The 109,470-nt window shown below is 57.9% G+C and carries 102 protein-coding genes, 1 tRNA gene, 1 other RNA gene, 2 pseudogenes and 1 riboswitch; of the genes and pseudogenes, 62 read left to right on the forward strand and 44 right to left on the reverse strand.

Features of this window, described 5'->3' with window-relative positions; translation table 11 throughout:
• Positions 1 to 254 precede the first annotated feature (254 nt).
• From rpsR to rpmB, 4 genes are read right to left on the reverse strand one after another with little or no spacing between them, the layout of a single operon-like run.
• Positions 255 to 506 (reverse strand): 30S ribosomal protein S18, encoded by a 252-nt coding sequence (rpsR, locus tag HMPREF2849_RS10195; RefSeq protein WP_005511410.1) that lies wholly within the window; start codon positions 504 to 506, stop codon positions 255 to 257.
• A 14-nt stretch (positions 507 to 520) separates the two neighbouring features.
• Positions 521 to 826, reverse strand: coding sequence for a 30S ribosomal protein S14 (gene rpsN / locus HMPREF2849_RS10200; protein ID WP_005511414.1), 306 nt, complete (start codon positions 824 to 826; stop codon positions 521 to 523).
• Between the two features lie 3 nt (positions 827 to 829).
• Positions 830 to 994, reverse strand: a complete 165-nt coding sequence (rpmG, locus tag HMPREF2849_RS10205) for a 50S ribosomal protein L33 (RefSeq protein WP_005511413.1) — start codon at positions 992 to 994, stop codon at positions 830 to 832.
• A 3-nt stretch (positions 995 to 997) separates the two neighbouring features.
• Positions 998 to 1,234: a 50S ribosomal protein L28 gene (rpmB, locus tag HMPREF2849_RS10210; RefSeq protein WP_016423274.1), complete on the reverse strand. Its 237-nt coding sequence runs from the start codon at positions 1,232 to 1,234 to the stop codon at positions 998 to 1,000.
• 456 nt (positions 1,235 to 1,690) lie between these two features.
• Here rpmB and HMPREF2849_RS10215 point away from each other — a divergent pair, with 456 nt between their 5' ends.
• From HMPREF2849_RS10215 to HMPREF2849_RS10240, 6 genes are all read left to right on the forward strand, one after another.
• Positions 1,691 to 1,957, forward strand: coding sequence for a type B 50S ribosomal protein L31 (locus HMPREF2849_RS10215; RefSeq protein ID WP_005511390.1), 267 nt, complete (start codon positions 1,691 to 1,693; stop codon positions 1,955 to 1,957).
• Between the two features lie 21 nt (positions 1,958 to 1,978).
• Positions 1,979 to 2,152, forward strand: coding sequence for a 50S ribosomal protein L32 (rpmF, locus tag HMPREF2849_RS10220; protein ID WP_005511439.1), 174 nt, complete (start codon positions 1,979 to 1,981; stop codon positions 2,150 to 2,152).
• A gap of 242 nt (positions 2,153 to 2,394) precedes the next feature.
• A complete protein-coding gene (locus HMPREF2849_RS10225; protein ID WP_005511429.1) occupies positions 2,395 to 3,087 on the forward strand; it encodes a response regulator transcription factor in 693 nt (230 codons plus the stop codon).
• Complete coding sequence (locus HMPREF2849_RS10230; RefSeq protein WP_049189711.1) at positions 3,087 to 4,643, forward strand: sensor histidine kinase; 1,557 nt, start codon at positions 3,087 to 3,089, stop codon at positions 4,641 to 4,643. Before HMPREF2849_RS10225 ends, HMPREF2849_RS10230 begins: the two co-directional genes overlap by 1 nt.
• 158 nt (positions 4,644 to 4,801) lie before the next feature.
• The gene (locus HMPREF2849_RS10235) at positions 4,802 to 6,121 is read left to right on the forward strand and encodes a S1C family serine protease (protein WP_070545938.1); all 1,320 of its coding nucleotides are present in this window, start codon (positions 4,802 to 4,804) and stop codon (positions 6,119 to 6,121) included.
• Between the two features lie 96 nt (positions 6,122 to 6,217).
• Positions 6,218 to 6,763: a MogA/MoaB family molybdenum cofactor biosynthesis protein gene (locus HMPREF2849_RS10240; RefSeq protein ID WP_016423270.1), complete on the forward strand. Its 546-nt coding sequence runs from the start codon at positions 6,218 to 6,220 to the stop codon at positions 6,761 to 6,763.
• 292 nt (positions 6,764 to 7,055) lie between these two features.
• Here HMPREF2849_RS10240 and mscL read toward each other — a convergent pair whose 3' ends face one another.
• The 3 genes from mscL to HMPREF2849_RS10255 all read right to left on the reverse strand — a co-directional run bounded on the left by mscL (position 7,056) and on the right by HMPREF2849_RS10255 (position 9,050).
• Positions 7,056 to 7,472 (reverse strand): large-conductance mechanosensitive channel protein MscL, encoded by a 417-nt coding sequence (gene mscL, locus HMPREF2849_RS10245; protein WP_016423268.1) that lies wholly within the window; start codon positions 7,470 to 7,472, stop codon positions 7,056 to 7,058.
• Between the two features lie 252 nt (positions 7,473 to 7,724).
• Entirely contained in the window at positions 7,725 to 8,270 is a 546-nt protein-coding gene (locus HMPREF2849_RS10250; RefSeq protein ID WP_224433571.1) for an SAF domain-containing protein, read from the reverse strand.
• Between the two features lie 105 nt (positions 8,271 to 8,375).
• Positions 8,376 to 9,050 (reverse strand): 5-formyltetrahydrofolate cyclo-ligase, encoded by a 675-nt coding sequence (locus tag HMPREF2849_RS10255; RefSeq protein ID WP_070862951.1) that lies wholly within the window; start codon positions 9,048 to 9,050, stop codon positions 8,376 to 8,378.
• Between the two features lie 132 nt (positions 9,051 to 9,182).
• Here HMPREF2849_RS10255 and HMPREF2849_RS10260 point away from each other — a divergent pair, with 132 nt between their 5' ends.
• The 6 genes from HMPREF2849_RS10260 (at position 9,183) to HMPREF2849_RS10285 (ending at position 15,113) form a co-directional block, all read left to right on the forward strand.
• Positions 9,183 to 10,157 carry a UTP--glucose-1-phosphate uridylyltransferase gene (locus tag HMPREF2849_RS10260; protein ID WP_070862952.1) on the forward strand — a complete coding sequence of 325 codons (975 nt, stop codon included), beginning with the start codon at positions 9,183 to 9,185 and terminating at the stop codon, positions 10,155 to 10,157.
• A gap of 80 nt (positions 10,158 to 10,237) precedes the next feature.
• Positions 10,238 to 11,509, forward strand: a complete 1,272-nt coding sequence (glp, locus tag HMPREF2849_RS10265) for a molybdotransferase-like divisome protein Glp (RefSeq protein WP_070862953.1) — start codon at positions 10,238 to 10,240, stop codon at positions 11,507 to 11,509.
• Positions 11,510 to 11,539: 30 nt separating this feature from the next.
• Complete coding sequence (locus HMPREF2849_RS10270; RefSeq protein WP_049171292.1) at positions 11,540 to 12,172, forward strand: GNAT family N-acetyltransferase; 633 nt, start codon at positions 11,540 to 11,542, stop codon at positions 12,170 to 12,172.
• 173 nt (positions 12,173 to 12,345) lie between these two features.
• The gene (gene glpR, locus HMPREF2849_RS10275; RefSeq protein WP_070605164.1) at positions 12,346 to 13,638 is read left to right on the forward strand and encodes a divisome protein SepX/GlpR; all 1,293 of its coding nucleotides are present in this window, start codon (positions 12,346 to 12,348) and stop codon (positions 13,636 to 13,638) included.
• A 236-nt stretch (positions 13,639 to 13,874) separates the two neighbouring features.
• A complete protein-coding gene (locus tag HMPREF2849_RS10280) occupies positions 13,875 to 14,279 on the forward strand; it encodes a DoxX family protein (RefSeq protein ID WP_038629133.1) in 405 nt (134 codons plus the stop codon).
• Positions 14,280 to 14,330: 51 nt separating this feature from the next.
• Entirely contained in the window at positions 14,331 to 15,113 is a 783-nt protein-coding gene (locus tag HMPREF2849_RS10285; protein WP_049193057.1) for a zf-HC2 domain-containing protein, read from the forward strand.
• On the opposite strand, the gene HMPREF2849_RS10290 is transcribed toward HMPREF2849_RS10285, so the two are convergent.
• Positions 15,110 to 16,666 carry a dolichyl-phosphate-mannose--protein mannosyltransferase gene (locus tag HMPREF2849_RS10290; protein WP_070862954.1) on the reverse strand — a complete coding sequence of 519 codons (1,557 nt, stop codon included), beginning with the start codon at positions 16,664 to 16,666 and terminating at the stop codon, positions 15,110 to 15,112. The genes HMPREF2849_RS10285 and HMPREF2849_RS10290 overlap by 4 nt on opposite strands.
• Before the next feature lie 82 nt (positions 16,667 to 16,748).
• Between HMPREF2849_RS10290 and rsmI the strand changes: the two genes are divergently transcribed.
• Both rsmI and HMPREF2849_RS10300 read left to right on the forward strand, forming a co-directional pair.
• Positions 16,749 to 17,603, forward strand: coding sequence for a 16S rRNA (cytidine(1402)-2'-O)-methyltransferase (gene rsmI / locus HMPREF2849_RS10295; RefSeq protein WP_187401012.1), 855 nt, complete (start codon positions 16,749 to 16,751; stop codon positions 17,601 to 17,603).
• A gap of 160 nt (positions 17,604 to 17,763) precedes the next feature.
• Positions 17,764 to 19,440 carry a BCCT family transporter gene (locus HMPREF2849_RS10300; protein ID WP_083327241.1) on the forward strand — a complete coding sequence of 559 codons (1,677 nt, stop codon included), beginning with the start codon at positions 17,764 to 17,766 and terminating at the stop codon, positions 19,438 to 19,440.
• Here HMPREF2849_RS10300 and HMPREF2849_RS10305 read toward each other — a convergent pair.
• On the reverse strand, positions 19,437 to 20,678 hold the full coding sequence (locus HMPREF2849_RS10305; RefSeq protein WP_070862956.1) for an aminodeoxychorismate synthase component I: 1,242 nt from the start codon (positions 20,676 to 20,678) through the stop codon (positions 19,437 to 19,439). The two genes, HMPREF2849_RS10300 and HMPREF2849_RS10305, sit on opposite strands and share 4 nt — an antisense overlap.
• A 126-nt stretch (positions 20,679 to 20,804) precedes the next feature.
• Between HMPREF2849_RS10305 and metG the strand changes: the two genes are divergently transcribed.
• From metG to HMPREF2849_RS10335, 6 genes are all read left to right on the forward strand, one after another.
• A complete protein-coding gene (gene metG, locus HMPREF2849_RS10310) occupies positions 20,805 to 22,631 on the forward strand; it encodes a methionine--tRNA ligase (RefSeq protein ID WP_070602803.1) in 1,827 nt (608 codons plus the stop codon).
• 15 nt (positions 22,632 to 22,646) lie between these two features.
• On the forward strand, positions 22,647 to 23,471 hold the full coding sequence (locus HMPREF2849_RS10315; protein WP_049171274.1) for a TatD family hydrolase: 825 nt from the start codon (positions 22,647 to 22,649) through the stop codon (positions 23,469 to 23,471).
• A gap of 167 nt (positions 23,472 to 23,638) precedes the next feature.
• On the forward strand, positions 23,639 to 24,790 hold the full coding sequence (locus HMPREF2849_RS11495) for a resuscitation-promoting factor (protein ID WP_272715417.1): 1,152 nt from the start codon (positions 23,639 to 23,641) through the stop codon (positions 24,788 to 24,790).
• 65 nt (positions 24,791 to 24,855) lie between these two features.
• Positions 24,856 to 25,770, forward strand: a complete 915-nt coding sequence (gene rsmA / locus HMPREF2849_RS10325) for a 16S rRNA (adenine(1518)-N(6)/adenine(1519)-N(6))-dimethyltransferase RsmA (protein WP_049171269.1) — start codon at positions 24,856 to 24,858, stop codon at positions 25,768 to 25,770.
• Between the two features lie 23 nt (positions 25,771 to 25,793).
• The gene (locus tag HMPREF2849_RS10330) at positions 25,794 to 26,309 is read left to right on the forward strand and encodes an NUDIX hydrolase (RefSeq protein WP_049171266.1); all 516 of its coding nucleotides are present in this window, start codon (positions 25,794 to 25,796) and stop codon (positions 26,307 to 26,309) included.
• Positions 26,293 to 28,122: an ABC-F family ATP-binding cassette domain-containing protein gene (locus HMPREF2849_RS10335; RefSeq protein WP_049171263.1), complete on the forward strand. Its 1,830-nt coding sequence runs from the start codon at positions 26,293 to 26,295 to the stop codon at positions 28,120 to 28,122. The genes HMPREF2849_RS10330 and HMPREF2849_RS10335 overlap by 17 nt, the downstream gene beginning before the upstream one ends.
• Positions 28,123 to 28,151: 29 nt before the next feature.
• Here the strand turns inward: HMPREF2849_RS10335 and HMPREF2849_RS10340 are convergent, their stop codons facing one another.
• From HMPREF2849_RS10340 to HMPREF2849_RS10350, 3 genes are all read right to left on the reverse strand, one after another.
• Positions 28,152 to 29,126, reverse strand: a complete 975-nt coding sequence (locus tag HMPREF2849_RS10340) for a cation diffusion facilitator family transporter (protein WP_016423250.1) — start codon at positions 29,124 to 29,126, stop codon at positions 28,152 to 28,154.
• Positions 29,127 to 29,146: 20 nt separating this feature from the next.
• The gene (locus HMPREF2849_RS10345; protein ID WP_048733555.1) at positions 29,147 to 29,914 is read right to left on the reverse strand and encodes an alpha/beta hydrolase family protein; all 768 of its coding nucleotides are present in this window, start codon (positions 29,912 to 29,914) and stop codon (positions 29,147 to 29,149) included.
• Positions 29,915 to 30,077: 163 nt separating this feature from the next.
• Positions 30,078 to 31,721: an AbgT family transporter gene (locus tag HMPREF2849_RS10350; protein WP_049189696.1), complete on the reverse strand. Its 1,644-nt coding sequence runs from the start codon at positions 31,719 to 31,721 to the stop codon at positions 30,078 to 30,080.
• 178 nt (positions 31,722 to 31,899) lie between these two features.
• Here HMPREF2849_RS10350 and smpB point away from each other — a divergent pair, with 178 nt between their 5' ends.
• Complete coding sequence (gene smpB / locus HMPREF2849_RS10355) at positions 31,900 to 32,403, forward strand: SsrA-binding protein SmpB (protein ID WP_038626299.1); 504 nt, start codon at positions 31,900 to 31,902, stop codon at positions 32,401 to 32,403.
• A gap of 28 nt (positions 32,404 to 32,431) precedes the next feature.
• Here smpB and HMPREF2849_RS10360 read toward each other — a convergent pair whose 3' ends face one another.
• Positions 32,432 to 33,019 carry a DUF3887 domain-containing protein gene (locus tag HMPREF2849_RS10360; protein WP_049171250.1) on the reverse strand — a complete coding sequence of 196 codons (588 nt, stop codon included), beginning with the start codon at positions 33,017 to 33,019 and terminating at the stop codon, positions 32,432 to 32,434.
• Positions 33,020 to 33,182: 163 nt separating this feature from the next.
• Here HMPREF2849_RS10360 and ssrA point away from each other — a divergent pair.
• Positions 33,183 to 33,567: a transfer-messenger RNA gene (ssrA, locus tag HMPREF2849_RS10365) on the forward strand.
• 72 nt (positions 33,568 to 33,639) lie between these two features.
• Here ssrA and HMPREF2849_RS10370 read toward each other — a convergent pair.
• Complete coding sequence (locus HMPREF2849_RS10370) at positions 33,640 to 34,479, reverse strand: GDSL-type esterase/lipase family protein (protein ID WP_048733544.1); 840 nt, start codon at positions 34,477 to 34,479, stop codon at positions 33,640 to 33,642.
• A 262-nt stretch (positions 34,480 to 34,741) separates the two neighbouring features.
• Positions 34,742 to 35,323 carry a PPA1309 family protein gene (locus HMPREF2849_RS10375; protein WP_070862957.1) on the reverse strand — a complete coding sequence of 194 codons (582 nt, stop codon included), beginning with the start codon at positions 35,321 to 35,323 and terminating at the stop codon, positions 34,742 to 34,744.
• A 151-nt stretch (positions 35,324 to 35,474) separates the two neighbouring features.
• Here HMPREF2849_RS10375 and HMPREF2849_RS10380 point away from each other — a divergent pair, with 151 nt between their 5' ends.
• Positions 35,475 to 38,462: a UPF0182 family protein gene (locus tag HMPREF2849_RS10380; protein WP_070862958.1), complete on the forward strand. Its 2,988-nt coding sequence runs from the start codon at positions 35,475 to 35,477 to the stop codon at positions 38,460 to 38,462.
• 184 nt (positions 38,463 to 38,646) lie between these two features.
• Positions 38,647 to 38,720 (forward strand) — tRNA-Met (locus HMPREF2849_RS10385).
• Here HMPREF2849_RS10385 and HMPREF2849_RS11500 read toward each other — a convergent pair.
• Positions 38,680 to 39,012 (reverse strand): helix-turn-helix domain-containing protein, encoded by a 333-nt coding sequence (locus tag HMPREF2849_RS11500; RefSeq protein ID WP_340139854.1) that lies wholly within the window; start codon positions 39,010 to 39,012, stop codon positions 38,680 to 38,682. The two genes, HMPREF2849_RS10385 and HMPREF2849_RS11500, sit on opposite strands and share 41 nt — an antisense overlap.
• Before the next feature lie 81 nt (positions 39,013 to 39,093).
• Between HMPREF2849_RS11500 and HMPREF2849_RS10390 the strand changes: the two genes are divergently transcribed.
• On the forward strand, positions 39,094 to 39,300 hold the full coding sequence (locus tag HMPREF2849_RS10390) for a helix-turn-helix domain-containing protein (RefSeq protein WP_168165031.1): 207 nt from the start codon (positions 39,094 to 39,096) through the stop codon (positions 39,298 to 39,300).
• Between the two features lie 235 nt (positions 39,301 to 39,535).
• Positions 39,536 to 39,670 (forward strand): annotated as a pseudogene (locus HMPREF2849_RS11595) (helix-turn-helix domain-containing protein); the annotation flags it as partial.
• Here the strand turns inward: HMPREF2849_RS11595 and HMPREF2849_RS11425 are convergent.
• On the reverse strand, positions 39,656 to 39,799 hold the full coding sequence (locus tag HMPREF2849_RS11425) for a hypothetical protein (protein WP_246819699.1): 144 nt from the start codon (positions 39,797 to 39,799) through the stop codon (positions 39,656 to 39,658). The pseudogene HMPREF2849_RS11595 and the gene HMPREF2849_RS11425 sit on opposite strands and share 15 nt — an antisense overlap.
• A 309-nt stretch (positions 39,800 to 40,108) precedes the next feature.
• Here HMPREF2849_RS11425 and HMPREF2849_RS11430 point away from each other — a divergent pair, with 309 nt between their 5' ends.
• The 23 genes from HMPREF2849_RS11430 to HMPREF2849_RS10500 all read left to right on the forward strand — a co-directional run bounded on the left by HMPREF2849_RS11430 (position 40,109) and on the right by HMPREF2849_RS10500 (position 62,652).
• On the forward strand, positions 40,109 to 40,759 hold the full coding sequence (locus HMPREF2849_RS11430) for a hypothetical protein (RefSeq protein ID WP_246822157.1): 651 nt from the start codon (positions 40,109 to 40,111) through the stop codon (positions 40,757 to 40,759).
• A 29-nt stretch (positions 40,760 to 40,788) separates the two neighbouring features.
• Positions 40,789 to 41,172, forward strand: a complete 384-nt coding sequence (locus HMPREF2849_RS10400; RefSeq protein WP_070644237.1) for a WhiB family transcriptional regulator — start codon at positions 40,789 to 40,791, stop codon at positions 41,170 to 41,172.
• Positions 41,173 to 41,391: 219 nt separating this feature from the next.
• Positions 41,392 to 42,615 carry a hypothetical protein gene (locus HMPREF2849_RS10405; protein ID WP_070862960.1) on the forward strand — a complete coding sequence of 408 codons (1,224 nt, stop codon included), beginning with the start codon at positions 41,392 to 41,394 and terminating at the stop codon, positions 42,613 to 42,615.
• A gap of 5 nt (positions 42,616 to 42,620) precedes the next feature.
• The gene (locus tag HMPREF2849_RS10410) at positions 42,621 to 43,403 is read left to right on the forward strand and encodes a DUF8176 domain-containing protein (RefSeq protein WP_141752759.1); all 783 of its coding nucleotides are present in this window, start codon (positions 42,621 to 42,623) and stop codon (positions 43,401 to 43,403) included.
• Positions 43,404 to 43,438: 35 nt separating this feature from the next.
• Positions 43,439 to 45,445, forward strand: coding sequence for a cutinase family protein (locus HMPREF2849_RS10415; RefSeq protein ID WP_070862961.1), 2,007 nt, complete (start codon positions 43,439 to 43,441; stop codon positions 45,443 to 45,445).
• A 71-nt stretch (positions 45,446 to 45,516) separates the two neighbouring features.
• Complete coding sequence (locus HMPREF2849_RS10420) at positions 45,517 to 46,086, forward strand: DUF6668 family protein (RefSeq protein WP_141764557.1); 570 nt, start codon at positions 45,517 to 45,519, stop codon at positions 46,084 to 46,086.
• Between the two features lie 19 nt (positions 46,087 to 46,105).
• A complete protein-coding gene (locus HMPREF2849_RS10425) occupies positions 46,106 to 46,411 on the forward strand; it encodes a TrbC/VirB2 family protein (RefSeq protein WP_070644251.1) in 306 nt (101 codons plus the stop codon).
• A gap of 88 nt (positions 46,412 to 46,499) precedes the next feature.
• Positions 46,500 to 46,685, forward strand: coding sequence for a hypothetical protein (locus tag HMPREF2849_RS10430; protein WP_083310573.1), 186 nt, complete (start codon positions 46,500 to 46,502; stop codon positions 46,683 to 46,685).
• A gap of 113 nt (positions 46,686 to 46,798) precedes the next feature.
• Positions 46,799 to 47,413, forward strand: a complete 615-nt coding sequence (locus HMPREF2849_RS10435; protein ID WP_070862963.1) for a DUF8175 domain-containg protein — start codon at positions 46,799 to 46,801, stop codon at positions 47,411 to 47,413.
• Positions 47,414 to 47,419: 6 nt separating this feature from the next.
• A complete protein-coding gene (locus HMPREF2849_RS10440) occupies positions 47,420 to 48,340 on the forward strand; it encodes a DUF8175 domain-containg protein (RefSeq protein WP_141764558.1) in 921 nt (306 codons plus the stop codon).
• A complete protein-coding gene (locus HMPREF2849_RS10445; RefSeq protein WP_083327239.1) occupies positions 48,340 to 50,193 on the forward strand; it encodes a hypothetical protein in 1,854 nt (617 codons plus the stop codon). The genes HMPREF2849_RS10440 and HMPREF2849_RS10445 overlap by 1 nt, the downstream gene beginning before the upstream one ends.
• Before the next feature lie 2 nt (positions 50,194 to 50,195).
• On the forward strand, positions 50,196 to 51,668 hold the full coding sequence (locus HMPREF2849_RS10450; protein ID WP_070862965.1) for an SCO6880 family protein: 1,473 nt from the start codon (positions 50,196 to 50,198) through the stop codon (positions 51,666 to 51,668).
• Positions 51,629 to 52,576, forward strand: coding sequence for a hypothetical protein (locus tag HMPREF2849_RS10455; RefSeq protein ID WP_070862966.1), 948 nt, complete (start codon positions 51,629 to 51,631; stop codon positions 52,574 to 52,576). The genes HMPREF2849_RS10450 and HMPREF2849_RS10455 overlap by 40 nt, the downstream gene beginning before the upstream one ends.
• Complete coding sequence (locus HMPREF2849_RS10460) at positions 52,577 to 54,289, forward strand: ATP/GTP-binding protein (protein ID WP_070862967.1); 1,713 nt, start codon at positions 52,577 to 52,579, stop codon at positions 54,287 to 54,289.
• Positions 54,286 to 54,573: a transposase gene (locus HMPREF2849_RS11060; protein ID WP_083327238.1), complete on the forward strand. Its 288-nt coding sequence runs from the start codon at positions 54,286 to 54,288 to the stop codon at positions 54,571 to 54,573. The genes HMPREF2849_RS10460 and HMPREF2849_RS11060 overlap by 4 nt, the downstream gene beginning before the upstream one ends.
• 3 nt (positions 54,574 to 54,576) lie before the next feature.
• A complete protein-coding gene (locus HMPREF2849_RS10465) occupies positions 54,577 to 56,667 on the forward strand; it encodes a VldE C-terminal domain-containing protein (RefSeq protein WP_070862968.1) in 2,091 nt (696 codons plus the stop codon).
• Positions 56,668 to 56,672: 5 nt separating this feature from the next.
• Positions 56,673 to 57,230 carry a hypothetical protein gene (locus HMPREF2849_RS10470; RefSeq protein ID WP_141764559.1) on the forward strand — a complete coding sequence of 186 codons (558 nt, stop codon included), beginning with the start codon at positions 56,673 to 56,675 and terminating at the stop codon, positions 57,228 to 57,230.
• Complete coding sequence (locus HMPREF2849_RS10475; protein ID WP_070862970.1) at positions 57,227 to 58,273, forward strand: permease; 1,047 nt, start codon at positions 57,227 to 57,229, stop codon at positions 58,271 to 58,273. The genes HMPREF2849_RS10470 and HMPREF2849_RS10475 overlap by 4 nt, the downstream gene beginning before the upstream one ends.
• Positions 58,270 to 58,962, forward strand: coding sequence for a hypothetical protein (locus HMPREF2849_RS10480; protein WP_070862971.1), 693 nt, complete (start codon positions 58,270 to 58,272; stop codon positions 58,960 to 58,962). Before HMPREF2849_RS10475 ends, HMPREF2849_RS10480 begins: the two co-directional genes overlap by 4 nt.
• Before the next feature lie 37 nt (positions 58,963 to 58,999).
• Positions 59,000 to 59,668, forward strand: coding sequence for a hypothetical protein (locus HMPREF2849_RS10485; protein ID WP_070862972.1), 669 nt, complete (start codon positions 59,000 to 59,002; stop codon positions 59,666 to 59,668).
• Positions 59,668 to 61,407 carry a type IV secretory system conjugative DNA transfer family protein gene (locus HMPREF2849_RS10490; RefSeq protein WP_070862973.1) on the forward strand — a complete coding sequence of 580 codons (1,740 nt, stop codon included), beginning with the start codon at positions 59,668 to 59,670 and terminating at the stop codon, positions 61,405 to 61,407. Before HMPREF2849_RS10485 ends, HMPREF2849_RS10490 begins: the two co-directional genes overlap by 1 nt.
• A 27-nt stretch (positions 61,408 to 61,434) precedes the next feature.
• Positions 61,435 to 61,962, forward strand: coding sequence for a DUF4913 domain-containing protein (locus tag HMPREF2849_RS10495; protein ID WP_070862974.1), 528 nt, complete (start codon positions 61,435 to 61,437; stop codon positions 61,960 to 61,962).
• Between the two features lie 3 nt (positions 61,963 to 61,965).
• Positions 61,966 to 62,652, forward strand: a complete 687-nt coding sequence (locus HMPREF2849_RS10500) for a hypothetical protein (RefSeq protein ID WP_141764560.1) — start codon at positions 61,966 to 61,968, stop codon at positions 62,650 to 62,652.
• Between the two features lie 208 nt (positions 62,653 to 62,860).
• Here HMPREF2849_RS10500 and HMPREF2849_RS10505 read toward each other — a convergent pair whose 3' ends face one another.
• Entirely contained in the window at positions 62,861 to 69,688 is a 6,828-nt protein-coding gene (locus HMPREF2849_RS10505; protein ID WP_168168071.1) for a hypothetical protein, read from the reverse strand.
• A 769-nt stretch (positions 69,689 to 70,457) separates the two neighbouring features.
• Positions 70,458 to 74,102 (reverse strand): MobF family relaxase, encoded by a 3,645-nt coding sequence (gene mobF, locus HMPREF2849_RS10515; protein ID WP_070862978.1) that lies wholly within the window; start codon positions 74,100 to 74,102, stop codon positions 70,458 to 70,460.
• A gap of 353 nt (positions 74,103 to 74,455) precedes the next feature.
• Between mobF and HMPREF2849_RS10520 the strand changes: the two genes are divergently transcribed.
• Positions 74,456 to 74,860, forward strand: a complete 405-nt coding sequence (locus HMPREF2849_RS10520) for a hypothetical protein (protein WP_141764562.1) — start codon at positions 74,456 to 74,458, stop codon at positions 74,858 to 74,860.
• On the forward strand, positions 74,832 to 75,350 hold the full coding sequence (locus HMPREF2849_RS11065; RefSeq protein ID WP_210401352.1) for a hypothetical protein: 519 nt from the start codon (positions 74,832 to 74,834) through the stop codon (positions 75,348 to 75,350). The genes HMPREF2849_RS10520 and HMPREF2849_RS11065 overlap by 29 nt, the downstream gene beginning before the upstream one ends.
• A gap of 982 nt (positions 75,351 to 76,332) precedes the next feature.
• Here the strand turns inward: HMPREF2849_RS11065 and HMPREF2849_RS10525 are convergent.
• The 14 genes and pseudogenes from HMPREF2849_RS10525 to HMPREF2849_RS10575 form a co-directional block, all read right to left on the reverse strand.
• A complete protein-coding gene (locus tag HMPREF2849_RS10525; RefSeq protein ID WP_141764563.1) occupies positions 76,333 to 76,854 on the reverse strand; it encodes a hypothetical protein in 522 nt (173 codons plus the stop codon).
• Between the two features lie 15 nt (positions 76,855 to 76,869).
• Positions 76,870 to 77,061, reverse strand: a complete 192-nt coding sequence (locus tag HMPREF2849_RS11480) for a recombinase family protein (protein WP_083327235.1) — start codon at positions 77,059 to 77,061, stop codon at positions 76,870 to 76,872.
• 201 nt (positions 77,062 to 77,262) lie between these two features.
• Complete coding sequence (locus HMPREF2849_RS10530) at positions 77,263 to 77,931, reverse strand: Abi family protein (RefSeq protein ID WP_141764564.1); 669 nt, start codon at positions 77,929 to 77,931, stop codon at positions 77,263 to 77,265.
• A 275-nt stretch (positions 77,932 to 78,206) separates the two neighbouring features.
• On the reverse strand, positions 78,207 to 78,518 hold the full coding sequence (locus HMPREF2849_RS10535) for a hypothetical protein (protein ID WP_141764565.1): 312 nt from the start codon (positions 78,516 to 78,518) through the stop codon (positions 78,207 to 78,209).
• A gap of 390 nt (positions 78,519 to 78,908) precedes the next feature.
• On the reverse strand, positions 78,909 to 80,168 hold the full coding sequence (locus HMPREF2849_RS10540) for a Fic/DOC family protein (RefSeq protein WP_070862983.1): 1,260 nt from the start codon (positions 80,166 to 80,168) through the stop codon (positions 78,909 to 78,911).
• Positions 80,165 to 80,338, reverse strand: coding sequence for an antitoxin VbhA family protein (locus HMPREF2849_RS11235; protein WP_168168070.1), 174 nt, complete (start codon positions 80,336 to 80,338; stop codon positions 80,165 to 80,167). Before HMPREF2849_RS11235 ends, HMPREF2849_RS10540 begins: the two co-directional genes overlap by 4 nt.
• An 86-nt stretch (positions 80,339 to 80,424) precedes the next feature.
• Entirely contained in the window at positions 80,425 to 80,799 is a 375-nt protein-coding gene (locus tag HMPREF2849_RS10545; RefSeq protein WP_053412644.1) for a hypothetical protein, read from the reverse strand.
• A gap of 137 nt (positions 80,800 to 80,936) precedes the next feature.
• The gene (locus tag HMPREF2849_RS10550; RefSeq protein WP_053412643.1) at positions 80,937 to 81,395 is read right to left on the reverse strand and encodes a hypothetical protein; all 459 of its coding nucleotides are present in this window, start codon (positions 81,393 to 81,395) and stop codon (positions 80,937 to 80,939) included.
• A 111-nt stretch (positions 81,396 to 81,506) separates the two neighbouring features.
• Positions 81,507 to 81,722 (reverse strand): ribbon-helix-helix protein, encoded by a 216-nt coding sequence (locus HMPREF2849_RS10555; protein ID WP_141764566.1) that lies wholly within the window; start codon positions 81,720 to 81,722, stop codon positions 81,507 to 81,509.
• Between the two features lie 51 nt (positions 81,723 to 81,773).
• Complete coding sequence (locus tag HMPREF2849_RS11435) at positions 81,774 to 82,367, reverse strand: ParA family protein (protein WP_070862984.1); 594 nt, start codon at positions 82,365 to 82,367, stop codon at positions 81,774 to 81,776.
• 78 nt (positions 82,368 to 82,445) lie between these two features.
• Positions 82,446 to 83,243 (reverse strand): annotated as a pseudogene (locus HMPREF2849_RS11600) (tyrosine-type recombinase/integrase); the annotation flags it as partial.
• Between the two features lie 865 nt (positions 83,244 to 84,108).
• Positions 84,109 to 85,446, reverse strand: coding sequence for a sodium/glutamate symporter (locus HMPREF2849_RS10565; RefSeq protein WP_053087322.1), 1,338 nt, complete (start codon positions 85,444 to 85,446; stop codon positions 84,109 to 84,111).
• Between the two features lie 225 nt (positions 85,447 to 85,671).
• Positions 85,672 to 86,745, reverse strand: a complete 1,074-nt coding sequence (locus HMPREF2849_RS10570) for a trypsin-like serine protease (RefSeq protein ID WP_070605778.1) — start codon at positions 86,743 to 86,745, stop codon at positions 85,672 to 85,674.
• A 2-nt stretch (positions 86,746 to 86,747) separates the two neighbouring features.
• Positions 86,748 to 87,704 carry a DUF418 domain-containing protein gene (locus HMPREF2849_RS10575; protein ID WP_070862985.1) on the reverse strand — a complete coding sequence of 319 codons (957 nt, stop codon included), beginning with the start codon at positions 87,702 to 87,704 and terminating at the stop codon, positions 86,748 to 86,750.
• Between the two features lie 211 nt (positions 87,705 to 87,915).
• Between HMPREF2849_RS10575 and HMPREF2849_RS10580 the strand changes: the two genes are divergently transcribed.
• Positions 87,916 to 88,422 (forward strand): hypothetical protein, encoded by a 507-nt coding sequence (locus tag HMPREF2849_RS10580; protein WP_048733884.1) that lies wholly within the window; start codon positions 87,916 to 87,918, stop codon positions 88,420 to 88,422.
• On the opposite strand, the gene HMPREF2849_RS10585 is transcribed toward HMPREF2849_RS10580, so the two are convergent.
• Together HMPREF2849_RS10585 and arsB are read right to left on the reverse strand one after the other, a co-directional pair.
• Positions 88,419 to 88,847 carry an arsenate-mycothiol transferase ArsC gene (locus HMPREF2849_RS10585; RefSeq protein WP_048733886.1) on the reverse strand — a complete coding sequence of 143 codons (429 nt, stop codon included), beginning with the start codon at positions 88,845 to 88,847 and terminating at the stop codon, positions 88,419 to 88,421. The genes HMPREF2849_RS10580 and HMPREF2849_RS10585 overlap by 4 nt on opposite strands.
• Positions 88,848 to 88,862: 15 nt before the next feature.
• Entirely contained in the window at positions 88,863 to 89,930 is a 1,068-nt protein-coding gene (gene arsB, locus HMPREF2849_RS10590) for an ACR3 family arsenite efflux transporter (RefSeq protein WP_049172185.1), read from the reverse strand.
• A 72-nt stretch (positions 89,931 to 90,002) separates the two neighbouring features.
• On the opposite strand from arsB, the gene HMPREF2849_RS10595 reads away from it, so the two are divergent.
• Positions 90,003 to 90,341, forward strand: a complete 339-nt coding sequence (locus HMPREF2849_RS10595; RefSeq protein WP_016423238.1) for an ArsR/SmtB family transcription factor — start codon at positions 90,003 to 90,005, stop codon at positions 90,339 to 90,341.
• A 42-nt stretch (positions 90,342 to 90,383) separates the two neighbouring features.
• Here HMPREF2849_RS10595 and hisN read toward each other — a convergent pair whose 3' ends face one another.
• On the reverse strand, positions 90,384 to 91,184 hold the full coding sequence (hisN, locus tag HMPREF2849_RS10600) for a histidinol-phosphatase (RefSeq protein ID WP_049172187.1): 801 nt from the start codon (positions 91,182 to 91,184) through the stop codon (positions 90,384 to 90,386).
• Positions 91,185 to 91,194: 10 nt separating this feature from the next.
• Positions 91,195 to 92,055, reverse strand: coding sequence for an inositol monophosphatase family protein (locus tag HMPREF2849_RS10605; protein WP_070862986.1), 861 nt, complete (start codon positions 92,053 to 92,055; stop codon positions 91,195 to 91,197).
• 47 nt (positions 92,056 to 92,102) lie between these two features.
• On the opposite strand from HMPREF2849_RS10605, the gene prfB reads away from it, so the two are divergent.
• Positions 92,103 to 93,215, forward strand: coding sequence for a peptide chain release factor 2 (gene prfB / locus HMPREF2849_RS10610; protein WP_038626269.1), 1,113 nt, complete (start codon positions 92,103 to 92,105; stop codon positions 93,213 to 93,215).
• Positions 93,216 to 93,217: 2 nt separating this feature from the next.
• On the opposite strand, the gene HMPREF2849_RS10615 is transcribed toward prfB, so the two are convergent.
• Positions 93,218 to 94,609, reverse strand: coding sequence for an HNH endonuclease signature motif containing protein (locus HMPREF2849_RS10615; protein WP_246822158.1), 1,392 nt, complete (start codon positions 94,607 to 94,609; stop codon positions 93,218 to 93,220).
• Between the two features lie 421 nt (positions 94,610 to 95,030).
• Here HMPREF2849_RS10615 and ftsE point away from each other — a divergent pair, with 421 nt between their 5' ends.
• The 4 genes from ftsE to HMPREF2849_RS10635 all read left to right on the forward strand — a co-directional run bounded on the left by ftsE (position 95,031) and on the right by HMPREF2849_RS10635 (position 98,888).
• On the forward strand, positions 95,031 to 95,720 hold the full coding sequence (ftsE, locus tag HMPREF2849_RS10620; RefSeq protein ID WP_070862988.1) for a cell division ATP-binding protein FtsE: 690 nt from the start codon (positions 95,031 to 95,033) through the stop codon (positions 95,718 to 95,720).
• Positions 95,721 to 95,768: 48 nt separating this feature from the next.
• Positions 95,769 to 96,671 carry a permease-like cell division protein FtsX gene (gene ftsX, locus HMPREF2849_RS10625; protein ID WP_070862989.1) on the forward strand — a complete coding sequence of 301 codons (903 nt, stop codon included), beginning with the start codon at positions 95,769 to 95,771 and terminating at the stop codon, positions 96,669 to 96,671.
• Between the two features lie 83 nt (positions 96,672 to 96,754).
• On the forward strand, positions 96,755 to 97,660 hold the full coding sequence (gene ppk2 / locus HMPREF2849_RS10630) for a polyphosphate kinase 2 (protein ID WP_048733906.1): 906 nt from the start codon (positions 96,755 to 96,757) through the stop codon (positions 97,658 to 97,660).
• Positions 97,661 to 97,760: 100 nt separating this feature from the next.
• A complete protein-coding gene (locus HMPREF2849_RS10635; protein ID WP_049181361.1) occupies positions 97,761 to 98,888 on the forward strand; it encodes a 3-hydroxyisobutyryl-CoA hydrolase in 1,128 nt (375 codons plus the stop codon).
• Here HMPREF2849_RS10635 and HMPREF2849_RS10640 read toward each other — a convergent pair.
• Together HMPREF2849_RS10640 and HMPREF2849_RS10645 are read right to left on the reverse strand one after the other, a co-directional pair.
• Positions 98,885 to 99,841, reverse strand: a complete 957-nt coding sequence (locus tag HMPREF2849_RS10640) for a MinD/ParA family ATP-binding protein (RefSeq protein ID WP_246822159.1) — start codon at positions 99,839 to 99,841, stop codon at positions 98,885 to 98,887. The genes HMPREF2849_RS10635 and HMPREF2849_RS10640 overlap by 4 nt on opposite strands.
• A gap of 51 nt (positions 99,842 to 99,892) precedes the next feature.
• On the reverse strand, positions 99,893 to 100,696 hold the full coding sequence (locus tag HMPREF2849_RS10645; protein WP_168168068.1) for a YwiC-like family protein: 804 nt from the start codon (positions 100,694 to 100,696) through the stop codon (positions 99,893 to 99,895).
• Between the two features lie 96 nt (positions 100,697 to 100,792).
• Positions 100,793 to 100,962, forward strand: a riboswitch (FMN riboswitch).
• 10 nt (positions 100,963 to 100,972) lie between these two features.
• Between HMPREF2849_RS10645 and pnuC the strand changes: the two genes are divergently transcribed.
• Both pnuC and HMPREF2849_RS10655 read left to right on the forward strand, forming a co-directional pair.
• Entirely contained in the window at positions 100,973 to 101,692 is a 720-nt protein-coding gene (gene pnuC / locus HMPREF2849_RS10650) for a nicotinamide riboside transporter PnuC (RefSeq protein WP_070834110.1), read from the forward strand.
• A 10-nt stretch (positions 101,693 to 101,702) separates the two neighbouring features.
• Positions 101,703 to 102,362, forward strand: coding sequence for a hypothetical protein (locus HMPREF2849_RS10655; protein WP_016423226.1), 660 nt, complete (start codon positions 101,703 to 101,705; stop codon positions 102,360 to 102,362).
• Here the strand turns inward: HMPREF2849_RS10655 and HMPREF2849_RS10660 are convergent.
• From HMPREF2849_RS10660 to HMPREF2849_RS10670, 3 genes are all read right to left on the reverse strand, one after another.
• Positions 102,359 to 104,059 carry an FUSC family protein gene (locus HMPREF2849_RS10660; RefSeq protein ID WP_049189553.1) on the reverse strand — a complete coding sequence of 567 codons (1,701 nt, stop codon included), beginning with the start codon at positions 104,057 to 104,059 and terminating at the stop codon, positions 102,359 to 102,361. The genes HMPREF2849_RS10655 and HMPREF2849_RS10660 overlap by 4 nt on opposite strands.
• A gap of 24 nt (positions 104,060 to 104,083) precedes the next feature.
• Positions 104,084 to 105,730, reverse strand: a complete 1,647-nt coding sequence (locus HMPREF2849_RS10665; protein WP_048733924.1) for a peptide chain release factor 3 — start codon at positions 105,728 to 105,730, stop codon at positions 104,084 to 104,086.
• 98 nt (positions 105,731 to 105,828) lie between these two features.
• Positions 105,829 to 106,722: a Cof-type HAD-IIB family hydrolase gene (locus HMPREF2849_RS10670; protein WP_070545969.1), complete on the reverse strand. Its 894-nt coding sequence runs from the start codon at positions 106,720 to 106,722 to the stop codon at positions 105,829 to 105,831.
• Positions 106,723 to 106,905: 183 nt separating this feature from the next.
• Here HMPREF2849_RS10670 and HMPREF2849_RS10675 point away from each other — a divergent pair, with 183 nt between their 5' ends.
• Positions 106,906 to 108,357: a glyceraldehyde-3-phosphate dehydrogenase gene (locus HMPREF2849_RS10675; RefSeq protein WP_049172209.1), complete on the forward strand. Its 1,452-nt coding sequence runs from the start codon at positions 106,906 to 106,908 to the stop codon at positions 108,355 to 108,357.
• A gap of 171 nt (positions 108,358 to 108,528) precedes the next feature.
• Positions 108,529 to 108,684 carry a hypothetical protein gene (locus HMPREF2849_RS10680; RefSeq protein WP_210401351.1) on the forward strand — a complete coding sequence of 52 codons (156 nt, stop codon included), beginning with the start codon at positions 108,529 to 108,531 and terminating at the stop codon, positions 108,682 to 108,684.
• 358 nt (positions 108,685 to 109,042) lie between these two features.
• Here HMPREF2849_RS10680 and HMPREF2849_RS10685 read toward each other — a convergent pair.
• Positions 109,043 to 109,470, reverse strand: a 428-nt coding sequence (locus HMPREF2849_RS10685; protein WP_371440747.1) for a transposase, incomplete at its 5' end; no start/stop codon positions are given.

The following is a 109,470-nucleotide window of genomic DNA, read 5'->3' on the forward strand; positions in this document are numbered from 1 at the left end:
CGAGCGGACACACTTTTTGTCACTTAACCCACAATGATCAGTACTGCGACGGAACCAAAGCCGGTGAATATTTCGGTGAGAGCGGGCATAAGTGCATATTTTAGACAATAAAAAACGGACCCAATCCAATCCCCTTGGTGGGGAAGGACTGAGTCCGTTTTACGCTGTTATCGCATGTATCGTCATGCGGCCAGCGCGTAAATAAGGCCTTTCGGCGGGTATTCGAATGATCGGCTCCCGCCGACCAGCCATCTTTAGCGGCTGGTGAACGGCAGGAGTGCCATCTCGCGGGCGTTCTTCACAGCGGTAGCGACCTGGCGCTGCTGCTGCGGAGTCAGACCGGTGACGCGGCGGGAACGAATCTTGCCACGGTCAGAGATGAACTGGCGGAGCAGGTTAATGTCCTTGTAATCAACCTTCTCAACGCCTGCGGCCTTGAGCGGGTTCTTCTTCGGGCGGCGGGACTGCTCCATCCGCGCCTTCTTGTTAGAGTGATTGCGCTTCATTGGTGCTCCTCGACTTACCAGCTGGACTTACGGACGCCCGGGAGTTCGCCACGGTGGGCCATCTCACGAACGCGGACACGGGACAGACCGAACTTGCGGAGGTAGCCGCGCGGGCGACCATCTGCAGCGTCACGGTTGCGGACGCGAATCGGGGACGCGTCACGCGGCTGACGGTTCAGCTCGTACTGTGCGTCCATGCGCTCTTCGTCAGTGGAGTGCGGGGACTTGATGATGCGCTTCAGTTCAGCGCGACGTTCTGCATAACGAGCGACGATTTCCTTGCGCTGCTCGTTCTTGGCAATCTTGGACTTCTTAGCCATGAATTAGCGCTCCTCGCGGAATTCGACGTGCTTGCGGACAACCGGATCGTACTTCTTAATGGTGATACGGTCCGGGGTATTGCGCTTGTTCTTACGGGTCACGTAGGTGTAACCGGTGCCCGCAGTGGACTTCAGCTTGATGATTGGACGAATGTCATTACGTGCCATTTTTTAGATCTTCTCCCCACGTGCACGAATCTGAGCAACAACAGCCTCGATACCGTACTTGTCGATGGTCTTCAGACCCTTCGGGGACACATTCAGAGTGATGTGACGCCCCTCAGAGGCGAGGTAGAACTTCTTACGCTGCACGTTGGGGTTCCAACGGCGCGACGTGCGCCGGTGGGAGTGGGACACGGTCTTGCCGAAAGACGGCTTGCGTCCCGTAACCTGGCAAATCGCCGACATAGGGATTCCTTTGCTTCCTTGCCGCCCAATGCCGACATCACTGGTGCGCCACGCCGGACTATTGAATAACCGAGGAATCCACCTGGCCTTTTCCGGGGCGCTGCCCACTGACACTCGACGCTGAGCGCGTAAACGAATAACTAGACAACAGCGAGAGAACAGTTTACACACGAGTTGCGGGATAACCTAATCGCTGTTCCACTGTGGTTTTCTCGGTGCGACTCTCGAGTGTCGTCATAGAGTTCGTGCTTGTCGACGGGCGTTAGTGCAGGGCCCTTTTTTAATTTTCGGGCTCGAGCCTGTAATATTCCATCGAGTGTCACATGCCGGTTTATAGAAATATTGACCCGGTGCGTGTCATTGTAAGTCGTGTTCGTACCCAACTCAGGCACGATTCTCTCACTCTTAGCTGGGGGAAAGCGACCTGAAGTTCAATCCTGAGGGAAACGAGAATTAATGAAGAAGGACATCCATCCTGATTACCACCCGGTGGTTTTCAAGGACGCAGGCACGGGTCACTCTTTCCTTACCCGTTCCACCGCCACCTCCGACCGCACTGTCGAGTGGGAAGACGGTAACGAGTACCCGCTGATCGTCGTTGACGTCACCAGCGAGTCGCACCCGTTCTGGACCGGTGCTCAGCGTGTCATGGACACCGCTGGTCGCGTCGAGAAGTTCCAGCGCCGTTACGGTAACCGCATTCGCCGCGCGAAGAAGAACTAAGAATAGGAGGGGAATAAGAAAATGGCAGTACCAAAGCGTCGCATGTCGCGTGCTAACACCCGCGCTCGCCGTTCCCAGTGGAAGAGCAACAACGTCGCTCTCCAGGAAGTCAAGGTAAACGGTCGCGTCTACAACGTTCCTCGTCGCATCGCCAAGGCTGTTCAGCTCGGCCTGGTTGACGTCGAGAAGTTCTAACGCGCATCTTTTAGGATGCTGACAACGTTCCTCGCTGAACCGAAGAGCGCTTCGAGCGCCCAGAGCGCGTTCAGTGTGTAAGGAACAGTTGATAAAGAGCTTTTTAAACCTCACCCCATCGCTTGTACTCGGCGATGGGGTGAGGTTTTTCAGTTCTATGGCCAGGTTTTATGGGAGCACTCTCACGAAGAATCTGTGTCACATTTACACTCACCTTATATTTTCAAGGCACAATGGGCAGTATGAAGATTTTGGTAGTTGATGACGATCAAGCGGTACGCGAAGCGTTGCGGCGATCGTTGACTTTTAATGGCTACACGGTCGAGCTCGCCGAGGATGGCGCAGAGGCCTTGGAAAAGATTGCCAAGGATCGTCCGGATTTGGCCATTTTGGATGTCATGATGCCGAAGCTGGACGGCCTGGATGTTTGCCGTCGGCTGCGCAGCGAAGGCGATGATCTGCCGGTCATGATGTTGACTGCACGTGATTCGGTCTCCGAGCGCGTAGCTGGTCTTGATGCCGGCGCAGATGACTACCTGCCCAAGCCGTTCGCATTGGAAGAGCTGCTCGCTCGTGTCCGTTCGCTACTTCGTCGTTCTGCTTTGGAAGTGCCTGCGATGGAGGATGCCGCAACTCTGCAGTTTGAGGATCTCTCCTTGGACCCGGAAACTCGTGAGGTCTTCCGCGGTGAACGCCGCATTAGCCTCACTCGTACAGAATTTGCGCTGCTGGAATTGCTGATGAGCAACCCGCGGCGTGTACTCTCCCGTACCGCCATCTTGGAGGATGTCTGGGGCTATGACTTCCCGACGTCCGGCAATGCGCTGGAGGTCTACATTGGTTACCTGCGTCGTAAGACTGAGGCAGAGGGAGAGCCGCGTCTGATTCACACCGTTCGTGGTGTCGGTTATGTGATGCGGGAGACCGCACCGTGATGTTGCGCCGTCGTCGTTCGACCGGCGGTGGCGTGCAATCAAATCAGCGTTCTGCCACGGAGGTCAATCCGGGGCAAGGTACCGTCGGTAAGCAAGAGAAGTCCGCGAATACTGAGACGATGGCAGGGGAATCGCTTCCCGGCCTGCCGCGGAGCTCGCGTATCCCTTCGCTGCGTTGGCGGCTGACTATTCTGACAGCGCTCATTGTGGCGATGTCGGTGGGGCTGATGACGCTGGCTGCATTTTTTACTGTGCAGGCAGCGCTATACCGCGAGGTGGACAGTAACCTCCGTAGCCAGGCGGAAAAGCTGCTGATGTCACCGTACGCTTCGGAGTTTGCCATTGGCCCCTCCTTTGAAGCGGACTCGAACAGGATTCTGAACCCCGATTTGGACGCGGTGTACTTTGCCCACGGCAGTGTGGCGGGCAAAGGCGGTGGCTCAATCTCTATTGGTGGCCCCGAACTTGCGGTGTTGCGGGGGAATCGACAGGAATCGATTCGCACCGATGAGTACAACGGCCGTCGTGTATACGCCGTCCGCTCCGAAGACGGTGCGACGCTGATCCTTTCGCAGGATCTGAGCTCGACGCAGTCGGTCTTGAAAGCGCTCAGTGCAGTGCTGCTGAGTATCTCTGCTATCGGAATCCTCTTCGCAATCGGATCAGGTATTACGGTGGCAACAACGGGTCTGCGCCCGGTCACTCGGCTGCGCATTGCTGCGGAGCGGGTGACGGAAACCGACGAGCTGCGCCCAATCCCTGTGGAGGGCGACGATGAGCTTGCGCGCTTCACCCGCAGCTTCAATGAGATGTTGGCTGCACTTCAAGCGTCGCGCATTAAGCAGGCGGAGCTGGTTGCAGATGCTGGTCATGAGTTGAAGACTCCGCTGACGTCGTTACGCACAAATATTGAACTGCTGATGATGGCCTCCCGTTCGGGAGCGGCAATCTCGGATGAGGATCGCGCGGATCTGGAAGCTGACGTCATCGCACAGCTGGAAGAGCTGTCGACGCTGGTCGGTGACCTGGTTGATCTGGCACGCGAAGATGGCCCGCAACAGGTTATTGAGCATGTCGATGTCGACGAAATCATTTCCACGTCGCTGGCGCGTGTTGAGCGTCGTCGTCCGGACATTACTTTCGATGTGCAGACAGCTCCGTGGTATGTCTACGGGGATTCGGCGGGTCTTGGTCGCGCAGTTTTGAACTTGATGGACAATGCTGCAAAGTGGTCGCCAGAAAATGGCACCGTGCGGGTTCGTCTGACGCCGCTCAGCGAGGTTGTTGCTGAATTCACGGTGGCGGACTCGGGGCCAGGTATCCCGAAGGAAGATCGAGACAAGGTCTTCGAGCGTTTCTACCGTTCCATTCAGTCGCGGTCGATGCCTGGATCCGGCCTGGGCTTGGCCATTGTGAAGTCGGTCATCGTCCGCCACGGGGGTACGATTACTGCCGATGAGTCCGATGATGGCGGTGCCTTGATGAGAGTAACGCTGCCGGGCAGTCCGCACAGCGGAAAAGGTGACGACTCCGATTCCGCTCAAGAGCCTAGCTAGAAACGCATAACCCCACGTCAAAGCTGATGTAATCCTCGCTGCGCGCAGCCTTTTAAGGAAGTGCGTGGCGGGGATTCGGTGTTTCATTCGGGGAATTTTCGGCGAGACTGCAGACTGCTCTCAGCCAATTGTTAGACAGACAGTGCAAGGTATTACGTATGAGCAACTCTTTCAACGATTCCTCGCGAGGAGATGAGCGGGGACACTACTCCTCGCAATCTCACAACTTCAGCGAGAACCGTGCCATGGGGGATGCTGGTGAGACAAACCAGTTTTCTGTCAATGAGCGCGGCTGGGAGAATTCCCACTACAACACCATCCCGTCTCAGCCGAACGGCGCTTACGGAGGCGGTTCAGAGTGGGACGTTGCGGCCAATCAGCAGAAGACCAAGGGTGCCCAGGGGGCTAAGGGCATGGGGGCGCTGGCAGTCGCTGCCCTGATGCTGTGCTCGGCCGGTATCGGTGGCGGTGTCGGCGCATGGGTAGTTCACAACTCGCAGTCGTCGGCCCCCGCGGACAACGCGCTGGATAAGCCTGCGGAAACCCGTCAGGTAGCAGCAGCTGAGGGGTCCGTGGAGAAGGTCGCGCAGAAGGTCCTTCCCAGTGTCGTCTCCATCACCACTGTCTCGGAGCGGGGCACGGCGTCGGGGTCAGGCTCCATTCTGTCGTCCGACGGTCTGGTGCTGACGAATAATCACGTCGTTGCAGGCGCGGGTCCGGACGCACATATGGAAGTCCTGCTTTCCGACGGCACCACGCACCCGGCAACTCTGGTTGCAGGGGATGCGGCTACGGATATTGCCGTTATTCGAATTGAAGGTGTTAACGGGCTGCGACCAATCTCGCTGGGCAACTCCTCGCAGGTTCAGGTTGGCCAGGAAGTGGTGGCCGTTGGTTCGCCACTGGGACTGACCTCCACTGTTACGCAGGGCATTGTCTCCGCTAAGAACCGTCCGGTGACCGCCGCTGGTGAAGACGGTCAGTCCTCGGTCATTGATGCAATCCAGACCGATGCGGCGATTAATCCGGGTAACTCCGGCGGAGCGCTAGTGGACATGGAAGGCAACCTCATCGGTGTGCCCAGCGTGATTGCCTCTAACAGTGAGGCATCGGAACAGGCGGGCAGCATTGGCCTTGGTTTCGCAATTCCGGTTAATCAGGCTCGTCGCATAGCGGAAGACCTGATCGATTCCGGCAAGGCGCGGATGCCTGTCATTGGTGCCCAGATCGATTCGCGTCCGATTGCACGTGGTGCACTGGTGCGAGAAGTAACGCCAGGTGGCCCAGCTGATAAGGCGGGTCTGAAAGATGGTGACCTGATTACCAAGGTTGATGACCGCACACTTGACAACGGCGTTGCACTAATTGCGGCTATTCGGTCGCATCGGATCGGGGATTCTGTCACACTTACAGTTACAGATGAGCGAGGCGGCAACGAGCGAACGGTCGATGTCACCTTGGCAGAAGCCCAGGATTGATAGGCAGCGTGGTGGAGTTAGTACCTCACCATCTGTAGAAGAGTTTTCGAGTGAAACTTCGAGTGAAAAGCTGTGGGAGAAAGCGAGATAGAGCAGATGAGCGAAACCGTGAGTACTGAGCCAAGTGACGTCAACCTCGCTGAGATGGAGCGTCTTATCAACGACGACGGCCAGGTCCGAAATGCGTTCGTTGTCCTCGTGGGGGACCATTTCGAGAACCCGGATGGTGCGGCTTCGCTCATGGTTGAGCTGTTGGAAGAAGACGGCTACTCGGTCGATGCCGTGGTCAGCACTGGTGCAGTCAAGCGTGAGATCCGGAAGGCTCTAGATACCGCTGTTGTCGGTGGCGCAGATTTGGTCGTCACGGTGGGCGGTGTTGGAGTTGGTCCTCGTGCGAAGACTCCGGATGCCACTCGCAAGGTTCTTGATGTGCGGCTGCAGGGCATCGAGCAGGCTATTCGTAACTCCGGTATGGGAGCTGGCGCCTTGGATGCGGGGCTGTCCCGCGGTTTGGCCGGTGTGTCCGGTCAGACAGTGATTGTCAATCTCGCGGAGTCTCGCGCTGCAGTGCGCGATGGCATGGCGACAATTCTCCCGCTGGTCTCACATGTGCTTGATGACCTCTGCCGCTGGAGCGTCTAGGAATGGGCGACGCCAAACATCCCAATCAGCCCGAGCAAGAGCAAGAGCAAGCCGCGCCGCGCAGTGGCAGCCGTAGGCAACGTCGTCGCGCAGGTGCACCGGCGAAAAACTTTGCCCAGTCACGCAGTGCGAAAACCGCGCGCACAGTGCACTATCACGATGAATCCCCGGAGGATGCTCGTGATTTTGATGTGGACTATTGGATAAAACAGCGCCCACCCCATTGGGGATGAGCGCTGTGTAAAAGCATTAGTTCGCTTCTTATCGGAAGCCTGCAACTAGCAGCTAGAGGCTAGTTCAGTTCCGTCTTCGGCTTGCCGTTCTGCTCAGCCAGCAGGTCACGAATCTCAGTCAGCAGGTCAGCCTCGGTGACCTCCGGCTCAGCGGAGGTCTCCAGACGAGCCTCACGCATCGCGTTGAACTTGTTCATCGGAGCAACGATGACGAAGTAGACAACCGCTGCGACCAGCAGGAAGTTGATGACTGCGGTGATGACAGCTGCGAAGTCAAGGTAGGTCGACGGGTTGCCGCTGATGATTTCGAAGCCAAGGCCAGTGACCTCTGCGCCACCGATGGTGTTCAGCAGCGGCTCGAGCAGGCTGTCGGTGAAAGCAGTGACGATTGCGGTGAACGCAGCACCGATGACAACACCGACCGCCAGGTCGATGACGTTGCCGCGCATGATGAACTCTTTAAAGCCCTTAAGCATAGGAAATTTCCTTCTGTAGAAACGGAACAAACCAAACGAGACCTGTGAGTCATCGTGTTGCTCATGGCAGGCCCATACGATTTTGAGAAACGGGGCAGTGCGATATCAGGCAGTGCCACTCTTCTTCGCTCTAATCGTAGTTTTGAATTGCCTGGCCATTGTATCCCCGCACTAAGTTGTGGGACAAGTCAACTTTCTGCGAAAAACACTGTTCAGGACCATAAAATCTTTGAACCAGTGAGATTTTGGTCACTAACCCGCGAGTAACAGTGTGAGCGGAGATGCTAGCGATGTCGCAGCCACCACCTCCGCGGCGCCGGTGGGCAGAGCGACCAAGACCACCTCATCGTCGACGATGTTGACCACCCTTGCCCCGTGTGCAAGCGGCGCCGCCACCCCGCGCTCATCCGCTGTCGACACAATATCCACGCTGTCACCAGTGCGAAGAGCGGACACAATGCCCGCATCAGTCAACGTGATGGCAATAATTTTGCTTTCCGACGTCCCCGTCAGCGACTTGGCAAGTGACGGGCCGACCATTCGCTGCTCTGTAATTATCTCTCTCGGTGACATGCCGGTGGCCAGGGTGCGTCCCCGCACAGAGGCGATGTCCGTTACGGCTCCACCGGGAACGAGCTCCCGGGGAATGTCCTTGAAAGCCACATCTTGTTCTGCCACCGATGCGCCAGCGGCAATGGATTTGGCGCTAACCACTACCCGAATATGGCCGCTGCGGGGTGTCAATGACTCCACCGCCGCCAGGCCGACTGCGCATAGGAAAACAGTGAGGGCAACCATCCGCCGAATAGTTGTGGGGCGGAGCTTTCGGAATGGACGCGGAAACCGGGACGAATATTTTGGGCTCATATTAAGTTAGGCGCGAAAATCCCGGAATCGGTTCCATTAAATCTGTGAAATCCCCGCTGGCGTGATCACATAATCGGCAGGAATGTCGTGCTCATCGTAGGCAAGCTCCGTGCGCAATTCGGTGTTGAAAACTGCAACAGCGATGGCCGCAGCTCTCACCCCATCCGTATCACTGTCGCGTCGAGCGAAAACCAAGCTGCGATCGTAGTAACCAGCGCCACGCCCTAACCGCATCCCGGTTGCGGGGTCGGCCGCAACTGCCGGCAGGATAATGGCGTCGGCAACACCCAGCTCAGCTGGGCCAGCAGAGTCTTCCACCGAAACAGGTTCCAAGAGTCCAAATCGGCCCTTGTGGAAGCTGCCGTTGTAGTAACCCCAGTGCAGCGGTTGTGGTGGACCGGGCGGGCAGACGGGAAGCAGAATTCGTGCTCCGGGAACCGCGTTGGCCAGAGCTTCCACAAAGCCCTGGCCGGGCTCACCACCAGTCGAACTAGAAACGCTTGCGCCGGGTTCGTCGCCAGCGGGGACATAGGCGGCAATGATGGGTTTTGCGAGGTCGCCGACGGTATTGGATAACCATTCTTGCAACCGCTGTACCAGTGCTTCGTCGTCAAGCATGCGCTCACGCTGCCCCTTGGCGGCGCGTGCGGCGAGTACCTCGTGCCGTGTGCGGGCTTTGAAATCAGACGTGGTTTCGGGAAGCGGAGCCATACCTGCAAACCTACTCTGTCAGGTAGGGGAGCGACCTCTGTCGTCAGCGCAGGAGAAAATTTCTGATTAATGCGTTGAAAAAGCGGGGTCAGCCTCCGAGCAAATGGAAGTTATATAGGTATCGTTGCCATTATGGTCTCATCGTCTAAAGAGTCTGGTTCGGACATGACTACTCCGGTTCGAACTGTCATCGTTCCTGCCGCGGGCATGGGTACGCGATTCTTGCCTGCCACCAAGACAGTGCCGAAAGAATTGCTGCCCGTAGTTGATACGCCGGGCATCGAGATGATTGCTGAAGAGGCCGCCGCCACTGGTGCGCAACGCCTGGCTATTGTCACAGCGCCGAGTAAGGATGGCGTGCTTGGGCACTTCGACCCGCGCCCGGACCTTGAGCAGACTCTCGCCGAGCGCGGCAAGGACAAAATTGCAGCGAAGGTACGCCGCGCCACCGAGGTCATTCGCGTGGAATCCGTTGTTCAAGATCGACCGCTGGGCCTGGGGCATGCGGTGTTGGTCGCAGAGCCGCTGCTCGAAGACGATGAGGACAGCGTTGCTGTCATGCTTCCCGACGATCTCGTGCTCCCAGTGGGCGTGATGGATCGGATGACGGAAGTGCGCGAGCGCTTTGGTGGTTCGGTGCTGTGTGCGCTGGAAATTCCTCACGAAGAGGTCTACAACTACGGTGTCTTCGATATCGAGGACGCTACCCCGGCGGAGTCTGGTGAGCTCGGTGCAGACGCAGCCGACGCTGATGCCTGGGACGATGTGAAGCGAGTCAAGGGCATGGTGGAAAAGCCGGATTCTGCGGATGCTCCATCCAACTTCGTTGCAGTCGGACGTTACTTGCTCGATCGCGCCATCTTCGATGCGCTGCGCCGCATCCCGCGCGGTAAGGGCGGCGAGTACCAGCTCACCGATGCAATTGAGTTGCTGATTCAAGAGGGGCATCCGGTTCATGTGGTCGTTCACAAGGGGTTCCGCCATGACCTGGGAAATCCTGGTGGCTTCATTCGTGCTTGCGTAGACTTTGGACTCAGGCATCCGGACTACGGCGAGGGGCTGCGCGACTACATGCAGCAGCGTCTGGCGCAGGATGAACAGGCTTAAAGCCTTTTTTATAGAGGCTTGTACTGAGAAGCTGAATAGCCATAAAGCGCACCGCGGGTTGGTGCCGAGGAAGGTAAAACATGCGTTCTGTGGAAGAACAGTTGGCGGCAATCACCGCACACGCTGTGATGCCTGATCCTGTGCGCGTTGCTATTTCGGAATCCCTCGGCATGCTGTGCGCTGAGGATGTCATCGCTGAGCAGCCGTTACCGGGATTCGTGCAGTCAGCAATCGATGGTTATGCGGTGCGCGCTGTCGATATCGTCGGCGAATCTGGTTCTTTACCTCCGGATGCGCGTCAGAGTGATGTTAATTTTCGCGAGGTCGAGCTGCCTGTTGTCGGTGAGGTGACAGCCGGCTCTCACCACCCGATGCGTCTCCAGCCGAAGCAGGCCGTGCGCGTACAAACTGGTGCGCCGCTGCCATCGCTTGCCGACGCTGTCGTGCCCCTAAACTGGACCGACCGCGGTGGCCGTCGAGTTAATGTTCTCCATCCGGTCTACTCCGGTGACTTTGTGCGGAAGGTCGGCGACGACGTGCAGCCGGGTGACGTGGCGGTGTCCTTGGACTCGGTAATTTCGCCGTCGCAGGTTGGATTGTTGGCAGCAGTGGGGCGTTCGAAGGTTTTGGTGCACCCCAAGCCGCGTATGTCCGTGATTTCCATTGGTAATGAGTTGGTCGATGTTGACCGCACGCCAGGCCTCGGTCAGGTCTACGACGTCAACTCCTACGCGTTGGCAGCAGCCGGCCGCGATGCTGGGGCCGAGGTGCACCGAGTGGGTATTGCCACCGGTGAGCCCCGTCGCATTCGGGAAATCATCGAGGGCCAGCTCATTCGCAGTGAGCTTTTGGTCATCACGGGGGCTGTCGGCGGTGCCGCGGGTGAGCAGATTCGCCGTGTGCTGGCTGAATTGGGCGAGGTTGATGTCTCCCGCATCGCTATGCATCCTGGCTCGGTCCAGGGCTTTGGTCTCCTGGGAGATGACAAGATTCCAACGTTCCTGCTGCCGTCGAACCCGGTCGGCGCATTGGTCGTTTTTGAGGTTATGGTTCGTCCCCTCATTCGACTGGCGCTAGGTAAGCGCAATCCTCGCCGCCGTGCTGTCACAGCTCGTGCTGTCGGCCCGATCGAGTCGGCGGAGAAGCGTCGCGGGTATATCCGTGGCCAGCTCATGCGTGACCGTGAGACCGGCGAATACATGGTGCAGCCGCTGGGAGGTTCCGGCGGTGCGCAAGCCCACCTATTGGCCGGTATGTCGGAAGCCAACAGCCTCATCGTGATTCCGGAAGACGTGCTCCACGTGCGTCCGGGAGATGTAGTTGACGTGCTGTTCATGGCGCGCCAGGCCTAACCGCACCCAACTACCGCGAGTATCGTTGCCGTGCGTACTTCTCGTCTAGTAACCAGTGGCGGCCGAGTCCGCCTGCGTGTGCCAGAGCGCTCTGATGCCCCTGCATGGCGGGCACTGCGGCTGCGCGACGAGCCCATTTTGCGCCCCGTGGAGCCAACCCTCGCCGACGACTGGGATAATGCCCACAGGGCTTCTGTTTTCCGCCGTAACCTGCGCAGTTGGCGTCGTTCAGAGGCTGCGGGAGACATGATTGTCTCCACCATTGAGGTAGACGGCCAGTTCGCCGGCATGCTCACACTCGGCGGTATTACGCCTTTCCCCGTCGCTCACGCCTGGATCGGTTACTGGGTCGGCAGCGGCTTTACATGTGGAGGAGTCGCCACTGCTGCAGTGGCGTTGGCATCGGATTATGCCAAGAGAGTTGGCGTCCACCGAATTGAAGCGACTGTGTTGGATAGCAATGTCCCGTCGATACGCGTACTGGAAAACTGTGGTTTCGAGTACGAAGGCGTGGCGCGGGAAGCTTTCCATATGGATGGCGCGTGGCGCGATCATCTGACCTATGCGCGGGTGGGGGAGGACAGTGCAGTGGATCTCATCGTGGCGAGTGGTCGTGCGCAATATGAAGAGGCGGAGAAATACCCACCGCAACGGCGCGCCTGAGTAGTCTGAGTAACGCACGCCGATAGGGTGATGACAACTCTACTATTGGGCGAATTCGCTCTAGATACGCTGACTGCCTTCGCAAATGCCTCTGTGGAAGGGCATGTGGGCGGCGTATGTGGGCCGGGGAGAGACGGCGAAACCCCGGGCGAAATCGCAAGGAGACGCAAAATATGTCAACTTCACTGTTGCTGATACTCATCGTTGTACTGTGGCTGTTTGTGCTGGCCCCGCTGGTGGTCAATACGCGCAAGCCGATTCGTCGTACCTCTGATGCGCTTGGTAAGACCCGCGTGCTGCATCGTGGTGGCGAGGAGTTGGCCACGACGCGCCGTCGTCCGTCTTTTAAGGAGTCGGACGTGCGCGTGACCGAGGAAGTTGACGATTCTCTCGAAACCGTTGACGCGCAGGTTGACGATGACTTTGATGTCAGCGACGTGCTTATCGACGACACCGTGGACGAGGCGGCCGACCCGGCCGTCGTCGACGGCGATATCGTCTACGAGCTGGAAGCGGCAGATGCAGAGGAGGAGACCCCGCAGGCGGATGATTCCGCTACCGAGGAAGCCACTGCTGAGTTCTCTGACCGCTCTGACATGGACGTGTCCGATAGTGAGTCTGCAGACCAGTCGCTGCAGGCTGTCGTTGATGACGAGGAGACTGAATCTGATTCCGCCGTCGCCTCCGCCGAAGGTGATGTGGTTCGCGCAGATGAGTCCTCTTCCGATGTGAGCGTTGACGTTCGCCGTCAATTCGTCGACGCTGATGATTTGATGTTCGAAGATGCCGCTGAATCTGAGGCCGAGCCTGATTCCGGTGCGGCGGCCGAGACTGTGTCTGCTGACGTAGAAGCTGTGTCTGCTGACGCTTTGTCTGAAACTGAAGAGGCAGCAGACACCGTAGACGAGCAGGCAGAACTCGATGCGACCGTCGAGAACGACAGTGACCACGCTGTCGAGTCCACCGATGACGCAGTCGCTGTCGATGACACCTTGACCGAGGATGATTACGCGTTCGCTGAGAAGCGCCGTGGTCGCGGTGGGTTCGATCCGATTTCGGATGCCCAGTACGCTGAGACTCGCTTTGCTCGCCGCCGCCGTTCTGTTGCTGGGCTGGCAGCGTTCATCGCAGTCACGGTCATCATCGCTGCTTTCGCCGGTGGTTGGACCTGGTGGATTCCACTGGTCGGCGTCGGCTTGATGACCCTGTACCTGGTCAACCTGCGCCGCACCGTGCGTGCAGAGCAGGAACTGCGGGCTCGCCGAATTCGCCGTATGAAGATGGCCCGCCTCGGTGTACGTAACCGTGAGGATGATGAGCTGGGAATTCCACAGCGATTGCGCCGTCCCGGCGCGGTAGTAGTCGAGCTTGATGATGAGGACCCGGATTTCGCAGATCTGGCCTACACTGACTACCGCTTTGATGACGACGATTACGACGAAATGCCGCAGGCTCGCGTGAGCTAGTCCTGTGAGCTGAGCCGTAGAACAACCTTAAAGTTGTCTGAGCACGTCAGCGCGATTTTTTGTTAGAAACTCGGCCTGTTACGATGTCACTACCTAAGACATGACACACCGGGTGTGTTTGGCGGAAGGCTTCTCCCGAGGGGTTGGGAGAAGTCTTTTTGCATGTTAAAGTCGCTGGCCTTTCGCTGCCGCAGTGCTACCGTGCTTTGACCGTGCCGTCGGGTAGCATGTCCCTCATGGATCGACCGGTAATGCGCGATATCGCGCTCGTGATTCTCCGCCTAATACTCGGAATTATCTTCATCTGCCATGGCTGGGACAAGATTTTTATCACCGGTATTGACAAGACGACCGGTTACTTTGTCGCTGCGAATATCCCGCAGGCGCACTTGACGGTCTGGGTTGTCGCTCTAGTCGAACTGGTCGGAGGCGCGTTGCTGATTCTGGGACTCTTGGCCCCGACGGTGGCGATGGTCTTCATCATTGAGATGATTGGTGCCTGGTGGTCGATGCACCTGGGCAATGGCCTGTTTATCCGCGACAACGGTGCGGAGCTCGTGATGTCACTCATCGGCGGTCTGGTGATGATTTTCGTTTTCGGAGCCGGCCGTTTCAGTTTGGACAGGCAATTCATCAGGTAAGACCTCATTAGGTACAACCCCCTTAAGAGTTAAAAGCGGAGGAGATTCCCCGTGGAGTGCGAGGAAATTCGCGCAGCATTGTCCGCTCGCCTCGATGGCGAGCAGGCAAGTATTGCCGATGAAGTCATCGATGCCCATCTTGGGGCCTGCGAGGAGTGCCGAGCTTGGTACGAGCGAGCGGTGCGGCTGAACCGCGCCCTTACGGTTGGGCCTGCCGATGGCATGCCGGAGATTTCCACGGATGATCTCTCGGAGCGCATTTTGGTCTCTATCGAACCGGAGCGCCGCCGGCGTGAGCGCGCTTGGCTGCTCATAGCCGGCACAGCCCGCGGGGTGCTCATCGCATTGGGACTTTGCTGGGCGGTCTGGGGGATTGCGACGCTGGTCGACGCCTCCGACATGATGACGCTTGGACTTTCCTCGACACAGCCGCAGGACGGTGCGGGAATCGCAACAAGCACGGGATCGCCTATCGACGGTTCCACTGCCACCGTTGACCCAATGGAGCTCGGAGCACGCCTTGCCATTCAACTCGCGGCAATTCGGCTTGCATTGGCAGTGGGATTGTTCTGGGCTGCTTGGCGGCCGCGTGCTGCCATGGGCATGGCGCCGGTCTACGGTGCCGTCGCCACGTTCAGCATCGGTTTTGGTATTCGTGACATTCTCATCGGTGCCCAGGGAGCATCAGAGATCGCTGGTCTGGCCTTGATGTTTGTCTCCGCTTTGACGCTGGCCGTTGTGTGGCTGGGTGGCTATACGCCGACGGCAATCGCACAGGCATGGCGGGCCGCCTCGGGGTTGCCGGTCACAGGCGTGCCACCACAGCGGGACTAGCTCCAAGACGGCAACCAGAACCGCCATTCAAAGTGGTTGAGAGGCAGCGGGTAGCCGGTCAAAATCGGCAGCCAGAACACAAACGCGGTCACCACTAGTGCGGCGTGCGTGCCAACGATTACCAACCCCACCGGCTTACCGCGGGGCCGCCAGTGTGAGAGATCGTCGGCAAGCAGAGCAAAGGCGATGAGTACGAATGGAATCAGCGCGGTGGCGTAGAAAAAGTACATCTGCCGGTCGTAGCCGATGACCCACGGCAGCCACGAGGCGAGGAAACCGATGACTGGCAGCGCGTAGCGGCCGTCGCGGCGGCCGAGCCAACGCCATGTGGCCCACAGGACCACGGGGACCAGCAACCACCAGATGGGTGGGGTGCCAAAGAGCATCATCCAGCCCTTGCACTCCTGGCCGTCACTGCAGGTGGTTTCGGTGGAGTAGTAGAGCATTGGCCGCCAACTCACCAGCCACTCCCAAGGCTTGGACTCCCAAGGGTGTTTGTGGCCATTAGAGGTGGTCAGCTCGGCGTGGAACTTCAGCACACTGTTTTGGTAGTGCAGGTAGTTCTGCAGGGCCTCGGGAAGCCAGTCGGTGCCGGGGAGTCCCGTATCGCGGTCTTCGGGCGAGACATGGCGATAGACCGACGTTTCTTCGGCGAACCAGGAACGCCAACTTAAGAAGTAAACGCCCAGCGGGACTACCACCAGATCACGCAACGCCGGGGCGGTATCACGGGCGAGCGCGCCGAGCACGGGTTTGTGCGCACCGGCATCCTTGCGGGAGACCAGATCCGTGAAGACGGACCACAGACCGAATGCGGCCATGTAATACAGGCCAGACCACTTCACCCCGGTGGCAAGCCCCAGCATGATGCCGGCGAGCAGTCGCCACCAGCGATAACTGAGATAGGGGCCGAAACTACCTAGCTCCGTGGCGGATTCCAGGCGCTTGCGGGCATCGGCCTGGTCGATGAGAAGTGCCCACGCGGCCGCAGTGATGAAGAAGGTCTGAATCATGTCCAGCATGCCGACCCGGGAGGAGACAAACAGCACTCCGTCGGCAAGCGCATAGAGACCAGCGATACCCACTGCCAACCGCGAGCCGCGAGAGATGCGTCGGACGATGTCCATGAGCAGCAGTATGACCAGCGTGCCACACACCGCCGACATAAACCGCCAGCCCATTGGTGAGTAACCGAAGATCCACTCGCCCAAGGCGATGACCTGCTTGGCCACTGGCGGATGCACAATCAGACCGTAGCCGGGATTGTCCTCGATGCCGGATGAGATGGGGTCGCGGGTGGACTCCAGAATCTGCCATGCTTGCGGCACATAATGCTTCTCATCGAAGAGCGGGGTGCCATTGTCGGTCTTGGCAGCAAGCCCGATGAAACGCGTTAGCGCTGCGACGATTCCGAGAACCACAAAAGTGGCGGTATCCCATTTGTCCCACCGCCGCAGTGGCGGCAGCGAGGGCACCGGGGGAATCGGGCGCAGGAAACGCTTTTTCGCGCGGCGCTCGGTTTCCGGTGGTGGGGTTAAAGCGGCATCAGTCACGAATGTCAGTTTAAGCTATGGAATCATGACGCATTCGGCATCGAACTTCCAACCGCACGAGAACGCGCCTCTTAGCGAGGCAATGACGCTGGCCCCTGGCATCACTCTGGTGGCAACGCCGCTGGGCAATATCGCCGATGCCTCCGACCGCTTGCGCGGTGCGCTTATCGACGCCGATATCATCGCCGCGGAAGACACCAGGCGGGCACGCAACCTGGCCACAGCGCTGGGCATTTCCCCCAAGGGGAAGTTTGTTTCGAACTTCGATCACAACGAAGAGAGCCGCACTGAGTCGCTGATTCAGGCGGCGAAGGCGGGACAGAAAGTCATTGTGGTGACCGATGCGGGGATGCCGGTGGTGTCGGATCCTGGCCTGGCTGTGGTGGCGGCTGCTCACGACGCGGGCGTGCCCGTGTCCTGCGTACCGGGGCCGAGCGCGGTGACTACCGCATTGGCTCTCAGCGGGTTGGGTGTCGGCCACTTTTGCTTCGATGGCTTTGCACCGCGTAAGCAGGGGGCGCGCCGGGCATGGTTGGAATCACTGAAGACAGAGAAGCGGGCTTGCTGTTTCTTTGAGTCGCCGCATCGGTTGGCTGTTACGTTGGCCGATGCCGCGGAGATTTTGGGTGAGGAGCGGCGCGCGTCGGTAAGCCGTGAGCTGACCAAGCGTTTTGAAGAGACTCGCCGTGCGACGCTGGGGGAGCTGGCTGCGTGGGCGGAGGAAGGTGTCCGCGGCGAAATTACGGTGGTGATTGAAGGCGCGGGGCAGCAGGCAACGGAGGTATCCACGGAGGGCTTGGTTGACCGCGTGGAGGAGCTCGTGGCTGATGGCATGCGACTGAAGGATGCCGCGAAGCAGGTTGCAGCAGAGGCGGGAATGACGAAGCATCGAGATCTCTACCAGGCCGTTTTAGCAGCTCGGGACGAAAATCGTTAACTGATTGTTACTTTGTGGCGGAAAATTCCTCGGCACCCGACGGTGAACAGGGGAAACGTCGTTATTGGGAGTTTTGTAATTCAGACGGGAAATGAGGAAAACCTGAGAGAATCCACATCCTGAGTTGAAATCCCAGGTCAATGGTGGACATGGTGGAGGAATGACGAATCCACCAGAGCATGAAATACAACAAGAAGTAGGGGAGTCAGTCGTCGGCGAAGTCAGGGCCGACGATTCTCACGCTCCCGTGAACCTCGGGGTTACCATCCCCGCCGTTGTCGCAATTCTGGCAATCATCGTCTGGGGCCTGGCGTGGCCGGATAGTTTCTCGACGTTTGCATCTAGCTCTCTGAACTGGGTCGTGGAGAACATCGGCTGGCTGTTTATCTTGGCCAGTACCGTCTTTGTCTTCTTCATTGTGTCCATCGCGATTTCCAAGTTCGGTCACATCCGCTTGGGCAAGGACAACGAGAAACCAGAGTTTTCCACGCCTAGCTGGATTGCGATGATGTTCGCCGCCGGTATGGGCATCGGTCTGATGTTCTACGGTGTCGCTGAGCCGCTGACCTTCTATCGCGATGGCGTGCCGGGCCACCAGCCGAAGGAAGTCGGTACCGCCATGGCTTCGACGATGTTCCACTGGACTCTGCACCCGTGGTCGCTCTACGCCATCGTCGGTCTCGCAATTGCTTACTCGACCTACCGCCTCGGCCGAAAGCAGCTGATTTCGGCGGCGTTCATCCCGCTCATCGGCGCGCGTCGCGCTGAGGGGCGGTTGGGCAAGCTTATCGACGCGCTTGCGATTTTTGCCACCGTCTTCGGTACGGCAGCCTCTCTCGGTGTTGGCGTACTTCAGATTTCCGCCGGTTTGGAAATCAACGGGTTCAACGCCATCAAGGGCGCACCTTTGTGGATTGGTCTTATTCTCGTTCTGGGCTGTGCCTTCTTGGTCTCTGCACTGTCGGGCGTGGGCAAGGGCATCCAGTACATCTCGAACTTCAACATGGTTGCCGCAGGTCTGCTGGCTCTGCTGGTGTTGGTCCTCGGCCCTACCGTGGTGATTCTGAACCTGATTCCGACCTCTATTGGCAGCTACCTGGATTCCTTCTTTGAGATGGCCTCCCGCTCCAGTGCTTCCGCTGACGGCACCGCCGGTGAATGGCTCTCTTCCTGGACAATTTTCTACTGGGCCTGGTGGATCTCATGGTCGCCGTTTGTCGGTATGTTCATCGCACGTATTTCTCGCGGCCGTACTATCCGTGAGTTCGTCTTCACCGTCGTCGCCGTTCCGTCGATTGTCTCTGCAGTGTGGTTCTCCATCTTTGGTGGCACCGCCATTACCCGCGAGCAGCAGGGTGCGTCCATCTACGGTGACGGTTCGGCCGAGAGTCAGCTGTTCAATCTGCTGGAATCCTTGCCGGGTGGCGCGATTACCTCCGCTATCGCAATGATTCTGCTGGCTACCTTCTTCATTACCTCGGCAGACTCCGCCTCCACGGTGATGGGGACCATGAGCCAGTTCGGTCGACTCACAGCGTCGCGCACGGTCACTGCTATGTGGGGTATTTTCACCGCTCTGATTGCCATCGTCCTATTGGTCACCGGTGGCAGCGATGCCCTGTCGAACCTGCAGAACATCACCATTTTGGCGGCAAGCCCGTTCGTCATTGTTATCTTGGCGCTGATGGTGTCGCTGGTTAAGGGGCTTTCCGACGATCCGATGTACCTCGATGACAAGGAACAGCGTCAGTTTGCCCTGCGCATGGCTCGTGAGCGCCGCCTGGCGGAAGCGGCCGAACAGCGCGAGCGCCGCCGTGCTCGTAAATTGCGCAACTAGCTTTCCAACAGCAGCGGTGCGGCCTTGGCCTCAATCTCGGCCCATTCGCCCTCGGGTGTAGACCCGATGGTGATGCCACCGCCGATGCCAGCTTCGACCCGAACTCTCCCCGAGTTCGGGTCTTTTGCGTACTCAGCGGTACGAATAGCGACATTGAGCTCAAGCGCATCCCCGTGGGCCGCACCAATTGCGCCGCAGTGAGCGCCACGGGGCTCGGGCTCCCATTCGCGCAGAAGCTCAATTGCTCGCAGCTTTGGTGTACCGGTGACCGAGGCCGGTGGGAAGCAGGCTTCAATCAGCTCAGCGTGGCTGAGCTGATCGGGAAGCTCCGCGGAGACTGTGGAAAAGAGGTGCCACACGCCCGGTGCCGGACGCACACTGAGCAGGTCTGTGACCTTCACGGTGCCGGTCTTGGCAACTTGACCGAGGTCATGGCGCACCAGGTCGACAATCATGATGTTCTCGGCGATGTCCTTGTCGCTGCGCAATAGCTCATCCGGGGAGTGGTCAGCGGGAATCGTGCCTTTGATGGGAGTTTCAGTCACGCTTGTGCCTGCGCGGATGAGGAACTCCTCAGGACTCAGCGAGGCCAGGATTGGAATTCCAACATCGAGGTTGCCGGGCAAGAATGCTGCTCGAGCCGGTTGATACCGCGCCACGCGGGAGGAAAACCACGCGCCGGCGTGGGCTAGTGCAGAGTCGCTCGCTGCCAGCTCCGCGTGAAAGCGCGTGGAAATGCAGGTTTGATACACCTCGCCTGCGGCAATTGCCTCCTTACAGTTTGTCACCGCAAGCTGGTGGCGCTCTCGGTCGCCCTGATCCCACTCCAGTGGTGTGGCCGCGGGGAGCGCGTCGTCACGCGTGTTTTCGCGCGAGTAAGTGATGGCCTCCTGAAGGGCTTGGAAATCCGGATTAAAGGGGTCACCGGTGCCAGGGCCGTCGAAATGCCACGTGCCGTCGTCGGCAAGCAACGCGACGCAGGTAGCGACCCCGTGCGCGTTGGTGCCGGAGTAGGGGCGGAACCCAAAGATCCACGCATCGGGGTCGGGGCTGGTGAAAAGCGCTGCCGACTCGCAGGCAGTGAGCTCGACGTTGGCGGCGAGAACCGCGCGATAACCGAACCAGGAGCCGATGAGTGCGGCGGGACGATGACCGGCAGCGATAAGACGTGCCAGCGCAGTGGTCGCACGCGAAGTGAAGTCAGCAGCCGAGCCGGAGGAGGTAGACCGAGTGGACATAGGACATAAGCGTAGTGAGTGCGCATGCGCGCGATGATGGTAGGGGACAGTTCATGTGGACTTCATGAGGACTCCGTAAGGGACACAGTTCATCGCGATGGCAGGTCATCTATTACCCTGTTAGATATGTCTCGCATTTTCACAGCAGTTGCGTGGCCGTACGCTAACGGTCCGCGACATATCGGCCATGTTGCAGGTTTCGGAGTCCCCTCGGACGTTTTCGCTCGCTACCAGCGAATGATTGGCAATGACGTGCTGATGGTCTCCGGTACTGATGAGCATGGCACGCCGCTGCTTGTGCAAGCGGAGAAGGAAGGCGTTTCTGTCCAGGAATTGGCCGACCGTTACAACCGCCAGATTGTGCAGGACCTCGCGGGTCTGGGGCTTTCCTACGACCTGTTTACGCGCACTACCACGCGCAACCACTACGCGATTGTCCAGGAGCTCTTCCGCGGGCTCTACGAAAACGGCTACATGGTCAAGCAGACCACGATGGGTGCGATTTCCCCGTCGACAGGTCGGACGCTGCCGGATCGTTACATCGAAGGTACCTGCCCAATCTGTGGTGCGTCCGGTGCCCGCGGTGATCAGTGTGACAACTGCGGTAACCAGCTTGACCCGGCCGATTTGATTGATCCGGTGTCGAAAATCAACGGCGAGACCCCGAAGTTCGTTGAAACTGAGCACTTCCTGCTAGACCTGCCAGCGCTGGCAGAGGCCTTGACCGAGTGGCTTCAAGGGCGCAAGGACTGGCGCCCAAATGTGCTGAAATTCTCCCTGAACATCCTGAAGGACATCCGTCCGCGCGCAATGAGCCGTGACATTGACTGGGGTGTTCCGATTCCGCTGGAGGGCTGGTCGGAAAACGGAACCAAGAAACTATACGTTTGGTTCGACGCTGTCGTCGGTTACCTATCTGCTTCCATTGAGTGGGCCTGGCGCATCGGTGACCCGGAAGCGTGGCGCAAGTGGTGGAATGACCCGGAGGCGCTGTCCTACTACTTCATGGGCAAGGACAACATCACCTTCCACTCCCAGATTTGGCCGGCTGAGCTGCTGGGCTACCGTGGCGAAGGCTCCCGCGGAGGTAAAGTCGGGGAGCTCGGTGAGTTGAACCTGCCGACGGAGGTCGTCTCCTCGGAGTACCTGACCATGTCGGGCTCGAAGTTCTCCTCTTCCAAGGGCGTTGTCATCTATGTGAAGGACTTCCTGGCGGAGTTCGGTCCGGATCCGCTGCGCTACTTCATCGCCATGGCTGGTCCGGAAAACCAGGACACCGACTTCACCTGGGATGAGTTTGTCCGCCGCGTGAATAACGAGCTGGCCAACTCCTGGGGCAACCTGGTCAACCGCACCGTGTCCATGGCTTTCAAGAACTTCGGTGAGGTGCCAACTCCGGGCGAGCTCACCGACGCTGACCGTGAACTGCTCGACCTGGCTGAGCGCTCTTTCGCCGAGGTCGGCGACGCACTCGCACTGTCCCGTTTCCGCGCCGGTATTACTGCCGCAATGCACCTGGTCGGGGAGGCGAACGCCTACATTGCTGCGCAGGAGCCGTGGAAGCTGGCGAAGGACGAGTCCCAGCGTGAGCGTCTCGCCACTGTGTTGTGGACAGCGCTGCAGGTAGTCAGCGACGCCAATGTCCTGCTGACCCCGTACCTGCCGGAAAGCGCGCAGAAGGTCTTCGAGACCCTGGGCGGCGAGGGCATCTGGGCCGCAATGCCGGAAGTCCAGGAAGTCGAGGACGACATGCCGGTCGAACCGGTCGGCGCAGACCTGCCGGCAGAGGGCAGGAGCTACCCAATCATCACTGGTGACTACGTCAATCAGAAGGCCGCCTGGCATCGCTTCGACATTGAGCCGGGTACGCAGCTTGCCAAGCCGAAGCCGATTTTCTCCAAGCTCGACTCTGAGTTGGCTGAGCACGGCCCTGAGTGGGCACAGGTGAAGTAGGGGCTCAGTAGAGGTATGGGAAAGCGCAAACGCAAGATTGCAGAACCCGCGGAGTATCTCACTCCGCTGTTTGACGCCCACACGCATCTCGCGTCCTGTGGGGCGCAAACTCCGGAAGAGATTGCGGCGCTCATGGACCGGGCCGCCGCAGCGGGCGTCGTCGGAGTCTGCACGGTCGGCGATGGCATGCCGGAAACCGAACTGGCCTTTGCCGCTGCGCACGCGCACCCCAACGTCTGGGCCGCCGCCGCCATCCATCCGACGCGCGCGCACGAGCTTGACGACGACGCCAAGGCCCGCTTAACCGAAATGGCTGCCGACCCCAGGGTTGTGGCCGTGGGGGAGACGGGATTGGATTGGTACTGGCTGGATTCCCTCGACGGCTGCGCGTCGAAGAGCGAACAGCTGGCTGCGTTGCAGTGGCATATGGAGCTCGCAGCAACCGTCGGCAAGCCGTTGATGATTCATAACCGCGACGCCGATGAAGACCTGATGGCGGCGTTGGACGGCTACGACAATACGGTCATTTTGCACTGTTTCTCTTCGCCCATCGAGGTTGCCCGCGAAGCCATTGCACGCGGTTACCTGCTGAGTTTTACCGGCAACGTGACCTTCAAACGCAATGATTACCTGCGGCAGGCTGTGGCTGAGGCGCCGGCGGAGCAGCTGCTGGTGGAAACCGATGCCCCGTACATGACCGCGGAGCCTTTCCGAGGTGCGCGCAACGAGTCCACTTTTATCGGTCATCAGGCGCGTGCGATGGCCGCAGCCCGAGAAATCGGGGCGGAGGAGATGGCACAGATTTTGACGGATAATGCACGTCGGGTGTACGGCATTTAAGCACGTGCTGGCGTATTGCCGCCCCTGAGCTGTGGAAATGCAGCCGGGGCGGTTTGTTGTATTTCCCGTCACTTTTATCGATATATTTTAGACAACACTGAATCTTTACCGTACTGTTACAAACTGTATTTCTTTCATTTGCTAGCTGCCCCATCCTCCGAAAGGCTGTGACGAACCCCGTGAGTGCTGCGAAGAAGCGTCATCTCAATCGTGCTAATGACGGAGTCTCCACTTCGTCCAAGATTGCCGCAGGCGGTCTGGTCGCTGCTGTTGCTCTGGGTGGTACTGTCGCAGCATCCAACTATGACACCATCACCGTCGAAATCGACGGTAAGGTTGAGCAAATCGCAACCTGGTCCAAGGATGACAAGGCCATTCTGCAGAAGGCTGGTGTCGAAACCACCGGTGGCGACCTGGTTCAGCGTCAGGGCGATCTCACGGACGGCGGCAAGCTGGTCTACCGCTCTGCCAAGCCAGTCACGATGATTGTCGATGGCAAGCCGCAGGAGCACAAGACCAATGCCATCACTACCGATGAGCTGATTGAAGGTCTGAAGAAGCAGGGGCTCATCTCCGATAAGGACAAGGTCGAGGTCGAAAAGGGCGAGATTTCCGCTAAGGGAGTCGAACTCGACGTCGTTCGTGCCAAGAATATTGTGCTTCACGACGATGCCAAGGACATCGACCTGACCGTCCCGGCTATGACCGTCGGAGATGTGCTGGCTCAGCGTGGCATTGAACTGCGTGAAGATGACACCGTCGAGCCGGGTCTGGATGCTCCGGTCACCGAGGGGATGCGCATCGCTCTGTCTCGTCTGATTGATAAGACCATCACCGAGACTGAGGAGATTCCAGCTCACGAGAACATCATTGAAGATGATTCGATGTTCGAAGATGAGCGCATCGTTGAGCAGGAAGGTGAACCGGGCCAGGTAGAGCGTCAGGTCAAGGTCACCTCTCGCGATGGTGAAGAGCTCGGACGCGAGGTCCTGGAAGAAAAGGAGCTAAAGGCTCCGGGTATCTCCACTATTCGCCAGGGCACTAAGTCCCGCATTGCAGCTCCGGCTGCCGGCTACGGCGTGTGGGATCAGCTGGCTCAGTGTGAGTCCGGCGGCGACTGGGCTATCGATACCGGTAACGGTTTCTCCGGTGGTCTGCAGTTCACCGATTCCACTTGGGCAGCTTACGGCGGTACTGAGTATGCACCGCGTGCATCGCAGGCTTCCCGCGAGCAGCAGATTGCTGTCGCTGAGCGTGTCCAGGCTGGTCAGGGTTGGGGCGCATGGCCCGCTTGTACCGCTTCCATGGGGCTTCGTTAAAGCTAGTTCCGTCTAGCCATAACGAGCTAAGCCTATTTTTTGTGTTGACCCCGTAGTATCTAACTGTGACTAAAGCAGAAGTTTCTTTCTTGGGGCCGGTCGAAGTACGCGACTTGGCGGCGCAGTTGGATATTGTCCCGACGAAGAAATTGGGGCAGAACTTCGTCCACGACGCCAACACCGTGCGTCGAATTGTCGCTGCGGCGGACTTGCCGGAGGATTCCTACCCTGTTGAGGTTGGCCCCGGCTTGGGCTCGCTGACCCTCGGGCTGCTCGAACACTGCGGCCGCGCGGCGGCTGTTGAAATCGATTCGCGGCTGGCGGCGCGTCTGCCCCAGACAGTCACTGAGCGCGCCGAGGGCTGCGCACTTGAGCTCATTGAGAAAGACGCGCTGAAGGTCAGCCGCGAGGACTTTCAGACTGCCCCAGATGCGCTGGTGGCCAATCTGCCATACAACGTTTCTGTACCGGTGCTCCTGCACATGCTTGCCGAGCTGCCCACCATCCGTCGCGTGCTCGTGATGGTGCAGTCTGAGGTCGCTGACCGGCTGGCGGCTCAGCCGGGCTCCAAGATCTACGGTGTCCCCAGTGTCAAGGCCGCCTACTACGGCACAGTGCGTCGCGCCGGTGCCATTGGTCCGCACGTCTTCTGGCCGGTCCCCAAGGTTGATTCCGGGCTCGTTCGCATTGACTGCTACGCTCGCTCCGACGCTCCAGAGAACTCCAAGACCGCCGATGCCCCCGAGGCCCCGTGGGAAATCTCGCCGCAGTTCCGCGCACGCCTTTTCCCGCTTATCGACGCTGCTTTTGCGCAACGCCGCAAGACCCTCCGGGCGGCCCTATCGGGGATTTACGGATCTGGTGCCGCAGCCGAAGAGGCGCTTATGGCAGCGGGGATTGACCCCAAGCAGCGAGGAGAGAAGCTTGAAATTGCCGATTTCGTTCGTCTCGCTGAGGTCTCACGAGACCAGCGCTTTTAATAAAGGACAGGCAATCTTTCCCCATGCACCGTGACGACACCCCCAGTAGGGCCGAGATCGGCCGGCGCGAACCGCGCAGCCTGGCTTGGACTAAGTTCTGGCCTGACGACGACGGCTGGGTGTGCAACTGCATAGTTTTCCGCGGTGACCGCTTGCTGCTTCTGCTGCGTGAATACGAGGGCTTCCTCGGGGGCCAGTGGGATTTGCCCGGTGGCAAGCTAGACGCGGGGGAGGAGCCCGTGGAGGCCGCTGTGCGCGAACTGCGTGAAGAGGCCGGCTTGCGCGCAGCGGAGGTCAGCGAATTTGCCCATTATTCCAATCCGGACTTGGGCGGGGAGAATTTCCGCTTCCACACGGTGACCTTTCTAGTACGCGAGGCCGACGACACGCAGAATGTCCAGCTCAGCGGCGAGCATCCGGAATTTAAATGGGTAACCCGAGAGCAGTTCGATGAGCTGCCGGTGGCCTGGTATGTCCGGCGTGTGCTTGGCAACGTCGAATGGGGCACAATAAATACTCATCATGGCGAATCTGATTAATTGCGAGAATATTTCTAAGTCCTTCGGGCTCAAGACTCTGCTCGACGGCGTCAGCCTCGGTGTTCAAGAGGGCGACCGCATCGGTGTTGTCGGTTTGAACGGTGGCGGCAAGTCCACACTGCTGAAGATTCTGGCAGGCGTGGAGCCAGCGGACTCCGGACGTATTTCGCGAGCCAACGACATGGCCATGGCGCATGTCACCCAGGGCGCCGAGCTCGACCCGAATTCCACCGTGTTTGAGTGCGTCATTGCACCGCTGGGACTCGCTGAACACGAGTGGGCGGGTAACGCTTCCATCCGCGAGGTCCTCGATGGCATCGGTATCAATGACCTCGGTATGGATACCAAGGTCGCCAATCTCTCCGGTGGTGAGCGCCGTCGCGTTAACCTGGCGGCCGCGCTGGTCCGAGATCTGGATCTGCTCATTCTCGATGAGCCAACGAACCACCTCGATATTGAGGGTGTGCAGTGGTTGGCCGATCATGTTCTTTCGCGCCGGGCAGCCCTGGTCGTCGTCACGCACGATCGTTGGTTCCTGGATACCGTTGCCACGAAGACGTGGGAAGTCCACGATGGCACCGTCGATTTTTACGATGGCGGTTACAACGACTGGACGTTCGCGCGTGCCGAGCGTGCGCGCCAAGCCGATGCCGCCGAGCAGCGTCGCCAGAACCTTGCGCGTAAGGAACTCGCGTGGTTGCGCCGGGGTGCGCCGGCCCGCACCTCGAAGCCTCGCTACCGCATCGAAGCAGCTGAGGCTCTCATCGCCGATGTCCCGGCGCCGCGTGATTCCGTGGAGTTGATGGCGTTTTCGCAGCGTCGACAGGGCAAGGTGGTCGTAGAGCTAGAGCATGCGTCCCTGGAAACGCCCGATGGTAGGGAATTGCTTAACGACGTCACGTGGCGTCTGGCCCCCGGCGAGCGCATTGGCCTGGTCGGTGTCAACGGCTCGGGTAAGACGACTTTGTTGCGCGCATTGGCGGGAGACTACCCCTTAAGCGATGGCAAGCGGATTGAGGGCAAGACGGTGCGTCTGGGTTGGCTGCGACAGGAGCTCGATGATCTGCCGCTGGATATGCGTGTGCTCGACGCTGTGGAGGACGTGGCGACCTACATTGACCTGGGCAAGAAGCAGATTAGCGCCTCGCAACTGGCGGAGCGACTGGGTTTTTCCCCGAAGCGGCAGCGCACCCCAATCGCAGACCTCTCCGGCGGTGAGCGTCGCCGCTTGCAACTCACACGCGTGTTGATGAGTGAGCCGAACTTCCTGCTGCTCGACGAGCCGACGAATGACCTGGATATTGACACGCTGCAGGAATTGGAAGACCTGCTGGACAATTGGCCGGGCACGTTGGTGGTCATCTCGCACGACCGCTACCTGATTGAGCGTATTGCCGACTCGACCTGGGCCCTCTTCGGCGATGGCGAGCTGACGAACTTGCCAGGCGGGATTAGTCAGTACCTCCAGCGTCGCGCACAGCTGGCTGACTCGGCCGCTAGTGGTGGTGCCTCTCAAGCAAATGCCGGTAGTCCGCAGACCCGTGGCGCAGCTTCAGAGGAGGATACCTCGAAGCTCTCGGCTGCGGAAGCTCATGCTGTCCAGAAGAAGATGAGTGCTCTGGAGCGGAAGATGGCGAAGCTCAGCCAGCAAGAAAGTGAACTGCATGCGCAGATGGCGGAAGCGAGTGCTGATGTAGCCAACTTGGACACACAAAAGCTGGCGGACCTCGATCGCCGTGCTGCGGAGGTGGTTGAGCAGAAGGCAGAGCTGGAGATGGAGTGGCTGGAGCTAGGGGAGCAGCTCGAGGGCTAGCATCTTACTTCAGCTACTAGCCGAACATTTTAGGTATGAGCCGGGTACTCGTGGTCAGCGTGCCCGGTTCTTTCAATTTGCACCGTGGCGTGTTCAATCCCGTGGACGTCGTGAAGCAGTGCCTGCGCGCGGTCGAGCAATGCGTGCTCGTCGCCGTTGGGGAGCGTGTCGCAGCGCACGAGATGGACAGATGCCAGTAGGTCGCTGCCGTTGAGGGACCAGACGTGGAGATCGTGGACATCGACCACTCCGTCCAAGTCAGACAGGTCAGCAGTGATTCTCTCAGTGTCGACGCCCTTCGGGGTGTACTCCAGCAACACGTGGAGACAGTCGCGCACCAGAACGGCGGCTCGGGGGACGATGAAGAGCGCAATCACGATAGAGACCACCGAGTCGATGGCAGTCCAGCCGGTGTATGCGATAGCGATAGCGGAGATAATGACGGCGACCGAACCAGCGGCGTCGACAAGCACGTGCAGATACGCGCCGCGGACGTTGACGCTTTCCTTGGCAGCGCCGGCGAGCAGAAACGCCGCAATCACATTGGTGAGCAGGCCGATGACTGCGATGATGAGCATCGACGTGGTTTGAATCTCAGATTGCTCCACTGACCCGAATCGCCGGATTGCGCCCCAGAGAATCACAGCGGCAATGATGAAAACTGTCAGACCGTTGACGAGAGCAGTCAGAACCTCAACACGACGGTACCCGTACGTCGCGCGGTGATTGGCTCCGCGCTGGGCGATAGCCAAACCGGCAACTGCCATAAGCAGGCCTGCGGAGTCCGTCACCATATGGCCGGCATCTGCCAGCAGCGCCAGTGAACCCGAGACCAAGCCGCCGATGAGCTCGGCGAGAAATACGACAAGAGTTAGACCCGCAGCTGCGAGCAGGCGACGGGCAGGAGTATTCGCGGGGTCAATATGAGCGTGGTCATGGCCGTGTGAATGACCGTGTGAATGACCGTGGCCGTGTGAGTGGCCAGAGTGTTCAGTTGTGTCCATAACCCCTAATGATAACAGGGCTATTCAGCCTCCGGAAGATAGCTATCCGCCCACGCATAAATCAGGTCAGCAGCGCGCGCGGCGGACTTAGCGCGAGTGAGCAAGTGGTCTGCGCGATCCAAGCTCATCAGGGATTTTGGATAGCGAGAGACCTGGAAAATCTTCTGGGCGCTATCGATACCAACAGTCTGGTCGGTCGGGGAGTGCAGAATAAGCAGTGGCTTGCGCAGCTGGCTGAGATAAACCTCCGGGTTGTAGTCCGCCAACACTTCCAAGAACTCACGGGAGATGGGAATGCCACGACCTTCAATCTGCAGAACCTGCGTGCCGTGCTCATCGACCGTCGAAATGTCACCGGCGATGCGCACAATCGAGTGTGCCGGATCGAAGGGTGCACCGATTGTCGCTACCGCCTTGATTTTCGGCATATCGTGGCCGGCGTTCAGCGCCGCTGCGCCACCGAGCGAGTGCCCAATCAGTAGCGAGGGGGCCTCAAATTCTGCCTCCATGAACTCGTAGGCGGCCTTAAGGTCATCGATGTTGGTCTGGAACGTCGTCTCACCGAAATCACCAGTGGACTGCCCGAGGCCAGTGAAGTCGAACCGGAATGCCGCAATGCCCTTCTTCGCCAGCGCCTTGCAGGTGCGTGACGCGCCGGGCACCATCCGATTACACGTGAAGCAATGACCAAATAGCGCCCACGCGCGTGGCTGACCGTCCGGCAAATCAATTGATGCAGCCAGAGTCTCGCCGGTCGATCCCGTAAATTTTAGGTGCTTTGTTGGCATAGGTTATATCCGCGTCTCAGTGTGTGCTCAATGTGTGTACGTTTTCGCTTTACGACGCCCGTTGTGGTGGCGACCGTACGCAATATTAAGCCCGGGTGCCACAAATAAGTGAGGGATTGGGCGAAAAATTCGACCAATCCCTCAATCTCCTAGTGGCTGTGAGTTAACGCACCGGAACCCCCGGCCCCAGCGGAATGCCCGCGAGATACCAGAGGACGAAGAATAGGAACCAGCCCACCATCATGCACAGCGAGTACGGGATAGCCAGCGACATCAGCGTGCCGACACCCGCAGGCTTGTAGTACTTCTGCAGGAAAGTCAGCGCCAGCGCAAAGTACGGCGACATCGGCGTAATGATGTTGGTCGGGGAGTCACCAATACGGAATAGCTGCTGGGAGACCTCTGGAGAGACGTTGACGTACATCAGCATCGGCACAACGACCGGCGCCATCAGAGCCCACTGTGCGGAGCCCGAGGTAATCAGCAGGTTGAGAACAGCCACCATCAGGACGAAGGCAGCAAAGAGCAACAGCGGCGGCAGATCCGCCTTGGTCAGGAATTCGGAGCCCTTGATAGCGGTCCACTGGCCGATATTGGACCACTTGAAGTAGGCCGTGAACTGCGAGACGGCGAAGAAGAGCACCATCATTGTGGTCAGTGTGCCCAGGCCGCGTTCCATGAAGGCGGGCACGTCTGCTGAGGAGGTGATGGTTTTGGCACCGATGCCGTACGCAATGCCGACCACTGCGAAGAAGAGGGCGATGGACGCCACGACGTCGGTAAGCAGCACGGAATTCAAGATGCCGTCGCCTTCGCCGCGCAGAGGCGAACCCGGGATGAACAGGGCAGCGAACCAAAGCGCCAGGAAGATGACAGCGGCGATGTTGCCGTAGCGGAGGCCACGTCGTTCGGCATCGTTGAGGATTAGCTTGTCGCGGCCATTGCTGGAGCTGCTAGATGCGGTGTTCCGCTCCTCCTTCTTGGCGTTTTCCTCGGCAGCTTCCTCCGAAGCGCCCGGTTTGGTGAATTCCGCGGCATCGTGGTCAATGTGGTCGTCGTGGACGGTCTTCTCCACGTGCTTGGTAATAAACAGTTCAGTAACGGCGGTAATAATCAGAGCCAGCACAATCGACGAGGCCATAGTGAAGAAGTAGTTGGCCAGCGGTGAAACTACGTATTCCGGATCCACGAAGTGCGCTGCATGCGTGGAGATACCTGCCAGCAGCACATCGGTGATGTTGAGCACCAGTGACGAATTGAACCCGGCCGACGAGGCGGCAAAGGCGACCATCGCACCGACAATAGGGTTACGACCAACTGCGGCGAATGAGGCGGCACCCAGCGGAATGAGAATCACGTAGACGGCATCAGAAGCGATTGAACCAGTCACGCCGGCCAGTGCAACAATGAATGTCAGCAGGACAGGGGAGTGCACCTTGGAAATTGCCGCGCGGATTGCCGAGCCGATGTAACCGGAGTACTCCGCAATTGCGACACCGAGCATGCACACCAGAATCAGGCCAACTGGTGCGAAGTCCGTGAAGTTCGTTACCGCCTCAGAGACCATCTTTTGCAGGTACTCTGCGGTAGCAAGGCTTTCCACCTCGATGATGTCACCCGACGCGGGATCCTTGGCCTGCATACCCGCAGCCTCACCGAGCCACGAAGAAACGATGACTACACCGGCAAGAATCACGAATAGCCAAAATGGATTTGGCAGTGCGTTGCCGATACGTTCCAGTGTTGCTAGGAACCCCTTTGGCTTCGGTGGCGCTTTGTCCGGTTCCAACGTTTTTGACTGTCCCATATATATAAATCCCTCTGTGTTAGACGTTGGTAAAAGGTTAGGGGAAAGTAAGTTGCGTCACAACGTAAAAGGCCAGAGGCATATGTATGTCGGGTGCGAGCAGGCGCATAAGGGAAAGTTAAGGGAATAGCTAGGGAATAGCTGTAGTGCACCTTCTTCGACTAGAGTTAATCAGGTTATGGGCAAGAAGAAGTCGAAGAAAGAAAAGGTCAGCGCCAACAACGCGGTGGTGGCCACCAATCGTCGTGCCCGCCATGACTACAACATTCTGGACACCTACGAATGCGGTGTCGTTCTCGTGGGCACTGAGGTCAAGGCGCTGCGCGAGGGCAAAGCATCGCTTAATGACGCCTTCGCGACCATCGACGACGGCGAAGTGTGGCTCCGCGGGCTGCATATCCCGGAGTACTCCTACGGTTCGTGGACTAATCACTCACCGCGTCGCTCGCGCAAGCTGTTGTTGCACCGCAAGGAGATTGACACCCTGTGGGGCAAGGTCCGCGATGGCAACAACACGCTTGTACCCCTGAAGCTGTATTTCACCGACGGCCGCTTGAAGGTCGAGCTCGCACTCGCCCGCGGTAAGCAGGATTATGACAAGCGCCAGGACATCAAGCGCCGCACGGAGGAGCGCGAAGCTACTCGTGCGCTGGGCCGTCGTGTGAAGGGCATCAAGGGGTAAAAGAGGTCTTCATTAGAAGAAACCCTTTTTAGAAGGGGAACTCAGTCGCATCGACTGGGAGGATGAGTAGGCCAATGACGTTTTCGTGACGGTCAAAGGCAACTCGAGCCATCCATTCGCCAGCCTCATGTTTGAGGGTGGTGATGACGAGACTTGTGCCGAGAATCTTCGACAGGAGTTTCTGCGAGGTCGGTTCCTTAGTCCTGGTTCCCCCGAGGCTGGTGACTTGGGTGTCGTCGAAAGATTCGAACGCCCCAGTCTCGGTGAGAACATCTTCCCAGACAGAGTAGATAGTGGACCAGGGGAGATCCTTCCGGAGCTTTGGGGAAATCATGCTTACGGTTTCTGCTTCTTCGCCGTTGATGATGTGGCGAAGGAATTTTTCGCCGAGCTCGGCGATATGTGTAGTTTTTGTGGCAGTCATCAATTCTCCTGAAACGGGGTTTTGGACACTTCCGAACCGCTTGAATGCCGCTTGCCGGGAGATATTGAGTACATTTCCAATCTCTGCCCATGAATGGCCCGCTGCGCGAGCCTGCGCCACGGCATCTTCAAGTTCTTGTTCGGCAATGTTCGTTGCTTGCAGTCGGTGACGGATTGTCGTCAATGGATCCATGACTGCAGTCAACCATTGGTTGACGTCAGTGTCAACCCGGAGTTGACATTCGGGGGGGGCTGTGGGCCTTGCGGCGAAGCTTGTTGACTTTTCCCGTCGTAAAGCGTTATTCTTGAACATCCTTTGAGCGCAACGCACTTTCCCGTGCTCGAAGGCATTGTATGGGGCTGACATGGTTTCGACACCGTACAGTGAGCCAGGGGAAGCGTGCCGGTGCAGGCTAGAGACCACCGTTTAAGCGTCGTAGCAACTGATTAAGCGCCGAGAACACTCAGCGCGACTACGCTCTCGCTGCCTAATTAAGCGACTAGCGTGTCTGTCAGACCGGGCTTGCCCTTTGGTCCGGACCCTGGCATCGACTTAAAAGGGCTCGCCCGATGGGGGTGCCGTAAGGCTCATCGGGGATCTTCTTACTTGCGGCTGGGCCCGTCATTCGGACATGTTTGCCTGAGCCGAAGGGTCGAGTAGAGGCGATCGTGCGAACTGCGCACGGAGAAGCCCTGGCGAGTTGGCGGTGGACCCGAGTTCAATTCTCGGCAGCTCCACAAATGAAATCCCCGGTCATTACGACCGGGGATTTTTCGTTGTACTTGAAGACGTCTGAGCGACGTCGAAAGACCTTAGAAGGTGCTCTTGTAGACGTTGGCGATAGTGGTGCCAGCAACTGCCGAACCGTGGAAGGTCGGGTGGTTGGTCATGTTGTAGGAAGCAACATCGGTATCCAGAATTGCGGAGACCTGACGCTCACCGTCCGGACCGCACATTGCGACGTCGATGTTGGTGACCTCCTTCATGTTGACGAAACCGATACCGGATTCAGCGGCAGCACGCATCTGGCGGTTCTGCAGAGCCATCTCAAAGTGGTGCATACCGGCAGCCGGAATGTGCGGTGCAAAACCTGCGGCGTTAACCGGGCAAGCGTAGTGAGTCGGGTCATTAGAGGTGAAAGCCGGGTAACCAATCAGCATGACGCGAGCAGTTGGGTTAGCGGCCTTGATCTTCTCCACAGCGGCCACAACGTTGGTGGTGTACAGGTCATCCTGAACCGGCATTGGCAGCACAGCGCCCTGCATCGCGTCATTGGCGCCAACGTAGATGGTTACTAGCTGGGTAGCCGGGCCGAGGGAGCCCTGAGCGATGGCGTTGTCAACCTGGCCCATCAGGGACTTCTGCGGCTGAGTCGGCATGAAAGCGGTAGTGCCGTTGCAGGAGTAGTCGTGCAGTTCAAGACCAGTCTCACGAGCAACGTGAGAGCCGATGTTCGAGACCGAAATCGGGCAGCCACCACGGCCCGGTACGGCTGGATCGGACTGACCCGGGTTAGCAGCGAAGGAATCGCCGAAGGCAACGTAGTTACCAGTAGGAAGAGCGTTGGCAACACCACCGGTCAGGAGGGAGGCTGCCAGCGCAGAAGCTGCAGCTGCCGAGGCTGCTGCACGGCGAACAACGTTGTTCTTCATAATTAAAAACCTCTTAGTTGAAAACCTATAGAAGGAAAAACTCGCGCTACACTCGCGATTTCTTCGCCACAGACCGTCCCTGGAAGAACCAAGTCCGACAGAACCAAGTCCGACAGAACCCTGAGCGGATACTTAGAGACGCGCCTTTATCACTTTGTTATACAACTAGGTTCTAAGTCCGATGTCAACCGGAATCAGCTAGTTATATGTATATTCGGCGCTTTCAATACCTCTTTTTGTCTCTTATCGCTGGTAGGTGGATTTATGAGGCGCTTCCGAACGTGGAATACAACGCAGCGATGACACCATCGGCTACCCCAGAACCATCTTTTAGCTCAATCTCATCTTCAGCAAAGGGCCCACGCTCATCCAGTTCCGCCTCTGTGGGGCGAGGTTGGATCAGTGTTAGGTGTGGACCTTCGCTGATAACACCACTGAAAAGACGTGCCTGGCGAGCCGCCTCACCATCCGCCTGTGCCCGCACCTCGTCCAGGGATGCACCCTCAAAGCTGTCCGCCTGCTCCGGAGCGATGACCATTATTTCCTGCGCTAACACGGCACCGACGACACCTGCCGGCCACGATGTCCGAGCGATAAAGTCCGCCAACTCAGGGCTACCACCTTCAATTCCCTCGGGGAGAGGTTCCTGCGCAACGACGGTCAGCGGGGCGCTGTCAATCAGCTCGTCGGCAAGCACGTCGGCAAGCGCGGCGGTGGGGACGAGGGCGAAGAGACTCGGGGCGCGGTCCCAACCTTCGGCGTGGACGTATTCGACAGCCTCGCGTACGGCGCGATTGAGTGCCTGCTGGCTGAGATGAGTCTGAGTTCCGCTGTTTTCGCTCATGACGCTTGACGACGCCCCTTTCCTGGCAACGCTGTATTAACAACATCCTTAGTCAAATGTTAGGAACTTTATTTAGAGTAGATGACAGATATGCGTACGACCGACTTACCAGCTCGCTGGCAAGTCAAGTTCAACTTGGACAGGAGAGACGTTGTCTCTAAACCAGACTCGACCGAGACGATCGGCGGGTGGCCGCCCGGGGTGGCTGGCAATTACCGTGTTGGTGATTGCCGCGCTGACCTTTGTTATTCCAATCGCCGTCAATTTTTATACGGACTTTCAGTGGTTCGGTGAAGTGGACTATCGAGGGGTATTCGCCACCACGTGGCTCACTCGTATCGTCCTGTTTATCACCGTAGGCCTGATAACGGGCGCACTGACATTTCTATCTATGTGGCTGGCGTGGCGCTCGCGGCCCGTCGACCTCGGACTGACGGATCCACGCAGCCCGCAGGCAGTGTACCGACGGATGGCTGAATCCGGTTCGAAGTCGATGTTCACCACGCTGCCCGTTGTATTCGGCGTACTCGGTGGCCTTGTGGGGCAGGGTAATTGGCAGACGGTGCAGCTGTTCTTAAATCGGCAGTCCTTCGGTGAGACTGACCCGCAGTACGGCAAGGACTTGGGCTTCTATGCATTCCAGTTGCCGCTGTGGTCGTACATCATTTCGACGCTGGTTGTCCTGGTAGTTATTGCGTTCCTGCTGTCGCTGGTGACGCATTACTTCCTTGGTGGCATCCGCCCAGGTAACCCGACTACAGGGGAGAAGACCCGCGTTTCCAATGCGGCTCGTGCGCAGTTGGCGTGCTGGGCCGGTGTTTTCATGCTGCTCAAGGCTGTGTCTTACTGGCTGGACCGCTATGAGCTGCTGAATAACAAGCAGAAGACCTTCACCGGTGGTTCCTACACCGATATCAATGCGCTGCTGCCGGCGAAGATTACGCTGCTGGTCATCGCAATCGTCGTGGCCGCTGCATTCTTCGCGGCCATTTTCCTGCGCAATCTTTCGATCCCGGCGTTTGCCACCGTGCTGATGTTGGTTTCCGCAGGTCTGATTGGCGTGGCCTGGCCGATGGCAGTTGAGCAGTTCTCAGTTAACCCGAACCGCGCTTCCAAGGAACGCGAATACATTGCGCGCAATATTGAATCGACGCGCTACCACTACGGGCTTACTGACGACAAGGTGAAGGTTGAGCGCGACTGGGGTGTTCCGGCTGAAAAGGAAGGCGATAAGGAAGCCGCGAAGGAAGGTGCGGACTCGATTTCCCGCGATGCTGCGACGCTGGCCAATATCCGAATCCTGGATCCGGAAGTGCTGCCACGTACCTTCACGCAGCAGCGCCAGCTGAAGAACTTCTATGGTTTCTCCGATCCGCTTGCCATTGACCGCTACCAGATCGATGGTGCGTCCCGTGACTTCATCGTCGCTGCTCGTGAACTGAACCCGCAGACGCTGCAGGGTAACCAGACTGACTGGATTAACCGTCACACGGTCTACACCCACGGCAATGGTTTCGTTGCTGCGCCGGCTAATAAGGTCGACGAGGTTGCCTCCGAGTCCGGTTCCGCCCGCGGCGGTTACCCGCTGTATACCGTGGCTGACCTGTTCGAGTCCGAGGACCCGAACGGCATGAACCTGAACCTGAAGCAGCCGCGTATCTACTACGGCCCGGTTATCGCCAACAGCGATGCCGACTATGCGATTGTTGGCGGTAACGGTGACGGCAAGGACTATGAGTACGATGCCGACGGCCGTAACTTCACCTACGACGGTGAGGGCGGTGTTGGCGTAGGCGGGCTTGCCAGCCGCATGATTTTCGCCACCCGTTACCAGGAACTCAACATCCTGCTGTCCGACCGCATTGGGCCGGACTCCAAGATCATCTACAACCGCGATCCGCGTGACCGTGTTCAGAAGGTCGCCCCGTGGCTGACCACTGACACCAAGACCTATCCGGCTGTAGTCGATGGCCGTATGAAGTGGATCGTCGACGGCTACACCACGCTGGCCAAGATGCCGTACTCCCAGCGCATGAGCCTCCAGGAAACCACACAGGACTCCATTAACCCGGATGGCACTCCACGCCCGCTGCCGAACAGCGAGGTCAGCTACATCCGCAACTCGGTCAAGGCGACCGTCGATGCCTACGATGGCACCGTTGAGCTCTACGAGTTCGATGAGAAGGATCCGGTGCTCAAGGCCTGGGAGGGTGTCTTCCCGGATGTGGTGAAGCCAAAGTCGGAGATTTCCGAGGAGCTGCAGGAGCACCTGCGCTACCCGGAGGACTTGTTTAAGGTTCAGCGTGAGCTGATGGCCAAGTACCACGTCAGCGATCCGGGCGTGTTCTTCGCCAATGACTCCTTCTGGTCCGTCCCGTCCGATCCGACCGCGCCGGAAGAGCAGAACCTCTCCCAGCCGCCGTACTACGTTGTCGCTTCCGATCCGAAGACCGGAAAGCCGAGCTTCCAGCTGATTTCCGCCTTCCGCGGTCTGGAGCGCGAGTTCCTCGCCGCCCAGATGAGCGCTTCCTCCGATCCGGAGACGTACGGTCAAATCACCATCCGTGCCCTGCCGACCAACACCCAGACCATGGGTCCACGGCAGGCGCAGGACACGATGATGTCCGCAGATGAGGTCGCCCAGGACCGTACTCTGCTCGAGGGCACGAACGTGGTCACCAACGGTAACCTGCTGACGCTGCCGGTCGGCGATGGCGAGATTCTCTACGTCGAACCGGTCTACACCCAGCGCAAGGGCCAGGAGACCGCATTCCCGAAGCTGCTGCGTATTCTCGTCGCTTACCGCGGTCAGGTGGGCTATGGCGCCACGGTCACTGAGGCTCTGAGTCAGGTCGGTATCGATGCTTCCGCCGCGACCAAGGTCCGCGGTGAGGAAGAGACTGAGGAGCAGTCGGCGGATAAGGACAAGGATGCCGCCGACGCTGAGTCCGACGACGAGGCACCGAAGGAAGAGCGCAAGGTTGATGTCGCCGCGCGTGACGACGCCGCTCGCCGTATCTCCGACGCACTGCAAAAGCTTAACGACGCTCAGAAGAACGGTGACTACGCGGCACAGGGCCAGGCACTTGCCGAGCTCGACCGCGCTGCCGCTGACTACCAGAAGGCCAACGGCCAGTAAGACGTGCAACGAGTAGTTAACCGAGAATCATAGGTTTCTATGGTCCGAAGACTCCCTAGGTTGTAGCGAAATTGGCTATGACCTGGGGATTGGTCTTTGTTGGGAGCGTCGTGCTACAGTTACTTCTCGTTGGTCAGAGAGACCAGCGCCCGCTGTGAGTGCTTGTAAAAGCCAGGACAGTTGACGCGGGGTGGAGCAGCTCGGTAGCTCGCTGGGCTCATAACCCAGAGGTCGTTGGTTCGAATCCAGCCCCCGCCACTAAGTTGGAACCCTCGGTTCGCGAAAGCGAACCGGGGGTTTCTTGCATTTGGGGAACGCGACGGGGGAGAAGGTCGGTCACTTCAATATTGAAATAGGCGGCTATCGCAAAAATTTCTGCGAGAGACCATGAAATCTGTCCGCGCACTTTCCGCCCTAGCGTCTGCCCTGAAATACCGAGGGCGTCGCCCAGCATCTTTCTTGTTACTCGATGGGTAAACATTAGTTGATTGACGGTGATGCCGATTGCCTCGTCGGCTGTGTAGCTTTTTTGAATCGATTTCGCTGTCATAGGCGCAACAGTACATGAGTGGCGAATATGGCGCAATGTGTGCGCTTGACGTACAAGGCGCAAGCCGTTACATTCGTGTTCATGAGTGAACGAGATACGCACAAAATGGATGAATCGGAGTGGCTTTCATCCGGTGAGGCTTCCGCACTATTGCCGTCGGTAACCCGTCGGACGGTGCAAGCGTGGGCTTCGAAGGGGCAGTTTCCCAACGCAATTCAGTTGCCTTCTGGGCAATGGCGCATCCCCCGCAAGGATGTTGAAGCGATTCTGGGGGATGCTGCGCAATGACAAAGCAAAAGAAAAGCGCTACTACCTCTGCCAAGGTAGTAGCGCTTCGAAAGACCGTAGTCTCACCAACAGGACTTAATTTTACACAGACCTCAGGAGTCCGTCTAGGGCATTGGTTCAGCCTGTCGAATATCCACTCTGGGAAGGGGTGGGACTGGTAATGGGCTTTGCAGAAATGGGTATCTGTGTCGAGCATGTTCACGTGCTCAAGCCAGCGTGCAAGTTCACGCTGACGATGCTCGCTGACCGAGCAGATCCGTTTAATGACCCGGACAAGACCGAGCGACGTACTGATGGGCGAGCGGTGTGCTGGCCTTCGGTACAGGATCTGGCGCGCAGGACCGGGCAATCTCGGTCAACGGTTCAACGGCAACTCAAGGAGCTGGAGCAACTCGGCATTATCGAAATCCAGCGCCGCTGGGTTCGCAATGAACACGGCCAAGCTCGACAGACGACGAGCAAATACATCATCAATCTGCCAGGCATGCTCGCCGGGCATTTTCAACAGGAGAAAGCGGGTAAGAGTGTCAAAATGACACCCTTACCCGACAAAACCAAAACCGCAGGTCAGGCTAAGAGTGTCAAAATGACACCCAAACAAAGTAAGAGTGTCAAAAACGGCAAAAGTAAGAGTGTCAACAGTGACACCCCATATAACTACCAAGGGTTAACTACCACCCCCTCCCCTCCATCCCCTCCGGTCGACGCTGCGGCAGAGCCGAGGGAGCAGGGTTCGGCGGAGCCTCACTCGGGTGAGCCTGGCGGCTCATCGGGGCGGGGGAGTGCTCCCGACGCTCACGCCGGGGCGGTGGACGCGCCTGCCGGCGACGTCCACGATGGCCGCGGCGAAACTTTCGACCGTCATCGTTCGGCGCTCAGTGCCTCGGAGAGCGTTCAGCGATCCGCTGAGAGGGTGAATCCTGAAAAAGCGCCGCAATCCCCGGAGAATGTCCATGAGGGGGCAGAATCGGCCATTTCTGAGCCGATGCCTGGGTATGAAAATCACAATGATGTGATTTCGGAGGATTCCGCCCTCGTCGCTGATGTGTTGCCGGAGGAGATGCAGGCGGTTCCATTGCGGGAGTATCCGCGCATCGCTGCGGCCATTCGTGACCGTTTGGACGCGGGGTGGAGTCGTGAGCAGATGCATCGCGTGTTGGCTTCCCGGGGGCTTCCCGGTCATGTGCGGCACCTGACTGCCCTAGTCATGGCCCGTTTCCGGGATGACCTGCCAGTCGATAATCCACCTGTGTGGAATGTGTCAGTTCCCGACCAGAGGGGGCATCGACCGTGGTCGAAGCTGCTGGCATCGGGTCGTGTCGTCGAGGCACGAGATCTCGATATGGGGCAGGTGGCAATCGACCATCATGCCGCCAAAGCGGCAGGTCTTGATTATGCGCAAGGCAGCCGCTGGGCATTTCTCGATGCCGTAGATGTGACCGGCTATCTGACCAGCTAAATCACTGTTTGGAAGACCTGGGGCGGAAGATGGATTTGAGAGTAACACCTGGTGAGCTCGAAGAGCTTCGACTCATTCGAGCGGTGCATGCTGCGCTAGCTGATGGACTGTGCGCGACCGGTGATGCATCGCCGCATCTGTGGGACGCGGCGGTCGCAGGAGAACCGAGGAAAGCGGTGGAACGGCGCTATGCGCAAGCAATAGCGATTTGCGAGCAATGTCCCGTTCGGCAGTTGTGTCACGGACTCGCGGAGGCACTGCCGGAAACGTCCGGGGTGTGGGGCGGTGAGGTCTACGAGGATCCCACCAAGCGCGCTTATCAATCACGCAAGACCGTAGACGGAAAGCAGCGAAAGGCTCGTCTCCGGCTGAAAGTGCTGGTGAGACAGCGAGTTGCATGCGACGTTACATAACAGCAATGAATGTGATGCACCCCACCAATTAGGGTAGCGCCTTAAAAGTATTTCCTTAAAAAAATTTAATTACATCGTCGTCATTCGACGACAAAACAAAAGTCCCCGGTTCGCAGACGAGATTGCAGTCACAACTGCGAGCCGGGGACGGAGGTGACCTGTGTAGAGCATTTCGCTTAACACGGTCAGCTCCATTCTGTCATGGATTGGGGAAAATAGATGAAATTTGGAATCCGTGTTGGCGGTCTAGCTGCAGGTATCGCTGCGGGGGCCTTGCTTGGCGCTCCGCTTGCTATGGCCGCACCTACCGCTGATGACGCACCGGTACAGCCGGGCACTGCTACAGCTGCACCGGCAGCACCGAAGCCGGGCACTGAGGATGCGGCTGCAGAACCGTCTTCGCAGCCTGGTACGGAGACAGAGGCTCCGGTTGAGCAGTCCCAGCCGGGTACCGCTACTGAGACTGCGGACAGCGAATCGGAAGCCGCCGAGACTACCACTAACGAGCCGCAGACTCAGCCGGGTACGGAGACTCCCACCGCAGAGGAAGAGTCGCAGGCCTCAACAACAGAAACCGAGGGCGATCAACAGTCGCAGCCGGGTACCGTAACCGAGTCTGCTACGCAGCAGGAGGTTCCGGTTGAGCAGACTCAGCCGGGTACCGCTACTGAAGCTCCGGACAGTGAACCGGAAGCCGCGGCGGCGACTACCGATGAGCCAGCTGAGGCTACGCCTCCGGCTGCCCCGACCGCCACCTCTCAGACAAACACTGAGACAGCGTCCGTGCCGACGTCGACCGACTCCACCCCGGTCGAGCAGCCTACGGTGGAGCAGGCCAATACCGCTTCCTCACAAAAGGAGACTCCGGCGACCACTCCGGCTGCGGAGAATGAACAGTCGGAACAGCCTTCTGCTACTGCGCAGGAAGCTCCAGCGGGCACCCCGGCACCCCAGGCAACTAATGAGAAGGTACGCAAGACCGATACGCTGACCGGCAAGCTCACGGTTGACGCACCTGAGCACAAGAGTGAATTCGATGCCACTGTCGATCGACAGTGGAACCTCCAGAAGGCATCGCTGACAACCACGGACAACACCATCACTGTGGATATTCCCGCTGGGCATGCTGCGGTGAGCACGCCGAAGGTAGCAGTAGAGGTGTCTACGAACGGCAATATCGTAGAGACTGGGCAGCAGGCTGTCGCTAAGCACGTCGAACGTGGCCAGGCAGCAATCGACAAGGTAACGCCGCAGCCGGTTAAGGATGCACAGGCTGCCGTGGCGAAGGCACAGCAGCAGGTCAATGACACCGTCTCGCAGGTGCGTGAAGAAGCCTTTGATGCGGCAGCTGGACAGGCTCCTGCATCTGCACAGGTAACCGTCGAGGACACGACGGTTACTGGCTCCTATGACGCAGACACCTCGGACTCGCCAGAGGTGTAATGGAAATGGGGAGCCAGAGTTGGTTTGACCAGGCCGCAGCTCGGCGGCAGGAACGCGAAGCAAAAGAGGAGGCGGCCGAAACCGTCGATTCTGCAAACGACGTCGATGCAGAAGCAACGTCTTTGCATTCTGTGCAGTCCGAATCTTCGGCGCAATCTCGCGCTCTGCCTCCCACTCCACAGAAGCCAGATCTGCGCACCCGATTGCTAGCCAAGCCGAAAACGGGCGCAGCGACCGCTGGAACGAAAAATACGTCAGCGTCATCGAAAACCGCAGTGATGTTGATGATCTGTGCGGTCATGCTCGGGATTGGATTGGTCGGAGCAGCAACCGCATTGGTGTTGATGACCAATGATGATGAGCCAGCGCCGGTGGCGGTGCCGGCGGAGACCCCAGTAGCACCACCAGCGCCGGTCGGTTACGCCGGTCAGTGTGAGGACGCATCCGGCAAGACCCCCATTGTTGGTGGCACGAAGGATCTTCGTAGCGCGGTCGTCGCATTTGAAAAGGCGTATTACGGCCAGGACACGGACGCACTGATGGAGACGGTGGCGCAGGATTCAGGGCTTGCAGAAACAGATTGGGAGACCGTGTTGCCCGAGGCAGCGCCCGAGGGCACCACATGGTGCGTGACTATTCAGCCGACAAAGCCACAGGCCAAGTCAGTTGACATTGATCTCACTGTGACCGATCCCAATGGTGAAGAAACTATGTACCGCCAGCGAGTATCCGGCAAAACTGTGCCGGGAACACAGCAATGGCGACTGACGAAAATCGAGTCCCGATAGAAACCGGGACGCTAGTAGAAAAGGCCTACATTGCTATGAAACGACGCATTCCACCGATTGTCGCAGGACTTTCGGCGACAGTGCTGGTCACCACGGCTCTGCCTCCAGTAGCGCTGGCAGACCCGGAGGTAACCGTCTCGAAAAACAACGTCGCGCAAGCGGACAAGTGCCCCGCTATGCAGCTAGTCATTATTAATTCCAGCTTCGACTCTGTGGGCGATGAGAACACCGATACCGGTTTTTTCTCCGACGTATCGACCAAGGTCATGGATGCCAATGGTGGCAAGGTTGAAGACCCGTCGGCAGGGTTCGCTGATTCGGAATCGGCTGCGACGGAACCGACAACTGGCGACTCCTCCGACAGCTTGTGGGGAAACTCGGAAGACTCCTCCGTATCTTCGGCCAGTGCTGCAGACTCGTCGAGCGATGACTTATGGGGCGACCCGTCGTCCGAGACCTCGTCACAAACCAGTGACGCCTCAGATGATGAGCCATCGAGTGAATCCAGCTCGCCCGCCGGGTTGGCCAACGAACCGGAGAGCACCGGCGAGTCGGACTCGGAGACTTCCACGCAGTCGGAAGAATCCAGCGATAGCAGTGAGTCGTCGGCCAGCTCCAGTGGCACCATGGAAAGTGTCGCCGACAACCCTCAAAAGGTCGGACGCATTTACATTAACTTCGATGAGCAGGGTGAGGGATACATCCCTGGTGTCAACGGAGAAGAAAAGAAGGAATACTCCGAGGCTGTTAGTGCCGCCGTCGATAAGGTCAACGAGACTCTCGGGGAGATTCAGTCCTCGTGCCCGGATACGCGCGTGATGTTGCTCGGTTATTCTGAGGGCGCGCAGGTTGCCAATATTGTCTCGAAGCAGATTGGCTCCGGCCAGTCGAACTTCCCATCGGACAAGGTCTCGGGCGTAGCACTTTTTTCTGACCCGTCACGTGGGGAAAGCCAGCCAATGGTCGGCAACGGAGCGCAAGCTCCGGCGGCAGCTCCTGAGACCTCGGGAGAAAACACCACCAAGCTTGCTGACACGCTGACGACCAATGACACGAATGTAGCGCCAGAGGGCGCGGGTGTAGCTACCTTAACTGACGCGGCTGGTGGCCAGGGGGCCACCGGTACGAGCGCCGATAGCGCAACTGGTACGACCTCCGGTACATCGACCGGCGGATTCGGGGCGCTTGCTGACCGTGTGATGAGCTTTTGCATTGAGGGCGATTCCACCTGCGCTATTCCGGAGGGGTCACCGCTACGCAAGATTATCGCCTCTGGCGCTCAGTCTATTGACCTCAACGATCCTCAGAAGTCGCTGATGGCTATTGCGGACACGTTGGGTCCAGCCGTTGTTCTCGGTGGCGTGGAATCGTTGGCCGATGATCTGAGCTTCGGCCCACAAGGATTCCAGTTAGCTCGGGCCGAAAACACGGACGACACGATGATTGCCAAGATTGCTGATGAGGCTGACCGCCCGCATGACATTGGTGAGATGGGTCAGCGCTTGATTCAGTCCGGTTTGAAGCTCGGTGGTATGGGGCTGGCAGCGGGAATTACCTTTGCCAAGGATGTCGTCACTCCGGCGAACTTGGCACAAATCGCTGCTGCCGGTGCCGCTGACCCATTTGCCGCGATTCCGGTGGTCGCCACCAAACTGGCGTCGGCAGCACTGAATATCGTCACTCCGGCAACGGCAACTGGCGTTGCTCTGCGTGTCTTTGACGAGATTAAGGCTGCAGGCCTGGGAGATGAGCAGATTGCTGATGTCGCTACCCAGGCTGCGACCTGGAAGTCGATGGGGGCGGGTGCCTACCAGACGACTCCGGTGACAGCGGACGGTCGCTCGGCTACCGATCTGACTGCCGACTGGGCGCGCGCCGCAGTCGGTGATGCATCGGGCACGTCGATGCCGACGTTGTCGGAGGCTGTTTCTGGCATTGGAGAAACCGCTGGCGCATTGACGGGCTTGGCTGGTGGAACTGGTGGCATTCCGGCATTCGATCCGGGCGCTATCGGTAACGCACTGCAGCTGATTGGGGGTTAATCCGTATGGGTGCCGTCGCGATTACTTCAGGTGCAGATGACTTCCGTCAAGTTTTTCTCAGAGAGGATTCCATGCTGCCCATTGACGCACAGGTCTCGGGCGATGACAACGGAGATCAGCCAGCTCCTGCTGTATGGCTCGTCGGCGCACACGGGGGAGCTGGAGTCAGCACCCTCTCTCACATTTTGGCCCCTATGGGCGATGCTGGCCAGGCGTGGCCAGCGGGGGTGGAAAACCCCTACTGCGTGCTGGTGTGCCGGTCGACGAAGGTCGGTTTGGAGCGCGCACACCAGGCCGCACTGCAGGCACGTGCGGGACAGGCAGGCGACGTGATGCTGCTCGGCATTGCGATTGTCGCCGATGCGCCAGGGAAGATGCCCAAGGCGCTTGCCCGCAAAGTCGGTGTGATTGAACAGCACTTCCGTATCTGGCGGATTCCCTACCTCGATGCTATCCGCTTGACAGATATGGACGAGTTGGCGGTGTGGGAACCGGGCTATGAGATGCCGGAACGGAAGAAACGCTCGCGCCGAAAGACACCACCGATTACTGATGTGCCTGCCGTAGAAGTCATTACCGTAGCCGAAGCTATTTTCGATTCGGCACTTGAGGCACACGAGCTGGCTGAACCAGCCACGTAAGACATAAGGAGTTTTCACCATGACCATGATTGACCACGTTGGGGCACTCTACGATGCCTCCACAGTGCTGCTGGCGCAGATGCCAGGGCAAAACCTTAGCCCGCAGGCTCCGGGCGATTTCGGCGCAAAGTTTGACCGAGGTTTGAATTTCGCTCAGTACATCGGCATTGGCGTCGCCATTATCGGTGTCATTGTCGCTGGTGCCTCAATGGCGCTATCGCGCCGCGAAGGAACCAGTGAGGAAGCCACGGGTATGGCACTTCGCATTGGCATCGGCGCCACCCTGATCGGCGGTGCCTCCAGTCTGATTGCTGCTTTCCTGTAGCCGAATGCAGGTGCTGGCAGCTGGGCCTCCGACCTCACCGTGGGATCTGCCCGCAGAAATCAAAAGTGAAGTGTGGCGCTGGCTGCAAATGACTCTCTACGTCACGTTGGCTGGTGCTGTGGTGGCGGTCATTATTTTCGGCGCGATGCTCGCGCTGGACCGTAACCGTGGCGAACCTGTCAGTGCAACGTCGCCGACGGTGCGCGCGTTTCGGATTGCACTTGGCGTGATGGTGATGACTTCCGCGTTAACGCTGGCGCAGTGGTTTACCTAATGCCACTCATTCAATCTACCCCAGGTCGGCTGGGCTGACCTGGGGTTTTCTTTACAAATACATCGAACGATGACGAACTGGGTTTTTCCCAAACCGATAAGGAAGGTACCGCCATGAAAAAGATGACTTCTCTCCTGCTTGCTGCTACTGCTGCGGCAGGCGCTCTGGTTGGCTGCTCCAATGACGAGGAGGCTACTGCCGGGCATGAGCAATGGGATACCACTGCGGCTCCGAAGAATGTGAGCTGGTCAGATGCTCAAACCCGCGGTATTAAAGTGCCGTCATCCAAGGATGACGGGCCAAAGAACACTGACCCGGTGCCGCACGGTTGGGCACCGTCTCCGCAGGGTGCGGTGATGGCCGCAATCAATGGGCAGGTTTACATGTCCACCGCAGGTGAGGAGGTCTGGCCGGAGGTTTCTCAATGGATGCTGGCTCCAGGGCAAGGCCGCGATCAGTGGGCGCAGGCCCGGTCGCTGATGGATATTGACGGCGATGTGAAGAATCCGCCACAGTTCAAGGGCTTTAAGTTCTCCGAGTTTTCCGAAAGCAAAGCCGTCGTCGTGATTGCAGCGGAGTACCCGCAGCACGGGCTCATGGGGTATCCGGTGCAGCTCGATCGCTCCAGTGGTGACTGGCGGATGGTCGTCCCGCCACAGGGGCAGGAGCCGGATTTGGTCAAGGTCAGTGACGCACAGTTCGAGAACTTCACCGCGTTCGAGGGGTAATCAGCAGTGAGTAAATCGACGAAAACACTTGCCGTCTTAGTCAGTATCACGATTGCGCTTGTGGTGATTGTTGTCGGTGGCTACATGGCTTTAACAGGAACGAATGATAGTCCGTCTGCTGAGTCGCCGGCCTCACCGTTGTCGAAGGAGAAATCTACGAAGAATAATCCCAACGACAAGCAGTTTCCCGATGGTAATACTCCGGGGGCGAGCGTAGAAGGGGATCAGCGTAGCTGGCCCGATGTGCTTGATGGTGATATTGACGCACAGTTTGCCACTCCTGGCCAGTACGCCACGGAGCCGGTATCGTCCCGTCGAGTATTTACGCCACGAAATCCGTTGGGTGATTTGCCTGCCTCCTCCGCGTTGGTAGATCAGCCGGATGCGTGTGAAAACACCGACTTAGCGGGTAAAACCCAGCTGCAATATGTCAAGGCGCGGTTCCTTGCCGTCAATACTGAGGCTGGCCCGTCTCGCATGGAGCGCGCGGTTCCACGCGGCTACGCCCATTCGCCGCAAGGTGCGGTGATGGCGGCAATCAACCAGTTGGGCTACGGCCTGCCTGCCCAGGGCGATGAGGTGGGAGAAGAAATCGATAAGGCACTGTGGGCAGATTCTGCGCAGGTCGCCCAGGAGCGCGCGGACAAAAATCTTGACACTGAGGGGCCGTCTCGATTGGCTCGGGCCTCCACGATGCCCGGGGCGACCGGCTACAAAATCATCAGTTGTGGAGGCGACCTCATGGTAGTCGACGTAGTCTACGGCGAGCCGACACCGGGACGACCGGAGACAGCCATGGCGGCGAGGATGTCGCTGCGCTGGACGAAGAATGACTGGGTGGTGGATCTGTCAGGTTCGAACGATGCCGCCATTTCTCGTCCGGCCCCCGATTCGCTTGACGGGTACACATTGGTGGATTACCAGTGATGAGCTTGCGCAAATTTGGTGAAGTGCTTCTCGTTGTGGTGTTGGCGTTGCTCGCAGGAGCGGGTAATGCGGCTGCTGCTGACGATGAGAAATCAACCGGAGATGAAGCCTATGAGGAGTGCATCTCGCGTTCCTACGACGAGGCAGCTACCCGACAGCTGGTGAAAGACGGCACGGTTGATCTTGAAAAGTACGTTGAGGATGGCCAGAAGTTCAATGCTCAGGCCAACCCTGAGGTCATCGAGAAAATCAAGAAAGAACACCCCGAAGAGTACCGGCGGCTGGCTGAGCACTATGAAAAGGATCAGTCGCTGGGGTCTAAAGGCGGGCGTACGGTCAACTCAGCAGCCTGCAACATGAAGAAGCCGGTGGATACGGCGGTGAAAGCAGCCGGAGAGTATTGGGAAGATCCCGTCGGCAAATTCGTGCAGGCGCTCATTGAGGGCAACGCTGAAGTTCTTCAGCTGACTATGACGTTTTGGTTCGATTTTTCGACTGCCCAGACACGCAACGTTGACGCCAACATTCAAGGCGTGAAGAACATCGTGGCAGGGCTTGCAGCCATGGCACTGATTTGCTCGTTCATCATCGGAGGCTATCGGATTGCCGCCTCACGCCGAATGGGGTTGCAAGACGGGGTAGAAGAAACCGCTGGTGTGGTCGTCAAGTACATCGTATTTAGCTTTGGTGTTGTTGCTGCGGTTCCTGGCGCATTGATTGCCACGGATGTTCTGGCCAACAAGATTATGGAGAACTTTGGGGTCACTGACCCGAACCAGGTCGTTGATTTGGCTGCGTTAGATGAGTCCATGGGCGGACCAGTGATATTGATGATCCTCGCCATTGTGTCGCTGCTCGGTGGCCTCATGCAGATTCTTGCTCTGGTGGTTCGAACACTGATTTTGCCGATTGTTGTGGGGTTGACTCCACTGGCAGCTGCGTCGAGTTTCAGTGAAACGGGACGCAATATGTTGAACAATCTCGTTGCCTACATGATTGCAGCAGTGGCCTATAAGCCGCTGGCTGCGCTGCTGTATGCGGTGGTGATGTGGAACGCTAGCCAGCCTGCAGAGGGGGATGTGCTCACAGCCGCAGTCAACGTGTTGATGATTGCGTTGGCAGGTTTCTGTGCGCCAGCCCTGGTGCGGGTGATTGCGCCGATGACAGCGCAAGCTGGTGGCGGTGGGGCAGCACCACTGGCTCAGGCAGCCGGGGCAGGGGTGGCTGGCGCGCTCGGAGCCGGAGCAATGTTGGCTAGTGGCGGCTCCTCGGCGCTGGCAGCCTCAGCGGCCAAGGGCGCTGCTGGTGCAAGTGCGGCAGGCGGATCTCCAGCACCCAGCGCAGCCGGAGCGCCGGTCAGCTCCACGGGGCGAGCGCCCAAGGCCGGTTCGTCGGGAGGCAGTGGCGCGGCACCTGCCCGTGACACGACTCCCAGCGGTTCGACGGGAAGTTCGCGAGGAAGCAGCGTTGCCAGCGGTGGTAGCCGAAGTGCACCGATGGCTTCTGGTGGCGGCGCTTCTCCTGCCGGAAGTGGGCAATCGAGTGTCGGTGGCGGGCAGTCTACTGCTGCAGCAGCGACGTCGTCCGGGCAGCCGGGTGCGGCGGCTCGGACCCAAGCCAATCGCGGATTTGGGCAGCGGATGGGTGCATTTGCGGCAGGGACGAGTCGAGCAGCAACGCGTGCGGCGACAGTCACGGAGCGTATCGGCGCAGCAGGCCTGTCTGGCACAGCCTCGGCGATGAAAGCCGGTGCAGCCGCCGCTCGAGGGGCGGCGCAGGGCGCAAGTCATACACAGCGCGTATTGGATGACTCCATCGGGGTCAGCGGATTTGCAGGCGGGAGGCATCAGTAGTCATGGATGAACCAATTCAGTATTCACTGGGGCAACCGCCCCAGCGCACCGGCCTTGGCGGTTTTTCCCTCAAGGCAACCATCGTGGTGGCCGTGGGGTTTTTCGGATTCTTGCTGCTGCAGCTGTTGGGGCTAGGAAAACTGGGGTTTACGGTAGTCCTGCCGTTGACTGCGGTTATTGCAGTACTGATTTCAGTGCGGTGGTCGTCGCGAACAGTGGCCGAGATGGGTCAGATCCTTCGTGATGATTCGCGCCGGCGGCATAGGGGAGAGGACACCTACATTGCTGGTGGACTGTCCAGGGTGCCGGGTGGCCATTACCGACTTCCCGGCATGTTAGCGCGGACGGAATCGATGACTGGTGTGGATTCTGATGGCCGAGAGTTTGTCACAGTGCTCGATCGACCACGCCGGGAAGCAACTGTCTTTCTGGACTGTCAGCTGACGGGCCAAACGGCGATGACACAAGGTGAGCGTAATGCGATGACGGCAGAGTGGTCACGGTGGCTGGCCATGCTGAGCTTGTCTGGTGACGTGGTCTCGACAGCGGTAGTGGTGTCGACCCGTCCGGGTACCGGACAGCTGGTTGATAAGGAAGTCTCCTCGATTGTTGTGGACTCGGCAGCACCGATTGCACGTCGCGTGATGGCGGAGGCCGCAGATTATCTGGGCATTCATGTTCCGGAAGTCGAGTCGCATATTGCTATCACGGTCAAGTTTGATGGTGAAGTCATCGAGGACGAAACATTTATCGGCCAGTTGTCGACGCGTCTGCCGGGCTGGTACACCTCGCTGGGCTGGGCGGGCATTATCGCCGAGCCGATGGATGAGGACACACTAGTGTCGAGAATTCACAGCTTTTACGACCCATCGGCGGAGTACCCGTTTGAGTCACTACGCGTCTCCGGGCAGCCGCACGGTATGAACTGGGACGATGCTGGCCCTTCGGTGGCAAAAACGCTCAAGGACCAGTACACCCATGATGGCTGGCATTCAGTGACATGGGAGATGCGGGAAGCGCCCCGATCAACGTTTGAAGACATGTTGCTCACCGGCCTGATAGCACCGCACGCGCGTATTGACCGCAAGCGTGTGTGCCTGGTGTACAGGCCTTTTGAGGCCGGTGCCGGTGCCTCGCGTGTGGAGCAGGAGCACCGAGACGCGATGGTGGCAGCGAACTCATCGAAGAAAATCACCAGTGCAAAGGCCGAGATGCGTTTGGAGCACACAGAGGCGGCCAGACGTGCGCAGGCACGAGGAGCGCAGCTTGGCCGCTATTCGCTGTTTGTGACGGCAACGACTGATCGGCAGGAGATGCTGCCGCGTATGCGCCATGACATTGAGCAGTTGGGTGCAGGCGCGTCGATTCGATTGGCCTCGATGGATCGGCAGCAGGATACCGGTTTTGCCATTACCTGTGGTGCAGGCCAGGTGCCGTGGAACAAGGAAACGACCTCGCAGATGGCTGCCGCGTAGGCGAGCCACACAACGAAACGAAGAAGGAACTGACAGCCATGTGGTGGCAAAGAAAGAAAAGCGAGTCGGGAATCATCCCGACAGCAATGCGAGGTACTCGCATGTTAGAAAGTATCGACGCAGCTGGGTTCTCATTTGCGGCGATTATCGACCGCAGCCGGGCACAGGCCTCCATGGGGTTGGTCTTTGACGAGCCGATGTTTGATACACGGCTGTTGGTTGACGTTGAGCGCGGGCTTGGCGACGTCGACGGCTTGGTAGCGACGACGGCAGTGATGAGTGGTGGGGCATCCCCTGCACCTGCGCGTTTGTGGGCTACCTTTCGCGCGCGGTCTAAGTCCCAGCGCCGTGACGATGATGAGTTTGTTGCCGACTTGGCACGCCGGTCAACCCAGCTGTTTAACGCTGCTGCCGACGCCAATTTGGCAGCGACCCCATTGACCAGCAACCAGGTGATGGAGCTGGCAGCCTATTCGTGGTCAGACGTGCAGCAACCGGCGTGGCCACCAGTAGCGAAAAAGGTGGAAGAAACACCGGATTCGGTGGTTATCGATGGTGTGGCGCATGTGGGTTTTGCTGTTGACATTGATGTGCCGGATGTGGAGACCCAGGTCGTGGAAGCGACCAGCGCCATTCAGGTTGGGCCACGGGTGGCACTTGCGCGCCAATTTCGTCCGGGCCTTGATGGGCAGGGCAGTGGCCGACGTGTTGGGGTTTTGACCATCTCGGCAGAGGATTCGCCCGAGGCAGTGGCCGATGTCGCCGGGGTGATTATTGACGCACTCGATCCCCACGTGCAGTTGCGTGTGCATCGTCTGCGGGGTCGTACGGGCATTGCTGTCGCCACGATGTGTGGTGGCGGAGTGTTGGGCTGGCAGCACCTTGATGTTGTCAAGGCGGTGGCATAGATGGCGCAGACAACGATGAGCGATATTGACTGGCAGCACTTCCATGAGGCGGTGGAAGCCGGTGAGAAGCATGCGCCGCCGGCGTTGTCTCGACGTGGTCGGGAATACCGCAAGTGGCAAAAGACGCGGCGACGTCGCGACGCGCATTTCGAACAAATACGTAAAGCTTCCCGGGGTAGTGCGCCGGTTCATTTCGAAGAAGCCTACGGCAGCCCGCGTGCCAATGGGTTTGTTGGACATAGCGCTGGTACTGCTCGGGTGATCTCGGGGCCGCAGGAGTGGCAGACGACGACAAATCTCGGCGCGGGTTTTAATCCGAATGTCGTCGGTGCCCCGTCGCCGGTGATTGGTACGCCTCTTGGTCGTCATGTCACCACCCAGGCCGAGGTCGCTTGCGATCCGCTGGCGTGGTTTCGTGAGGGGATTATTGCTAACCCGTCGTGTTTCGTGCTGTCGCTGCCGGGTTTGGGTAAGTCCACGCTGATTCGCAAAATGTTGATGGGCGATGTTGCCCAAGGTCATATCCCTATCTGTGCAGGTGATATTAAAGGCGAGTATCGCGGTTTCGTTCACCAAGTCGGCGGCCAGGTGATCACTATTGGCCACGGTTTAGGGCATATGAATCCGCTGGATGTCGGTGCTCTCGGGCGCGTTATCCCGCAGCTCGAGGCCGCACGTGAACAGCTTCAGCAGCAAGGCCAAGAAGAGCTTATCGAGCGTGCCAAAGAGCAGGTGCATGGTCGTCAGGTCACGATGGTCGCCACACTTGTGGGCTTGGGACGAGGTGAGAAAATTGCTGACTTTGAATCGATGTTGATTTCGGTTGCTTTGCGTGAGATTTATGAGCAGGAGGATATCGACTGGGCAAACCCACCAGAGCTGAAAGACCTCATTTCGCACCTGGAAGCAGGATCGGAACTGCTGTTGCAAAAGGGCAGGGCGCGGTCGAAAGATGAGTGGAATCAGCGCATCGACTCGTTGATCTTGTCGTTGAATTCGCTGCTCGATGGTGCGACGGGGCAGATTTTTTCTGGACAGACGACCACCCCGATTGATGTGGACTCCACAGCGGTATGCATTGATGTCTCTGCTATCGACCGTGGTGATGGTGCCATGAAAGCTGCGGTGATGATGGCCTGCTGGTCGTCAGCATTCGGCGCGATCGAGGCCGCGCACATGCTCGCGGATGCAGGCCTGGGGCCACAGAAATATTTCTCGGTCACGCTCGATGAGATGTGGCAGGTGTTGTCGTCGGCTCCGGGCATGGTCGCACAAGTCGATGGATTGACTCGACTTAACCGCACCGACGCGACGGTACTGAACATGATTACCCATACTTTCAAAGACCTCGAAGCGCTACCGACCGAAGAAGATCGCAAGACCGCGATGGGCTTTATCGAACGTGCTGGCATGGTCATTTGTGGTGGTCTGCCGAATAGCGAGTTGGATATTTTATCCTCTCGCCTGCAGTTCTCTCCGGCGGAGGCGCAGATGATTACCTCGTGGTCGAAAGGCGCGCCACCAAAGCGGTCACGCACACGCGGTTCACGTGCTACTCCGCCAGGCCGTGGCCGGTTCATGATTAAGCCGTCGAAAGACGGCTCTCCGGGGATTCCAGTGCAGACGATTCTTTTCCCAGCGGAGCGCGAGCTGCGCTTGCATGACACCAACGTTCGTTTCGATCAGTTCTTCCAGGCAGGTGATTTGGCATGAGTCGAGGATGGGTGTATCCCGAGCAGGTCAAGCGGAGGGTTATCGATGAGTTCGACCGGACGTGGCGTACTTATCCGTCTCCGTCAGCGGCAGCAAATGCTGTTGGTAAGAATCATGGCGTATCTAAGACGACCGTGTATTCCTGGGTCGCTGACGCAGGGCGGTGGCCGGTAACGCGTGCGTCGCGGGTACTGGATTTGGAGGCGGAAAACGCGAGGTTGCGTGAAGAGCTCCGTCGGTGTCGGCAGAGCCACGATGCTGAGTCGCACGATGATGAGGAGTAGTGGATGCGAACCACTGTTGCCTTCGTCGTGTCGTTGATTTTGTTTATCGTCGTGTTTGTCACCGTTCTGGGAAACGATGAAGCCGACGAAAGGTGCAGCCCACAAAGTGGAGGTGGAACGTCGTCAGCAGACGGCGGTGTTCCGGACGGAGCGTATTCGCTACCGGAGAAAAATGCACTCGATCACATCACCTCGGGCTGGCGTACGCCGGAGCGCCCGTCACACGCTGGGCTAGACATAGCCCAGGGCCACGGCACTCCTTTGTATGCCTACGCCGACGGCGTCGTCGCTAAGGCCGGGCCTGCTTCTGGTTTTGGGCAGTGGGTCGTCATCGACCATCAGATTGACGGCAAGTTGTACTCGACGGTCTATGGGCACGTGTTCCCGGAGGGCATTCACGTCAAGACTGGGGATACGGTCAAGGCCGGGCAGCATATCGCCGATGAAGGCTACAACGGTGAGGTATCACCTCCTGGCCCGCAGGGATCGCACCTTCACTTTGAGGTGTGGGAAGGAGGCCGCGACGGTGGCCACGATATTGATCCGATGCCGTGGCTGAAAAAGGCCGTTGAGCCGGGGTCAGCGGGAAAATCTACCTCGACGGACGGAGCCGACGTGTTCCTCGTCGGTGACTCGCTGAGTGTCGGTGCGAAAGCACAGTTGGAAAAGGCTCTGCCTGGCGCTGACATCGATGCTAAGGGAGGCCGCCAGTACAGCGAGGGTTTGAAGATTCTGCAGCAGAAAAAACCTAAGGTGAAAACCGTTGTCATGGCGTTGGGTACGAACGGCCCGTTTAGCCAGAAAGATATTGACGACACCCTTGAGGCGGCTGGTGACGCGCGGGTGGTGCTCACAACGGTGGCAGGCCCAAAGGTGTCGGCTGCCTCATCGGTTAATCCTCTCGTTGAGGCGAACGCTGACAAGGTGACAGTCGCAGATTGGGCAGCACTGGTCGCACAGCACCCGGATTATGTCGGTGGGGATGGAATTCACCACAGTGAGGCAGGCAAGGCAGCCTTTGCCAGCATGCTCGCTGATGCTGTGGGGAAGAAACCAAGTGGTAAGAAATCCCCACGACGCAAGGGGCCAGGTTCAACCGCTGGCGGTGGCGAGGTGCCAGATTCACCTGTTATTCAGTCCAAAGAACACCTACAAATCGACACGATTCGCCTGGCCAGGTCGGTCGCGCAACGGTTCCCACAAATTGAAACTATTGGTGGGTGGCGTCCGTATGACCCGTATCCCGATCACCCGTCGGGTCGGGCAGCCGACATTATGATTCCCAATTGGGATACCGAGGAGGGAAAGCAGCTCGGCGACGATATCTTGGAGTACCTCTACGGCAACCGCGAGTATTTCCAGGTCGATTACTTCATCTGGCGACAGAAGTACATCCCCGCTGAAGGGGAAGGCAACATTATGGAAGACCGCGGATCGCCAACACAAAATCACTATGACCATATTCATGTCACCACAATCGGGCACGGGTACCCGCAGCCGGGACAAAAATACGGTGAAGCGCCTGAGGGCGGCTCAGAAGTGCCGGGTAGCCCCTCTGGAGTCGCTGGTGAGGATTGCGACCCGATAGCTGGCGTTGACGTTGGGCTTAATGATGGGGAAGTTCCCGAGGAGTTCCGTAAGTGGATTCGGCTTGCTGGGCAGCTGTGCGAAGAGGCCCCTGCACCGCTGATTGCTGGATTGATTTATCAGGAGTCGCAGTTTTCGACGACTGCGGTCAGTTCCGCTGGTGCGGTTGGCCCGGCACAGTTTATGCCGGCAACGTGGCAGGGAGGCGGTGCGAAAGTCGATGAGAATGGAGAGATCGCAGGGCCGCCAGGGTCTGGTAGCCCGAACTCGATACCGGATTCCGTCATGGCAGCGGGACGGTACCTTTGCTCAGCAGCCAAGCAGGTCAAAGAATGGAAAGCGGCTGGAAAAGTCAGTGGTGACGATACCGAGCTGATGCTGGCTTCCTATAACGCCGGTGGGGGAAATGTGCTCAACTACGGCGGCGTCCCGCCATTTGCCGAGACGCAACAGTACGTCAAGGTCATCCCCGAACACGCGAAGCGTTTTGAAGAGAAAGCGAAGTAGAAGACATGAGTAAATGGTTGACTCGGAGCTGGAAGATGGTGGCGGCTGTTGGAGCTGCCGCGGTAGTTGCCGTGGTTTCCGTTGTTATTGGGCTAGCGTTGTTTGGGTCCACGCCTGGCGGCGGGGACCCGGACGTTGATGTGAGAGATCCCCTCAGTGAGGACGCAGGAGTCGCAGCAGCGAGCACCGTCGCAGCCGTGAACTCGTATGTTCCGGGTGAGGATTCCTCGCCCGGGGATGCAGCAACACGCGTCATTGAACGCCTGTCAGGAAAGTACTTGATGCTGGCTCGAGACCCTGCTGGTGCGCCGAAGCCTGATCAGTGGGATGCGTGGGCACGAAGTGGTGACCGGGTCCATGCGGTAGCGGAACCGACGCGTGAGTTCCGTGAACCGGCTGAGGAGGCAACCAGCGCCACGGTACCGCTAAAGCTGCGGGTGTTTGTGTGGCACGCCGATGGTGAGCGGACTCCGCTGTCGGCCTCGGAGGTTCGAGCGTCGATGGTGCGTGAAGCAGGAATGTGGAAACTCTCTGATGTTGAATACGTCAGGAGCCTGCCATGATCGCCGCCCTAGATCGTCAGCCCTCAGGCTCGGTGGCCACGGCCACGGTTGGGGCCGTGGCCCTGGTGGCGCTGCTGCCGGATTTGGTGCGACCGGCATCGAACGCGCTGATTTCCGCTATGCCACGATTCCATGTGGCGCTAGCGACGTTTGCTGCGATTTGTGTCCAGGCACTGCCGCTCGTTTTGCTTGGGGCAGTGGTCTCGGCAAGCCTTGCCCAGGTGATGACTCCTGCCCGTTGGGGGCGGGTCATCCCTGGCAATCGGTTCGGGGCAACGCTAGTTGGGGCGGTGGCAGGAATCGTCGTTCCGACGTGTGAGTGTTCGTCGGTTGCGGTTGCGCGGCGAATGATGGGATCCGGGGTGCGCCCGGAAGCTGCATTGACGTTTATGGTGGCCGCCCCGTCGCTGAATCCCATTGTTTTTGTGGCGACCTGGATTGCGTTCGGTGGGGCGCAGATGGCAGTTGCTCGGTGGGCAGCGGCTCTGGTTGCGGTCATTGCCGTCGGGTTGGCCGTGTCGGCGGCCTCTGGGCGCATTCACCAGGAAGTCGTGGCCCGTCTGGACCGTTATGACCACGAGCATGAAGATGACCATGGGCATGGGTGCTCGTGCCATAGGCCTGTGGAGGAGTCGCGAGGCAAACAGTGGCTGGCTATGGTGCGCCACGATGCAGTCGGGGCAGCGACCTTCCTGGTCATCGGTGGTGCCATTGCTGCGTCAGTATCTGCTTTGCTTCCAGCTTCTGCTGTGGCGACGATTAGCGACAATGTGTGGGTTTCGGTGGCACTGATGGCCACGATTGCGGTGGTGGCGTCGCTGTGCTCGCTGGGTGATGCGTTCGTTGCCGCATCCTTCGTCGGTCTGCCTACCCCGGCACTGTTGGCCTTTCTTATCGTCGGCCCGATTATCGATTTAAAGCTGGCCGCGATGATGGAGGGCATGCTGGGGCATCGTGCGACAAAGGTGGTTGCGGCCACCGGAATCGTCGCGGGTATGGCCTGCGCGATTGTCGCGGGCACCGTACTGGGGTGGTCGCTATGAGCCGGTGGCTAACAGGCACTTTGATGCTCGCTTTTGGCCTGGGGCTTCTGCGCGTTGGTATCGACGGGTCTTATTCGGCGTGGGTGACAATGCACCCGGCGGTAGTGATCACCGTCGGCGTGGTGATGGCCCTCTTCGGTGTGATGGATCTTGTCGGTAGGGCCAACCACGCAGGCCACGATGGGCATCGCATCACCCCGTGGGCGCTAGGGCTGATCGTCACGGTCGTCGCAGTGCTGACCCCGGCAGCATTGCTGCCCGCCCAGGTTGATGTTGCCAACCGCGCAGCAGCAGTGGGATCGGGGTCTCCAGCATCATGGCCTGATTTACCGGTGCAACCAGTAGAAATTGGCCTGCGCGAGGTCGTCGCACGGTCAGCAACCCCAGCCGATGGGAGACTTCAGGGTCGTCAGGTCATTGTCACCGGCCAACTGGAACGTGAGGGACAGATTGCACGGCTCGGTCGCGTAACAGTGACCTGTTGCGCCGCCGATGCGCGAGCCTACTTCGTGGAGCTCAACGACTCCACTGGCAGACTCAGCGAGATCCCTGATGGGGCGTGGGTGTCGGCAACGGTGGTGCTGATTCCCGGGTCGGGGACTGCTGATCGGGACTTTGTCCCTCGCGTAGGCGTCGTTGATGCCCGTGAGGTCGGCGATGCCGGCTACGACGTCGCCCGGCTGGCATAACGAGTGAAAAAACTACTTCGAAGGAGAGAAAGAAACCATGACTACAATCAAGCAGCGGTGGACTGAGATCGATAACCTCATCGCCGAAAACAAGACCGAACTGAAAGGCTATTCCTCCCACAAGGACCTCAATGCGTTCGCGGAGAAGCACTCGCTGATGACGAAGGAGGACTTTCCGAAGTTCAAACATTGCCTGCTGAAAATCGGCGTGCGCTACGACGCGTTGCGCGCAGCAGCGAACGAGAAATTCGAGGCAAGCCTGGAAGCAAAGGCTAAGGAACTCGACAACATCACGGATGTCCCGGTCGTGTGCCTGTGGTCTGCAGCAGTCGAAGACGATGGAGCAGCAGCCTTTGCTGTCGTCGATGTCGACGACACTCCGGTATGGTACGGGCGATTCTTTGACGATGACCGTATCCGCATTGCGGGAGATCTCGTCAGCGCAGAGCAGTCGGCTGCCGACAAAGCAGTGTGGCTGGCGCATAAGGCACTAGAGGCGGCAGGAAAGACGCAGGGACGTGTTCTGATTACCACTACGTGCCCTGAACTGGACATTGCCGCACTGCGTATTACGGGTGCGCGGTTTAACATCGGCGTTGATGTCCACGTCGATGATGCTGACATGCGGGCGGTCGATATGGCGGAGGCTCCCGGCTATAAGAAGTGGCAGGACAATGACCTAGCTGCACTCGTGGAGGCGGACTGATGGCCACCAATGTGCGAAACCTGAAAAACCCCTCCGGCGATGAAAAACCCCTAGCAATCGCGTTGGGCGGGCTAGGGATCATCTGGGGCATCGTCCTTGGTGGTTTGAAATTGGCACCGCTTTTTGGTGGCGATCAGCAGGACGTGCCGGTTAACCCGGTGGCATTAGTCGTCGGCATTGCCAAAGGACGAGTCGTGCTCGGGGGCAGTGAAGCAGTCAGCATTACGGTGCTGGGAGCTGTGCTTGCGTTGGTGGCCACCGTCGTCGCGGTGCAGGTGACATCGCGACGCGCACAGAAAAAGGGACGAGCTATTGCGCCGAATGCGAAGTACATGGCCTCCAAGTCTGACATTGCCTCGATGTCTGGGAAAAGCACGGGTGCAGCATCACAGCGGATGGGACTTAAACTCGGAGAGGGAGCGGCACCGGGGGTCTTGCTCGGCAAAGAACTCCGCACCGGCCAGCCGGTGTACGCCGACTACGAAACGCTGCTGACGCAGTTGTGGGCGGCACGTCGAGGAAAAACCTCGACACAGGTGCTGCCACAAATCCTGTCGGCACCAGGAGGAGTGATTACCTCCTCGAATAAACGCGATACCGTCGATGATTCGCTGGCAGGACGACAGGCCGTAGGGGAAGTATTTGTCTTTGATCCGCAGCGAATCTGGACAAAGGAGGAACCGGATTGGTTCTTTGATCCGCTGGACTTTATCCGTCGTCGCAGTGTCGACGAGTGGGATGCAGCGGCAACTGGATTAGCAAGGCTGTTTCGTGATGACGCGGGGCTGTCAGAGGGAAACAAAGACATGTTTTCCGAGGGCGGTCAGCGGCTGGTCGCAGGCTGGCTGCTGGCAGCGTGCTGTGAAAACCTCCCGATTACCGAGCTGGTGTTGTGGGCGGGTGCTGAAACCGATAAAGAGCCGGTGGAGCTGCTGCGCCGACATGGGTGGCATCGTAAAGCCGATGCGCTGCAGGCACAGTATGAGCTGACGTCGCGGACACGCTCGGGCGTGTTTGCTAACGCGCAGCAGATGGTCGCCGCACTTGAGCATGAAGTTCCTGGCCAGTGGGTGACTCCAGCTGCCGGCAAGCGCCGCTTTGATGCAGATGCCTTCATCGCTGATTCACAGCAGGGTGGTCGGCCAACGATGTACTTGTTGAGTAAAGAAGGACCCACGTCTGCGTCGGCATTGACGCTGGCACTGCTGGTGACATTGATGGATGCAGCCGAGGAGTACGGTGAATCGCAGCCGGGTGGCCGATTGCCGGTACCGTTGGTCTGCCCACTTGATGAGGCGGCCAACACGGTCAAATGGGGCGAGTTGGCGAACAAGTACTCCCATTATGGGTCGCGCTCGATTATTATCACGACGATTTTGCAGTCGTTTACCCAGGCGAAACGCATTTGGGGAGAAGATTCCACGCGTGACATGCTGACCAACTCGTGTGTGGTCTACGGCGGCGGCATTAAAGATGAGAGGTTCTTGTCGGAGCTGTCGGCATTTATCGGCGACCATGAGGAACACCGAACATCCCGATCGTCAGACGGTACGTGGGGCAAGTCGTCGAGAAGCACCTCAATTGCAGAAAAACGTACGCTGACCGTTTCGGAACTGCAGGCACTCCCTTTCGGAGTGATGGTCGTCATTCCGCAAAAGGCAGCACCCATGCTTGTGGAGTCAGTTCCGTGGTGGGAGCGCGATTTTGAGCCTGCCATCGCAGAGGCGATGGCGAAGTAGCATACGACAACAACGGAGAATTCAACAATGGATTTTTTCTATGACACGGTGGAAAAAACGATTGCACCCCACCTGTCGGCGGTCATGGAGGAGACGCTGGCTGATGAGCTGTCGGCGATGGTGGCCAAAGACGATTTCACTGATGCTGTCCGTACACGCACGCGCGAAGCGGTGGGGCAGTGGTCATCGCGCAATTTAAAGGAGGAGCGGGAGACCCGGTACAAGGACGTATTCGATTTCTTTGACTCGTATGTAGCGGTGATGTTTCCAGCAACCTCGGATACACATTGGTCGCCACGTTGGTATGAGCACCCGGCGGTGCTGCGCCGGATGATGCTGATGTGGGGCACGTTCGAGGCGAAAGTCGCGGCTTCGCCAGCGACGGGGGAAGAGGAATGGCTACGCACGATTGGCCAGGTTCATATGAAGTGGCTGACTGACCGTCATAACGGGCCATTTGAGCGCTGTCGTGGTGAGCGCAGTGTGGTCTTAGAGCCGTTAGCGTCAGATAGAACAGCGTTGCGAGAAAAGATGTCGACGCGAAGGAGCGCTTAGCCGATGGAACGCCACCAGCGTGAGTACTTGCGTGCCCAGCAACAGCGGGCAGATGTTAAAGCGTTACAGCAGGCCGATCGGCAATTACGGCGTGTGATTGCTCAGCGGTACCGCACTCTCGATAGGCAGAGCGCGGCGGAGTCTCGGTTGCGCGATCGCCAGGCGAGACTCAATCGGCAGGTAGTTCGCGAGCTGCCGGGGCGCGAGCTAGTTCGGCATGCGGTCAGTGCCCAGATTTTGGACAATGATCTGGATCGCACGATGGTTGCCGATGAGATGTCACAGCGCGGCTTTTACGATTCTGCGCGTGCAATGGGGCAGTGGCATCACCGTCCGGAGTGCACGGAGCCTCGCTCGTCGGTGTGGGAATCGGAGTCGTTTAGCCGTGGTGTCGGATTCGGTATGGGGATGCTGGCTGCCGAGGAAATTGCCTCCATGGTCGATGAAGTCGACCAGATTGTGGAAGAAAACTCTGTGTCGGACGAGGCAATAGAGCAATTAGACCAGGATGGTGCAGTCGCCGAAGAATGGGTATCGCCTGCAGACGTTAGTGATTCTTTTGCTTTTGCTGAACAGGCATTTCCGGATGGATTGCAGGCTGCTCTTGCCGAAGAAGCACTATCGGATTCATCGGTCGCGGGCGCGGAAGAGTCTGTCGAGGCAATCGACGATGACGTCGCGGAGGCATAGCGTCGTCACACCAGTTCTGGTCAAATGGGAAAGCCCCGCCGAACACCACTCCGACGGGGCCAAACACCACTCACGTGCACCCTCGGGGGGGAGGGGCACGCGGTGACCGCGAAAGATAACGGTCACCTGTACGGTGCCCGGAGTCTTGTTGGGGGGATGCTCCGAACACAGCAGTTATTTTAAATCAGAAAGTAGCAGCTGTCCACACTTAGAACTCCGCCTCATTATCGTCAACCGATTGTTCAACAATGGTAGGTGGCTCGGCATGGTCGATGACTCGCGGTGTGTGATGCTCGCGTAGCACATCGGCAATGGCGGCACGGGCACTTTCTAAAAACCGGTGGCGGTCATGACCGGCTGCGGTCGTGCCCTCAACTGGGCTGGAGATAGCAATACCTCGCGATGCGACTTCCTCACGCATACGGGGGCTAATCCCGCGCGGGTATTCGGCAGCGAGGTTGGTGAGGGTGTCGTCATCGAGAATGGAATAGTCCAAATCATCGTCGGCAAAGTCGAGTGCTCCCGGGTTGGCTTGTCGAATGCGATGTTCGTATTCGGTATCACTGATCAGGTCATTGGCGCGTAGCGCCTCTGCTTCGCGGGTTTTCGCAGCATGAACAACAGCGTGACGGTCGTCGGTGGCGCAGACTGCCTTTGCGTAGCCTTCGGTCGGGGAGAGTTCCAATGTCCACATCGGCTCGCGGCCACGCACGCGTAGGCGCTCCGCACGTTCGGCGCGTTGACGCTTGGCTTGTTCTGATGCGTTTTCCTTGTTGAGTTCTTCTCGGAGGTCATCGCGGCGGGTGACAGCATCGGCAAGCGCTGCATCATGGGCAAAAGCCGTAGCTGCAGGAGCCTCTTTCAGCCTGCTGAGTTCACTTTCAGCGAAGTCCAGATCGTTGGTGAGCTGATGGGCGACACGTTGGATATCACCGACTCGATTTTCGGCGCGTGTGAGAATTCCGTAGGCGCGAGTGGAAACTCTATCGTCTGTAGTGTGAGAGACAGCATCAGCGATTTCGTCAACGCTGAGGCGAAAACGCACTGATTCTTCCGCACCAGCCAGGCCAACCTCGACTTCGCCATAGTCATAGCGTGCCGTCAGCGGAACGTCACCGATGGTGAGCAGCGGTTGTCTGTTAGTCGAACGGGTATGCGCAATGTGGGCTAACCCGTTGCTAAGTGCTCGGGCAGCCTCGGCACGGTCATGCATGACTTCTCCAGCGGGAAGCGCCCACGTTTTCGCGTCTGAATCGTCGAGTTGGCTCCACTTGTCTGCGGCTTCCAGGTGAGGGGCGAGCTGGCCAAGCTGCTGGGAGGTGCGACGGATAGTGAAGGTGGCGGCATCGACAGCATGGCGGTGAGACGCTTGCGAAGATTCCCACTCCTGCTTGAGGGATTCGAGTCGCTCGACTTCTCGGTCGTAGTTGAGCAGGTCAACATAGCGCGGATCACCGGTAGCGATGGCTTTGTTGTGCGCGGCGGCTTGAGCAGCTGAATCGTCGAGTGCGTCCATTTGCCGCAATCCACGATCAGCAGCAGTGAACTGGTCGATGAAACGCTGCTTGCGGTACAGCGTTTGCCACATCACGGCATCGAACGTTCCGGCGGCAACGTAGTTGAAGATTTCAATCTTTTCGTTTTGGTTTCCCTGGCGCATGATTCGCCCCTCACGTTGGGTGAGGTCAGCGGGTTTCCACGGAATATCGACGTGGTGTAGGGCAACAGCCCGTCGCTGCAGGTTGGCACCAGTGCCCATCTTTGGAGTGGAGCCAATGACTACATCGAAGTCACCGTCGTTGCACTTTTGGAACAAGGTGGCCTTGTCCTTGTCCCATTCGTGGACGAAAGCGATACGGCTTCGATCCATGCCACGAGCGACAAGCTCGTCGCGGAGCGCGTCATAGATAGAGAAATTCGCACCACCCGGGGTGCCGGAGTCACAAAAGACAATCTGGACACCTCCCGGTTTGTCAGAGGTAGTGCCGTCGGCATTGAGGTAGATGCGGTCTTTCGTCTGATTCCACTGGTCAAGGATTTGTGTGCTCACAGCTTCGACACGCGATCCCGGCCCGTCAATGGTCAGTCCAACAAGGCGGCCGTCAAGTGTGACTTTGCGACCGTCAGAGGCAATTTTTAGTGCCATATCAATTTCCTGGCCAGTTACATCGGCACCGATTTTCGATGAGGTGCGACGACGGTCAGGGTCGGCGTCCCAGTCGTAATCACTGCGTACACCAAGGTCGGCGATAAAGTCCTTAACCTCTTGTTCCACATCAAACTCAATGACGCGGTTGGCGCTCCCACTGGCTAGTTCTGGCAGATCGGCGGTGATGTCGTCAGAGGTGACAACATCCATAAACAAACTCGATGCGGTCGCAAGCTCAGAGATATTCGCATAAGAAGCAGTGCGTACCTTTTGTCGCAGTCCTGAACCAGACGGTTTAACCTCGACATCTGCGACCTGATCAGTAAACGTTGCACCGAAAGCATTGATATCGTCGATTTCCAGCTTCTGACAAATATCTGGGCGCAGGTACTTGGCCATAACCCAGATTTCGGCCAGATTGTTAGCGATGGGAGTGCCTGTGGCAAAGGTGACCACAGGAGCATTTGCGCCGCTTTCGGCTTTGGACTTTCGCAGCCAATCGAGTTTCATATCCAGGTCAGAGGCCTTTTTTGAGCCTTGGTGATTCAAGTCAGACACTTGCGAGGAGCGCATGAGATTTTTGTACATGTGCGCCTCATCAACGATGAGGTAGTCGCATGGTGTCTGGTTGAGCGTCAGAGTCTGGTCAGTGGGAGAGTCCAGTAGCTTGTCGAGCTTGTTTTCAATTGCCTTGACGCTGCCTTCGACTTGCTTGACCGATGGGGTGCGTTCGCTGCCAGCGGTGGCTTTCGCCTGTTGCAGACTGTGACGAGCCTCAGCGAGTTGGCCTTGAAGGTATTCAACCTGAGTCTCATCATCGACGGGAATGCGCTCGAACACACTCTGCGGAACAATCACCAAATCCCAGTCGTCAGCACCTGTTTGTGCAATAAAGCGGGCACGCTCAGTGGGATTGGAGACGCCAGCGGCAGAGAGCACATTGGCTGTGGGATACCACTGGATGGCTTCTCGGGTGACCTGATCAGCAAGATGGTTGGGCACGACCATCCATGGTTGTCGCGCCAACCCTAAGCGTTTGAGTTCTGCTGCTCCCATAAACATGGTGCCGGTTTTGCCGGCACCAACGACGTGATTGAGGAGGACCCCTGGTTCGTTGACAATGCGCTCGACCGCATTGCGCTGGTAGCCGTAAGGAACAAACGTGTCTCCCAGCCCGGGCATTGCGCGCGCGGAGCCGTCGTAGGTGCGAGGAACGAAACCATTGAAGGCATCGTTGTAGGCCTTGGTGACATTACGGGCACGTTCGGGATCGTCCATGATCCACGAGGAAAAAGTCTGTTTGAGCAGTTCGGCTCGACGAGCCAGAAATGCTGTGGCCTGGCCATGACTGGAGTCTTTCCCGCCGTGTTGTTCAATCCAGCTTTTTGACCACGAGGCTTTGGGAGCTGACAAATTCAGCACCGCTTCCAAGGTTTTGTATGCCGGTATCGCTACACCATCATTGCGGGAGCACGCCACACCCTGGTTCGTGGCGTCTCGTGCCCGTCCAGTAGCTTGGAAATTATAGTTTGACCCGTCGCGGTTATTGTCGGCTACCAGCCCATATTCCATGTCGGCGGTGCCACCATATTCCCAGTAGTTCTTATCGACAGAGACCGTCCAGGAACCGTTATCGCGAGAGACTTTTAATCCAGCCCAATGATTGGTGTCAAAAACCTCATTGGCAAATTGCTCGTAGTAGTGCTCGGGCACCCAGGTCGCACCCGGGCGGATACTAAAACTGTCAATCTCTGGCGGCTGCACGTCCTGCAGGGCTGCGACATTAGTGCGAAATTGCGGATCATTATTGGCCGCGAGTCGAGCTATGGTGAGTTTTTCAGCAACAAAGCCGGAAAGGTAGTCGCCGCGCTCGATGAGTTCATCTGGTGCTTGCGGATTGCGGAATGCCAGGCCGTCAGCCAGCAGCCCGGCCGTTGCTTCATCGACGGTGGAATCCGTCAGCTCTGCGATACGGTGCAGGTCGAAGTCACCTGTTTCCGCGCGGGTGATAGACACCGCGTCTGCCAATGAGTCTGCATGGTCAGGCGCGGTGACCGGGCGGGCTGGATTGCGGTCGAACAGCGGAGCCTTTTGCGCAGTTCCCGTCGCTTCGTCAAAACGCTCTAGTGCCAGGACATTTTGGATGCTGGCATCACCGCGCAGTCCGGCCAGATGCCTTTGAACTTTCCGGGGAGTCGGCTCAGCGGCCTGCTCACGCAGCAGTGTCTCGGTAGCTTCCGGAAGCGGATCGCCGGGTTCAAAACCATTAGCCGCTCGCCAGTCATCGGCGAGAGTAGCGTAGGCCTTTTTCTGCGCAGTGGCAGAAGGGACTCGCCCGGCCTGCATCTCAAAACGATTGATGGGGCCGTGGGCATCAACATAGGTGTCGTAGAGCTGGTGGAGGCGCTTTTGCGCAAGCTCGATACCTGTGCCGGATTGGTAGGCCTGGCGTAGGGCAGTTTCCGCGTCTCGGAGGTCGATGAGCTCTGCGGATTCCCTCTGTAAGTTCTTGGCAACGCGTATAGGTTCCCATGTGCCGGACTGGTGGGCGTATTGAGAAAACTCGTATGCGCCTGTTTCATCAATACGGTAGGTGATGCGCCCAGGAATAGGAGTTGGAGCTGCCGCGTCAGAGACAATTGATTGCAGCGCGGCGCTTTGCTGTGAGAATGCCTCAGAAGACAGGGGAGTGTAGCCCTGCTGGTTTTCCACAGCCTGCGCAATGTCGGCTCGCAGAATCGTCGATAGAGCTGGAGCGATCTCGTCCTCGGAGGCGTTGGCCCGCATGATGGTGTTGCCCCACTGGTTATGGCCGATGCTGGTCTCACCAATGATGTGGTCAGGGTGGGCAATAAAGTAATCATTGATACGCACCTGCGTATCCCCGATGGTCGTGGTGTTGGTCGATAGCCACTGTTGAGTCAGGTCACTGGGGTCGGTATCTGGCTCGCGTACGCGCATGACCAACACGTCGGAGATAACTGAAGTGCCGGCCACAGAACGAAACGTTTCTTCTGGCAGGCGTACCGCGCTGACAAGATCTGCGTGCTTGGCGATTTCTTCTCGAGCAGCCGATTGTGCCGCATCTGACGTGTGAGCGCTGGTAATCAGCGCAACATACCCGCCTGGGTGTACCAGCTGGGCAGATTTGGAAATGAAATAATTATGGACGCTTAAGCCATCGGGGTTGAACCGTCGGTCCGTCGGCTTGTCGCGATTGCTAAAGGGGACATTGCCAATGGCCGCGTCGAACGGACGAGTATCTGGGATAACCGCCGTAAAGTCACGGTTGAGAATGGTGGCGTCCGGGTAGAGCAGGGAGCTAATGCGAGACGCAATCGGGTCGAGTTCGACCCCGGTAACCTCGGCGGCATTCGGTGCCGCACCGATAAATCCACCTATGCCAGATCCTGGCTCCAGCACGTGGCCACGGTCAAATCCCGCTGTCTTCAGCGCATCCCACATAGCTGTTGTGACCCCAGGAGCGGTGTAAAAGGCCGTGGTCACCGAGGCTCTGAGCTGGTCAATGCTCACATTGTCAGGAAGGGCGGCCACCAGGGCGTCATATTCGCGTGCCCATTGATCATTATTGGACTGGAAAACCTGGTCAGCAGCACCCCAACCTGAATAGGTTGCCAGGGTTGTCTGCTCCTCGGCTGTCGGCCAGCGATTTTCCTCATCGAGTGTCGCTAGCAGTTTGATGGCTTCGATATTGGCGTGAGCACGTGCCTTCGCACCCTGAGGTGCCAGAGACTCAGCAGGTGGAGAAAAAGTCAGCGCGGTACCGGCTCGTGGTTGGTCAGCAGTGGAGGTGCTGGACGGCTCCTCGACGGTAGTGTCCGGCTCGACAGTTACCTCGGTGTGCGTGTCGTCCTCATCGGCGCGGACAGCGATTTCGGCATATGCGTCAGTGAGCAGTTCGTCGAGATAAGGCTGCACGTGGATAGGAGCGGACTCACGCAGGGTACTCAGACTTTCGTGACTCGCCTGCAGCTGGTTGTCGTCGAGGTCTACCGGAAGTTCAGAGAGCAGTAACCGAGCTGGGTCATCATCGGCGGTTGTACTACGGATATGCCCCTCGGCCCAGGCCATAATTAGCTCGTCTCGGTCAAGATGCGCCAGCAGTGCATCGCGAACAAAAGGGCTAGTAGTGCGTCCCAAGCGCAGCTGCTCGCGGTAAAACTGTGGGTTCTCTGCCACCTGATCAGCAACAATTAGATCTGTGGCATCATGTGCCCAATCTCCCAAAGCCGACAGCGCTTCACGGGCAGGCGGAGTTAGATGCGTGGTGAAGTCGGCGATTTCCCAGCGTTCAGTAATCTGGCGAATGCTGTCGTCAGTAAGTTCGTCAAGGCCTACGCGCCCAAAGGCAGCGTCGGCAAGCAACAAATCCGTATCGTCAGGATCGCGTCCGTCGGTGTAGAACCGGCCACGACGGGCCAGCTCTAAATGCGCGCGTGAGACGTATTCCTCGGTGGCCGCTGGACTGTTGACCATGGCTGTCAGCTCATCGACGGATTGTTCAGAAAACACGCGACCAACGGTGGCCCAAAACGGGTTATCAGCCACCTCGTCGTTGGCATCACTAACCAAGCCCGACCGAGTGGCGAGCGCTTCAAGCTGGCTCCGCCACGTCTGCAGAGCATAGCCTTCCAGGGATTCTGGCTGGTCGATGAATCGCTCACGCTCGTCGAGGTCAGCAGCCAGTAGGCGGTACTGGTCGGCGGTAATAGTCGCAGGGCTGGTAGCAGGTTTGTCGCTCGGTGCTAGAGCAAATCGGCCGCCCGGGAGGAATTCTCCTCCTCGGCCAGATGCTTCGCGGTTATCGGTTCGGTTAGCTCCTCGTGGATAATCTGATTGGCGGCGAGCATCTGCTCCTGCTTCCACAGGTTTCGCATTGCTTCCTCGCTGACCGGATACTCGCTCGACCGATTCATCCACTGCTGAAAGTGGTGAATCTTGCGCTGCGTCACTAGCAAATCGACCTGTTCGTTCAGATTCTTCCAGCGGTCGTCGATTGTTGCCGGATCGGTGGGAAGCCCCAGTTCCTGGTGTGCTGCCAGAATTGTTGATTTCATCACTGCGTTGTCGGCTGCTGCTGTCCGGTTGAAAGGACGATGCGCCATCAACAGTGGATGAAGCATTGCCCACTGTCCGGGATACTTGGTCAGGGCCGGGGCTAGGAGCTGGGTTGCGAACTGGTGTTGGCGGAACTGAAAAATCAGGCGTTGACGGTTCCGCGCTACGTCGGCCTCTGTTTCCTCCGGCGCTCGATTGTCCTCCAGTTCCTTCGTGATTGCTGGTAGGAATCGTTCGCTGAGTTCGTCGGCCAGCTCCTCTAGAAACTGGTACACCTGCGGCGGTGTCGCTGGTTGATCCATCAGGAGAAGATACTGCTGAATCAGTCTCGTATCGAAGGTCTCCACGTCGTAGTCCGGCATCAGCCAGTGGTCGTCCGGCGGAGTCCAGTGGGTGGATTCGATCAGCGGCATTGTTCTTCTCCTTGTCGATATTGGCGAGTGAGTCGGTGTCAAAGAGTGACAACTGGTCGTTGCTAGGCACGTTCCTGCGAGCCATACTATCGCTCCTTTTTGAGGCTATAACAGTTATAGGTAATTTTCAACGGTTTTCTGAGGGTGCTCGATTTTTTTCGACGTTAAAGTTCGAAGTCGCTATCCTGTGAAGTCTCATACTCGATTTGCGGGATGGTGGATTGGTTGATGTGCTCATGGGCGGCGGCTCGACGGGCGGGTCCCTGTGCTGCTGCTTCCTGTGCGGCTGTGCGCACGCGGGCGCGGAACATTTCACGCAACTGCTCACGAGAGTGTTTAGAATCATTGTTTTCCTGCACGTTCCTTTCGGGCGTTTCTGTCACAGTGACGTTTTCGAGCTGTGTGGATAACTCGACGGCAAACGCGTGTAGCTGCATGTCGGTCGTCGGGGTCATCGGTGGGATATGCGTGTCCTTTAGCGGTGAACCAGGGGAGTGAAGCTGGTCAATCCGGGAAGCAATAACCGCGCCGAGATCACGCTCGGTAGCGTCGTACCGACACACCTGTGCGAGATGGTCGCGGAGATCGACACCGCGTAATGCGGCACGGCCTGCCGCGGTGCGAATGCGAGAGACTGCCTGCTGGTCAATGCGATTGGCGGCGTTGATGGGCAGTTCGTCAAGGAGACGCTCGGTGGCACTTGCTGCGTAATCAGCAGCGAGCGCCTGCACTGCGGTGCGATACAACTGACGCTGGCGTTGTGGGTCGGAGTCTTGATTTGCAAGATTCTCGGCGATGTCTGTGGCCGCAACGTGGCCGTGGTCACGATGCACGGCGCGTGTCAGAACATCGAGAGCGGTCGGCGCATGAGCATCACCATCCATGTGGAGGTGCGCTTCTTCCTCGGCTTCATCAATGCTGGTATCTGTGATTGCCCAAACGTGGTTTTCTGCTCGTCCTCGGGTTAAGGCCACGTAAAGGCCGCGTCTATCAGTCGTCGAGTCCACCACTGCGTGAGTGGTATCGACCGTGACTCCTTGGGCGCGGTGGATCGTGGAGGCATACCCAAGCTGGCAATGCTGGCGTACATAGTCGGCATCGAGAACAATCCCGCGACCATTTTCGGTGTTAATTGCGGTGATTGAGCCGTCTTTCCCAATGCGGTCAATCTGCCATTTCTGGCCGTTGAGAATCTTGTGTTCGCTGCCGTCAGGCTGCCGCATGACCTGGTTGCGGCGGGTCAGAATAGTGTCACCAACATAGGCGGTGTGATGGTCTCCGAGTTGCGCTTGTGGCGGGGTTTTACGCAAAAGGCGAGCTAACCAACCGGCGGAGGCTTGCACCTTTCCACGGTCGATCAATTCGCGCTGAATGCGAGTGTTGGCATCATCGACCACCGCGTTGGTGGATGCGACGAGAAGCGTGGAGCGGCCACGGTCAAAATCTGCTAACCACGCATCCACGGCACCAGAGACCATGGCGGAGCGTGTACCGCCGCTAATCCAGCCACGACGGTCGTACTCATCGAGTCCAGACGCATCGCCTCGACGGATTTTCAGGCCAGCATGAGCCTGGGCGGTATCGTCACCCTGCCGCATCACCTGGTCAAGCTCGACGGCAGAAGTGCGCTTACATACGGTACGGAACAGGCCACCGGTTTCCACCGCATCAAGCTGGTAGGGGTCACCGACCATACGCACGACCGCGCCTGTTTCGTCCGCGATTTCGACAATGGCGGCCAAATCATCTGTGCTTGCCATGCCCGCTTCATCAACGAGCAGCATGTCGCCAGGTCGAATAGTTTTACCAATCGCACGCTGGATTGCATCCGCGTTTTTCGGACTTGAACCGATTTTCCCGCGCCAGCGGTAGGTCAGCGACGCCAAAGTATGGCCAGTTTCGTTGATGTCTTCGCCGAGAGTTTTGGCAGCGACCGCCGACGGGGCGAGCGCGAAAACCTGTTTACCTGAGTTTCTCCACGTGTCGGCGACAACGGCCATCGAGGCCGTCTTACCGGTGCCGGCGGGGCCAACACCGGCGACCGTTTGCATTCCGGCAGACAGCAGGTGCCGCGTCAGCGCTTCCTGCCCAGCATTCAGTGCAAAGCCTTTAGCTTGCTGGTGACGGGCCAGAGCACGGTCAATCTCGGCGTTGGTTACAACGTGAGCTGTTGGCTCGACAGCCGAGTCGAGGACCGTGTTTTCCGCCGCCAGTACGTCGGCGCTGGTGTAGACAACATGGTCGGCGCTGCGGTCAAATAGTTCACCATCTTCGGTAAGCAGTCGCCCGGGAATACGGTAGGACGGCTGTGGGGTCAGGCGTACAGCAGACGCTAAAGCTCTGTCCATGACGTGCGCGGTGGCGAGGGCGCGTGCGCGCTGGGAGGGGAAAATCCAGGCAGAGAGTTCCTGCTCCACAGCAGTGTGGAGGTGGTGGCGGCGGAACTCGGAACGCCTCGATACCGCAAGAGCAATCGACGATTCCGCTTGTTCGGTGACAAATTTGCGCCACTTCTCAGAGTCCACCGCCGGTGCAATCGTCCGGGTATCAGCTGCGTGAGAGACATTCTTTTCCACCGCGTCGGTAGCCGAGTTGCCGAAGAACTGTCGGGCTTCGGCCTGCCATGTTTGACGCAAAGACCGCAGTGATTGCGCTGAGTCCTTGCTCGGTCGAGTATCCAACACGGCTTGTTGCCAGAGCTTTCGGCTCGCGCGCAGGCCCGGTGTCCGCCCGTGTGCCTGCCGATAGGCTTCTCGGAGCTGCTCATATCGAGGACGCGCGCCAGCGCGTCGTTTGGAGAAATGAGCAATCATCTTGGGATCAATACCTGCGACTTCCCACACGGGTTGTTTGGCAGGATCGGTCTCATAGTTAGTAAACGCGAGGTCGAGTTCATCTCCTAGTCGCTGCATCATCAGTGCGTTGTAGTGGGTGGATGCGGCAACGGCAGACTTCATCAGCGAGCGTGAATCAACACTGCGCCATTTGCCGTCGGGGCCTTGGACTTTGTTTGAAACCAGGCAGTGCGTGTGAAGATCCGGGTCACCGCTGCGGGTGTCGTAATGGACAAACTGTGCGGCAATGAGGCCGCGCGTGCGCGTTAACGTCTTGACTCCATTGACTTCACAACGGGTGCGCAGTGCGTTGTTATCGAGCCAATCTAGGGAAGCAGAGACGCATTCACTGTGAACGGACTCAATGGTTTTGCGCGTCTCCTCGTTGCCGAGTGCCCACAGCACAGAGATAGACTTCGCTGGTGAAAACGTCAGGTCGAAGCCTGCAGTAGCTTGGCGAACGGAGTTTTTCTTCTCGTTGACCCAGGCCAGGATTTCCTTTGGCGTCGCATTCGAGTAGCCGGTTTCGTCGCTGTAGTGCCTGCGTGCGACATCGACCGCGATGGTGTTTCGTTCCTGCTCGGTGGGCCTGCGTCCAGCGTGGTAGCGGAACTGTTTCTCCATGGCCGATAGCTCTTTGAGTACCTGATGGCCGCCGGAGTAGAACGGGTAGGCGCGACCGAGTTGTACGTCAGCAATGGACGCGCCGTTGGCGATACGGGAATCGGCCTCGGGGTGAAGCCCCTCACCGTAGAGCGCGGCCATGTGCTCCTCGGTGACAGTCGTGCCAGAGGTAATGGCGGTAGAGTCGAGGCCGGTGAGTCCGCGCCCGTACCAGCGGCCCGGGGGAGTACCGGTGGCTTGGTAGTAGTCACCGAGTTTGGTTTTCGCCCCTGTGTCGATGTCGGCAGTGGCAACGTTGCGTAGGAGATAGGCGTACCCATCTCCTGCGTTGACCACTCGAATCGACATCATGAGCGTGACGCTAAGAAGAAAAACCGTAGAAGTTAAGACCTACTTTTGAGGTCTGAACGATGACGAACTAGAGCGATTTTTCACCCCTGCGCGTTCGCGCTGGTCAGCCCCTAAGAAGTTGCAGATGTACATCTGCCAGAGGTGTGTCGACCTTTAGGTCGTCTGTGACAAAGTCAACAGAGAACGAACAATGACGAAGTTTGTGAGTACGTAGACGTTGGTCGTGGCCTGGAAGCTGCTAGCCTGTGCGGTAGCAGATAGCGAATCAACTCTGATAGAGGATTAGTGAGTGTTAGCGCTTGTTGTGGGGGTAGCGTCTTAACTTTGTTTCTGCGCGGTGTTTTTCTTTGGTCATGGTGACTAAAGACAGAAAAGCACAAGCCCGCCGCCGTGCGCGCGAACTTCAAAAGGAAGAAGCTGACCGTCTAGCCCGTATGCAGTCAGCGCGAACCGATGCGTTTATCGCGCTAGAGGCGTTCGATGAAGCGCAAGAGTCATTTGGGTATGCGCTCGATAAGCTCCTGGATGAGGGAGAGAAGAAGGGCAAACTGGCGAACGACTTCACTGTTCCCATGCGCCAGATTAATGAGGCGCTTGCTCTCGTTGGTTCGTCGCACGCCCGGAAAGCTGAAAGCGAGAGGATATCGGCCAGCGATGATGAGGCAGACGACGATACCGAGGTAGCGGAGTCCGACTCCGAGAAGGTTGCAGACGAGGAGTCGGAAGCCAATGACTCGGCTGCCAGCCACGATTCCTAATCGTGTGGTCGAGGCGTTTTGGGGGAAAGTTGTAAAAAGTCCGTCCCCTGATGGGTGCTGGATTTTTACCGGAGCGATTTCGTCGCCCGATGGATATGGCCGAATCAATTTTCGCGTTGATGGTCGGCAGTATTCGGTGTCGGCGCATCGTTTCGCGCTGATGCTGTCTGGCACAGATATTTCAGATTCTGAGGTCGTAGCAGACCATCGTTGCAATGAACCGCTGTGCGTGCGTATTGACCCGCGCCATGTAATCGCGTCGACGCGGGAGGCAAATGCGCGATACGCTTCGCTGACCGGTCGAGCACGTGGCCAGCGACCAGGGCTGGACACTCAGAATCGGTCTCGGGTGCAGCGTTCGCGTGATGTTCGTGCGGCGTTGGCAGAGGGGTGGAATGAAGAGGCCTACGCTCTTGCTGCGCGTAGGCCGGTTAATCCCTTGGATCAGCCAAGTCTGTTTGAACCTGGTATAGCGGAAAAGCAGAAATAAAGCGCTTGAATGTGAGGTGCTGTTTAGACGACAAATTGGTTTGAAGTTTCACCTGGACGTTTAGGATCTTCGTTCTGGAAACCCTGGAATCTAAAGAGTGAAAAGGTCGAGATTGCGGCCGAATTTCCTAGCCAAGCAAAATTGGTCGTTGATCAGGTTACATACGGAAATTCAGCCATTTCTACTCTTGATTTTTACCACTCTGTAGTTACTGGGTGGCGTAACAAGCAGTCTGGAATCGAACTCGTCTTGATTAGCGATGGAAACTTGAGGTTCCCGTCCAGTTCACGGGCTCTGTGGTCAGCTACGCACTCCAAAACGCGAAGAGCCCCTTTATAGCCAATAGAAGTAACGCGATTGAGGGGACTTGGATTGTATTAGCTGCAGCCTTTTTATTGCATTTGGCTACCCCAAGACATGGTACTTAAAGTCTCTTTTTTGAAGATAACTTCTGAGTATTTTTGATTCATTGACAAGGTAAAAACTTGCGCTTAGCTTAAGTTCACGCCGGGAGAGCAGGTTATCGTGACGACTGTTATCGTCCTCTCCCGATACTCACAGGGAAGGATGTCCATGTTAAAGAAAACTCTATACGCAACATTGGTTGCAACAGCTTTAGGCGCATCAACGATGGTAGTTGATGCGCCATACGCTGCTGCGGCAACGATCAGCTGTAGCGGAAAGCAAAATAACCCTCACCGTTCATCGCATGTGCCTGGGACAGTAAATGCACAAGCGGTTGTTAACTGCACCGGACCAGTAACGTCGCTGTCGGGAAACGTGACATTGGTCAGGGACGATGGGGCTACAGCACGCTCTGGAGTGATAGTCAGGAATAACACGAAATCGTGGAGGGGAAACGCTGCCCTAAAGTGTGATGGTAAGACTCATTCATATACGGCGACTGTCGTTATGACATGGACCGGGCCTCCGTCGTGGAAGCCTCAGACGTTAAGAAAGCAGGACAGCGCTACTGCAACAGTCAAATGCTAGGAGAGCTGAAACTGCCGTCCATAAGGGAATCGTCATCGTAGTCGCTTTCCGCTGGGTATTCGCCATCAAGCAAGAAAAGTTTAATGTACGGATGCCCAGCTTCTGTCTTTTCGGGCGATCCGAGCAAGACTGCATAGACGCGCCCTTTAGATTCTTTTCTCGCCCATGAGACGATTTCGTCGAGCCTTAAAGAAGTATCCGCTTTGAGTGCAACTCGCATCCGCTGATCTTCCCCATCGGGGACTTTTTCGATTTCTCCCCAGAAAAATACGAAATACGAGGGCTGCAGCGTCTCGGGCTCAGTTGGGACTTGAAAATTGATTTTAGATGCTGGGTAGAAGTTCATACCGCCTAAACGTAGTTTGATTGCTCGGTCATGACAACTGGTTACGGCGAGATGCCTAGATGATTCTCCTCTCATTGCGGCGTTTTCTGCGAGCGCGATCCACGGTTGAAGTCCCAATCCCAGTGCATCCGCTATTTCTTCGCGTGTGTGACCGCTTTGAGTCATGAGTACTTACGGCATCTAGACCGCGTGGTGTGAGTGCAGGGGGCGTCCTAGACGCTTACCTTGACTCTTTGCCGCTTGCAGGCCAGCGACCGTCCTTTCGCTAATCAAATTCCGTTCGTACTCCGCCGCAGCGACCAGCTCACCTAGCGGGAGCCGACCTTTTGAAGTCGTGTAGTCGTGCGATGGAAGTGGCGCTGGCGGGATGATTCGGCATGTATTGCGAGGCGGGTATACGTTTTACTTTAGGCGGTTAGGGTACCTAAGTGGCCAGGTTTATCGCCGGGGGTAAACGCCTCTTTTCTGTTGCAGGTCGTTGGGATTTGTCGTTAAAAGCTGTGCCCGGCGATAGGCGACCGGCTTTCGCCGGTGTCTGAGGTTGAACTTTGAGTCCTGTCAAGAAGGAGCTTCTTAGAGATCGACCTCTCCGAAACTGATTGCGGCGTGCTGTCCGTCTATTGTTTTCCGCAATCCGGGGAAACAATCTTGTGCCAAATCGGGCAGGTCGGGGTGGATTGCCTCTAATACGTAATCCAGCTGGGTGAGGTGCTCCTGTTGATTCCTGTTAAAGATTGGTTCGTGATGCGCGATGCGATCTCGTAGTTTCTTTAGGTTGTAGGCGTTGTGGAAGAGCTGGCCGCGTCTGATATCGCTATCGAATTCGTTTTGGAGGTGGTTGCGCCAAAGAGACGGTGCATTCTCGTAGTGTAGAACGGTGGTCCAGACTCCAAACGATGACGCCGCAACTACGTTGTCAGCTGTCGGATTAGGGTCATTGCACTGCACTTTTGCATAGGCTTCTGCAGACTTAATCTTTTCTGCAAGTTTGTCGGATATTCCTAAATTGTCTTCTTCCCACCAATCATCACGACCCACAGAATCCGCGAGAGCATCATGGAGTTTATTACGCAACGCTACTTCTGTGTACGAGAGGGGACCCCACCACCGAGCTGCCAGGCTTAGGTTCCACATATAAAGGCGTGACGCTTCTAGCGTATTATTTGAGCATCTCAGGTAAGTCGAGAAACGGGGGGTGCCCATCTCGTAGGAAACATCGAGATCGAAAGGCAATTTAGTCATTCTGAAAGAATAGCAAACGCCCCCAGGCAGATACCGTGATGGTACGTCCCTGGGGGCTAACGAGTTTTATCGTACTCGTTGATTTAGATAAGTCAATTTTCGGGGGTAGTGATTCTCTCTTAGGGGCTTATGCTTTTATCAAGCCCGCGTTGGAATCCCTGAGGGGAAACTCTCGGGGTAGATTCTAAGCGTGGCGGACTGGTCGATTAACTAGTGTTGATAGGCGCGCATGATAATGCCCGAACGCCCGTTAACGGTCAAGCGGGCCAGGCTCTTTAGTTAATGCTCGTGAGGCAAATTCTTTCGACTGCATCTGTTACGGCGATTTCGAGCCAGTTTTCCGCTGCTGTGTCCACAGCGTTGTAGGCGTGGGTCTGGATAGCTAGAGCGTTGGCGATCCATGGTGCTGGCGTGTCGTCGATGTGAAGAAGTGCTTGTTCTGACCACTCTTCGAGCGCAAGCGCGACAATGTCCGGTTCGGTAATCAGGTCGTGGTCGTCGGCAAGTTCGTTGGCAACAAGTTCTGCGAGTCGGAAGAGTGTTCCGGTAGTAGCGAATCCGATTGGGATTGTGGCGTAGCGTGGCATTTTCTCTCCTTGCGTGATTGCGGTGACCATCTTTGGTGTGGTGCCCGCCCTCGTTTTTTGCCTGAGAAGGCACGGAGTGCCGATTAGGTCGAGCTTTAGTGGAATGCAAGTCCCGGTATCCGAGGAAGGAGAAAAAGTTTTCTGCGAAATAAGCGCAAGGAGCTATGTGCGACTGGAGCGCGTAGAAAAGTTTTTTGGAAGGAATCGGACGACGCCGTCGCTGGACTTGCGTGGAGCGGGTCGACCGTATAATCGCCGCAGGCTTCTCATGGAAAAACGAGATTTAAGGATCGGTGTCGATCCTTAAAAGAAAAATCCCCATGCTGCGCATGGGGTTCCGTATGTGGTCATGCCCGCATGACCACCTGCCCGCATGCGGGCGTTGCGGTCTTATGCTTCTGTCGCTTCACTATCAACTGTGCTGTATTCCTGAGTTTCGGGCTGGGGTTGGCTACTATCTTGCTCCGCGTGGCTGTCATCGAGCTGAATGCCATTGGGGTAAGCCGATCTTGCGAAGGCGAACGCATCGACTTGTGATTGGTCAATTTCAATGTTTTCCAGCTGGTCGTTAATCCACGTTTGGGCCTCATCTGTAAAAGAATGGACGTTGCACGCGACCATACCAAGATAGACGGTGTCGTCAGGCTCACGGTTTAGTAGACCAGAATCAAATACGGCGTTGAGGGTTTCGCGTGTGACATCGTGGTTGACGATGATTTGGCGGCGGTCGTCGTCGAGGTCGATGTGGGGTGCATTTTCGGTCAGCGTTGTGAAGATTTCTTCGTTGCCGTCTTCTTCATGGGTGAGAGTAATGCCGGGTCGTCCACCATTAACGTAGCGGTCGACCGTGACCTTGAGATCGAAGTGTCGCCCATAGAAGTCCAGTGGAACATCCCAGTTTTGCTGAGCCATCGTGGGTGTTTTCCTTTCGTAGTCGTGTGCGTGTGTATAGCGGTCGAAGTGTTGGTCGAGCCGGTTCTTTGTTGCGTCGGTTTCATGCTGTTGAGCAAACAGTTCGTCGATGGTCAGGTCAGCGTCATCGTGTGAGGCTGGTTGGCATATTTGCTTGTAGAAGTTGTGGAATGGTGCCGAATTTAGCGTGGTGCCAGCCATGGAAGCCGCAGAGACATCATGTAGCTGACTGATGTGTCCTTCCCAGGACAGCTCGATGTCGTATCTGGTAGCTAGGGTTTCCATGAGCGCGCGTGTTGTGCGTCCGTTTCCCTCTCGGAAGGCGTGGATTTCGTTCAGCTCGCAATGAAGATAAGCCAGAGCTTCGATTTTGTCGTCGTAGTTAGCTGAGTCCAGTGCGTCAACGACTTCGTCGAGTTCAGCAATCCGCGCTTCAACGGTGGTATGGCTCGCAAAAGTGGCGTAGCCGTCGGGGTGACTGGCGCTGGGGATCGTCATATCGAGATCACGGAACTGTCCGGCCCAGTCGTAGCAATCCTGGAAGAGGTGTTCGTGCGTTTGAGCGAGCTGATTGGAAAGTGTCCCATCAAATCCAAGCGCAGGCAGGGTCAAGCTGCGCCTGAGAGATAATTGTCCCTCGGCCTGTTGCCACGCCTGTTCGTCTGTGATGCCTTGCTTATTTCGTAGCGTATTCGTGCCGGGGAAAAGGAGATTGTCCCAGCGTTCCTGCTGCGTCACTGGCTTGCGTCTTCGTTCGGAATGAAGCCCAGTTTGCGAATCTCGTCAGCAGCTGTGGATTGACCTCGGGCTAGACGGTACGCCGCTTTAATATCCTCTTCGTCGAGGCGGACTCCCTCGGCTTGCGTGGAGGCAACGGCATTGCGGACTTTACGTTCAATTCGATCCATAGGGTGAGTGTATAGTCCATCACAATTTTTCGTAATGCGCTGCCCGCATGCCGGCGTGCGGGACTGCGGGCATGCCCGCATGGCCGCTATTCGCCGTGCTTGCACTTAATCATCAAGTCGTAGCTGTCCTTAAGTCTTTGATCCCTTTCTTCCCATGACAGAGTGTTGGCGTCTTCCAAGGATTGCTGTGATACTCCTGGCAGGACGTCATCGCCTTGGTCAGGTTGTTCAGCGCAAGGGTCAATGCCCGTCTGTTCAATTTGCTGTTCCCGCCAGTTCTTACCGTCTTCGCGCTTATGCAAGACTTCACCGAAGAGGACGAACGGGGTGGCGACGACAACATAGAGAATTGCGCAAATGATGCCGAGCGGAACGAAGCGAATTAGAAAATCGGTCAGATTGCGGAATTTGCGCCACAAAAAGACGGCTACGAAGAACATGAAAATGTAGTAAGGCATCATGGGAATATCCCTTCTCTATGCGGTCAGTACCGCGTGCGGTCAGGCAGGCATGTTGGAAGTCTGGGTAGTTGCGAGATGAAGAAGTTTGAAGCTGTTCAATCGAGCAAGTTTGTGTTGCTCGATTGAGTGCTTTTGAATTAGGCGTAGTTGACTGCTGGTGCAATGCGGGCAGGTGCCATGATTGCGATTGCTGCTGCGCAGAGGAATACGGCAAGGATCTTGAGCGTTGACCAGTCACCGCCGAGCAGTCCGCCGTAGAGGACGTAAACGACTGAGACCACGGCAGTTAGTGCGCCGACCGCTACCTTGTACAGTCCTTCGTTTCCAGTGCCGTCTATAGGAAGGTAGATCAAACCGAAGCACAGGCCGATTAGTGCGGAGCACACTGCGAGAAACAGTGATTCAGATAGTTCGGGCACTGGTTGGTTGCTGAATGCGTTGATGGTGGCTGATACAAGGAAGATGACGGCGAATGCGACGACACCTCCGAGTACGGTGAGCGCACCGAGGTTGATAGCCAGCTTTTGAATGTCGTATTTCGGAAGTTGCTGGTTGTCCTGGGGGTGATGCTCATAGTTAGTAGATGGGTAGGTCATGAGTCCTCTTTTCCGTGAAGTGTGGGCGTGCGGTCAGGCGGGCATGCGGGCATGATTGCACGGTGCTCGGATTTGGCGGTCTGAATTGCAGAACATTCTTTCGGTAGTGGTTTAGGAGTCGAGTAGGTCGGTGACGGCTTGTGTCACGATGTCGGTGACCGTGCGCTGGTTTTCTGCGGCGTAAATGTTTAGCCGGTGTCGAAGTTCCGGGCTAATGCGAACGGTGAGATGGACGCGGTTGTCAGTTTGGGTGGCTTGCGTGAAAGTGTCGCGTGCGCGCTTTGGCGTGGTAGCTGGCTTGTGCATAGCATTGGTGGGTTTTCTCATTTGATTGTTTTCCTTCTTCTCGTGATTCGTGCGGTCATGCCCGTATGCGGGCTAGCGATTTTGCGGTAGGAATTCTGTGAGAATCTCATCGGCAACGCCGTCGTATCCGTGCCATTGGGAGGGTGTGGTGCCCCATGCTCGTTTGATTGCTTGACGTGCGAGAATGATGTTGGAAAAAGTTGGAACGCCGGCCTCATCGAGTGCGTTGAGTAAGTCTTCAAGCGTCGTGGTGTTTAGCTGTGCTGAGGTGATGAGTACTGCAGCGGGCTTGTCGGTGATGATTTCGAGTGTCTCCCACATGCGAGCTACTTCAATTCCAGATGGCGAGGTTGGCACGATGACAGCGTCGGCGGTGCGTAGTGCCGCGTCGATGAGTGCAGGGTCGCCGGGAGGACAGTCAATCAGCACAATGTCTGCGTCGGTAGGGGAGATGCTGACAGAGCGTTTGTTGACGGGAGTGACAGGAAAGGGCAGTGGATCATTGGCTTCCGCAGCCAGAAGTGACCAGTCTGTGGATGATCCCTGGGGGTCAGCGTCATGGACAGCTACCTTTTTGCCCAGCGTTGAGAAGTAGGTTGCCAGCATGATTGTAGACGTGGTTTTCCCCGTACCACCTTTGTTGTTACAGATTGCGATTGTCGTCATTGTGTGATTCCTTTCGTCGGATGGTGTCAATTGCGTTGCGCGTGTAATTGAGATCAGTCCAGTTGTGTCTGACGCGGTGTAGCGTGTGGTGGTTTGCACGCTGGCGTGGCCTAGCGCCTGTCGAATGGAGAGCAGGTCATGGGAGGCCTGATATCCGACGGTGGCGAACCTGTGCCGCAGTGGGTGAAGCGTCCAGGTGCCGGGAAGCGCTCGTGAGGCGAGTTTGCTGATGTACCGGGAAGATAAGTGCCCATCGATTCGGCCTGGGAAAAACCAGTATGAATTGACTTGGTGGGATCTTCGGCGCAGCATTGCAGCCAGCTTGGCGGGAACAGGAAGGATTCGCTCTCTGCCACCTTTGCCCTCGACGGTGAGGTTCCAAATGCCCGAGGGGGAGGCAGCAAAGCGGTCTGTGCGTAGTCGTGCGATTTCTCCTGCTCGAAGTCCAAGCTCAGCAGCCAGCCGTAGGATAAGTTCGGTGCGGTCAGTAACCTCAGCAAGTACTTCGGCGAGGATTTCCTCGGGGATCGGACGCGGAGGGGGAACTGGGCGTTTAACACTTGGCAGCGTTGGCAACTCCGGACAGTGAGAGTCCGTTGCAAACCAGCGCAGAAACGTCCGTACGCTCGCGTGATATGCGTGCCTGGTTTCCGGATGCCAGTTTTTCTCACCGCTCCAGGCAGTGAGGGCTGATTCAGTAACTGTGCTTGGTGTTGGCGCGTGAAGTTCACGGGCCAAACGTCGAACATGGCGGATACGGGTATCGATTGTGGCCGGTCGCATTCCTTGCGCTCGTAAGTGAATTTCCCAGTTTCGGAGAGGTAATTCCCACCCAGCGGGAATAGGTGCAAGGTTCGCGCGATCACTGATAAGCATGAGTTCATTGAATTCTTTTGTTTCCTTTAGTGTTATATAACAGTAATCTTTAGGAAATCTAGCGTTCAGTTAGGGGCTGTCTTGTGGTCGTGCGGTCATATTTGCGTTACCGCATGTGGTCGCGCGGTCATGCCTACATGCGGCCGTCCTGCTGGCGCTGTATCGAGCGTGATTGCTTGTTTAAGCGCGATACTCTGTTTGCCGCTCGCAAGTCCAGCAATGCGGGCATGTCCTCATGCGGGCATGACCGCAATTGGGTATGCGGGTGTGCGGTCTTGGGGGTCAAAAAAATATGTTGTGCCTGCCACGAGCCATTTTTGTAGCGCCAAAGCGAACCATGCCAGGTGTTAATCTTGGCTACTGCCCCAGAGGTCGTAGGTTCGAATCCTGCCCCCGCCACTAAGAAGAGACCCCTACCGGTGCAACGCCGGTAGGGGTCTTCTTTATTCTGGGGCCAAATCACCGTTTTTCACCGTTTTTTTTGGGGGGGGTAAGTCGTTGGGTAGCCGTTGGGTCTGACGAACTCGCGCACTGCACAACCGGGCATTAAAGGGGCGGCCATCAGAAATGCGGTGTGAGGCGCTGCTCGATTAGTCGGCCTGAAGGTACTTAGCTTGAGGGGGTGCTGGGTTGATTCCGGTCGATTTGCCTCAGCTCATGTACGCGCTGCTGGCTTTCGGTTTCACATATCGATGAGTTATTCACTTATGGATACGCTGGAGCGCATCGATAGGTGAATCATGCATCGATAAGTGAGCGCAGCGCTAGAAAATAGCTGGCAGACGGGCCTAGTCAGTCCACGGTGGGGTCGCAACAGTAGAGGGCGGGAGAAAACTTTTCCTGTCCCCGCCCTCTATAAAGAACTCTACGAAGCCCTGGTCTTCGATTTCTTCAGCATGATCATCGGCGGAATCAACAGGGCTAGCCCGCCGATAAGCGCGACTCCACCGAATAGCCACACCAGTCCGGCGAGGATTGCGATGGGTGCGAGGATGGCTGCCGCGATCTCGAAGGGCGCGAATCCCACATAGGCCATGCCAAATTCCTCGAGCGTGCCGGATTTCTGCTCCGGGTCCACAATTTTCAGTACGGCGATGCCCGTGGCCACGGAGGCAGTTGCCCAGCCCCAGCTGAATACGGCGCGCTCGAACCAGCCATGTTCAAAGATGCGTGGTGCGACGTAGAAGAACAACACCAGGCAGAAGGCCAGGCCCACGACGAACAGGATAATTAGCGGGACGATGTAGGTGGCCACCACTGCCGGCACAATCGACGCGATGCCGACTGCAACCAGGAAGTCCGTCGACGCGCCGGAGACCGAACCCATCAACTTTGCATCCAGGTAGTGTGGTGCCTTAATCAGGTGCAGCACGCCTACACCTGCCAGGCCGACCAGGAATGCCATTGCGAATAGTGGGAAGCTCAGTGCAGGGAAGATGTCATTGACCCAGTTGGTCAGGATATTTGCCAGGAAGAGCGTCACCGCTAGTGCTGCAACGTGCAGCGCGATTGGTTCGATTGAGGACGGGCTTGTAGTCGCCCGCCCCACACTTGGGCGCTGACCAGGAAGGGAGATGATGCCTGTCCGCATATCCTCCGGCAGTTTATCCAAGTCTGGCAGCTCGTTGGTATGGCCCTTCTTCGAGCCCCATCGGGCGAAAATCACGCCACCGATAATTGCGGAGAACATGCCCACCGCTGCGGCCGTAAAACCCAAACTCGTGGCCTCGGTCATGCCTGCTGAGTCCAGCGCGCCACCAACTGCGGCGGCCACACCGAAGCCACCGACGAAACCAACGGGAAGCATGATGCCGAACCAGTCCGGCGTATTGAACAGTGGGGCGAAAATTATCACGCCGAGTAGCGCGAAGAATCCCCACTGCGCCAGGTACATGCCTACGGAATAGGACCACATCGTTCGCGCGCGCTGGCGCACCTTGGCATCGAAATCCATTGTGAATGGCAGGGCACCGAAGACTGCCGCGATGAGAATGGTCGCGTAGTCGCCGAAATGCTCGCTGAACTGGATTATTCCCAAAGCGTTGGGGCCTAGCAGCAAGCCGAGCAAGCCCGCAGTAATCGGTGCGGGGATGAGAAGCTTTTGGAACCAGGGGATGAACCGTCGCATCAAATTACCGATGATGAGCAGCAGCGAGATCCAACCGATATCCATCAAGACGTCGAAGGGTGTGTAGCCATCCACGTGAACTTATTGCCTTTCTCGTAGGTGGGGTTTCACCATTTAACAATTATGCGAACCACATCATGGATTCTAAGAAAAGGGTTAGAACCATAGGGATACGTTGCGATTGTATGTTAGCTACCGCGAGATTTTGAGGCTTCGGCCCCAGTTGAGCTCACTTCCTTTGCAGAAAAACCACCTACCCAGTTCATTCTGGGAGGTGGTTTTGGTTGAGGTCAGACGGTTTTACTGTCGGCCATTCTTAATGCGCGACCAAGCCGCTGCGATAACCACGCCAGCGCATGCGATGGCGAGGTAGGCCCACACGTGATCACCGCTGGTCTGAATGGTCTTTGGCGGAGCAGGAGTGTTCTCCGCAGTCAGCACACTTTCTGTGTCACGGCCGGAGGTGATGTCATCGATCCAGTCAGCAGTGCCAGCGAGGGTAGTGATAGCTGCGCTGGGGGAGGGCAGGTCAGGGTCGCCATTGGAGGTTCCGGCGGTAGCGAGACCAGCGAGCTTTCCGTCGACGAAGAATGGGCCACCGGAGTCGCCTCCCTGCATACCCGCGCCGGAAACGGAATGTGCGTCCAGGATGGCGCTTTGAATCATTGGCATCATGGCAGCGTCGGCTGGGATACTTTCTGTCCCTGCCGGGATCGACTCGGTTTTGGAGTCATCTGGCATGGCAGCTCCTGGCTGCATCTCCATTGATTCCATAGCGTCACCCGGAACAGCGCCGCCCGGAATAGCCTCACCCGGAACAGCTTCGCCTGGAGTAGCGTCACCCGGAACAGCACCACCAGGCGCAGCCTCACCTGGGGTTCCTTCAGTGGGGCCTCCTCCCAGCAGCTCATTGACGACCATCTTGGTCATCGGAAGCTGCCCGGATCGTGCCATGGACGAGCTGCTGCTCCAGCCGTAGAGAGTTCCCGTCTGTCCAGGTGTGGGGATATCGCGGGAGACCTTCGCCGGGGTTGCGTCGGTGACCTTTTCGGTCAGGTGAAGCAATCCCGCATCAGACATTGGAGAAAGCGCCCAAGAATCGGCATCGTAGACCTTTCCACCGATGCGGGCCTGGGTCCCTTCGTTGTTCACAGACTCCAGGCAGTGGCGTGCGGTGAGCACCCACTGGTCGGCAACCAGCGTGCCGGTGCAGTCACCGAAATTACCGATTTTGCCAATCTTTAGCGCGGCCACAGAACTGCTTTCAGCATTGGCGGGTGCGGGTTCGCCGTTTTCCAATGCAAGAGCTGGAGTCGCAGATAGAAGCAGGGTGCTGCTAACAATTGCTGCGATGGAAAAAGATGTTTTCTTCACGGTTATTTCCCTTTCCCAGAAGGAACAATGCCCTTGATTGCGGTGGCAACGAGTTTTTCGGCAGGGCCCTGTCCGACAAATTTCTTCCAGAGGCTAGCGATGACGAGGAAGAATACGATGAAACCTGCTGCAGACAACGTGGAATGCAATGCAACATTCTGCTGCCAATAAAACGCGGTGAGAACGTGCAGGATGTAGATTGTCAGCGACATTGTTCCCATAGCCGCGAATGGGTAAACCACAGCTGGGAAGCGATCGCCTATGAAAAGGCACAAGTGCAGGACAATGGCGGCAACTGCGACGGAGAGAATGATTTCTCCGAAGATGCCAGTGTGTCCGGTAAAACGGAGCCAGCCAGCAATCTCGGGATCAAATCGGAAGTACATGCCGACGGCCGTGATGACAGCACTGACAGCGGTGACAATCCAGCTCAACCGAGCATTGGCGCTGTTCTCAGAGGTGGAAGTGTCTTGCAGGCGACGGCGTAGGTAGACGTCGTAAAGCAGCATGCCGCCGATGAAATATGCGATCCACGCGAGTAGCGGATAGATCTGCGGCAGCGTCATAGGCGCGTACTTAATTGTGGCGGCGATGGTGGCGGCGATGAAGAAGCCGACTCGCCACCAGGTTCCGAGCGCTGGCATCCAGGAAACCAGCATCATTACCAGGCCCATGATGACGAGGACCACCTGAATTTCTCCACCCACCGGCAATAGTGCCAGGCCGATGAGAATGATTAGGGCGCCGCGAGTGATCAAGCGCAAGAAGGTAGTGCTGCTGTAATTGCGGCCGATGATCATCATTGTGGCGCCGGCGATAATGGCGAACAGTGATGAGGGTAGGCCAGAGAGCACAACCTTTGTGCTCCAAAGTAGTGAGGCCATATGGACAATGATCATGCCGATGATGGCGAGTGAGCGCGCTATATCGAGCCCCACAATTCGGGTAGGTTTATTCACCCCGGATTTCTCCTTTACTACAACTTATAGGGAGGTGCTCTTTGGTAAAAAGCACTCTCTACAAACGGCGTATTGAAAACGACTTTCTAGTTGTAGCAACCGAACCTGACAATACATTAAGTGACTATGTGTAAATCATGGTGTTTCGTCTGTGTTTTTACTGGGAAACTAGCGCGCTCAAAAAGCTAAGAGGCAGGCGTAACCTGGTGGCATGACATCGATGCTGACGAGTTTCACCTGGGCAGAGGTGCCAGGCGTCTTCCTCGCGTACCTATTAATCATTGCCATCCCCACCGCTCTCGCATGGGTGGGTGCCGCATGGTTGGCCAAAAAATACGGCGAGCGTATCGCATTTGGGCACACGATTTTCGTCTTTGTCGCAGCATTCCTAATCTGCTTTTGTACGCTCGCGTGGACACTTGAGGGCGAATACGACTACTCGCCGTGGCAGGTTTTCTGCAGCGGCTTTGCGATGGTCATCCTCACTGCCTCTGCCATGATGCGCGTGCCCGCCCCAACTCTGAACCTGCTGCCCACCTGGTGGGCTGCCGTCGCCGGCTACGCCCTGTGCTGGAGCATCATTGCCGGCACCGACGACACCACCGGGCTCTGGGCAGTCGGCCTGATGTTCCTGCTCCTCGGTCTCATCGCAGGCGTCGGCGCAGTCGTGTGGCTTACGCTGGCGATAAGGCGGCTTTTGTTGGATTCTGCCGCTTAGGGATTCTTAGTGGAACGGAGTTCGACAGCTAACTCGTCGATACGGCGCTCGAGGTCATCGCGAATCAGGTCCATGCGTTCTTTTCCGTCGATGCCTCGTTTTGAGGGCTCGTCAGTAAGCCAACGCTCGAGTGAGCCTTGAGCGTCCGAGGGGAGCTCTACATGAGCGGCATCGCCGATGATGACAACACGATCTGCAGTCCGGAGAATCGTGGGGGCAATGGGCTTTGGTGATGCACTGTCCATAGAGGCGCCGATTTCTGCAACTGATTTGGCTGCAAGCGCATTGGTAGTAGTTTTGGGGTTCGTTCCTGCTGAAAGGGCGATGAACTGCGTGGCATATTTTGCACGCGCAATGGCCTCGGCCATCTGGGATTTACCGGCATTTGCCACGCAGATGAAAAGTACCTTCGGGATTTCCTTCATTTCAGAATCCTTTTTCTATAGTTTGTCCGGTACGGAAAGGTCATTAGGGAAAAGGCGCGGCCCGAGCCAGCGGGTGACGTAGACAAGTGCAACGAGTACGGGTACTTCAATAAGTGGTCCAATCGTTCCCGCAAGTGCTTGCTGGGACAATGGGCCGAAGGTGCCAATCGCAACCGCAATTGCCAACTCGAAGTTATTTCCGGCGGCCGTAAAGGCAATCGATGCGGAGGTTGCGTAGTTCATGCCCGCGGCCTTGGCCGAAGTGAGAGCGATCGCGAACATGGCGAGGAAGTAGATCACTAGTGGTAGTGCCACTTTCGCAACGGTCCAGGGATTCTCAAGAATCTGCTGTGACTGAAGCGCAAAGAGCAACACGATTGTGTATAGAAGGCCGGCAAGTGCCAATGGTGAGATTTTGGGCAAGTACTCATTTTCATACCAGTCGCGACCACGGGTGCGTTCACCAATTATGCGTGATGCCGCGCCAGCCAGAAGCGGAATACCGAGGAATACCACTACAGATAGTGCGATTGCCCAAAAAGAAAAGGTGGCGGAAGTGGTTTCCAGTCCCAACCAGGAGGGCAGAATCTGCAGGTAGAACCACCCTAGAGCGCCGAACATGAAAATTTGAAATAGCGAGTTGACGGCCACCAATACGGCAGCGACTTCAGTATCGCCGCAAGATAGGTCGTTCCAGACCAAAACCATTGCAATGCAGCGGGCGAGACCGACGATGATCACGCCAGTGCGCAGTTCTGGACTATCACTGAGGAATATCCAGGCAAGGGTGAACATCAGTGCGGGGCCGAGAATCCAATTGAGGAAGACTGTGATGCCCATCAGCTTCCTTGATGTCAAAATTTTGCCCGTTTTGTCGTATCGAACCTTTGCGAGCGGTGGGTACATCATGACCAGCAATCCGATGGCGATTGGTACGGAAATTGTCGTAATTTTTGCCTCTGCCAGCCAGTTCACAAGTGACGGTGCAATTTTGCCCAGAATGAGGCCAATTGCCATTGCAGCTGCAATCCATAGCGGCAAGAAGCGGTCTAGGAAGCTGAGTGACTTTGTAGTCTGTGTCATAGTTTCCGGTGTAATCAATATATCGATGATTGTCAATATATTTAGAGGGGAGGCCGTGTAGCCTCAACGGGTATGGACGAAATCTCAGAATGCTGTGCACTTGGCGGTCGGCCTCTCGACGCGGCGGAAGCGCAGGCTGCGGCAACGCTCTTCAAAGCGCTGGCGCAACCGGCGCGCCTGCAAATTTTGTCTCAGCTCGCTGCCGCTGGCTGTAGTCCGATGACCGTAGGGGAGCTGGCCGCTGTTTCTGGGCTTAGTCAGCCGACGGTGTCGCATCATTTAAAGACCATGGCGGATGCCGGGCTGCTAACTAGGTCTAAGAGTGGACGGGTGGTAACCCATGAGGTACGCCCTGAGGTATTTGCTGAGCTGCGACGTATCCTGGATATCGGTCACGCGGACGGGAGATAGTGAGCCGCTCGTCGCAAATTGCGATAGGTTGGAAAACCCTGTTTACCCGCCCAGGCGCTTGACGACGGCGTCGTGAAGCACCCCATTCGTCGCAACTGCGTCCCCGCCGTGCGGCCCGTCGACTCCCACTAGGGAAGTGAAGTGGCCGCCAGCTTCCTCCACCAGGATCGCAAGCGCTGCCAGGTCCCACAGGGAAACCTCCGGCTCTGCGGCGACATCGACCGCACCCTCGGCTACCAGGCAGTAGGAGAAGAAGTCGCCATAGCCACGCAGGCGCCAGGCGTCATCGGTGAGACCGATGAAGTTGTCGCGCAGGTCGCGCTCGGCCCAGCCGGTGAGCGAAGAGTTGGAAATTGAGCAGTCCGCGATGTCTGCCACCTTCGAGACCTCAATGCGGCGCTGAGCGGCTTCCCGGCCACCGACGTGGGTGCGCTTGAATGCGCCGTCGCCCTTGGATGCCCACCAGCGACGGCCCAGTGCTGGGGCAGAGACTACGCCGACAACCGGCTTGCCGTCCTCCAGCAGGGCAATCAAGGTGGCCCAGACCGGGACATTGCGCACGAAGTTCTTGGTGCCGTCGATGGGGTCGATGACCCACTGACGGCCCTCAAACACAGCTTCGCCGCCGAATTCTTCGCCGAGAACTTCATCGCTCGGGCGCTTGTCCGACAGAATCTCGCGGAGCAGCTTCTCGCACGCGATATCGGCATCGGAGACCGGAGTCAGGTCGGGCTTGGACTCGACGATTAGATTGGCCGCCTCGAAGCGGGACATCGTGAGGTCGTCGGCTGCGTCGGCAAGCGAGAGTGCGAGGGCGAGATCTTCGGAGTAAGAGGTGGTCATGGCCGAAATTCTAGCGCAGAACCTCACGTAACTCTGCGACCTGGCCACTCGAGCCCGCGAGCTTCCAGCGCCCCACCGACGTGCCTTCGCCGCCTGCGCCCGTAATAAGCGCATATCCAGGCAGCCAGTCCCAAGCCGCGACGTCGCGCTGGAACCATACGCCGATGCGACCGTCGGCCACGCCGGCCATATCCACCGACGCTGAGCCCAGCATGCGCCAGGTAGCGCTGCGGGACACTGCATCCAACCAGGACTTTGTGGCGCTGACCTCGGATTCCTCGCTCGAGTTCACCACCGTGGTGTGGAGGTAGGTCGCTGCGCAGACTTCCGAAAGCGGGTGGTCAGTGACCCGGAGATCGTCAACAGTGCCGTCAATGTTGATACGAGTGGTCGGGAGACTGGGGCCACCAATCCAGCTTTCGCCCGTGGCCGGACGGTGCACCGCGCCGAGGATGACCTCGTCCGGATTGTTCGCATCGCCCATAACCAGCGCCAATGCGCTGCACCAGTAGTCCGAACCAGTGGTGAAGTTGTAGGTGCCATCGACGGGGTCAATCACCCACGTGCGACCAGACTGGGACTCCTTCGCCGATCCTTCCTCGCCAAGAATGCCGTCCTCCGGGCGGAGCGCGGCCAAAGCCTCGACGACGAACTTTTCCGCTGCGCGGTCGGCCGCGGTGACGACGTCGGAAATCGATGTCTTGTACTCCGTGACCAGGCCTTCGTCGCGCATGCGAGCAGCAATGGCGGCGGCACGCTTCACAATGGCAACCGCAACACTGGTATCCGATGCCACAATCGACTCGGATACTTGGGAGAGAAAGAGTTCTAGGTCTCGGCTGGAATCTTGGCTGGCGGTGGATTCAGACATACGTCCTATTGTGCACCGAAACAGGAGGTATAGCTAAGGTAGTACCCGTGAACCCGGATCTGAATGCTGACCTCAAAGAACTCGACGCGACGCTGACCACCATTGAGAAGGTGGTCGATGTCGACGAGCTTTCCGACCGGATCAGGGAGTTGGAAGCCCAGGCCGCCGACCCGTCGCTGTGGGATGACCCCGACCACGCGCAGCAGGTCACCAGCGCACTGTCGCAGGCGCAGGCGAAGAAGAAAAAGATTGACTCGCTGCGCGGGCGCCTCGACGATCTCTCCGTGATGTACGAACTCGCGGAAGAGGAGGGCGACCCCGACGCCGTCGAGATGGCCGATGCCGAACGCGCTGAGCTGCGTGCCGACATCGAATCCCTCGAGGTCACGACGATGCTTTCGGGGCCTTACGACGAGCGCGAGGCGGTCATCAACATCCGCTCCGGTGCCGGTGGCGTGGATGCCGCTGACTGGGCCGAGATGCTCATGCGCATGTACCTGCGCTGGGCCGACAAGCACGGGCATAAGGTCGAGGTTTACGACACGTCCTACGCTGAAGAGGCCGGTATTAAGTCCGCTACTTTCGTCGTCCATGGCGAGTACATGTACGGCACCCTCTCGGTCGAACAGGGCGCGCACCGTCTGGTTCGTATTAGTCCTTTCGACAACCAGGGGCGCCGCCAGACCTCCTTCGCTGAGGTCGAGGTGCTGCCGGTTGTGGAGGAAACGGATCACATCGACATCCCCGAGTCAGATTTGCGTATCGACGTCTACCGCTCCTCCGGCCCAGGTGGGCAGTCGGTGAATACCACGGACTCCGCGGTCCGGCTTACGCACGTCCCGACCGGCATCGTGGTGACTTGCCAGAACGAGAAGTCCCAGCACCAGAACAAGGCATCTGCCATGCGAGTTCTGCAGGCGAAGTTGCTGGAGAAGAAGCGCCAGGAAGAGCGCGCGGAGCTGGATGCTCTCGGCGCAGGCGGCAATGCCTCGTGGGGTAACCAGATGCGCTCCTATGTGCTGCACCCGTACCAGATGGTTAAGGACCTGCGCACCGAGTACGAAGTCAACAACCCACAGTCGGTCCTCGACGGTGACCTCGACGGTTTCATCGAGGCTGGTATTCGCTGGCGCATGGCTCAGCAGTCCGAAGGGGAGTAACGCTAGAACGGCGGTTCGTCTTCGGGCGCTTCCGGTGCCTCGGGTGTTTCCGGTGTTTCCTGTGTTTCCGGCGTGGTGGGCTCGTCGGCTTCTCCGTTTCTCTCGTTTTTGTTTATTCCCAGTTCTTCGCGAGCCTGATTTGTCAGCTCCTGTGATTCGCGGAGGTTTTCCAACCTCTGCTCGTTGTACTCCTTGAGTGTCTGTGCTTTCTTTGTCTTGCGCAGGTCGAAAGAGTAGCGACCGTGGCCGGAGAGCGGTCCTGATTCTGTGCTGATAAGCGCAGCTTTTTCGGTGCTTTGATCAGTGACGGAGGTCCAGTACTCCACGCCGTCGATATCGCGCACGACATTCCAAAGACCGGCCGTTTTTAGATTGTGATGGCGGCGGCATAGGCAATGGAGGTTGGGCGTTTCGGTTTGGCCACCTTCTTCGGGATTCTCGTGGTTATACGGCTGAATGTGGTCGATGTCGCACTTCGTTGCATCGACATCGCATCCGGGAAAGCGGCAGGTGCCGTCTCTACCTTGGACGTAAGTCCGCTGTCGCTCTGTTGGTGAGTACTTTTCCGCTTTCTCATCAGCTAGTAGCCGGATGCTAGTGACCCGGTCGAGCCAGGATTCAGTAGCGATTTTGTTGATCCACCCCAGACCGCCAATCCATGCCTCCTGTGGCTTGTCTTGAGTAAGTGGGCAGTACAGATTCAACGTGGCGGTGACCTGAGCAGTTCCGTGCAGAAGGTGTGAAAAAGCCTCGACGAAGTCGCAGTCCTGATCAGCGGTAATTTCTTCCAAGACCTTCTGAAACTCAATTGCCCGCTCAGGCATCAGTTCCATGGTGACTTCAGTGAGGTTGTCCTTTGACTCGAACTTTATAGATTCGCCAGCTTTTTGCTCGATGCCTTTTTGAAACGAAGTAATCGGCGGGTCGTACTCATTTTTAGGGCGCAATAGCGGGCTGACTTCATTAATAAATCGCTGAATATTCTGTTGAAGACTCCGAACCCCGCGAAGAACTTCACCATTGACTCTCGGCGTGATCAGTTCGAGGAGATGGTCTTCGAAATATTTCACAGCAGAGGCGTCATCCAAGGGGAGGATGGCTGTGGCAATGACCCGCATGTGGGGAAGCGGTAGCTGTGCGCGTTTGAGCAGAAGCTCTTTCAACCGCGGGAGCCGCTCTAGCTGCATCCCGATATCGATGTACTGGAGTGTTCTCCCGCGCGACATGCCAAGAGCTGGAGCGATTTTGGCGATGTAATCTTCGACATCTTTTGTTGAAGAAGAGGGAACACAAGCAAGGGCAAGCTGCAGGTCAGCTCGATTACGGTCAATTCCAAGACGTGCTGGTGCTGTTTGAGAAATCTCATGGTGAAAGCGTGGCGCTGTTGCTTCCATCGCCGCAGCGTAAGTGCGTTTCCGTGGTATATGTTCCCCGCTGGCCATTGTTGAATCCCCCTGAAAGATAAGGCCTGGACGTTGAAATGTTGAAATAAGGAAGAGGTAGAGAAAGTATTTTCGACTAACTCTGAGTGTCAATTTTCCGAGCTGTAAGCAGCTCGGCGACGTTATTTGGTGTATTCAATCCTCGCGTTTAATCTTTCATGGCTCATTTTAATCGAACATGTAGGCGAAGTAAAGGGAGATTTGAAGATTTTTTGGAAAATAATTTCGAATACTGCCGTAGTGTGCACTTCTGTGTGGTCACGCGGTCTGGGGGGGGGCAACGCCACTTAGCCCCACAGCCTCGCTATTCCAGTGCCCAATTCCATGCATTCCAGAGTGACTTGAGTGGCTTAAGTGATTAGAGTGTCTATCTATGATCACTTTCGACGGGGTTACCAAGTCCTATTCGACTTCTAGCCGACCAGCTCTCGACGGCGTTTCAGTCCACATAGATAAAGGTGAGTTTGTCTTTCTCATTGGACCGTCGGGCTCTGGTAAGTCGACATTCCTGCGCCTTATGGTGCGTGAAGAGAAAGTGGATTCAGGAAAACTGACGGTCGCAGGTCAGGATCTGACCAAGATTTCTCGCCGCAACATCCCGAAATTGCGCCAAAAGGTAGGGTACGTCTTCCAGGACTTCCGCCTGCTGCCAAAGAAGACCGTGTACGAAAATGTCGCGTTCGCATTGCAGGTAATTGGCAAGCCGAAGGCGAGAATCGACAAGGCAGTTCCGGAAACGCTCGAAATGGTCGGGCTCTCGGGCAAGGAAAATCGCTACCCGCACGAGTTGTCGGGTGGTGAACAGCAGCGCGTCGCCATCGCTCGCGCCTTCGTCAACCGCCCGCTCATCTTGCTTGCCGACGAGCCCACCGGCAACCTCGACCCAAGCACTTCCGGTGACATCATGCTCCTGCTTGACCGCATCAATCGCATGGGCACGACCGTTATTGTGTCGACTCACGACAACGATGCCGTGGACTCCATGCGTCGCCGCGTGCTGGAGCTGGAGCTGGGGCGTCTCGTGCGTGACGACGCCACGGGTGTTTACGGCCTGAACAACTAGCAGACAGTCCATCGGTAGAAGAACTCATTCGAAAGGTATTACTGACCTATGAAGACTCGCTTTGTCCTCGGTGAGGCTTTCTCCTCCTTGGGCCGAAACATCACGATGACCATCGCGATGATTATTACGACTGCGGTGTCGTTGGCGCTGCTTGCGACGGGCATCCTGGTTACTGAGCAGACCAGCCGCACGAAGGATCTCTATCTCGATCGCGTAGAAGTGCAGATTGAGCTGGATGAACAAATCTCCGCCGAAGACCAAACTTGCTCCTCGCCGGAGTGCGCTGACGTCGTCGGCAAGCTTGAAGAGGCTGACGGCATTGATTCGGTGACCTTCCGAAATCGTCAGCAAAACTTTGACCACTTCGTGGAGATGTTCAAGGACAGTGACCCCGTGCTCGTGGAAAATGCGACGCCGGAGTCGCTGCCGGCTGTCGTGATGGTGCGTCTGAGCGACCCGACCGATGTCAGCCCGCTCGATCCGATTCGGGAGCTGCCCCAGGTCGACCACGTTACTGACCAGCATGAAGAGATCGGTACTGCAGCTCAGAACCTGGACTCGGTGCGAAATGCGACCTTCCTGCTAGCGGCGGTGCAGGCCGTTGCCGCGGTGTTCCTGATTGCGAACATGGTGCAGATTGCGGCGTTCTCGCGTCGTAAGGAAGTTGAGATTATGCGCATGGTCGGTGCCAGCCGCTGGTTCACGCAGGCGCCGTTCGTCCTCGAGGCTGTGATTGCGTCGCTGATTGGTGGTGTGCTGGCTATCGGTGCGCTGTTCCTGGGCAAGGCGACGGTCATCGATCCGGCGCTGAGCAACCTGTACAAGGCACAGCTCCTGGCGCCGCTGACCAACGGCGATATTGGCGTAGTGGCGCCAATTGTGGTGGTTATCGGTATGGTCTTTGCTGGGCTTGTTGCACAGGTCACGCTGCGTCTTTACTCACGTGACTAGGGTTGCAAAAAGGTTAGCGATTAGGCCCCGCGGTTAAACCCGGCGAATAGGGTCGTCGCGCCCTGCCGGGTAAACTGTGGACTATGAATAATGACGACGTCCAGCGCCCACCGAAGCTCGACAAGAAGGCTTATGAGGCCGAGCTCAAAAAGCTCCAGGCAGAGCTCGTCGAAATGCAGCAGTGGGTGGTAGAAACCGGTGCCCGAATTGTCATCGTGATGGAGGGGCGTGACGCTGCCGGCAAGGGGTCGGCCATTAAGCGCATCACGCAGTACCTGAACCCCCGTACCTGTCGTATTGAGGCCCTGCCGGCTCCGACTAGCCGTGAGCAGGGTCAGTGGTACTTCCAGCGTTACGTCGAAAAGCTGCCGACTGCTGGTGAAATCGTGATTTTCGACCGCTCCTGGTACAACCGTGCCGGCGTTGAGCGTGTCATGGGCTTCTGCACTTCGCAGGAGTACCGTCGCTTCCTGCATCAAGCGCCGATTTTTGAGCGTCTGCTGGTCGAAGACGGCATTATCCTGCGTAAGTACTGGTTCTCTGTGTCGGACGAGGAGCAGGTTGCCCGCTTCAAGTCCCGTCGTGAGGATCCACTGCGCCGCTGGAAGCTCTCGCCGATGGATCTGGAGTCCATCACCCGCTGGGAGGATTACTCCCGTGCAAAGGATGAGATGTTCATCCACACCGATATCCCGTCCGCACCGTGGTTCACGGTTGAGTCTGAGGACAAGAAGCGTTCGCGTATCAATGTCATCAACCACCTGTTGACGACCATTCCGTACGAGCGCATTCAGCGCGATGTTCCGGAAATCCCGGAGCGTCCGGAGTCGGAGGGAAGCTACGAGCGTCCGCCGCGCACGGAGTTCCGCTATGTGCCGGACGTTGCCGCCAATCTCGAGGCTGACCGCGTAAAGGGCGCAGGCAAGTCCGATAAGAAGGGCAAGAAGCACAAGAAGGACAAAAAGGACAAGAAGAGCAAGAAGAAGTAGCTCCTTAGTCTCAGTGAGGTTCTGGTCGTCAGAACCTTCGCAGCAGAACCTTCCCGTCAGAACCTTTCCCTGGTTAGTTATCTGTGTCACACTGGGTGGCATGACTGCTACTGATAACGGTTCTGGCACTGCACGCACCGAGGTCGATGAGCCGAAGGTGCTGCGAGAAGTCCACGGGCGATCTGGTCACCTTCGGTTGAACAGGCCGAAGGCACTTAATTCGCTCGATTTAGATATGGTCACCGAGGTCGTCGAGGGGCTCCGCGCATGGCGTGACGACGACTCGGTGGATCACATTGTTGTTTCATCCGGTCACCCCAAGGCGTTTTGTGCCGGTGGTGACGTGCGCGCAGTTCGGCAGGCTGTGCTCGATGGTGTTCCGGAGCAGGGGGAGAAGTTCTTCCGGGACGAGTACGAGATGAACGCGATGATTGCGGAATTTGCGCAGTCCAAACCATATATCGCGATTATTGATGGCATCGCTATGGGTGGTGGCCTGGGAGTTTCCATGCACGGCTCCCACCGAATCGTGACTGAGCGAGCCAGCGCCTCCATGCCAGAAATGGCAATCGGCTTTGTTCCCGATGTGGGCATTACCTATTTTTCGCAGCATGTGAACACTCAGTTGGGCGGCCCCTCGCCCGCGATTGCTCGGTTTGCAGGACTGACCGGTTACCGCCTAACTGCGGCGGACATGCTGTGGGCTGGATGGGCAACGCATGCGGTGCCATCCGCGCAACTGGACGAGTTCGTCGCGGCACTGGACCGAGACGGAATTGATTCGGCGCTTGCGGAGTATGCGCTCGATGTGGACTCGGCTGAGGCTCGTGAGCTGCTCGGTGAGCCGCAGCTGGCCGAGTGGAGCGATTGCATCGAGGCCTGCTTCGGCGCTGATAGCTGGTTGGAGATTGAGCGTGCTCTCAACGAAGCCGCTGAGGCTGGCTCCTGTGCGTCGTCAACAGTGGAGACCTTCCGCGATCTGCTGGCACCCGCCAACCCGGAGAGTCTCGTGGCGGCAGCGGAGCTCTATGCAGCGAACGCGGGTCCGGGGGTTACGCTGCAGGAGGCTCTGAACCGGGAGATGAAGCTCGGCGCTTACATGCGTCAGCACCCCAATTTTGCCGAAGGCGTGCGGGCGGTTTTGGTGGACAAGGACCGCGACGCCACCTTCAAGCCCGCCTCCGTTCAGGAGGTCGATGTCGAGGGGATTCGTCAGCACCTGAGCTAAATAAAACTGTGACGGCCAGTCGTCGGCGCGAAATCATCGGCAATCATGGCCGCCAATTCGAGATAACTCTGGGTGGTGGCGGGCTGGAGATTGTCCAGCTCGATATTGGCACCATTCGCGATATGCGGATCGTAGGGGATGACCTGTACTGCGCGGCAGCGCTGGGCAAATAACTCGTGCACGGTCTCTGTGGACAGTCCCTGTTTATTTAGCTCGTTGACCACCACGACAGTGGTAGAGACCAGCCGTTCGAAGCCGTGCGCTGAAAGCCAGTCCAATGTCGTCCAGGCGCTTTTCACGCCGTCCAGTGCAGGCGTGGTGACCAGCACCAGACAATTGGCCGCAGACAGAATCGAAGCGGAGATGGGCTGCGTCAGGCCGGTACCGCAGTCTGTCAGACTCACGTTGTAATGCCGCCGAAGGATGTCGAGGGCCGCGCAGTATTCGCCGTCGGAAAGCGCGATCGTCGATGTCGGATTTTGGTCGCTGCCGACAACCTCCAGCCGTGACGGCGTGTGTGATGTATATGCGCGGACCTGCGCGTATTTGTCCGTATCCGGGGCTCGGAGCAGATCGCGAATAGATGCGGGATTGGCTGCGGTGACGCGTGCACCGAGGGTGCCAAAGTCCGGATTCGCGTCGATTGCGACGATTCGGTCACTGCGCAGGCTTGCAAGCGTGGCGCCCAGGCACATGGTTGTCGACGTCTTGCCGACGCCACCTTTCACGCTGACAACAGCGATGTTGTAGTCACCGTAGATAGGCTGTCGCACCCGCTCTATCAGCTCGCGTTGCTTGCGTGCCGACGATGATTCCCGCGGCGAAATTGCGCCCCAGGTGGCCTTATGAACCCAGCTGCGCCAGCCCGACTGTGGTGCCTGCCGTGAGTTCAGGCTAACCGCCAAGTCTGAGACGGAAACTGCGTGAGTGACTGCGTGTTTGGTGGAAGTCATAGACTTCATCCCCTCCCCAAAATTCCCCAAAGTTTATCCCCGCCGTTGTTTTTACCATGCGGCCAGGACCACGGCGAGCCCAAAGACAGCATCGAGAATTCCGACCTGTTTGGGTGTCCACGGCTTAGCGCGGCGAGCACCGGAGATTGGCATGGCAAAAGACCTGATGAGAAGCCCAATGGCGACAATGGGCACACTGATGCTGATGAGGTCCCGGTCGTGGAGGAGGAGCCACCCGATGATGGCCGCGGCGGTAATGAGGACGTGGTACGTGACCGAGCCGATGAGCCACCGGCGGTTGCCGCGTTTGCGAATCATTGTTTTTACATAGGGCACGGTGCCGACGAAATATCCAGCGTAGATAGCCGCAATTGCCCAGGCTTTCGGGGAGGGGCCGGCGATGATAGGCACCATGAGGCTAGCGGCCAAAACGGTGGAGACGCCAGAGAGAAGTGAGCGCGGTCGGCGGCGGTAGGTTTCCCAAATAGCGATAGCGGCAAGAGGGGCGATGAGGGTGACCCAGGTGAGAAGGGAAACGTCGGCAAGCAGAGTGATGCAGCCAGCGACGGCGGTGAGCGCGGTGTATGTGGCGGCGGGTGTCAGGTGGCGGCGTTGGCGACGAGAGCGGAGCCAGACGCTGACGGCGAAGAATGCGAAGTAGCCGAGCAGCCAGGTCGCGGTGACGGCAAGGCCTGTCCATGTGGGGTTGAGGGCGAGAGCGGTCAGCGGGGGAATGGTGACCATGAACCAGGCGCCGTGCTGGTCCGGAACCCAGCCAGCGGAGCGCTTGGAGCGGGAGCGGCGGGCAGGGCGGGAAGGGCGGGAAGGGCGTGGTTGGCGGGACTTTTGGCTCATACTGCGCATTATAGATGTGTAATTATGGTGGGGATGTATTAGAACCTCATTGAATAAAATGCACATGCGCGCAAGGCGACAGTGCTAACGTTGAACTCGCATTCTCAGGGCGAGGTGAAATTCCTCACCGGTGGTGATGCTGCGGCTGACGCAGACAAGTCCACGAGCGCCCTACCTGTGGTCAGAAGGGTCATCAGGTAGGGGACAAGCAGATTTCGGTTGGAATCCGAAACCGACGGTCATAGTCCGGATGAAAGAGAAGGAGTTGAATAATTCGTGGAATACGTGTCGGATTTTTTGGTGGGTTTTCTCACTGCACAGCTCAGTGTGGCGGGAGCACCAATCTTAATTCGAGAAATTGTCGGTAACCTCTTTGGCCTCGCGTGTGCCTTCCTAGGTATGAAACGCAAGGTATGGGCTTGGCCGGTCGGCATTATCGGAAATGCCTTGCTGTTTACCGTCTTCCTCGGCGGAGTTTTCCACACGCCGCAAAATCTTGATCTCTATGGCCAGGCTGGGCGTCAGGTCATGTTTATCGTCATCAGTCTCTACGGGTGGTTCAGCTGGGTCAAGAGCCGCAATCAGAGCGGTGATGAGGTCGCAATTGAGCCGCGGTGGGCGACGGCAACGGAACGCATTGGGATGATTGCCGTGGCTATCTTCGCCACAGTGATCTGTGCCAATGTCTTTGAGATGCTGGGCTCGTGGGGGCCATGGGCCGATGCCTGGATTTTCGTCGGTTCGATGCTAGCGACCTGGGGCATGGCCCGCGGCTGGAACGAATTCTGGCTGATCTGGATTGCCGTTGACGCCGTGGGAGTGCCGTTGCTGCTCAAGGGTGGCTACTACCCGTCGGCAGCGCTGTACCTCTTCTACGGATGCTTCGTTATTTGGGGCTTTGTCTCCTGGGTTCGACTCGAGCACCAGCACGACAATAACCAGCAGAAGAGCTCCGAGACCGACCAAGTACCGGCTTTGGCAGCAGTCGAGCGGTAGGATAGTCCAGGTGAGCTTCCGACCAGATAACTCCCGTACCAACCGCGCCCATCAAGCCGAAGAGCGTGCCCGCAGTCTCGTGCAGGACGTCCTCGACCGCGAGGAGCGGGTACGCAACAATCTGGCCAGCGCTGATGTCGACCCGTGGACGATGCGTTTCGTCGTCGATGAGTCGATTTCTGAGGGCGCAATCATCACCTGGCGCAATGAGGCCACTCGTGCCCGCCGCATCATGCGCCGCTACGACATTCAACGGGGCTACCGCGAGAAGTTGCGCGAAGTTGAAAAGCGCATCGATGCCATGTTGCACCTCGCGGAGTCGCTGGAGGAGTCGTGGGACGCCGCTGCACACGCTTCAAAGAGGCTTTCCGACGCGGAGGCCCGCGATGTTGCCGCCTTTGAGCGTGAGCGCGAGCGGCAAAATGACGCGGCAGAGACTAAGCGTCAGCGCGAGGAGAAGGTCCGCAAGTTCCGTCGGAAAGCGGAAAACATTGCTACCGACGCGTGGGACGCGGGCCGTGACGCGCTGGAGAAGCTGCCGCCGCTGTCGTCTTCGCTGAAGGACATCGCGGCTAAGTTCCGTTCGCGGGGCTCGGAGGAGGAACCGCGCGAGGTACGGCGGGCAACAGCCCGCGACCTGCGCAAGGAGCCCCCGCTGCCGGAGGACTAGCGCTCCTCAGCTTTAGCTGCCTGGACTACCTCAACGAGCTTGGAAATCTCCTCGTGAGAGGGGCGGATATCCGGATGCGTGCGACAGTAGTCCAGCAACAAATAGCCAGCCGTGCGAATGCGACGATGGCCGTCCCAGTGCGGAGCGGCGATTTTGGGGTCGTTGGTGGCCAAAGACGAGATGGCCTGGCGCTCGCTGAGCAGCTCGTACTGGAGGTCGCGACGAATATCGAGTGCCTGATTCGGAGTGCCGGTTAGCAGCGCGCCGAGAAGAGCACCCATCTGTCGATAGCAGCGCGGAATATGACGCAGGTAGTGCTTCTCAATGCTCTCGGTCGGCCAGAAGTGCAGGACAGCGAGAGCCAGCGCGCAGGCGATACCGACTTCCAAAACACGATCGGTCACAATCGGTGCGAGCTCGCCAGCGACATTTCCGCCCAGCAGCAGCGCCAGCGGAGTGGTGACGATCGTCGTCAGCGCATAGTTCTTCACCACGAGAATCTCCGCGCCGAATTGGCAGGCTGCAAGCGCGATAAGTAGCGTCCAGCTGTCCAGGCCAAAGGAAAAGAGCAGCGCATAGAGGAAAATGCCGATAATCGAGCCGACCATGCGGTGAATCCCTCGGATCGAACCAGCGGTGCGGTCGGGACCCCACTGCAGAGTCATCAATGCGCTGACCACCGCCCAGTCAGGCCGGTCGAGACCGACAAGCACGCTGATGAGACCAGCTAAGCCACCGGTAATAGCAACCTTTGCCGCAGTCATCGACGCATGGGAATAGCGATCGAAAGAGCGGAAGATTCGGTAACTCACGCTTGGTCGCGCGAGTGGAATGGTTGTCTGCGTCTCGTCGAAGAGGTTAGGCGTGTCCACGATGTCCACAGCGCTGCCGTGCACGCCCAAGCGTGTGCGGATAGCAATCAGCCGCTGATGAGCAGCAATGACACGGTTGACCAGTTCCGTGTGGGAGGGCTTAACGATTTTGCTGCCACGGATGATGCCTGCGTCGGCAAGCGATTCCCATGCGTCGGTGAGTGCAGTTTGCGCCTGGTGATGAACGGCGAACGATGTCGAGTCTGACTTTTCCATCGCGTCGATGGCTGATTCAAGGGATTCGACAGCCGCCATCTCGGGGCCATGCGGATTCCACAACCGCGGTGCCATGCCGATGACTATCGCGGAAAGCACGCCAACGGTAGCCCACATGGCGGTTTCCACCGGGTTGAAGCCGAGGCGGGCGATCATTGTTGTGCCGCCGGAGACCATCACAATGAAGAATGAACCTGGCGGTGGCAGGCGCAGTGCGTTTTGAATAAAAGCGCCGATGGTGGCCAACGCCGTGGTAAAAAGTGCGATGAGCAGCAGCCATAGATTGCTGCCGCCGGAAGCGATCTCACTGTGGACCACCGAGCCGACAAAACTGCCGGACATAACTCCGGCGATCAAGCATAGCCCGGCGATGGCCATCACGCGCAGACGGCTGCGGTAGGGGTGGCCTTCGCCATAGATGACCACGCAACCACCAGCGGCGATAAGGAGCATCTCCGAGCCATGTCCGGTGAGAAGTGCCACGGCACCCGGCAGGAATAGCGCGAGTGCTGCGCGGAGGGCACCTGGCCATCTCTGCGCACGGGAGTGGAAGGCAGTAAAAAGCTGCCATGCACTTGGTTGTGGAGGAAGCTCAACCGTTTGGCTCAATGTTGGTGAAATCTCCTTAAAACTCTAGTCCGCGACCAGCGTCTCGAGCGTGAACTCCGGGTGCTCCTTCTCAATGAAGGACAGCTTCCACTTGTCCCCGAAGAGCGCGATGAGGGCGCCGTCGGAACGCGTGAAGATCTCCACGCCGCGCTGCTTTGCCAGCTCAGGCGCGGTCTCTTCGTCCGTGCGGCGGGCGACGGAGTAGGGGATCGGCTCGGCGATGGTCTCGACGTTGTACTCGTTTTCCATGCGTGCCATCATGACCTCGAACTGCATCGGGCCGACCGCGGCCATCACCGGGGCGGCATCGCCGCGGGCATCGTTGCGCAGAATCTGCACCACGCCCTCGGCATCGAGCTGATCGACAGCCTTACGGAACTGCTTGTACTTGCCCAGGCTCTTGGCGCGCAGAGTGCGGAAGTGCTCGGGCGCGAACTGCGGCATCGGCTTGAATTGAACCTTGCGGCCCTCGTAGATCGTGTCACCCGGCGCCAGTGAACCCGCATTGACCAGGCCGACAATGTCGCCCGGGTAAGCCGTCTCCACAGTCGAACGTGTCCGGCCGAAAACGGTCAAAGCATACTTTGTGGAGAAAGTACGTCCCGACTGCGCATGCGTGACCTGCATGCCGCGGTCAAACTCGCCAGAGACAACGCGCATGAAGGCCAGCTTGTCGCGGTGGTGCGTATCCATACCCGCCTGCACCTTGAACACGACGCCCGAAAAATCATCCGTCGGCTCGCGCTTTTCGACGATAGCCCCTTGGCCGCCAGCCGCCGCAGCGGCAACTGCAGCCGGGTCGGACTCGCGGGCGCCAGGTGCCGGAGCCAGCTCGCAGAGAGTGTCCAGGATCTGGTGGACACCCCAGTTCAGCATGGCGGAGGCGAAAATCACCGGAGAGGTATCGCCAGCGAGGTACATCTCCTGGTCGTGGTCAGCGCTATCGGCGGAGAGCAGTTCGGACTCCTCGGCTGCCGTCTCCCAGGCGTCGCCCTGCTCTGCGGCGGCCTCATCTGGGGTGAGGTGACGCTCAGCGGCAATAGTGGCGCCACCGGCAGTGCGCTCGAAGCCGATGAACTGCTTGGCTTCGCCGTCCTCACCACGCTCCAGCAGACCGCGGAAGTCGCCGGCCTCACCGACTGGCCAGTACAGCGGAGTCGGCTGCAGGCCAATCTCCGCGACAATCTCATCCATCAACTCCAGGGGAGCCTTACCCGGGCGGTCCCACTTGTTGATGACGGTGACGATGGGAATTCCGTTGGACTTACAAACCCGGAACAGCTTCAACGTCTGAGGCTCGAGACCCTTGGCACCGTCGACAAGCATGACAGCGGCGTCGACAGCGGTGAGCACACGGTAGGTGTCCTCGGAGAAATCAGCGTGACCAGGCGTATCGACGAGATTGATCATGTACGGCTCGCCGTCGTGCCCCTCTGGCTGGTACTCGAACTGCAGCGCGGAAGAGGCAATCGAGATGCCGCGATCCTTCTCCATGTCCATCCAGTCGGACACAGTCGACTTGCGGCCGGCCTTGCCGTGGACAGCACCGGCTTCGTTAATGACATGAGCATGCAGCGCCAGCGCCTCGGTGAGCGTGGACTTACCGGCATCCGGGTGTGCGATGACGGCGAATGTGCGGCGGCGTGCGGCTTCTTCGGCGAGAGTGGTCACAGGGAAACTACGCTTTCCTTAAAAAGAAAATCGGAATAAGGGAATCGGGTTCAACCTTTCTAACTTACCGCTCCAGTGGGGTAAGGGGTCAATTGCAGTTAGAGGTTGAACAGCTCGCGCAGCGTCGTGATGACGCCTTCCTCCGCGTTCGACGGTGCGATGTCGGTGGCGCGGCGTTTGATTTCCGGGTGACCGTTGGACATGGCAAACGAACGGCCTGCGTGGTCGATGAGCTCGAGATCATTCAGGTAGTCAACGAAGCAGACAGTTTCGGCAGGAGAGACACCTAGGGCCTCCTGCAGGGCGGCGAGTGCCGTGCCCTTGTTGGTGTTGGCATCGATGAGGTCGACCCAGTGGGCACCGGAGACTACCGCGCGCAAGTGCGAGCTTTGGGAACGCAGGTAATCGGCCGATTCCTCTTCGACGGAGTAAGGATCAAAGGCGGCAATTTTGACGATGCCGTCCTCGGCGGCAGCGGCGATGACATCATCGACCTTCTGCAGCTTCAGGTAGTACTTGGCGGCCTCGTTGAACTGCAGCTGCTGAACTTCCTCCGGAATATTGAAATGCGGCGGGAAAAACTCCACGTATGCGCTGGCAGCGCCGCAGATAATAACCGACAGGGGAGTACGGCCCGCCGCCACACGGTTGTCGTTGAACTGGCGGATCGCGTGTACCAACTGAGTGACGATGTCGTGGTCGATACTGGTAACCGAAACCACCTCGCCCGCATCCGCGACATAGTTGCCGTTTTCCGCAATGATTGGGATGCGGTGTGCAATGGGGGCGAACTGGTCGGCCAGAGTTGCGTACTGGCGGCCCGACGCGGGAGCGAAGTGGACACCGCGGTCGAGCAGCTCCGTGACTACCGGCCAAAAGGACTCCGGGATTTCCTTGTCTTCATTTAGTAGAGTCCCGTCCATATCCGTGACTACAAGGCGGTATGGCGGCTGGGCGGGAGATTGCTGCTGGATATCCAGGGGTTCCGTCATGGCTCTTATTCTAACGGGTAAGTAGGGTTCAATTTTCTTCCTTGAGGTGTCTCCCGGTGTCTCCCCCGATTGGGTGAAAGCTGGGCCACAATACGGGGTACCCAGTTGAGGGCGATAGCCGGTGAATAGCGTGTGCGGGGTATTTTGAGGGGGAACTCATACTCATTTAAGCCAGGAGGATTTATGTCGGATTCGGCCCCCATCAAGCGCAATGACTGGAATGAGCGCATCAGCCTTGCAGAGCAGATGATCCCCCTCCTGGGACAACTGCGCCGCAACAATGATGTCGTGACTTCAATCTTCGGCCGCCGACTGGAAAACGTTACCGAGACCGGCATCATTAAGTCGCACCGCTACGCCCGTCGCATCACCTCGCAGGAGCTGCCCCTGAGTCAGACCCTGCCGATTCTGCAGGAACTGGTGAAGATGGATCTCGGCACCGCCTCCATTGACCTGGGCGCCCTGGCTACCAGCTTCGAAGAGGAAGGCGGCGATCTGCGCGCATTCCTCGAGCGTGAGCTTGCCGACGTCATCGGTGCCGGGACACAGACCCCGAAGACCGACATTGTCCTCTACGGTTTCGGCCGCATCGGCCGTCTGCTGGCTCGCATTCTGCTGGCTCGTGAGGCACTGTTCAACGGCCCGCGCCTGCGCGCTATTGTGGTTCGCCAGAATGGTGAGGACGACATTGTCAAGCGTGCTTCGCTGCTGCGCCGTGACTCCGTCCACGGTGCATTCGACGGCACCATCTCGGTTGACCGCGAAAACAACATTATTTGGGCAAATGGCACCCCGATTCAGGTCATTTACTCCAATGACCCGGCAACTGTTGACTACACCGCCTACGACATTAACGATGCGATTGTCATCGACAACACCGGTCGTTGGCGTGACCGCGAGGGACTGTCACAGCACCTTCAGTCCAAGGGTGTTTCCAAGGTTCTGCTTACCGCGCCGGGCAAGGGCGATGTGAAGAACATCGTCTACGGAATCAACCACAACATCATCGAGGAATCTGACAACATTTTGTCGGCAGCTTCGTGTACTACCAACGGCATCACCCCGGTGCTGAAGGTCGTCAATGACAAGTGGGGTGTCGAGTTCGGTCACGTCGAGACCGTCCACTCCTTCACCAATGACCAGAACCTGATTGACAACTTCCACAAGGGTTCCCGCCGTGGTCGCGCAGCCACCCTGAACATGGTTCTCACTGAGACTGGTGCCGCAAAGGCCGTCGCCAAGGCTCTGCCGGAGTTCGAGGGCAAGCTGACCGGTAACGCCATCCGCGTTCCCACCCCGGACGTTTCCATGGCGGTGCTGAACCTGACCCTCGACACTGAGGTCGACCGCGACGAAGTCAACAACTACCTGCGTGAGGTTTCCCTCAAGTCCGTTCTGCGCCAGCAGATTGACTACATCCACTCCCCGGAAGTGGTTTCCACCGACTTCGTCGGCTCCACCCATGCTGGCATCGTCGATGGTCTGGCTACCATCGCCAACGGTAAGCACCTGGTGCTCTACGTCTGGTACGACAACGAGTTCGGTTACTCCAACCAGGTCATCCGCATTGCTGAGGAGATCGCAGGCGCTCGTCCGCGGGTCTACCCGAAGCGCAAGCACATCGACGAGCTCTAAGGCGGCGGACCTGAGCTTGAGCTGCTGAGCCCTCGAACGCCCTCTTCCCCCCCCCTCCAAAACCACGGGGGTTGAGGCGCTCGTCGACGTGCCGGACGGGGCGGAGAGATTTTCCTGTCCATCGACGACGACCTGGATTCCGCGTATGAGCCGTTCGAGTTGGTGAGGATTGTGAACCTGCCGGAACTGGGCGACGAGGATCTGGTTTTCGGCCTCCAGTTCCGGGCCTCCGGCGACATCGAGCACCGGCGGGGGATGAAGATCCGGGAAAGTGATTTCGGGATCGTCGAATACGGCTCGGCGGAAGTGGCCCTGTTCGGCGTCTAGGTGACGGCCGCCACTCGGTCCCGATCCGCGTGGGGGGCCCTATGTGGATTGTCAACAGTCAGGCGGGACTTTCACGTACATCGTATGGGGGTGTAGCCGTGACTGATCGCCGGTCCGCATCGTGCGGGCCGGCGGTGATCAGCGCAGCGGCCTACGCAGCCGTGGCGATGTTTCTAGCAGGGATTTCTCGGAAGAACTCACGCCGAGTCAACAGGGCATAGATGACGTTGCAGCGGCTCCGGGCAAGCCGCATCACCGCGGCATTGTGCTTCTGTCCTTCAGTCCGTTTACGCAGGTAGTAGTCGCGCGATGCAGGATGGCAGTTCGACGCGATCCACGCCGATTGAAACATCGCGTTTTACAACTGTTTATTGCCGGCCCTGGTGGGAAACTCGCCGCGGACCGACGTACCCGACTGCCGGGTGGTCGGCGCGATGCCGGCGTAAGCGGCCAAGTGCGCGGCGTCGGCGAAGTCCTGGCAATCGCCGATGGACAACACGATGTTAGAGGCGGTCTTGATGCCTACGCCGGGCATCGACATCAAGACCTGGGCAAGAGGGAACGATTCAAGCATCTCCTCGACTTGTCCGGCAATCGTGTCGCGCTGTGCTTGAAGCGCTTTGATGTTCGCCGCCAGCTGGGGAATGACCAATTCTGCTGCCGCAGTGCCGGGTACCGTGACAGTTCGCTCGGCAAGGGCGGCGAAAAATGCGTCAACCAGGGCAGCAGGGGCCTTCTTGGCGCGGTTGCGCATCCACTTCAGGACCCGGCCTCGACCTGCGGCGG

The organism is Corynebacterium sp. HMSC073B01 (assembly GCF_001838255.1).
Classification (GTDB): Bacteria; Actinomycetota; Actinomycetes; order Mycobacteriales; family Mycobacteriaceae; genus Corynebacterium; species Corynebacterium jeikeium_D.

Bases quoted from the DNA above. Each gene is read 5' to 3' on its own strand.
- rpsR (WP_005511410.1), bottom strand. From the start codon at position 506: ATGAAGCGCAATCACTCTAACAAGAAGGCGCGGATGGAGCAGTCCCGC.
- rpsN (WP_005511414.1), bottom strand. From the start codon at position 826: ATGGCTAAGAAGTCCAAGATTGCCAAGAACGAGCAGCGCAAGGAAATC.
- rpmG (WP_005511413.1), bottom strand. From the start codon at position 994: ATGGCACGTAATGACATTCGTCCAATCATCAAGCTGAAGTCCACTGCG.
- rpmB (WP_016423274.1), bottom strand. From the start codon at position 1,234: ATGTCGGCGATTTGCCAGGTTACGGGACGCAAGCCGTCTTTCGGCAAG.
- HMPREF2849_RS10215 (WP_005511390.1), top strand. From the start codon at position 1,691: ATGAAGAAGGACATCCATCCTGATTACCACCCGGTGGTTTTCAAGGAC.
- rpmF (WP_005511439.1), top strand. From the start codon at position 1,979: ATGGCAGTACCAAAGCGTCGCATGTCGCGTGCTAACACCCGCGCTCGC.
- HMPREF2849_RS10225 (WP_005511429.1), top strand. From the start codon at position 2,395: ATGAAGATTTTGGTAGTTGATGACGATCAAGCGGTACGCGAAGCGTTG.
- HMPREF2849_RS10230 (WP_049189711.1), top strand. From the start codon at position 3,087: ATGTTGCGCCGTCGTCGTTCGACCGGCGGTGGCGTGCAATCAAATCAG.
- HMPREF2849_RS10235 (WP_070545938.1), top strand. From the start codon at position 4,802: ATGAGCAACTCTTTCAACGATTCCTCGCGAGGAGATGAGCGGGGACAC.
- HMPREF2849_RS10240 (WP_016423270.1), top strand. From the start codon at position 6,218: ATGAGCGAAACCGTGAGTACTGAGCCAAGTGACGTCAACCTCGCTGAG.
- mscL (WP_016423268.1), bottom strand. From the start codon at position 7,472: ATGCTTAAGGGCTTTAAAGAGTTCATCATGCGCGGCAACGTCATCGAC.
- HMPREF2849_RS10250 (WP_224433571.1), bottom strand. From the start codon at position 8,270: ATGGTTGCCCTCACTGTTTTCCTATGCGCAGTCGGCCTGGCGGCGGTG.
- HMPREF2849_RS10255 (WP_070862951.1), bottom strand. From the start codon at position 9,050: ATGGCTCCGCTTCCCGAAACCACGTCTGATTTCAAAGCCCGCACACGG.
- HMPREF2849_RS10260 (WP_070862952.1), top strand. From the start codon at position 9,183: ATGGTCTCATCGTCTAAAGAGTCTGGTTCGGACATGACTACTCCGGTT.
- glp (WP_070862953.1), top strand. From the start codon at position 10,238: ATGCGTTCTGTGGAAGAACAGTTGGCGGCAATCACCGCACACGCTGTG.
- glpR (WP_070605164.1), top strand. From the start codon at position 12,346: ATGTCAACTTCACTGTTGCTGATACTCATCGTTGTACTGTGGCTGTTT.
- HMPREF2849_RS10280 (WP_038629133.1), top strand. From the start codon at position 13,875: ATGGATCGACCGGTAATGCGCGATATCGCGCTCGTGATTCTCCGCCTA.
- rsmI (WP_187401012.1), top strand. From the start codon at position 16,749: ATGACGCTGGCCCCTGGCATCACTCTGGTGGCAACGCCGCTGGGCAAT.
- HMPREF2849_RS10300 (WP_083327241.1), top strand. From the start codon at position 17,764: ATGACGAATCCACCAGAGCATGAAATACAACAAGAAGTAGGGGAGTCA.
- HMPREF2849_RS10305 (WP_070862956.1), bottom strand. From the start codon at position 20,678: ATGTCCACTCGGTCTACCTCCTCCGGCTCGGCTGCTGACTTCACTTCG.
- metG (WP_070602803.1), top strand. From the start codon at position 20,805: ATGTCTCGCATTTTCACAGCAGTTGCGTGGCCGTACGCTAACGGTCCG.
- HMPREF2849_RS10315 (WP_049171274.1), top strand. From the start codon at position 22,647: ATGGGAAAGCGCAAACGCAAGATTGCAGAACCCGCGGAGTATCTCACT.
- HMPREF2849_RS10330 (WP_049171266.1), top strand. From the start codon at position 25,794: ATGCACCGTGACGACACCCCCAGTAGGGCCGAGATCGGCCGGCGCGAA.
- HMPREF2849_RS10335 (WP_049171263.1), top strand. From the start codon at position 26,293: ATGGCGAATCTGATTAATTGCGAGAATATTTCTAAGTCCTTCGGGCTC.
- HMPREF2849_RS10340 (WP_016423250.1), bottom strand. From the start codon at position 29,126: ATGGACACAACTGAACACTCTGGCCACTCACACGGCCACGGTCATTCA.
- HMPREF2849_RS10345 (WP_048733555.1), bottom strand. From the start codon at position 29,914: ATGCCAACAAAGCACCTAAAATTTACGGGATCGACCGGCGAGACTCTG.
- HMPREF2849_RS10350 (WP_049189696.1), bottom strand. From the start codon at position 31,721: ATGGGACAGTCAAAAACGTTGGAACCGGACAAAGCGCCACCGAAGCCA.
- smpB (WP_038626299.1), top strand. From the start codon at position 31,900: ATGGGCAAGAAGAAGTCGAAGAAAGAAAAGGTCAGCGCCAACAACGCG.
- HMPREF2849_RS10360 (WP_049171250.1), bottom strand. From the start codon at position 33,019: ATGGATCCATTGACGACAATCCGTCACCGACTGCAAGCAACGAACATT.
- HMPREF2849_RS10370 (WP_048733544.1), bottom strand. From the start codon at position 34,479: ATGAAGAACAACGTTGTTCGCCGTGCAGCAGCCTCGGCAGCTGCAGCT.
- HMPREF2849_RS10375 (WP_070862957.1), bottom strand. From the start codon at position 35,323: ATGAGCGAAAACAGCGGAACTCAGACTCATCTCAGCCAGCAGGCACTC.
- HMPREF2849_RS11500 (WP_340139854.1), bottom strand. From the start codon at position 39,012: ATGACAGCGAAATCGATTCAAAAAAGCTACACAGCCGACGAGGCAATC.
- HMPREF2849_RS10390 (WP_168165031.1), top strand. From the start codon at position 39,094: ATGAGTGAACGAGATACGCACAAAATGGATGAATCGGAGTGGCTTTCA.
- HMPREF2849_RS11425 (WP_246819699.1), bottom strand. From the start codon at position 39,799: ATGCCCGGCGAGCATGCCTGGCAGATTGATGATGTATTTGCTCGTCGT.
- HMPREF2849_RS10400 (WP_070644237.1), top strand. From the start codon at position 40,789: ATGGATTTGAGAGTAACACCTGGTGAGCTCGAAGAGCTTCGACTCATT.
- HMPREF2849_RS10405 (WP_070862960.1), top strand. From the start codon at position 41,392: ATGAAATTTGGAATCCGTGTTGGCGGTCTAGCTGCAGGTATCGCTGCG.
- HMPREF2849_RS10410 (WP_141752759.1), top strand. From the start codon at position 42,621: ATGGGGAGCCAGAGTTGGTTTGACCAGGCCGCAGCTCGGCGGCAGGAA.
- HMPREF2849_RS10415 (WP_070862961.1), top strand. From the start codon at position 43,439: ATGAAACGACGCATTCCACCGATTGTCGCAGGACTTTCGGCGACAGTG.
- HMPREF2849_RS10420 (WP_141764557.1), top strand. From the start codon at position 45,517: ATGCTGCCCATTGACGCACAGGTCTCGGGCGATGACAACGGAGATCAG.
- HMPREF2849_RS10425 (WP_070644251.1), top strand. From the start codon at position 46,106: ATGACCATGATTGACCACGTTGGGGCACTCTACGATGCCTCCACAGTG.
- HMPREF2849_RS10430 (WP_083310573.1), top strand. From the start codon at position 46,500: ATGACTCTCTACGTCACGTTGGCTGGTGCTGTGGTGGCGGTCATTATT.
- HMPREF2849_RS10435 (WP_070862963.1), top strand. From the start codon at position 46,799: ATGAAAAAGATGACTTCTCTCCTGCTTGCTGCTACTGCTGCGGCAGGC.
- HMPREF2849_RS10445 (WP_083327239.1), top strand. From the start codon at position 48,340: ATGAGCTTGCGCAAATTTGGTGAAGTGCTTCTCGTTGTGGTGTTGGCG.
- HMPREF2849_RS10450 (WP_070862965.1), top strand. From the start codon at position 50,196: ATGGATGAACCAATTCAGTATTCACTGGGGCAACCGCCCCAGCGCACC.
- HMPREF2849_RS10460 (WP_070862967.1), top strand. From the start codon at position 52,577: ATGGCGCAGACAACGATGAGCGATATTGACTGGCAGCACTTCCATGAG.
- HMPREF2849_RS11060 (WP_083327238.1), top strand. From the start codon at position 54,286: ATGAGTCGAGGATGGGTGTATCCCGAGCAGGTCAAGCGGAGGGTTATC.
- HMPREF2849_RS10465 (WP_070862968.1), top strand. From the start codon at position 54,577: ATGCGAACCACTGTTGCCTTCGTCGTGTCGTTGATTTTGTTTATCGTC.
- HMPREF2849_RS10470 (WP_141764559.1), top strand. From the start codon at position 56,673: ATGAGTAAATGGTTGACTCGGAGCTGGAAGATGGTGGCGGCTGTTGGA.
- HMPREF2849_RS10475 (WP_070862970.1), top strand. From the start codon at position 57,227: ATGATCGCCGCCCTAGATCGTCAGCCCTCAGGCTCGGTGGCCACGGCC.
- HMPREF2849_RS10480 (WP_070862971.1), top strand. From the start codon at position 58,270: ATGAGCCGGTGGCTAACAGGCACTTTGATGCTCGCTTTTGGCCTGGGG.
- HMPREF2849_RS10485 (WP_070862972.1), top strand. From the start codon at position 59,000: ATGACTACAATCAAGCAGCGGTGGACTGAGATCGATAACCTCATCGCC.
- HMPREF2849_RS10490 (WP_070862973.1), top strand. From the start codon at position 59,668: ATGGCCACCAATGTGCGAAACCTGAAAAACCCCTCCGGCGATGAAAAA.
- HMPREF2849_RS10495 (WP_070862974.1), top strand. From the start codon at position 61,435: ATGGATTTTTTCTATGACACGGTGGAAAAAACGATTGCACCCCACCTG.
- HMPREF2849_RS10500 (WP_141764560.1), top strand. From the start codon at position 61,966: ATGGAACGCCACCAGCGTGAGTACTTGCGTGCCCAGCAACAGCGGGCA.
- mobF (WP_070862978.1), bottom strand. From the start codon at position 74,102: ATGATGTCGATTCGAGTGGTCAACGCAGGAGATGGGTACGCCTATCTC.
- HMPREF2849_RS10520 (WP_141764562.1), top strand. From the start codon at position 74,456: ATGGTGACTAAAGACAGAAAAGCACAAGCCCGCCGCCGTGCGCGCGAA.
- HMPREF2849_RS11065 (WP_210401352.1), top strand. From the start codon at position 74,832: ATGACTCGGCTGCCAGCCACGATTCCTAATCGTGTGGTCGAGGCGTTT.
- HMPREF2849_RS10525 (WP_141764563.1), bottom strand. From the start codon at position 76,854: ATGACTCAAAGCGGTCACACACGCGAAGAAATAGCGGATGCACTGGGA.
- HMPREF2849_RS10530 (WP_141764564.1), bottom strand. From the start codon at position 77,931: ATGACTAAATTGCCTTTCGATCTCGATGTTTCCTACGAGATGGGCACC.
- HMPREF2849_RS10535 (WP_141764565.1), bottom strand. From the start codon at position 78,518: ATGCCACGCTACGCCACAATCCCAATCGGATTCGCTACTACCGGAACA.
- HMPREF2849_RS11235 (WP_168168070.1), bottom strand. From the start codon at position 80,338: ATGGATCGAATTGAACGTAAAGTCCGCAATGCCGTTGCCTCCACGCAA.
- HMPREF2849_RS10545 (WP_053412644.1), bottom strand. From the start codon at position 80,799: ATGATGCCTTACTACATTTTCATGTTCTTCGTAGCCGTCTTTTTGTGG.
- HMPREF2849_RS10550 (WP_053412643.1), bottom strand. From the start codon at position 81,395: ATGACCTACCCATCTACTAACTATGAGCATCACCCCCAGGACAACCAG.
- HMPREF2849_RS10555 (WP_141764566.1), bottom strand. From the start codon at position 81,722: ATGAGAAAACCCACCAATGCTATGCACAAGCCAGCTACCACGCCAAAG.
- HMPREF2849_RS11435 (WP_070862984.1), bottom strand. From the start codon at position 82,367: ATGACGACAATCGCAATCTGTAACAACAAAGGTGGTACGGGGAAAACC.
- HMPREF2849_RS10580 (WP_048733884.1), top strand. From the start codon at position 87,916: ATGACATCGATGCTGACGAGTTTCACCTGGGCAGAGGTGCCAGGCGTC.
- HMPREF2849_RS10585 (WP_048733886.1), bottom strand. From the start codon at position 88,847: ATGAAGGAAATCCCGAAGGTACTTTTCATCTGCGTGGCAAATGCCGGT.
- arsB (WP_049172185.1), bottom strand. From the start codon at position 89,930: ATGACACAGACTACAAAGTCACTCAGCTTCCTAGACCGCTTCTTGCCG.
- HMPREF2849_RS10595 (WP_016423238.1), top strand. From the start codon at position 90,003: ATGGACGAAATCTCAGAATGCTGTGCACTTGGCGGTCGGCCTCTCGAC.
- hisN (WP_049172187.1), bottom strand. From the start codon at position 91,184: ATGACCACCTCTTACTCCGAAGATCTCGCCCTCGCACTCTCGCTTGCC.
- HMPREF2849_RS10605 (WP_070862986.1), bottom strand. From the start codon at position 92,055: ATGTCTGAATCCACCGCCAGCCAAGATTCCAGCCGAGACCTAGAACTC.
- HMPREF2849_RS10615 (WP_246822158.1), bottom strand. From the start codon at position 94,609: ATGGAAGCAACAGCGCCACGCTTTCACCATGAGATTTCTCAAACAGCA.
- ftsE (WP_070862988.1), top strand. From the start codon at position 95,031: ATGATCACTTTCGACGGGGTTACCAAGTCCTATTCGACTTCTAGCCGA.
- ftsX (WP_070862989.1), top strand. From the start codon at position 95,769: ATGAAGACTCGCTTTGTCCTCGGTGAGGCTTTCTCCTCCTTGGGCCGA.
- ppk2 (WP_048733906.1), top strand. From the start codon at position 96,755: ATGAATAATGACGACGTCCAGCGCCCACCGAAGCTCGACAAGAAGGCT.
- HMPREF2849_RS10635 (WP_049181361.1), top strand. From the start codon at position 97,761: ATGACTGCTACTGATAACGGTTCTGGCACTGCACGCACCGAGGTCGAT.
- HMPREF2849_RS10640 (WP_246822159.1), bottom strand. From the start codon at position 99,841: ATGACTTCCACCAAACACGCAGTCACTCACGCAGTTTCCGTCTCAGAC.
- HMPREF2849_RS10645 (WP_168168068.1), bottom strand. From the start codon at position 100,696: ATGAGCCAAAAGTCCCGCCAACCACGCCCTTCCCGCCCTTCCCGCCCT.
- HMPREF2849_RS10670 (WP_070545969.1), bottom strand. From the start codon at position 106,722: ATGACGGAACCCCTGGATATCCAGCAGCAATCTCCCGCCCAGCCGCCA.
- HMPREF2849_RS10675 (WP_049172209.1), top strand. From the start codon at position 106,906: ATGTCGGATTCGGCCCCCATCAAGCGCAATGACTGGAATGAGCGCATC.